Raw genomic sequence first — 115,343 nt, 5'->3', positions numbered from 1 at the left:
CGATACCCCGGGCGGCGACAGGCAGGAAAGGAACAAGCGTTTCTGGGAAGCCACCGCCGAAGGATACGACGACTGGATTGCCAATGATTTCAAGGACCAGTACGCGGTCAACTGGAACGTCCTGGCCAAATACATGGATCCAGCCCGCCGGGTCCTGGATGTCGGTTGCGGGCCGGGTGATCTGAGCATCCGCCTCGCGCCGCGCTGCCAGGAGGTCTGGGGCGTGGATGTGACCCCCGAGATGATACGGGTCGCCGAGGGCAAGTTGGCCTCGCAACCGGGGAACGTCTGCTTTCAACAGGCCGATGCCTGTGATCTGCCGTTCGAAAGCCACACGTTCGATACGGTCATGAGCGTCAATGCCTTGCAGACCATGGAGCAGCCCGAGCTGGCCCTGCGGGAAATGCACCGCGTCCTCAAGCCCGGCGGGGACCTGTTGCTCATCACCTATTGCTACGGCGATTCGAGTTTTTCGGAAAACAGTTCGCTGTTGCGTTGGGCCATCGAGTACGAGGGCCAGGTGCTGTGGCACAGCTTCCGGTTCCGGCAGCTCGTGGAGATACTCCCGGCCAAGGGGTTCGAGGTCGTCGAGGCCGAGAGGATATGGGAGGGCCCGGTCGTGGCCTTTCTGCGTGGCCGGGCGACCGGTTGCTGAGGCGGCCCTTCCGTTCACCCCGCCTCTCGCCCTTTGCCAAGGCCTGGGGGTCGCAGCAGGCGCCTGTCGAGGGTGGCCAGCAGAATGCCCGAAATGATCAGCCCGCCGCCCACGATGTGGAAGGCGGCGACGGGTTCCCCCAGAAGCCAGGTCGACTCCACGGCGGCGAAAAGCGGCAGGCTGTAGTAGATCATGCCCGCCCGGACCGGCCCGATGGCGGCGATGGCCCGCGTCCACAGCAGATAGGCGACGGTGGAACAGCCGATGCCCGCGTAGGCGATCCCCGCGAACACGGCGGCGCTCCAGGTCGGCGACGGGCCGACGGCCATTTCCACGACGACTCCCGGAAGCAGCAACACGAGCCCCAAGGCGAAGGTGGCGGCGTTGTAGCCGGCGATGGACAAGCCCTTGGGCCGGTTGCGCACGAACAGCGAATACAGGGCGAATGAGGCCACGCCGGCCAGGGCCCAGAGGTCGCCGGGGGTGTACTGGACGGCCGCGATATGGCCCAGGTCGCCCCGGGCCAGCAGCGTCAAAACCCCCGCCAGCACGACCAGCATCCCGGCCAGCCGGCGCCCGGTGATGGGCTCGGCGTAGAGGACGCGGGCCAGCACGAGGATCATTATCGGCGCCGTGGGCACGAGCAGGGCCATGTTGAGGCTCTGGGTCGTCTGGCCGGCCTTGTAGATGAGGGTGTTGAGCAGGGTGACGCCAAGCAGGCCCATGACGGCCAGATGCGGCCAATGGCGGCGCATGGCCGGCCAGTCGGCCCGAAGCCTGGGCAGCGCCCAGGGCAGCAGGCAGGCCAGCGCCACCAGCCAGCGCCAGAAATTGAGCTGGATCGGCGGGATGGCCTGGGCGATGCCCCTGGCCAGCACGAAATTGCCGGCCCAGACGATGGTCGCGGCCAGGGCGGCCAGGAAGCCGAGCAGAGTGGACGACATGATACGGGGCCTCGTGAAGGGGGGGGCGGCAAGGGGGCGGTTGTCGGGGGCGGCGCGGGGAAAGCGTCACGGCCTGGCCGCCGGGCTGCGCCGGCCCCGGCTGTGCCCTTGCGGGCGCGGGTTGTTGGGGGTGTGGGGGCACATGGCTGGGCCACCGGCTTGCGCACACGGCCTGGGCCATCGCCCGCGCCGCGCCCGGTCCGGGGCTGTCCGGCCGCCGCCCCGGCGCAACGCTATCGCCATACGGGCGGCTCGCCCCCAGGGCAATGGTGTTGCCAGGCGGGCGGCTCGCCCCCGGCCCACGGGTGTCGCCAGGCGGGTGGGCCACCCGGCGCGGCCGCCGGGCGGGAAACTACTTGAGCGAGCCGATCTTGCCGAATTTCGTGGACTCGGCCCGGTAGAAGACGTTCTCGATGACCTTGTCGTTGCCCACGTCCTTGTAGTCGATGCGCACCGGCGAGCCGTCTTCCTTCACCTTGCGGAAAAAGTCGGCAATGTTCTTGAACTTGTCCGAGCGCAGCCCCGGGTCGACCACGAAAAAACCCTGGCTCGTGACGATGGTCAGGACGTTTTTCGTCTCCTGGACCTCTTCCACCAGGGCGGTGGTCTTCTTGTACTTCACCGCCAGGCTGTCGCCGGTCACGAAATCCACGACATAGTACGCCGCCACGATGAAAAGGAGAAAGGAGACGATCAGGAGCACCTTTCCCTTGTTGACGGCGAAATCGCCGATGGCCTGCCGCAGCCGTTCAATTTTCGTCTTGTCGATCATGGGGCCTCGTTGCGCCGGCCGCGCTCCAGTGGTCGCCGGGCCGTCTCACGGCAATGCCCATACCATTCCTTGGCTTGAGAAAAAAGAGGAGAATCCGGGACGATCCGGTTTCCTTCGCCTCGTGCGGGCCGCGGCCCGCCCAGGCGGCGGCACGGGGCCGGCTGCCACCGGCCCCGTGCCGCGCATGGCCGCGGGTTACGGCTCGATTTTCGTGCCGAGCATCTCCAGGAACTTGCGCATCCATTCCGGGTGGGCCGGCCAGGCCGGGCCGGTGACCAGGTTGCCGCTGACCACGGCGTTGGAAAACGTCTCGTTGGGGCCGACGTAGCTCGCGCCGGCGCGTTCGATGTCCGGCGCCACGGCCGGGTAGGCCATGCACTGGCAGCCGGCGATGACGTCCGCCGCCACCAGCACCTGCTGGCCGTGGCAGATGGCGGCGATGGGCTTTTTCGTCGCCCCGAAATGCTTGACGATCTCAATGACCCGGGGGTTGAGGCGAATGTATTCCGGCGCCCGGCCGCCCGGGATGACCAGGGCGTCGAAGCTGGCCTCGTCCACGGCGTCGAAATCGTAGTTGAGCCCGAAGTTGTGGCCCGGCTTTTCACTGTAGGTCTGGTCGCCCTCGAAGTCATGCACCGCCGTGCGCACGGTTTCGCCGGTTTTCTTGCCGGGGCACACGGCCTTGACGTCATGGCCGACCATGACGAGCATCTGGAAGGGCACCATGACCTCGTAGTCCTCGACATAATCACCGACGAGCATCAGGATTTTTTTGACCGCCATACGTGACTCCTTGCCTGCGGGTTTGGACCATGTCCCGGGGGGACGCCCCCCGGGTTACTTCGTGCAGTTGCACCGGTAGAATTTGCGGTTGCAAAATTCCAGGCAAGCCTCGCGCGTCTGCTTGATCTTCTCCCGGCACTGGGGCGCGGTGCCGGCGAGCAGTTCCTCGGCACGCTGGCGGCAGACCGCCTGGCAGCTGGCCATGTCCTCGTGATAGTCCGTGGTCACCGCCTCAAAGACCGCGCAGACCCGGGCGGCGCAAGGACCGTCGGCTCCGGCCGGGTCGGACCGGCAAGAGGCTTCGAATTCCTGCGGCGTGATGATCGGCTGGAACTTGGTGCAGCCAAGCGTGCCCAGGCAACAACAACAGACGAGTGTGACGATCGCGAGTCGCGGCACGTGTTCCTCCCGGCCCGGTGGGGCGACGGCTTTTTCGGTCCTGGCCGGCCTTGTACCGCCTCGGCCGGGCCATGACAAGCCGGCTTGGCGCCAGCCTTGCGCAAAGGGGCCGGGAATCCTAGGATCGGGGCCGCAATCGCCGACCGTGAGGCCCGCCGCCGATGGGACCGCCGCCCGAAAAAACGCCTGCCGGTTCCGCCCGGACCACCGTGCCGCCGCTTCTGCCCTGGCAACCCTGCCTGATCGCCTACGCCGCCGGCATCGCGGCCGTGGCCTTCCCCTGGCTTGGCCTGTGCGCCCTTGGCCTGTTGGCCCTTTTCCCGCGCCCGGCCAGGGGGCGACCGCGCCTGTGGCATTTCGGCCTGGCCTTCGGCCTGGGCTTGGCCGCCGGGGCCCTGGCCATGCCGGCCCTGCCCCGGGACGCGCCGCCGTGCCTGGCCCAGCGCAAACCCGTGGACCTCGTCGGCGAGGTCGCCGCCGTGGAGGGCCGCCCGGGCGGCCGGTTGGCCGTCACCCTGGAGGGGGTCGTGGCCACGGGCGGGGACTGCCCGGGCACGCCCCTGCCCGGGCGCCTGGCCCTGGCCATCGACCAGCCGGCCTTTCGCCCCGTGCCGGGCGAGACCCTCGCCGTGACGGCCAGGCTGCGCACCACCGGCGGCTTTGACAACCCCGGCGGCGCGGATTTCGTGTTCCTGCGCCGGCTGGAGGGAATTTTCTACCGGGCCTACGCCCGGGGTGACAGGGGCCAGGTGCGCCGGCTGGCGCCCGGCGGCAACGCCCTGGCCCTGCGCCGCGAGGCCCTGCTGCGGGCCGTGGAGGCGGCTCTGGCCCCGCCTGGCGACGCCGACAGCGTGTCGCGCGCCGCCCTGGCCGCGCCCGCGGGCGACGACAGCCTGTCGCCGGCCGCCCGGGCCATGACCGTGGCCCTTGTTTTCGGCGATCTGTCCGGCTTTTCCCCGGACGACCTGGATGTGCTGCGCCGGGCCTCCCTGTCCCATACCCTGGCCCTGTCCGGCATGAACGTCTCCTATGTCGTGGCCGTGGCCGCCGCCTTGGCCTGGGCCATCGGGCGGCTGCGGCCGGGGCTGTTCCTGCGCCTGCCCCGGCCCTACCTGACCCTGGCCCTGGCCGCGCCGCTGGTGGCCGGCTATTGCTGGCTCGGCGGCTATTCGCCGTCCCTGTACCGGGCCGCCTGCATGTTCGGCTGCTGCGCGGTGCTGCTTTTTTCCGGCCGCCAGGCGCCGCTGCTCGACGGGCTGTTTCTGGCCCTGGGGATCATGCTGGCAGCCATGCCCCTGGCCGTGTTCGACGCCAGGTTGCAGCTTTCGGCCCTGGCCGTGGCCGGCATCGGGCTTTTCTGGGCGCCGTTCGCCGCGTTTTGCCGCCGCCTGCCCGGGCCGTGGCCGCTGCGCTGGCCGCTCGTCGGGCTCCTGGGCGTCCTGTGGACCAGTCTTTGCGCCGAGGCCGCCGTCCTGCCGGTGGTGTGCCGCCTGTTCGGCGACCTCAATTTCAATCCCTGGATCAATGTGCTGTGGCTGCCGCCGCTGGGGCTGGTGGTCACGCCCCTGGCCCTCGTCGGCGCGGTGCTCGTGCCCGTGCCCGGGCTGTCGAGCCTGGGGGGACTGGCCCTTTGGGCCGCGGCCTGGGGCTGCGAGGGGCTTATGCGCGGCCTGGCCTTCCTGGACGCCCACCAGATGCTCGTGACCACGGCCGTTTTGCGCCCGCGTTGGCCCGAGGCCCTGGGCTGCCTGGGGCTTTTCGCCGCCTTGGCCGTGACCCTGGCCGGGGGGCGGCGGCCGGTGGCCGCCATGGGCTGCTGCCTGGCCCTGCTGGTCGGGCCGGGGCTGTGGCGCGCCGTTTCCGACCTGCGCGCCGGGCCGTCCCTGACCGTCCTCGATGTCGGCCAGGGCCAGTCCGTGGTCCTGGCCCTGCCGGGCGGGCGGCGCTACGTTATCGATGCCGGCGGGCTCTACGGCGATTTCGACGTGGGCCGGGCCGTGGTCGGGGCTTTTCTCGCCGACGGCGCTCCGCCGCGCCTCGAGGCCGCCCTGGCCAGCCATCCCCACGCCGACCACGTCAAGGGTTTCGTCTCGCTGCTTGCCCGTTTCGACGTAGGGGCCTTCTACGACAACGGCGGCAGGCCCGAGGGCGCCCTGGCCGCGCCCATGGCCCGGTCCCTGGCGGACAGGGCCATCCCCCGCGCCGCCCTGGCCGCCGGCGACCGCCTGGAGCTTGGCGACGGCTACGCCCTGGAGGTGCTGCACCCCGGCCCGGGCGACGACCGCTCGGGCAACAACGGTTCCCTCATCCTTCGCCTGACGCGCGGCGGGGTCGGCTTGGCCGTCATCCCCGGCGACGCCGAACGCGGGGTGCTCTCGCGCCTGGCCGCCTCCGGCGCCCAGCTTTCGGCCACGGTGCTTATCCTGCCGCACCACGGCTCGGTCACCGGTTTTTCGCGGCGGTTTTTGGCCGCCGTTTCGCCCAAGGTCGCCATCGCCAGTTGCGGCGACACCTGGGCCTTTCCCGCATCCAAGGTCGAGGCCTTCCTGGCCCGGCAAGGCTGCCCGGTACTGGCCACCAACCGCGACGGGGCCGTGACCGTGAACCTGGCCGCCTCCGGCGACATGCCGTCCGTGGCCAGGCAGGCCGCGCCGACCGGGGGCGATGCCGTCAAAAAGCCGTTTGCCACGCCGCCCGTCCCACGGTAAGCACCGCGCCATGCGCGAGACGACACCCCCGAAATCCTCTCCCGAGGTCCGGGCGGCCCGCTTGTCCCTGGGGGTCGCCGTGGCGCTTTTGGCTGTGAAGATGGCCGCCTGGCTGGCCACCGGTTCGGCGGCCATCCTGTCCGACGCCCTGGAATCCATCATCAACGTGGTGGCGGCCGCTTTTGCGGTCGTAAGCGTCTCCGTGGCCGCAACACCTCCGGACGAGCGCCACCCCTACGGCCACGGCAACATCGAGTACTACGCCGCCCTGATCGAGGGCCTGCTCATCCTGCTGGCCTCGGTGCTCATCTTCTGGGAATCCTGGGACAAGGTCTTCCACCCCGCGCCCATGCCCAACCTGGGCGCGGGCCTTGGGTTGTTGCTGGCGGCCGGCGGCGTCAACCTGTGGCTGGGGCTCAAGCTCCTGCGCCAGGGCAAACGCTCGGGCTCGCTCACCCTGGAGGCCGACGGCCGGCACGTGCTGACCGACGTCTACACGTCCGCCGGCGTGCTCGTGGGCCTGGCCCTGGTCTGGGCCACGGGCTGGCTGTGGCTCGACGGCGCCATCGCCTGCCTGGTCGGGGTCAACATCGCCTGGGCCGGGGTGGGGCTGGTGCGGCGCTCGGTCTCGGGCTTCATGATCGAATCCGACCCGGTGCTGCTGGCGGGCATCTGCGCCATCCTGCGCGAAAACCGCCAGCCCTGCTGGATCGACATCCACAGGCTGCGGGCCATCAAGGCCGGCCGGCGCGTCCACGTGGACCTGCACCTGATCCTGCCCCGGGACATGCCCCTGTCCGAGGCCCACAAGCAGGTCGACGCCATGGAGTCGCTGTTGCTTTCCCGGCTTGGCCCCGAGGCCGACGTCATGATCCACGCCGACCCCTGCGCCGACGCCCGCTGCCCGGTCTGCGAGGCCGACCCCTGCGAGCTGCGGGCCGGCGGCACCGTGGCTTCGCCCGTGTGGACCCCGGCCACCACCGGCGAGCCGAAAAAGGCCGGCTGAGCCCGTTTTCCCGGTCGCTTTACAAGCGCGGGGCGCGGCGCTACCCAGGGTCCATGAAGCTGCGCGCGCTCATCGTCGACGACGAGAAACCGGCCCGGGACGAGCTGGCCTACCTGCTCGGCGCCCATGCCGACCTCGAGCTGTCCGAGGCCGACAGCGCGCGCACGGCCCTGGCCGCCATCGAGGCCGACCGGCCGGACCTCGTGCTCCTCGACATCCGCATGCCCGGCCAGGACGGCTTCGACGTGCTCAAAAGCGCCCTGACCCTGCCCCATGTGCCGCTTTTCATCTTCGTGACCGCCTTTGACCAGTACGCCGTGGCCGCCTTCGAGCAAAACGCCGTGGATTACCTGCTCAAGCCCGTGGCCCCCGAACGGCTGGCCATAAGCCTCGAGCGGGCCAGGCGGCGCCTGGCCGCCGGCCGGGCCCGGGAAGCCGAGGCCATGGCCGCGCTGCTGTCGGGCTTGGGCCGGGGCGGCCCTCCCTGCTGCCGGCTGGCCGTGGAGCGCCATGGCCGCATCGCGCTGCTGCCGGCCAAGGACATCTGGCTCATCGAGGCCGACGACAAGGGGGTCTGCGCGCTCACCGACCAGGGGCGGCTGGCCTGCCACGCCATGCCGAGCCTGGCCAAGGCCGAGGAACGCCTGGCCGGGCTGGCCTTTTTCCGGGCCAACCGGGCCGTGCTCGTCAATCTGGAGCGCGTGGCCGAACTGGCGCCCTGGATCGGCGGCAAGTACCTGCTCGTCCTCGACGACCCGGACCGCACCGAGGTCACGGTCAGCCGCAACCGGGTGCGGGAGTTCAAGGAACGCCTGGGGCTGTAGCATCTCAAAAGCCGGCGGTGTTTGCGGCGCAGCAAACGTGCCGGCAAGCCTGCCCGCGGGGCCTCGTGGGAGGGCCGCGGCAGGAGGCGAGGAGGGCCGCGCCGTGGACCTCGACATTTTCGTTCCCGCCGTCCCGGACCTGTTCTTGAACCTGTCCCAGCGCTTCGGCCTGCTTTTGGCCGGGGGCTTCGCCATCATGACCATGGCCCCCTTCGAGCGCATGAACCTGGGGGGGCGGCGGCCGCTGTGGAGCCTGCTGGCCGTCACCGCGCTCTTCGGGATTTTCGGCATCCTCGGCACCTACACCGGCAACTACGTCTTCCATTCCTACGCCAACCTGCGGGCCATGGGCGTGATCACGGCCGGGCTGTTCGGCGGGCCGGTGGTGGGCATCGGGGCCGGGCTCATTGCCGGCGGCCACCGCTACCTCATCGACATCGGCGGCTTTTCGGCCCTGCCCTGCGCCCTGGCCACCTTTCTCGAAGGCGCGGCCGCCGGGTTCGTGGCCCGGCGTTTCCCGGCCCAGTCCCTGGACTGGGGCGTGGCCATGGCCCTGGGCATCGTGGGTGAGACCGCCCACATGGGCCTGGTGCTGGCCCTGTCGCGGCCCTTTGCCGAGGCCGTGGACTTAGTCGAGGTCATCGGCGCGCCCATGATCGTCATTAACGCCATGGGCGCGGCCATCTTCGTCAAGGCCCTGGGCCTGCAACGCCGGCTTCGCGAACAGCGCGACTCCTCCGAAGCCCGGCGCATCCTGTCCATCGCGAGCAAAACCGTGGCCCACCTGCGCGGCGGCCTCACCCCGGACTCGGCCGCGGCCACGGCCGCCATCATCCTGGCCGAGACGGGCGTGGCCGCCGTGGCCGTAACCGGCAACGCCACCATCCTGGCCCACGTGGGCGCGGGCGAAGACCACCACACCGTGGGCGAGCCCTGGCGCACCAAGGCCACCCGCCTGGCCTTCGAAAGCGGCACGGCCCTTTTTTTGCGCGACCCCGAGGCCATCGGCTGCGCCAAGGCCGGTTGCCCGCTGCGCGAGGCCATCATCGTGCCCCTGCGCAAGGGCAAGGTAATCCGGGGCTGCCTCAAGCTCTACGGCACTAAGGACCGGCCCCTGGACAAGCCCCTGTTCGAGCTGGCCAAGGGCCTGGCCGCCCTTTTTTCCACCCAGCTCGAACTCGAGGACATCGGCATCGCCAACCAGTTGCTGGCCCACGCCGAGATCCGGCGCCTGCAGGCCCAGATCAACCCGCATTTCCTGTTCAATTCCCTAAACACCATCGCCTCGTTTTGCCGCACCGCCCCGGGGCAGGCCCGGGAGCTGCTGCTCGATCTGGCCCGCTACATGCGCCGCAACCTGGACAGCTCAAGGGGCCTGGTGCGCCTGTCCGAGGAGATGGACCAGGTGCGCTCCTACCTGGCCATCGAGCAGGCCCGCTTCGGCGAGCGCATCCGCTCCGAGATCGACCTGGAACCGGGCTGCCAGGAATGGCTCGTGCCGCCGCTTTTGATTCAGCCGCTGGTGGAGAACAGCGTCCGCCACGGCCTGCAGGGCCGCGAGGAGGGGGGCCGGGTGCGTATCGCGGCCCGGCGCGAAAACGGCCATCTGCGCGTGGTGGTGGAGGACGACGGCCTGGGCATGAGCCAGGAGACCGTGGACGTCATCCTCTCGCCGCGCACCCTGGAGTCCATGACCGAGGGCGTGGGGGCGCGCAATTCCAACCAGCGCCTCATCCAGCTCTTCGGCCCCGAATACGGCCTGCGGGTGGAAAGCGCCCCGGGCCGGGGCAGCCGCATCACCTTCCGGGTGCCGCCGGCGGGCAAACCCGCCGAGGCCCTGCCCGTCAGCCCCTGAAAATGTCGTTTCGGCCCCCGGATTATCCCTTTGGCGCCGGCAATCTTGTTGTCGCGACTGGCCCGTGCCAGAAGGGGGCCGCAATCGGCAACAGGCCGCCACCGAAAGGGGCGGTCAAACACGGGAGGCTGGCATGAACGCCCTGACCCTGGTTTTCGCCGCCCTGTGCTTTTTCGCCATCGGTTACCGCTTCTACGGACTCTTCTTCGCCAAGAAGGTCCTCGGCGTCAACGACAGCCGCCTGACGCCGGCGGTGACCATGGCCGATGGGCACGATTACGTGAAAACCAACAAGTACGTCCTTTTCGGTCACCATTTCGCGGCCATCGCCGCGGCCGGGCCGCTGATCGGCCCGGTGCTGGCCGCCCAGTTCGGCTACATGCCGGGGGCGCTGTGGATCCTCATCGGCTGCGTCCTGGCCGGCTGCGTCCACGACACGGTGGTCCTTTTCGCCTCGGTGCGCCACAAGGGCCGGTCCCTGGCCTACATCGCCAGCAAGGAAATCGGCAAGGCCACCGGCGGCGTGGCTTCCGTGGCCGTGCTGTTCATCCTCATCCTGACCCTGGCCGGCCTGTCCCTGGCCGTGGTCAACGCCATGCACGACAGCCCCTGGGGCACCTTCACCGTCTTCGCCACCATCCCCATCGCCCTGATCATGGGCGTGTACCTGCACAAGTGGCGTGACGGCGACGTGCTTGGCGCCTCCCTCATCGGCGTGGCGCTGATGTTCATCACCATCCTCGTCGGGCCCTATGTCGCCGAAAGCCCGGTCTGGCGGCCCATCTTCGACCTGCCCCGCCCGGCCATCGCCCTGACCATTCCGCTGTACGGCTTCGTGGCCTCGGTGCTGCCGGTCTGGCTGCTGTTGTGCCCGCGCGACTATCTGTCGACCTACCTCAAGATCGGCACCATCGTCGCCCTGACCATCGGCATCTTCTGGGTCCACCCCATGCTGCAAATGCCGGCCTTCACCAAGTTCGTCGGTGGCGGCGGCCCCATCATCAACGGCGCCGTCTTCCCGTTCCTTTTCATCACCATCGCCTGCGGTGCGCTTTCGGGCTTCCACGCCATCATCGGCACGGGCACCACGCCCAAGATGCTCGACAGCGAGCACAACCTGCTGTTCGTCGGTTTCGGGGCCATGCTCATGGAAGGCTTCGTGGCCATCATGGCCCTGGTCGCCGCCTGCGTGCTGGTGCCCAACGACTATTTCGCCATCAACACCGCGCCGGCCGTCTTCGCCAAGCTCGGCATGACCCCGGTGGACCTGCCCGCCCTGGCCGCGGCCGTGGGCGAGAACATCCAGGGACGCCCCGGCGGCGCCGTGTCGCTGGCCGTGGGCATGGCCTACATCTTCTCGTCCATCCCGTTCATGAGCCACCTCATGGGCTACTGGTACCACTTCGCCATCATGTTCGAGGCCGTCTTCATCCTCACGGCCGTGGACACCGGCACCCGCGTCGGCCGCTTCTTCCTCCAGGAAATGATCGGCCAGGTGGTGCCCAAGTTCCAGGAAAAGCACTGGTGGCCCGGCATCATCAGCACCTCGGCCATCTTCACCTTCGCCTGGGGCTACCTGGTCTACACCGGCGACATCTCGACCATCTGGCCGCTTTTTGGCATGTCCAACCAGCTGCTGGCGGCCGTGGGCCTTCTCATCGGCACGACCATGATCATCCGCATGGGCCGGGCCCGCTACGCGCCCCTGACGGCCATCCCGGGGCTGGCCATGGTCGGCATCACCGGCTGGGCCGGCTACCTCCAGATCGTCAACACCTACCTGCCCCAGGGCAAGTACCTGCTGACCTCCCTGGCCGTCACCATCCTGGTGCTCATGGCCATCGTCATCATCGGCACGGTGCGCCGCTGGATGCAGCTGCTCGAGATCAAGACGCCGGTCGTCGACGCCTACGGCGACAAGGTGCTGGAAGTCGTCGGGGAATAGGGCCCGGCCCGTTTCCCGCGGACGAACGAAAGGCCGGGGCGGCGAAACCGCTCCGGCCTTTGTCGTGGCGCGGCGGCTTGTCCCAGATTTGGGGCACGGCGTCAGCTGTGTTTCACGAGCGTGGCGCTCTCTCAGCAAGAGCGCTGTGGGAATACGGGTGCTTCCCAAGCGGAACCGCGATCACGCCTTGGGCGCGGCAACGGCCTGGTAGGCGCGCAAGGTGTCGAGCAACACCGCCCGTCGGATGGGCTTGGTCAGGAAGGCGTCGGCCCCGGCGGCCAGGCCTTTCTGCTCGAAAACGGCAAAGGCGTGGGCCGAGAGCATGACCACGGGCGTGCGCCAGCTGCCGCAGGCGGCCTCCAGGCGGCGGATGGCTTCGGTGGCGGCGCAGCCGTCCATCTCGGGCATCTCCATGTCCATGAGGATCAGGTCGAAGCGGCCGGGGGCGAAACGCGCGAGGGCCTCCCGGCCCGTGGCCGCGACCTCGATGTCGTAGGGCTCGTTTTCCAGGAAAAGCCGGATCATCTCCTGGTTGGCCCGGGAGTCTTCCACGAGCAGCAGGCGCCGGCGGCGGGCGTCGCCGGCCGGTTGGCCGGCCGGTGACGACGGCGCGGACACGGTCGCGGCCGGGGCTTCCCCCAGGGACGGCAGGGTGAAATGGAAACGGGAACCCCGCCCCGGGCGGCTTTGTAGGCCGATCTCCCCGCCCATGCCCTCCACCAGCCGCTTGCAGATGGCCAGCCCCAGCCCCGTCCCCGCCGGGCGGCGGCCAGATGGGTCCTGGGCCTGGGTGAAGGGGGCGAAAACCCGTTGGCAGTCCGCCGCCGCGATGCCGATGCCGGTGTCGTCCACGGCGACGTGCAGCGCCGGGTGGCCGCCGATTGGGGGCGCGGCGGCGAGGGTGACCGTGATCGAGCCATGGGGCGTGAATTTCACGGCGTTCCAGATGAGGTTGACCAGGACCTGGCGCAGGCGGTCCGGATCGTTGACCAGCGTTGCCGGCACCGCCCCGTGGTGGCGCATGGCCAGGAGCAAGCCTTTCTCCTCGGCCGGGACGCGCATGAACTCCCGCACCTCGGCGACCAGGGCGGCCGGGTCGAAGGCCCGGGGGCGCAGTTCGAGCTTGTTGGCCTCGATCTGGGAGAGGTCGAGGATGTCGTTGAGCAGGTGGAGCAGGAGCCGGCCGGAATTGTCCAGGGCGGCCAGGTAGCGTTTCTGGGCGCTGGTGAGGGCGGTTTCCCGCAACAGTTCGGTCATGCCCAGGATGATGTTCATGGGCGTGCGGATTTCGTGGCTCATGTTGGCCAGGAATTCCGTTTTGGCCAGGCTTGCGGCCATGGCCGCGTCCCGGGCCTCGGCCAGGCTCTGCTCGTAGCGCTTGCGCAGGGTCAGGTCGCGGGCGGCCACCAGGCACAGCGTGCGGCCGCGTTCCACGAAGGCCACGCCGTGGACTTCGGTGGGGAAGGTCGAACCGTCGGCCCGGCGGGCCAGGCCCTCGAAGCAGAACGGCCCCAGCTGCATGGCGTCCCAGATGCCCTGCAACACATCCGGCGGGCAGACGACCTCGAAATCAGGCACCGCCAGGTTCAGGAGTGTCCGGCGGTCATAGCCGAGCAGTGTGCAGGCCCGGTCGTTGACGTCGAGCACCTTGCCGCGCATGTCGTGCAAAAAGACCGCGTCCGGGGTGTTCTGGGCCAGCAGCCGGTAGCGCTGCTCGCTTTCCCGCAGGGCCTGTTCGGCTTCCTTGCGGGCGGTGATGTCGGCGTTGGCCCCGGCCAGGCGAACCACTTTACCGGAGGCGTCGCGGATCGCCCCGCCCCGGCAGGACATCCAGCGGTAGCTGCCGTCCCTGTGGCGCAGCCGGAATTCCATGGAAAAAGCGGTTGGTTCGCCCTTGGCGCGGGCTTCCAGGACGGCATCCACGGCCGGCATGTCGTCGGGATGCAACAGGGCACGGCAGTTCTCGAGCAGATCGGAAAAATCGCCGCGCCGGTAGCCCAGCTGCTCCAGCCAGCGGTCCGTGAGGGAGACCTCGTCCGTATCGACGGCCCAACTCCAGATGCCTTCATCGAGATGGGGCAGGGCCGTGGCGAAGTGCACCTCGCCGTCCACCAGTTGTCTGTCCAGGATTTCCTGAAGGCTGGGGCTTTGGAAGATGCCGCACAGGAACATCTCCCGGTCCTGGCGCAACGGGAAGGCGGTGATGCGGCACGACAGGCGTTGGCCGTCGGCGCGCAGCACGGTCATGGGGCGCAGCGTGCTGCACGGCCCGGTGAACAAGCCGTCGCGGATGCAGCCCATGAGGGCGCGGTGCGTTCCCCGGTCCTCCCGGGGATGCAGGAGAAGATGGTCGAGGCCGGGAAGGCTGGCCAGCGGCCTGGCGAAAAGCTCGGCCGCGGCCTGGTTGGCGTCGACGATGATCCCCGTCGCGGCGGCGAGGAGGACGATGGCCTGGCCCAGGGAGTCGAGGAGCATGGGGCCGATGCCTGGGGTCGCCAGCAGGGCGGCAAGCGCGCCGGGGGCGTCGAGGCTCTTGTTGAGCGAGGCCGTAGCCGGCGGGGGCGCCTCGGGCGCGGGAGGGGGCACGGCGGCGGCGTCCGTCGTGGCGACGGCCGGTTTCGTCATGGGGGCATTGCCTGGTCAAGCGGAACGACAAAAGCCGGATGAGGGTTCAAATACAGGGAGACGCCGCCTTATCGCTGCCGTAACGTAACCGGTTCCGCGCCACCAGGCAACAGCACCCACGGCGGCCGGTGTCGTCTTTCTGAGTACAAATTTTTTATTCGTGCTACTAGCCAGGCGCTTGAAAAAGGCCTATGGTTTCCTTGCTGCGACGCCGGGCCCCACGGGCCTGTCGCCAAGGCGAACGAAACACGACGCTGTCTGCTGGCAAGGGGCCGCCCCCGCGCCGAGGATGAAGCCCATGAACCGGAATGCAATCACAGCCCTTTTTCGCGTTTGGCGAAGGAGGGCTTTTTTCATGGCTCAAGGAGGCGCGCGGTGAACAGGCGTATCGGCGTGATCGGCATTGTCATCGAGGAGCCCCGCCAAATGGCGGAAAAGGTCAACGCCATCCTGAGCGAACACGGCGCCATGATCCTCGGCCGCATGGGCATCCCCCGGCCCGAATACCATGCCGGGGTGGTGGCGCTGATTATCGAGGGCACAACCGACGAGATCGGTTCGTTAACAGGCAAGCTCGGGAATCTTCCCGGCGTGACCGTCAAATCTGCGCTGACGACCAAGACCTTGCGCAAGGAGCAAGACCATGATTGACGAATCCCAGAGAACGCCCGACGCGTTCATCGACGACGCCCGCATCGCGGCGGCGCTCACCCAGGCCACGACCCTGGCCAAGGACCCCGAGGCGGTCGGGGCCATTATCGACAAGGCCCTGCGCTACAAGGGGCTTTCGGCCGAGGAAGTGGCCGTGCTGCTCGAAGTGACCGACGAGGCCTTGCTGGAGCGGATGTTCACGGCGGCCAAGACGGTCAAGGAAGCCATCTACGGCAAGCGCATCGTCTTGTTCGCGCCGCTGTACCTCTCGAGCTTTTGCGTCAACAACTGTGTCTACTGCGGCTACAAGCGCAGCAACAAGGAACAGCTGCGCAAGCGCCTGACCATGGACGAGATCAAGCGCGAAGTGGAGATCCTCGAGTCGCTCGGGCACAAGCGCCTGGCCGTGGAAGCCGGCGAGGACCCCAAGAACTGCCCCATCGAATACGTCACCGACGCCATCAAGGCCATCTACAGCATCAAGGACGGCAACGGCTCCATCCGCCGCGTCAACGTCAACATCGCCGCCACCGTGGTCGAGGACTACAAAAAACTCAAGGACGCGGAAATCGGCACCTACATCCTGTTCCAGGAAACCTACCAGCGCGACCGCTACGCCGAGCTCCATCCCACCGGCCCCAAGCACGACTACAACTGGCATACCACCGCCATGGACCGGGCCATGAAAGCCGGCATCGACGACGTGGGCATCGGCGTGCTCTATGGCCTGTACGACTGGAAGTTCGAAACCGTGGCCATGTTTCTGCACGCCGAGCACCTGGAGAAAACCTTCGGCGTCGGGCCCCACACCATTTCCGTGCCGCGCATGCGCCCGGCCGGGGCCGTCAACCTCGACACCTTCCCCCACCTCGTGCCCGACGAGGCCTTCAAGAAGATCATCGCCATCATCCGCCTGGCCGTGCCCTACACCGGCATGATCCTGTCCACCCGCGAAGACCCGGATTTTCGCGACGAACTCATCGACTGCGGCATCTCGCAAATAAGCGCCGGCTCCTGCACCGGCGTCGGCGGCTACCAGAAGACCGTGGTCGAGCACGAGTCCACCCACAACACCAACAACGGCCAGCAGTTCGAGCCCAGCGACCAGCGCTCTCCCAACGAGATCATCCGCATGCTGTGCCAGCGCGGCTTCGTGCCGAGCTACTGCACCGCCTGCTACCGCCAGGGCCGCACCGGCGACCGGTTCATGTCCCTGGCCAAGGACGGCACCATCCAGAACGTCTGCCTGCCCAACGCGCTTTTGACCTTCAAGGAATACCTGATCGACTACGCCGACCCCGAAACCAAGGCCGTGGGCGAGGAACGCATCCAGGAGGCCCTGTCCACCATCCCCAAGGACGGCATCCGCGAACTGACGGTCCAGCGCCTGCACGACATCGAATGCGGGCGGCGGGATTTGTTCTTTTAAAAAAGGACAGGCAAAGGGCGCGAAAAGGCCCCGGGTGGACGCGGCGATTTTTCCGCGGCCGCCCGGGGCCTGCGCGTTGGTGTGGCGCTTGCCGGGTGGCGGGTGAGGTTTAGTTGAGGGGAACGACCACGGTTTTGGAGCCGGAGGGCTTGCTGAGCGTGAAGTTGATGCCGCTGGTGACGGCGTTGGCTTCTACCGTAATGGGCGTTCTATTGGCATATGTCGTGTTGTTGTAGTAAATCGGTTGTCCGTTGTCATACAGAAAGCACTTGTAATCGCTGGCGGGGTAAAAGGGGCCGGCCGTGAAATTTCCCGAGGAATTCGTCGAAGTGCCGTAGGACATGCGGTCGATGTCGCGGCTGCAATAGACGTAGGCCCCGGAGGTCGGTTTGCCATCGTAGGATACCACGGTGCCCGTGATCAATCCGCCGGCTTGGGTCAGATCGATATTGAGTGTCGTCGTCTGGCCGGCGACGAGCGTGACCAACTGGGCTTCACCACATTGCAGATATTGGTTCTCGTAGTAATACGGTGCGAGAATGTTCCCGGCTTCACCCTGCGGCGGGGTGACTTTCAGGTAGTACGATCCGGCGGCCATGGTGATGGTGTACGAACCGTTCGCCCCGGTCCCGCTGCCGCCTTGGGTGCTGCAATCGTACGTCCGCTGTTCGATGTTGACCGTGGCGCCGCTCAGGGGTTCGCCATTGGCCGTGATGACGCCGGTCAGGACGCCCGTCGCATCGGCTTTGGCGGCCGGTCCGCAGGAAGCGTTGTCAGAGGGAAGGGCTTCCAAGATGACGGCTTGGGGACCTGCTTGGGGCGCGGTGGTGGTCGTGCCCTCGGCCCAACAGGATATCGCGTTGGCAAGGGACAGTACGAGTGTCAGTAGCAAGAGGGTCGTGGTCGCTTTGTGACTAGATGTGGGCATCCCATACTCCTTTTCCGTTTAGGCGTTTGTTGTTGGCGATAAGAACAACTCCTCCCTTGTTGCTCAAGCATTTCCGCAGGGCGCGTCTGCTGCCGTGTCACACGCTCAAAACGTCGGCCTGCGTACCCAAGGGCCGTATGCAGGCATTCACCCCCATCTTCCCGGTTTTGTTTCCCTTGCCATGGCTGCACGGCCCGGGGGAACAGGGCAGGGCTACTGCCGCAGCGAGTCGGCCACGTCCTTGGCGAATTGTTCGACCAGCCGGCTTTGGGCGGCGGCCAGGCTGTCGTAGTCCGGGCCACCGGCGGCCTGGCGGTATTCGTTGGAGCGCCAGGCGAGGTTTTTGCCGTCGGTGTCGAGGACGGACCAACTGGCGCGCAGCACGGCGTCCTGACCGAGCACGCCGTCGAAGCGGGCGACCTGGATGACGACCTGGCGGTCGGGGTGGCCGCCTGTCGGCCAGGGGTAGGTGACCAGGGGCTTGGCGCAGACCAGCCCGGCCAGGTTTTCGGTCAGGATGCGCTGGAAGTTTTCGCGCGGGGTTTCGATCCACTGGTCGAATTCGGCCAGTTGCATGCGGTTGGCCCCGGTGCGGGTGACGATCTGGGAGCGGTCGAGGTAGGCGGGGAAATCCACCGGGCCCACGCCCACGGACAGGCAGGGGCCGGAGGGCGCTTGGTCTTTTTGGGCGGCCGGCGCGGAACTGAGGGAATAGAAATGGGTGGGTGCGGACTTGCCGCAGCCGGCCAGGAGCAGCAGCGCGGCGGCTAAGGCGGCCGGGACGGCCAGGGTGCGGCGCATGGACGCGGTGCTCATTTCTTGGGGCCTCCCTTGCCCTGGATGAGCGCCTCGGGGTGGCGCTCGAGGAAGTTGGCGAACTCGCGGATGGCCCGGGCGGCGTTGGCGATCTCGGCCAGGGCACGGTTTAAGTCCGTGACGGTGGGAGAGTTGGTGTTGACGACCTTCTGGAAGTTGCCGATGGCCGACCGGCTGTCCTTGAGGGTGGAGTCGAGGCTGCCCAGGGTGGCCTTGGCCGAGGCGCTGAGGCCTTCGGAGCGCATGTCGAGGTTTTTGGCCAGCTCGGAGAAGTTCTGGATGGCCAGGTCGAGGCTGTGGGCCATGGGGCCGACCTTGTCGCGGATTTCGCGCAGAAGCTCGTTGCCGGAATTGAAGGTCGTGTCGATCTTGGCGGGCAGGGACTTGATTTCCGGCGAATTGACGAGGTTTTCGATGCCGGTGACCGCGCCGATGAGGCGATCGACGAGGTCCTGCAGCGGCAGCTTCTTGATGGTCTCGGTGAGTTTCTCGAAGGTCGAGGGCACGGTGGGGATTTCGGGGATGTCCGTGCCGCCGACCAGGCGCACCGGCGTGTCGGGCATGAGGTCCAGGGACACGGCGAGCTGGCCGGTGACGAAACTCTGGGTCACGAGTTGGGCCCGCAGGCCTTTCTCGATGAGCTGGGTGAGCAGGTTGCCAGGGGATTCCTTGCGGGCGTCGGCCAGGGACTCGGGGCCCTGGCCGTTTTTCTTCATCCGTTCCAGCTTGATCTTGCCGCCGAGCAGTTCCACCACCACGGGGATGTAGAATTTGAGGTTCGAGGGGTCGGCCTCGATGCTGATCTCCTTGACCGCGCCGATGGGCACGCCGCGAAAGACCACCGGCGCGCCCACTTCCAGGCCGCTGACCGAGTTGGGGAAGAACATGATGCATTTGTAGCGCTGGGAAAAAAACATGCCCGAGCCCAGGGCCACGATGGCGCCCAGGGCCAGGACCAGCGCGCCCAGAACGAAGACGCCGATCAGTGTTTTATTGGCTTTGGCGCTCATGCTGCATCCCTTTATTGGCTGTCGCGTCCGTCGGGCTATTCCTTGCCCCGGGTGAGGAAGTGGCGCAGGTTGGGGTCGGTGGAGTGGGCCAGGAGCTCCTTGGGGTCGCCGCTGGCGCTCATGGTCCGGGTGTCGACGTTTAAAAAGACGGAATTGTTGCCGATGGCGAAGATGCTCGGCAGCTCGTGGGTGACGACCACGAAGGTGGCGCCGAGGCTCTCGCGCAGCTCCAGGATCAGTTCGTCCAGGAGGTGGGCGCTGATGGGGTCCAGGCCGGCCGAGGGCTCGTCGAAAAAGAGGATGTCCGGGTCCAGGGCCATGGCCCGGGCCAGGCCGGCCCGCTTGCACATGCCGCCGCTGATTTCCGAGGGGTAGAAGTCCTCGAACCCGGCCAGGCCGACCAGGGCCAGCTTGAGGGAGGCCAGCTCGCGGATGTCCCGGCGCGAAAGCCTGGTGTACTGCGACAACGGCAGGCCGATGTTCTCGGCCAGGGTCATGGAACTGAAAAGCGCCCCGGACTGGTAGAGGATGCCCGTGCGGCGCAGGATGGCGTCGCGCTCGTCGGGGTCGACCTCCCACAGGCTGCCCTCGCGGTAGACCACCCGGCCCTTGGCCGGCTCCTTGAGCCCCACCAGCACGCGCAACAGCGTCGATTTGCCGCAGCCGCTGCCGCCCATGATGATGAAGACGTCGCCGCGGTTCACGGTGAAGTCGAGGTCGCGCATGATGACGAAATCGCCGTAGGCCATGGTCAGGTTCTCGACGCGGATGGCCGGCGGGAGCGGGGCGGCGGGGGCGAGGGGGCTGGCGTCCATGGGCTGCTACACGCCGATGATGTTGCAGGCCACGGTGATCACGGCCGTGGCGATGATGATGGCCAGGATGCTCGTGACCACGGCCGAGGTGGTGGCCTGGCCCACGGCCAGGGCGCTGCGGCCGCAGCGCATGCCGCGGTAGCAGCCGGCCATGGCCACCAGCACGCCGAAGACCGTGCTGTGGATGAGCCCGATCCAGAAGTTGGCCAGGGGCACGGACTGCCAGGTGTGGGTCAGGTACTGGACGGGGTTGATCTTGAGCATGAACACGCCGACGATGAAGCCGCCGACGATGCCCATGAGGTCGGCGTAGACGCACAACAGCGGCATCATGAGCACCAGGGCGATCAGGCGCGGCAGCACCAAAAATTGGGTCGGCGAAAAGCCGAAGGTGCGCAGGGCGTCGATCTCCTCGTTGACCTGCATGGTGCCGAGTTCGGCGGCGTAGGCCGCGCCGGTGCGGCCGGCCATGATGATGCCGGTCATGATGGCGCCCATCACGCGCACCATGGCGATGCCGACGATGGTGGAAACATAGATTTGCGCCCCGAACTGGGACAGCTGGATGGCGCCGACGAAAGCCAGGATGAGCCCGACCAGCAGGCTGATGAGCGAAACGATGGGCAGGGCCTCGACACTGGCCTGGTAGATAAGCGAGGCCAGCCCCGAGCGCTGGAACACGGCCTTGCCCCGCAACAGGGCCAGGCAGGCCAGGGTCACGTCGCCGACGAAGTCCAGCAGGTTGATGAGCGCCTGGTAGGCGGCCAGGCCGAGGTCGCCCAGGCGTTCGAAGAAGGGCGCCTGCTTGGCCGTTCGGGCGGCGCCCTGCCGTTCGGGCACCTTGCGGGCCAAATCCAGGAGGCGTTCGACGCCCGGGGGCAGGCCCGAGAAGTCCACGGCCACCCGGTACTGGCCGGCCAGGGCGAGCAGAGCCCGGCAGTGGGTGAGAAACAGGCTGTCCCAGCCGGTGACCCCGGCCGTGTCGAAACCCAGGCTTTTGGGCGGCGGCGTGGCGGCAAGCGCGGCCAGGACGGGCGCCGGATCGGGAAAAGGCCGGTTGGTGCGCCACGAGCCGGACAGGCGCAGGATCAGGGACTCGCCCTCGCGGACGATGTCCCGATGGGGCATGTCAGCGGGCGTGCGTTCCTTGGGCGAGGCGGTCATGGCTTCTGGTTCAACCTAAATGCGGGACATGGTATCCGGCCATCCAATCGGCTCCAACCGGGCGTCTGTCAAGCGACAATGCGGTTGCGGCCACAAAAACCGCAACCGCATCGGTACGCCGGCCGGGTCATTGGGGCTTGGGATACTGGCGCAGGCATTCCTGCTCGCACAGGCTCGTGCCGCGGTCGATCATGTAGCCGCAGTCCCGCAACTGGTAGCCCTGGTAGTAGAGCTGATCCGCCACCTGGTTGCAGGCCGTGCGGCAGGCGCCGGACGTGGCGAATTTCTGTGTGATGACGTTTTCGTAGAGCTGGCACATGTCCATGTCCGAATCGCAGGGGTCGGACCCGGGCGGCGTGATGCAGTTGCCGTAGAACATGGAGGGCGAGGCGGGCTTGAGCGGGCCGCAACCGGTCAGGGCCGGCCCCAGGATGGCGAAGGCCAGGGCGCACAGGAGCAGGGGTTTCATGATGTCCTCCGTGGGGATGGGGGTGGAGAGAGGCAGGTTATGGATCGGATAGCACGGCAAACCCGGCCAAGGCCAGTGTTGATGCGTCGCAGGGCCGGGTTTTTTGTCTTGTCCGGGTGGCGCCACGTACGCAGGGCTTGGGGGCGGATGGAAAACGATCCGCAACGCCCGCGGCCTTGTGGCACGATCCAGGCATGGGGGCCGGCTCAATAGTCATCGACGGCCTCGATGCGCTGCCGGGTAGCCGCATACGCCGCGTCATCCGGCGCAATGGCCGGCCTGGCGCGCAGCGCCTCGCATTCGCACCTGAAGAAGTCCTCAAGGGACAGCCCGTCGGGGCGGGCGAGCTTTTCCATGCGGAAGGTAAAGACGGTTGGCGCATTGTTGGCTTGCCCGTTGTCGGTCACGCCTTGCCCCCTGAGCCAGAACGGTGTTCGCCGGGACACAAGATGATGCCGCAGCGGATCGACAATCAAATAGTGGCCGAGTTCCATCATATTGTGACAATGAAATATGGCATGAAGGTTGTTGTGCCAGCGAAAGATGTTGGCGGTGGTTATGTTGTCGAAGCCAAAGATGATGAAAAGCCCTTTGGCGCGAAGGAAGTGTTTTTCGGCTGCATAGACGAAAAAGGAACACTGTAATATGATGTCCATGGTCGGCGTGACATACTGCACGAGGTAGACGCCGTTGAGTAGATCGAAAAGTGCCTGGGTGTAGTCTTCGGAATTGTAACCGAGGTATTTTTTTTGAAATTCGGCCCCATAGCCAAAGTTCAGGGGGGCGGCGGCCTGGCTTGGCTCAGACCATTCTCTTCTCAGGGCCTGGCGCATGTCCGCCGTGGGGTCGGTCAAGGTCCCGGCAGGGAGTTGCAGGCATTTCGCGTAATCGCCCAGGCGGTCTTCCGGGATGCCCAGGCGGATATGCGCGTCAATGGTATTGGGGCTGTGTGGCAGGCCGTAGGAGAGCCATCTGTCCCAGTTGAGGACGTGATTGGGGTCAGCGGTGTTTTTCCGCCAATGTTTCCCGAGGGCGAGTAATGCTTGCCGAAGATTGTCCCCCGCGATTGCATTGCGTGGCTTCGGGGGGCGACCATTATTCATTTTCGAACACATGATGTCCCTTCGTGGCCGTTCGATACCTTTCCATGTATATTATGTAAAACTATGTTGTACGTCAAGTCGCCTTGGCAGCGGATCCTGATGCTGCTTCCGTGAAGGGCCGGAATTCGTCGCGCGATATGGATTTGATTGTGTCCAAATAAGTATAAAAAGGGATATTTTTGCAATGTGGCAATATTGGTCGCCTCGTGATTTTGCATGGCTGCTATCCATTGAGGTGTCGAAAATTCCAAGTCAAAAGAAGTGAAAAATGGAGCGGACGTCAAGCGTATTGCATCGGGCCTTGTCCGTAATGATTGTGCATTGCGGGGGAGTATGGCAGCCGTGCGCAGGGTGGCCTCACCGGGAGGCGGTTTCGATGCCTTTTTCAACAGTTGAGAAAGGCTAAGATGATTATAGCCGAATCAATGGCTGCCTGTCGCTTCTTCTGTTGCGTGGCGGCTTGGAAGCGAAAGCCTTGTATAGACCGGTGGCCGGAATGGCTGATCCAGGAAGCCAGCGAGGCCTGTTGTTGCTCGCGTGTTTTTTTTCATTGCCGCTTCGGACAGGGGGTGCTCCGTTTTATCCCTGTAATTGCCCTCGCCGGGTGTTTTGCATATTCGGACGTTGTTCCCCGCAGGACTTGTGCAGGATTTTCGGTATCGTATTTGTGTGATGAATGTATGGCGAGTGATTCCGTCAACAATAAGTCAATGCTTTTCGGCGTCAAGTGAGCTTCGAGTTGTAAAATGTGAGCGTTGCCTGTAGGGTCCTTGGCAGCACGTCCATTTGTAGGGAATATGGTTGGAATTGCCTGTTCAAACGCTCGAAGTTGTGTGTGGATAAACGGATGACCCAGGGTTGCTAGCGGAGGTGTGCTCGTCGTTGAGCATTGTTCCATGTTAATTATTTGGGGGGGATAAACGCAATGCGCTTTCGTAAAAGGACAATCCTAGAAGGTCTCGTCGCCGTCCTTGTTGTGCTGGCCTGGGGGGGAAGCAACCTTGTTGTGGCGTCCATGACGCCGGAAGAACTGCGCAAAGGCGAGGTGCACGCCGCATCCGATCAGGCCGGGAGCGGGAAGGCGAGCCAGGCCGCGCCCGCAACGGCCGGCGCACCCGCGGCCGATTCCAGCCTGAGCCCCCAGGCCATGGAGACGTTTCAGGCGCAACTGCGCATGCTGCAGGAAGAAAAGGACGCCCTGACGCCGGTGCAAAGGAAAATCAATTCGGCTATCGTCCGCTCCCTGCATACGAGCGTGCTCAAGGATCGCAAAAAAAGCCTCCCCCTGTTGGAGGACGACGTCGCCCTGTCGGCCGACAACATGATCCTGGTGGACATCAAGGCCGAGGTCGATGACGGGTTGTTGCGCTTCATCGCGACGTGCGGCGGGGTCGTTGTCAACGCCTATCCCCAGTACCAGGCCATCCGCGCCCGGGTACCCATCACCCAGGTCGAAACCATCGCCGCCCAGGCGGGCGTTCGCTTCATCGACAAGGCCCAGGGCTACATCCTGCACAAGCAGAACACCTCGGAGGGGGATGTCGCCCACAAGGCGCCCACGGTCAGGGGGCTCGGCTACAACGGCGCGGGCGTCAAGGTCGGCGTCATTTCCGATTCCGTGGATCACCTGGCCGATGTCCAGGCCACGGGCGATCTCCCGGCCAACGTCACCGTGCTGCAGGACGACCCGGGCAACTCCGGCGAGGGCACGGCGATGCTGGAAATCGTCCATGACCTGGCGCCGGGGGCCTCGCTGTATTTCGCCACGGCCGACATGGGCATGGCCGGTTTCGCCAGCAACATCATCGCGCTCAAGGATGCCGGCTGCAAGGTCATCGTGGATGACGTGGGCTACTTCGCGGAATCGCCCTTCCAGGACGATGTCATCTCCCAGGCCGTGAGCACCGTAACCAACGCCGGTGTCCTCTATTTTTCTTCCGCCGCCAACGACGGCAACCTCCATTCGAGCCATTCCGGCACGTATGAAGGGGATTTCACGGATGACGGCCAAGGCCTGCACTTGTTCGCGCCGTCGAACAACGGGGATAAAATCCTGCAAAACCCCGGGGCCATTACCCTGCAGTGGTCCGATCCGTTGGGGGCGTCGAGCAATGACTATGATTTATACGTAGTGAATGCATCAGGAAATATCATAGCAAAGTCTGAGAACTCACAAAACGGTACCTCTGATCCCTATGAGCAAATCAACGTGGCCTATGCCGGCAAAAACTATGTCGGCTACTATGTCGTGGTGTCCAAGTATTCCGGATCGACCCGGTTTCTGCATATCGGGGCCATTCGCGGCATCCTGAATTATGCCACCAACGGCGCGACCAAGGGCCATAGCACCGTGGACAAGGCCTTCGGTGTCGCGGCGGTCAGCGCCTACAATACGTCAGCGGCCTTCACCGGCGCCGAGTCCGTGGAGACCTACTCCAGCGACGGCCCCCGGCGGGTCTTCTACAACGCCGACGGAACGGCCATCACCCCGGACAACCTGTTGCACTCCGGCGGCACGGTGCGCCAAAAACCGGACATCACCGCCGCCGATTGCGTCAAGACCGCCACTCCCGATTTCAATCCCTTCTGCGGCACCTCGGCCGCGGCGCCCCATGCCGCGGCCATCGCGGCCCAGCTCCTGTCGGCGAAACCGGGCGCCACCCTGGCCGAGGTCCGCGCGGCCCTGACCACGACCGCCCTGCTTACGCCGTCCACCTGGGACGACTATTCCGGTTACGGCATCATCATGGCCGACGCGGCCGTCAATGCCCTGGGTGTCAGCCAGACCGGCTCCCTGACCGTGACCATCGGGCCCGCCGGCGCGGTCACCGCCGGCGCCCAGTGGAACGTGGACGGCGGCGCCTGGCGCAACAGCGGGGCCACGGCCACGGGGCTTTCGGCCGGCAGCCATGTCGTGGCCTACAAGGAGGTCACCGGCTGGACCAAGCCGGCCAACCAGACCGTCACGGTCACGGCCAACCAGGCCGCCACGGCCAGCGGCGTCTACACCGCCGTGGCCCAGAACGGCACCCTGGCCGTGAACATCACGCCGCCGGCCGCCGTGGACGCGGGAGCGTCGTTGTGCCTGACGGTCGGCACGAGTTCGGTATGCAAATCCAGCGGCACGGCCACCATTGCGGCCGGCACCTATTCCGGCTGGTTCACGGACGTGACCGGCTGGACCAAGCCCGGCAACCAGACCGTGACCATCACGGCCAACCAGACCACCACCGTGTCCGGAACCTACAGCCAGGCCGTTACCACCGGCTCGCTCACCGTCACCATCCTGCCGGCCGGGGCCGTGACCGCCGGGGCGCAGTGGCGCCTGGACGGCGGCGACTGGCGCGACGGCGGCGCCACCCTGGAAGGCCTGGCCACCGGGTCGCACACGGTCTCCTTCAAGCCGGTCTCCGGCTGGACGACGCCCGGCGACCAGGCCGTGGCCATAACGGCCAACACCCTGGCCTCGGCCACGGGCACCTATGTCGCCCAAACGGCCGCCAAGGGCGATTATACCCTCGATGCCCACGCCGCCTATGCCTGGGAAGACGACAGGGACGCCACGGTCGTGTCCCAGGTGGGCGACGACCTCAAGGCCTATCCGATCCAACTGGGTTTCGGGTTCACGCTGTACGGCCAGAAGTATACGGCCGCCTATGTCAGCACCAAGGGCTTCCTGAGCTTTGCGCAACAGTCGTCGGATTACAACAACGTGCAACTCCCGAACACCACGGCGCCGAAAGCGCTGATCGCGCCGTGGTGGGACGACCTCATCGTGGCGACGGGCGGGGCAGTTTCCTACAAACGCGTGGGCACCTCGCCCAATGCGAAGCTGATCGTCACCTGGCGCAAGATGCGGCACTACGGATCCTCGACCTCGGCCAGTGATGCCGCTTTCCAGATCGTGCTCCATGAAAGCAGCGGTATCATCAAGATGCAGTATCAGAATACGGACATGGCGGCGGATGGCTGGTCCAGGGGGGCCAGCGCCACGGTGGGCATCCAGGATGCCGAGGGCACCACGGGCTTGCAGTATTCCACCAATACGCCCCTTCTGAGCAGCGGCCAGGCCCTGACCTTCACACCCGGCGGAGCCGCCCCCGCTCTGGGCAATATCTTCATCCTGTTGCAGGGGGAGGGTGGCTCCCGCCGCTAGCGCAACGACGACGTGCCGCGCCGGGGCGTCCCCGTCCACGAGGGGACGCCCCGCACCGCCGCAAAAGCGGTGGGCGAGGGGCCGACGCCCGCCGGCCGAGGGGGCGGGGTTGCAACCGGGCGAGGGTGTCTGCCCGGGGTGGGGCGAGGCGCCGTCGCCTACCGGCCGAGCAGCAGGCGCAGGATGGCCGGGCCGTAGAGGATCTGCACCATGGCGCCCAGGCACAGAAACGGGCCGAAGGGAATGGGCATGGACCGGCCCCGGCCCTTGCCGAGGACATACAAGGGGCTGGCCAGCAGCGCCGCCACACTGCCCAGGAGCACGGCATACGGCAGCCCCAGCACGCCCACGACCCCGCCGATGGAGAGCATCAGCTTGACGTCACCGCCGCCCAGGCCGTCCACGCCCTTGGCCAGGCGGTAGCCGGCGGCCAGCAGCCAGAACACTCCGAACCCCGCCGCCGCGCCGATGCCGGCCAGTTCCGGCCCGATGTCCGGCCGCAGGGCCCCGATGGCGCAGCCGAGGACCGCGGCCGGGTAGGTGAGGACATTGGGCAGCAGGTAGACCTGGAAATCGATGGCCGAGGCCACGATGTAGAGCCCCCCGAGGGCCAGGTAGGCCAAAAACCACCAGGTCGGGCCGAAGGCCAGGGCGACCAGCACCGCCCAGGCGGCCGAGGCCAGCTCGATGAGCGGATACAGCGGCGAGATGCGTTCCCGACAGCCTGCGCAACGCCCCCGCAGCACCAGGTAGCTCACCACGGGCACCAGTTCCCACCAGGCCAGGGCATGGCCGCAACGCGGGCAATGGGAGGGCGGGCGCACGATGGACGTGCCCGCGATGGCCCGGGTGACGCAGACCGAATAGAAGCTGCCGAGCACCAATCCCAGCACGGCGGCGGCGGCCGGAAAGAAAAAGGGAGCGAGGACGGCGATGTTCTGGGGCATCCGGCTCTCTTGACCGTCCGGCCCGCCGGCGTCAAGGGCAAGCGTGAAAAAACGGCCGCCAAGGCGGGGCGGCGATGACGGCTTCGTGGCGCGGTTGGTCGCCGTCGGCGTCACTGCAACAGCAGGCCGAGGACCGGGGCGATGGAAAAGCCCTGGCCGCCGGTGTCGCGCACGCAACGGACGTAGGCCGCGCTGGCCGTCTTGTCGACATTGGCGCTAAGCCCCATGAGGAACTCGGCGGTCCAGGCCACGGTGGGGAGGGCCGTGCTGTTGGTGCCGGTCCAGAACGTGTGCTGGGAATCGGGAAAGAGTGTCCCGTCGATGGCCGGAAAGACCAGGGAGTAGTTTACGAGGGTGCGCAGTTCCATGACGTTGGGCGCGCGCCAATCGGCATGGCCGCCGGTGGACCGGGACTGGCAGTAGGCCAGGGCGTCCAGCCAGGTCATGGCCGCGCCGCTGCCGGCTTTTTCCCAGGTCAGCCCCGTGGTCGTGTCGTCGACCGTGGTCCCCTGGTCGACGAAGGCACTTTCGGCCAGGGCTTGCCCACGCACGCAACGCACGTAGCGGCCATCGGCCCCGGCGTTGAATTCCGAGACGCCGTAGGCGAAATTCACGTACCAGTAGGGGCCGGCATAGCCCTGGTAGGGCGTGACGGACCAGTAATGGCCGCTTGTGCCCGAAAGGGCCGCGTTCCAGGCAGGCTTGGACGCAGTGTAGTCCACCAGGGTGACGAGTTCGCGCTGGTGCGGTAGCCGCCAGTCCGATTGGCCGCCCAATTCCAAGGCCTCGCAGTAGGCCCCGGCGTCGCTCCAGCTTCGGGGCTGGCCATCGGGGACACGCTGCCAGACAAGGCCCGTGACCTGGTCGGTGGCGGTGTCGGCGTCCGTGGCGAAGGTATGGGATGTGCCGGGGTAGGTGCCATTTTGGCCATAGAACGCTTGACCCTTGGTCGGGCACGAGATGGCCTCGGTATTGTTGTAACAGGTGGTGACGCCGGTGGCTGGCACGGTCCAGGCCCAGGCGGGAACGGCCAAGGCGGCGGCAAGCAAAAACATCAGTGAGGCGATGCAGGCATGCATAAGGCACCTCGGGGAGTGATGCGTCAAGATGGTAGGAATTGTAGGGCAGGAGGTTGGCAATGTCCATGCGCGCATTGGGAATAGTACAAGGCAAATAATTTCTTGTGGCAATGTTTTTCAGGCGCAAGGCGGCGTTTTGCCTGGCTGCGAGATTCGGCCATGGCAACAACACGGCGGCCAGGCCTTGCCGGGATGGATTCGCGTTTGCGGACGGCGGTGGCCCGGCTGGCCGAAGAAGCGACAGCCAGGCGCGGGGCGAGGCGGCCGGGCCTCAGCGAGGCCGGGTCGCCTGGCGGCGGTCGTAGACGGCCCGGATGGCCCCTTCGAGTTCTTCCGTGGGGCAGGGCTTGAGCAGGTAGTCGGCCGCGCCACCGGCGATCATGGCCGAGGCGATGTCCACCGAGGCGTGGCCGGTGAGCACCAGCACCTCGGCCTCGGGGCAGGCGGCCCGCAACAGCGGCAGGGCCTGCTCGCCCGAAAGGCCCGGCATCTTGACGTCGAGCACGATGACGTCGCTTGGGGCCTGGGCCAGCAGGTCCAGGGCGGTCTGGCCGCCGCCGACGGTGCGCACGGAAAAACCGTGGCGGGAAAGGAGTTTGCCCAGGGTGTCGCGGAAGCGTTCCTCGTCGTCGACGATAAGGACGCGGATGGGGTCGGCCATGGCTGCTCCGTGGATGGCGGGTTGGGGGTTACAGCGGCAAGGTGACGGTGAAGGTCGCCCCCTGGCCGGGCTGGCTCGCGGCCACCAGGCTGCCGCCCAGGCGAGCCACGATGCCGTGGGACACCGACAGGCCGAGGCCCGTGCCCTTGCCGGGCTCCTTGGTGGTGAAAAACGGGTCGAAGATCTTGGCCATGTTCTCCGGGGCGATGCCACAGCCGGTGTCGCATACGGCGATGCTGACCCGGCCGTCCTCGCGCCGGGTGCGCACGGTGATGCTGCCGCCTTGGGGCGTGGCGTGCAGGGCGTTGGTGAGGAGGTTCAGGACGACCTGGCGCAGCAGCGGCACGTCGGTGCGCACCGGCGGCAGGTCCGGGGCGTAGTCGCGCACGATGGCCACGCCCTTGCCCTGGGCCTCCTTTTCCACCAACAGGGCCATGTCCTCGATGACCTGCTCCAGGGCTTCCTCCTGGAGCACGGGCTCCATCTTGCGGGCGAAATTGAGCAGTTTGTGGGTGATTTGCCGGCAGCGGTCCACCTGCTTGGCGATCTCGCGCAGGCTGTCCCGGGCGTCGGCCAGATCCTCGGGGGCCAAGCCCTGGCAGTCGGCCGTCAGTTCCCGGGCCAGGTCGAGTTCCTGGGTGATGATGGCCAGGGGGTTGTTGATCTCGTGGGCGATGCCCGAGGACAGCTCGCCGATGGCGGCCAGTTTCTGGGAATGCAGCAGCCGCAGGTCCATCTCGCGCAGTTCCCGCTCGCCGCGCCGGATGCGGCTGGCCAGGGTCAGGGCCGAGCCGATGCAAATGGCCCCGGCCACCAGGGCCAGCACCACGTCGATTTCCGGCGGGGTGAGCAGGGTGGCCAGGACGGCCGCGCCGGCCAGGCCCGGCGCCAGGACCGTATGCGGCCACAGCGGCGGGAAAACGAAGCCGTCAGGCCTGGCCGGATCGGGCTTCGTTGAGTTTTTTGCGCTCATACGCCTTCTTGGCCTTTTCCAGCAGTTCCCCGAAATCCACGGGTTTGAGTACATAGTCGTAGGCGCCGAGGGACATGCCCTGCATGCCGGCTTCCACCGAGGCATGGCCGGTGAGGATGATGACCTCGGTCAGGGGGCGGCGCTTCTTGATTTCCTTGAGCACCGTCAGGCCATCCATGCCCGGCATGCGCATGTCCAGGATGACCACGTCGAAGTCGTCCGCGTCGAGCCTGGCCAGGGCCTCGGGGCCGTTGCCCGCGGCCGTGACCGGGATCTGGCGGTAGGTGAACCGCTTGACCAGGGTCTCGAGGAAGTCGGCCTCGTCGTCAACGGCCAGTACGCGTAGTCCCATCGTTCCTCCCACGGGCAAGGCGTTCGTTTCGTGTCCGGCCGGGGCGCCCCCGCGCCTGGCCGGGCCAAAGATCGAAGAGGCGCTGCGTTCCCACCCCCGCGGCACGGCCTCAGGCCCCCACGGGCAGCGTGATGTGGAAGGTGGTGCCCCGGCCTTCCTCGCTGGTCACATGGATATGCCCGCCGAGCTTCTCGATGATGCTGTAGCTGATGGTCAGCCCCAGGCCCGTGCCTTCGCCGACCTTCTTGGTGGTGAAGAAGGGGTCGAAGATCTTGTCCATGGCCTCCTTGGACATGCCCTTGCCGGTGTCGGCGATGGCGATGTCCACCTCCCCGGAGTCGGCCAGGGAGCGGGTGGTGACGGTGATGGCCCCGTTTTTGTCGATGGCGTCGATGGCGTTGTCCATGATGTTCAAGAAGACCTGCTGAAGCTGGGAGGCGTCGGAGGCGATGCGGGGCAGGTCCTTCTGGTAGTCGTTGATGAAGGTGATGCCCCGGAAGCTGGCCTCGTTTTCCAGAAACGACCGGGTCTGGTCCAGCAGCATGTTGACGTCGAGGTCCTCCTGGGTCGGTTCCATGCGCCGGGCGAACCCCAGCAGCCGGTGGGTGACGTCCTTGGCCCGGCGGACGTGGAACTCGATCTTGGCCACGGCGTCCTCGAACTCCTGGAAGTTGGGGCTGCCCTTGATGTCCTCTTCGCTTAAGAGGTCGCGCATCCAGCCGGCCTTTTCCATGATGATGGCCAGGGGGTTGTTGACCTCGTGGGCCACGCCGGCGGCCAGCTTGCCCAGGGCGGCCATCTTGCTCGACTGGGTCAGCGAGGCGTCCAGGGCCGCCTTTTCGCGTTCGGCCCGCACCAGGGCGCTGACCGTGCCACCCGCCACCCAGATGGCCCCGCCGATGATGAGGAGGGAGCCGCCGGCCAGAAGCAGGATGAGCAGCCAGCGGGCCCGCATGACGGGCAGGAGTTCCTCGCGGGGGTCGTCTTTCACCACGAGCAGCCAGTCTTTGTGATTGAGCCAGGTCATGGCATACAGCGAGGTCTGGCCGTCGATGGCCAGGCTTTCCACACGCGTCCCGGAAAAGCGCGGGATATTGGGGAAGCTCATGGTGTCGAACATGGCGTGGCCAAATCGCGGCTTGGTCTGGAGCACGTGGTCGGCGGCCAGGATGAAGGCGTCGCCGGTCTTGCCGAGGTGGATGCTGCGCACCAGGGAATCGAAGATGTCGGAGTCGATGGCGGCGCGCAACACCCAGGTCTTGTCGCCCTCGCGGCGGCTGACGGCGATGTTGAAGTGGGGGTACTTGCGAAAGCCCAGGAACACGTCGCTGACGTGGATGCCCTTGGCCATGACCTTGTGGAACCAGTCCTCGCGGCTGTAGTCGATGCCCTTGAGCTGGTAGGGGCCGACGTAGGCCGTGCAGATGCCGTTTTGGTCGATGACCTGCAAGTCGAGGAAGGACTTGCTGTGCATTTGCAGCACGCCGAAAATGTGTTCCAGGTAGGACTCCTTGACCAGGTCCTGGTAGGATTCGGTCAGGGCCAGGTTGGAGAGCTGGGCCACCCGCTCGGACAGGTACAGGTCGATGGTGATCTTCTTGTTCTCGACCAGGTTGCTCAAGCTCTCGTAGACCTTGTCGAGGTAGGTCTCGTAGAAGCGGTTGTAGAGGCCAAGGCCCAGGCTGAAGAGCGGAATGAAGGAGAAGGCCAGGGTGATGGCGATGAGCTTGAGGCGAAGCTTGCTGAGTTCGTCCTGGATCATGGCTGCCTCTTGGGGTTGCGTGCGGCGCGTGTCAACATAGCGTGTACCGGGTCGAATGCAAAGCGCCCGGTCCGGGTGTGGCGCCCCTTGCGAAGGGCGAGGGTAGGGTGTTGTTCCCGGATAAGCGCATATCTTTTTCGAGGACGGACACTAGGCTGCTTCGGCCAGGGGGATGGCGATGGTGACGCGGCTGCCCCGGCCGGGTTCGCCGGCGATGCGGATGCGGCCGCCGTGGTATTCGATCACGGCCCGCGAGGCGGCCAGGCCGATGCCAAGGCCGGGCATCTTGTCCGTGAGGTTGTCGCCGAGCTGGAGGAACTTTTCGAAAACCGCCTCGCGCATTTCCGAGGGGATGCCCCGGCCGGTGTCCTCCACGGTGATGACGGCCATGCCGTCCTCCAGGCGCACAAGGCAGCTGACCTGGCCGGCGTCGGTGAATTTGACGGCGTTGGAAAACAGGTGGCGCAGCACATAGACGATGCGATCCCGGTCGCAGCGCAGGGGCGGCATGGCCTGCGGGACGTCGCGCACAAAGCGCAGCCCCTTTTCCGACATGGGGAGAAGAAACGGCTCCACGGCCCGGTCGATGACCTCGGCCACGGACACCGGCCCCAGGTTCAGGGCGGCGTTGCCGGACTCCAGGGAGGCCAGCTCCAGCACGTTTTCGATCAGCCCGGCCAGGCGGCGGCCCTCGTCGAGCATGATGTCGAGGTTGTCGTGGAAACGGGCGCACTCGGCCGCCACATCCGGCCGCGAGGCGGCGGCCTCGGCCAGGGGGCCGCCCCGTTCCAGGCGTTTCTTCATGACCTGGGCGAAGCCGATCATGGAGGTCAGGGGCGTTTTGAGTTCGTGGGAGACGAGGCTTAGGAAATTGGATTTGACGCGGCTTAAGTCCTCGGCGCGTTTGCGGGCTTCGCGGGCCCGCCGGGCCTCTTCGGCCGCTTCGCGTTCCTTGCGGGCCAGATCGAGGATGGTGGCCACGAGGTGTTTTTCCATGCGGCCGATGTCCTCGGCCAGGCTCCGGAATTCGCCGGTAAAGGCGGCGGGGTCGAGGTTGGTCTCCTCGCCCCGGGCCACGCGCCGGGCATGGCGGCCGAGTACCGCCAGGGGCGTGGCCACCGACCGGAACACTATCCAGCTGGCCAGGGCCACCAGCACGATGACGCCGGCCTGGATGGCCGTGGTGATCCTGTCCGTGTCGCGGTCGATGGCCTTACGGCGGGCTTCGTAATGGCGGCGCAGTTCCTCGGTCATGGGCTCCAGGGCCCGGGCCGCGGCCACGAAGGCGGCGCTTTGCGAGCCGGCGTCCTCCAGCCGGCCGGCATAGGCCTGCAAGGCTTCCTGGTAGGCGGCCAGGGTGGTGGCCGCGTCGGCCTCCCCCTGGTTTCGGGCCAGGACGGCCAGTTGCGTGGCCTGGCTGACCAGCCGGGTCAGGCTGTCGGGCGCGCCCGAGGCCAGCCAGCGTTTTTCCTGGGAGCGCAGCTGGGTCAGGCCCCGGGCCAGGATGGGGCTGGCGCTTTCCAGCTTGTCCAGGGCCTGGGAGCGTTCCAGGAACAGGGCCGCCGGCGCGTCCACCCCCGGGGCCTCGGGGGTGTCGGCCATGGCCAGAAACCCGTCCAGGTATTTCCGCAGCAGGCGCAGGGCCGTCTCCCGGGCCTCGTCGCGCTGGGGGTCGAGGTCGCCGATGGCGGCCACGGCCGTGGCCGCGGCCTGCTGGTGGCGGCGCACGGCGGCCAGGGAGGCCGGGTCGTGGCGCAGGAAGTAGTTTTTTTCCTGGCGGCGCATGGACAGGACTTCCATGGCGGCAGTCACGGACAGCCGTTCCAGTTCCTGGGTCCGTTCCAGGTAGCGCGAGCCTAGGGAGTCCACGGCGAAAACGAGGCAGAAACCGGCGAGGGTGCAGCCGAACAGGGCGAGCAGTTTATGTTTGACGCTTGCTGTCGCAAGCATTCCCCGCAGTGAAGGCACGACCGTCTCCCTGCCCGTTTCGGGGCCGATGGCGGTGGGCTGAACCAGGAAACGGCCATCGGCCGGCCTGGGCGAAAGGAAGGTTAGCCTATCCTGGCCTGCGACGCCAGCGCATTGTTCCCACTTTCACATGTGGGGCGAGGCGGGAGTTCCGAAGCGGCCTGGGCCGCTTCGGAACCGGGACAAGGGGGGAGCGTCGGGGGTGGGATTTATTGGACATCCTTGATGAATTCGCCGTAGCCCTCGCGCTCCATGTCCGGAAGCGGCACGAAGCGCAGCGCGGCGGAATTCATGCAATAGCGTAGCCCTGTCGGTGGGGGGCCGTCGGGGAAGACGTGCCCCAGATGCGAATCGCCGCGGCGGCTGCGCACTTCGGTGCGCACGGCGAACAGGCTCTTGTCCTCGTGGGTGACGATGTTGTCCGGCACCAGGGGCTTGGTGAAGCTCGGCCAGCCCGTGCCCGAATCGTACTTGTCGCGGGAGGAAAAAAGCGGTTCGCCGGACACCACGTCCACATAGATGCCGGCAACCTTGTTGTCGGCGTAGGCATTGTTAAACGGCGGCTCGGTCCCCTCCTTCTGGGTGACGTCGAACTGCAGGGGGGTGAGGGTGCGGCGCAGGACGTCGGGCGCCGGCTTTTGGAAGCCGCGCCAGTCCATGGGCTTGGCCGTGACGGGGTCGAGCTTGCCCCAGGTGCGCTCCAGGAACTGGTCGCGGCCGGAGAAGCGCCGGTAGGTCTCGTATTGGAGCTTGTGGGTCTTGTAGTAGTTCTGATGGTAGTTTTCGGCGTTGGTGAAGAACGTGAACGGCAGGACGGCCACGGCCAGGGGCTTGGGGAAGCGCCCCGACGCGGCGAGGTCGGCCAGGGCCTGTTCGGCCTGTGCCCGTTGTTGTTCGTCGTGGTAGAAGATGGCCGGGCGGTATTGCCTGCCGCGGTCGGCGAACTGGCCACCGCTGTCGGTGGGGTCGATATGGCGCAAAAATGCGTCGAGTACCTGGCGGTAGCCGATGCGGTCCGGATCGTAGAGGACCTGGACGGCCTCGTAGTGGCCGGTTTGCCCGGCCGAGACGGCTTCGTAGTCCGGATGCGGCTCCTTGCCGCCGGTATAGCCGGAAACGACGTCCAGCACGCCGGGGAGCTTTTCCAGGTCCGATTCCACGCACCAGAAACAGCCGCCGGCCAGGGTTGCCACCTGGGTCTTTTGTTTTTGGTTTTGCATGGCGGCCTCCGTTGCCGTTACCGGTTGGGCCGCGCCCGGGCCGATCGCGACAGCCAGCAGCCAGGCCGCCAGCAGCAGGGGGGTCCATAAGGCCCGTCGCGTCCGTACAAAGGTGCTTTTCATGGCAACCTCCCTTGCCGGGGTGTCCGGGAAATCCGAAACGCCCCAAGGGTTGCCGAAGCTTCTTCAAGATTCGAGCCAGGCAAGCGACCGGCTGTGGCGGCCACAAACCGGGCGGCAGCGGCCTGGATGGCCGGGGGATGGGGTGTATTCCTGAAAAAGAGGAGCTGCGCGGCAGGAAAAAATAGTACGGCAAGGCCGGGGACGCCCCCGCTGTGACACGGGGCGTCCCCGGGCGGGCTCAGTTTTGGATGGCCGCCGGAATATCCAGAGGCAGCAAGTTCGACGCGGAGGCCGGCATGCTGTTGATGGCCGCGCCGAGGTCGATGCGCGGCTTGGTCACGTCCACTTTCTCATCCGTGACCTTGTCGCCCGTTTCCGTGAGTTTTGCCTTCACCTCGGCCGGGGTCAGGTAGCGGCCCAGGCGGACCTTGGCGGCGTTTTGCAGGGCGGCGGCGGCCCCGGCCGCGTAGGGGCTGGCGGCGGAGGTGCCGCCGAATTCGGTGTTGAAGGTCGCGCCCTTGGTGGCGCACTGCAAGGTGTTGCACTGGTCGGCCGGGGCAAAAAGCGTCAGGAACGAGGCACTGTTGGAATAGGCCGGCACGGCGTCGGCCGCCGCAGTCTCGGGGGCGGAGTAGCCCGAATCGCAGTCTTCCGTGGCTTCCTTGGTGGGGGCGCAGGACTCCTCTTGGATGCAGGTGTCCGTTTTGCCGAAGGCGGCGTCGTAGACCGAACCCACGGAGATGACGCCCGAAATGCAGGCCGGGTTGTTCAAGCCGTCGCAATAGCCCTCGTTGCCCGCCGAGGCGAAGATGGTGATGCCGGCCTTGGCCGCGTTGGCCGCCGCGGTGACGTAGTTTTCGTAGCTGTCGTCGCAGATGCTGGTGAAGTAGCCCGCGCCCATGCTGAGGTTGATGATGCGGATGGGGCTCCCTGGATCCTTGTTCTGGTTGGTGATGGCCCATTCCCAGGCGGCGATGATGGCCTCGTCCGGGGCATCGCCCGTGGCGTCGGTGACCTTGAGGGCGTAGAGCTTGGCCCCGGGGGCCACGCCGCCGATGTAGTTGGCCACGTCGCCCAGGGCGCCGGCCACGATGCCGGCCACGGACGTGCCGTGGCCGTCGGTGTCCATGGGGTCGGCCTTTTTTTCGCCGGTGTCGTAGCCGCCGAGGACGATGGCATTGGGGAAGCCCGGCCCGCCGAGGTAGGTGTTGTTGTAGTCCACGCCGGTGTCGCACACGGCCACGGACACGCCCTTGCCGGGAAAGCGGGCCCGGGTGGCCTGGGCGTTCATGAGGGGGATGCCCTGGCGCAGGGCCGGCCTGCGCCGGCCGTTGACCTCGATGGCGGCCACGTCGCCGCTTTGGGCCAGGGCCGCCAGTTGGGCGGCGTCGGCGGTCACGGCAAAGGCCGGCATGTAGGCGAAGGTCCGCGAGATTTCGCCGATGGCCGCGCCTTTTTTGCGGGCGAAAAAGGCCTCCAGCACGGCCGCGTTGGCCGCCCGGGCGGCGGCCTTGTCGGCGTCGTCCTCCAGGGAGGCCGGCGCGGCGGCCCGGGCGGGACTGGCCAGCAGGACCAGGAAGTTGCCCGTGCCGCCCTCGGTGGCCAGTTTTTCCAGGACGGCGGCCGGCAGGCGCAGTTTGCCGCTGGCCACGGCCGTGGCCAGGTCGGTGGCGGCCTCTGCCGCCAAGGCCGGCCCGGCCGGCAGCAACATCAGGAAAGCCACGACGCCAAAGCGCGCCAGGATCGTCATGCCCTTTTTCATGCCATCCGTCTCCAGGGACAAAGGTTTCCAAAACGGGGAATGGAGGACCGTTGCCGGTAACGGCTTGACGCAACGGGAGGGCGGTCGCGGGCGAGGCGGGTCCGGCGGCAAGCCTGAGCGCCGGGACCGGGAAAGAGGGCCGCTCTCCACGTGACGGTGCCTGGGACGGGACAGGTTCCCGCCCGGGCGCCGCCTGGATTCGTTGCTATCCGGTTTGGGGGGGGCGCGCCAGTGTTTCCTGGCCGTACGGCTGAGAGCGCCGTCAGCTCCGCCAGACCCGGCGTCGGCCCCTTCGGGCCGGTGGTTCCCGGCCGTGGGGCGAGGCCGTCAGTGTTGCGGTTCGCCGGGGGCCTCGCCGGTCAGGTGCAGGCCGTGCTTGCGCAAAAGGCCGTAGAGGCGCGATTGGCTCAGGCCCGACACGTCCATGGCGGCGCGGACGTCGCCGCCGCAGGAGGCGATGAGCTGGGCGAAGTAGTCGCGTTCCACCCGGTCGTGGGCGACCCGTTTGTAGTCGTTCCAGTTCTGGCCGGCGACAGGGCTCGCGGCGCAGGCCGGGGCCTCGGCGGGCCGGTCGGGGAGGGCCGTGCCCCGGCGGCCCCTGGCCACCCGGGAGCGCACGAAGCCTACCCGCAGGTCGCGGGGCAGGTGGGACGGCAGCAGTTCCGGCTCCAGGGGCGCGGCGGCCACCAGCGCCTCCAGGACCCGCACCAACTCCCGGACGTTGCCCGGCCAGGCGTATTCGCGGAAAAGGTCCAGGACTTCCGGGGCCAGGACCTTGAGCGGCAGCCGGCCCTGGCGGCACAGCCGCGTGAGGTGGTGCTCGGTCAGTTCGGGCAGTTCCTCGGGGACCTCGCGCAAGGGGGGCAGGGTGATGGTCACGGCCCGGATGCGGTAATAGAGGTCCTCGCGAAAGGCCCCGGCCGCCACCATGGCCGCCAGGTCGCGGTTGCTCGCGCACACCAGCCGGAAATCCACGGCGATCTCGCGGTTGTCGCCCACGGGCCGGTAGGCCCGGCTTTCCAGCAGGCGCAGGAAGCCCTTTTGCATCTCCAAGGCGAGTTCGCTGACCTCGTCGAGGAACAGCGTCCCGCCGTGGGCCCGGGCGAGCAGGCCCGGCTTGTCGGCGGCCGCCCCGGTAAACGCCCCCTTGCGGTGGCCGAACAGTTCGCTGGCCATGAGCGTCTCGGACAGGCCGGCGCAGTCCACCACCACGCATTCGGCCCCGGCCCGGGAACTGTTGTCGTGGATGGCCCGGGCGAAGAGTTCCTTGCCCGTGCCGGTCTCGCCGAAAAGCAGGACATTGGCCTGGCTTCTGGCGGCCCGCCCCATCTGGCGCAACACCCGTTCCATGACCGGGCCGCTGCCGATGATGCCGGCGCGGCGCACGGGCAGGGAATCCTGCTTTTTCTCCCGGAAACGCAGCGCCCGCAGGCAGGCCAGGCGCAGGGCCTCCTGGCTGGCCGTCTTCTCGATGTAGTCCCAGGCGCCGCTTAAAATGGCCAGTTCCGCGCCGTCGGGGTCGCCCACGCCGGTGATGATGACCACCTCGGGTTCGCCGGGCAGGGCCCGCAGCCGGGGCAGGAGATCGAGGCCCGAGCCGTCGGGCAGGCGCACGTCCAGGAAAACGAGGTCGAATTCCGCCTCCCCGGCCCGTTTGGCCGCCTCGGCCAGGCTCGCTGCCGTGGCCAGGACATGGCCGTCACCGGCCAGCAGGCGGCGCAGGAATTCCCGGAAAAAGGCGTCGTCGTCGATGACCAGGATGCGCGCCATAGCCCGCTCGCGGCACTCAGGCCGGCCCGCCAGCCAGATAGGGGTGGGCGCGCACGGCGGCCAGCACGGCGGCCAGTTCGCGGTCGGCCGCGGCGTGGCCGGACCGGCAGGCCTCCAGGGAGCCGGCGCCGCAGGCCTCCTGCAGGGCTTTCATGGCCCGGTGCAACTGCCTGGCCCGGATGGGCCCGGCCATGCCGGCCAGGTCGTGGGCCAACGGCGCGGCGGCGACGATGTCGCCCCGGCTCACGGCCTGGATGAGGGCCTGGCGTTTGGGCTCGGCCAACTCCAGGAACAACTGGAGGATTTCGGTCACGAATTCCCGGCCGCTTTCCCGGGTCAGGCCGGCCAGGTCGAAGTCCGCCGGTGCCGGGGGAGGGGCCGCGGCCCGTTGGGCCTCGGGGCGGCCGAGCAACCGCTGGATGGCCGCCGCGATGTCGGCCGCGCTGACGGGCTTGGACAAATGGTCGTTCATGCCCGCCGCCAGGCTGCGGTTGCGGTCGTCGCGGGAGGCGAAGGCGGTCAGGGCCACGATGGGGACGTCGGGCCGGTTGACCGTTCCGGCCTGGCCGCCGCGAATGGCCCGGGTCAGGCTCAGGCCGTCCATGTCCGGCAATTGAATGTCCATGAGGACCAGGTCGAAGGGTTGGAGGCGGAAGAGTTCGATGGCCCGCGTTCCGTCCTCGGCCACGACCGCGACGTGGCCCATCCTGCGCAACGCATGGAAAAGATAAAGCCTATTGACTTCGTTGTCGTCCACAACCAGCACGGACAGGGAAAACGTACTCCCGTCCGGACCGCATCCGTTCATGAAAACTCCTGCGTCAGCCGGGCGAAGCCAGGAAAAAACGTTTGCCTAGGTATTTTCGAAGAATACCATGGTGCGTCGTGTTTTCCTAGTGGGCAGGGACAAGGCCTGGGGCGGGTCCATAAAGCGTGGAATGGGCGCCCGCAAAGGGCTGTCGGCCTAGCCAAGGCCAATGGCGTGGTTATTGCTTTAAAAAAACCGGAATCGATCCCGGCCTGCGGAGGAGCCATGGAACCCGAGAGCCTTTCGCCCCATTGGGGCGCCTTGCTGGCCCGGGCCGTGCCCGGCGGCGGTTTCGCCGCGTCGCCGGACGGCCCCGCCCGGCCCGACGCCACGGCCTGGGCGGCCATGGCCCTGCACGCCGGCGGCGGGCCGCCCGACCGCATCCGGGACGCCCGCCGGTACCTGGCCGGGGAGCAGGCCGCCGACGGCCGCGTGCCCTACCTGCCCCAGCGGCCCGAAACCGCCTGGCCCACGGCCCTGGCCCTGGCCGCCTGGCTGCCCGACCCCGATTTCGCCGCGCCCGCCGCCCGGGCCGCCGCCTGGCTGCTGGGCCACCCGGGCAAGGCCTGGCAGGCGGACAAAAACGGCATTTTCGGCCACGATACCAGCCTCAAGGGCTGGAACTGGATCGAGGGCACCCATTCCTGGGTGGAGCCCACGGCCCAGGCCATGCTGGCCCTTTCCGCCATCGACGGGCCGCCCGAGGCGGCCCTGGCCGAGGGCGCGCGCCTGCTGCTCGACCGCCAACTGCCAAGCGGCGGCTGGAACTACGGCAACACGCGGGTGTTTTACAACATGCTGCTGCCCATCCCCGAATGCACCGGCCATGCCCTGGCCGCCTTGGCCGGCCGGGCCGGCCGGGAGGCGGTGGCGGCGAGCCTGGCCTACCTGGCCGGCCCGGACTGCGCCGCGCCGACCCCCCTGGCCGCCGCCTGGCGGGCCTTCGGCCTGGGGGCCTGGGGCCAGGCCGAAGATGCGATCATGCAAAACCTGGCCCTGACCCTGTCCCGCCAGGAGCGCCACGGCCCCTACGACACGGCGCTTTTGGCCCAGTTGCTGGCCGCCGCCGCCAGCCGGGGACGATTCGCCGCCCTGGTGGCAAGGAGCCCCCATGCCTGAGCCGAAACATGCCCTCCCGGCCGGCCTGACCCGCCGGCAGGCCCTCAAACTGCTGGGCGCGGCCGGCCTGGTTGCCGCCGGGGCGGCGGCCGGCTGCAAGTCGCCGGTTCCCGGCGCGGACATGGCGCCGTCGGTCTTCGTGGCCAAGGCGGCCGATTATACCGTGGACCTGGGCGCCAGCCTGCGCCGGGGCCTGGCCGAGCTGGGCCTTGGCCCCACGGAGATCGCCGGCAAGCGGGTGCTGCTTAAGCCCAACCTGGTGGAGCCCCATGCCGGGGCCGGCCACATCAACACCCATCCGCTGGTGATCCAGGCGGCGGCCGAGGCTTTCGCGGCCCTGGGCGCCGCTTCGGTGACCGTGGCCGAAGGGGCGGGGCATCGCCGCGACAGCTGGCTGGTCCTGGAGGAATCGGGCCTGGGCGAGGTGCTGGCCGCCGAGGGGCTGCCCTTTTGCGACCTCAATACCGGCCCGGTCCATGTGGTGCAAAACCTGGGCGGTGTGAGCAGGCTCGGCGACCTGTGGCTGCCCGACGCCCTGGCCAGGGCCGATTTCGTGGTCTCGGTGGCCAAGATGAAGATCCACCACTGGGCCGGGGTGACGCTGTCCATGAAAAATCTGTTCGGCGTCATGCCCGGGTCGATCTACGGCTGGCCCAAAAACGTCCTGCACTTCGCCGGCATCGAACCCTCCATCCTGGATATCGCCGCCACGGTGCGGCCGAACCTGGCCATCGTGGACGGCATCGTCGGCATGGACGGCGACGGCCCCATCATGGGCGACCCCGTGGCCGCCGGCGTTTTGGTCATGGGGCGCAGTTGCCTGGCCGTGGATGCCACCTGCTGCCGGATCATGGGCATCGACCCGGCGGCCGTGGCCTACCTGCGCCAGGCCGACGGCCGGCTGGGCACCATCGAGGCGGCGCGCATCCGGCAGCGGGGCGAAGACCCCGCCGCGGTGCGCCGGGATTTCGCCCTGCTCGACTACGTGCCGGCCCATCGCGGCCTGCGGCTTGCACCCTGAAACCGGGCCGTTGCATCCCCAAGGGAGTGTGCTACCCTGGGCCGATGCGCGGTCGCTTTGCGTTGGTGGCCCCTGGGGCGGTTTGGCGGGTGTTGGCCGGCCTTGGGCTGTGCCTGGCCTTCCTGGCCGGGGCCTGTTCGGCGGGTGGCGGGGCCCGGCTGCTCGACGTCCTGACCGGGGCGCGCCTTTCCGTGGCCCAGGCGGCCAAGGAATTGGCCGGCGGCCGGGCGGTGGTGGTCGGCGAGGACCACTCCCGGCCGGGGCACCGCCGCTTCCAGGCGGCGCTGGTCCGGGCGCTGGCCGGGGCCGGGGCCGGGGTCGCCGTGGGGTTGGAGATGTTTCCGGCCGCGGCCCAGGGGCTCCTCGACGGCTACGTCGCCGGGACCGAGGACGAAAAAGCCCTGGAGCGGGCCTTTAACGCCTACTGGGGCCAGGACTGGGAGTCGTACCGGGAGGTGCTGCGGGCCTGCCGCGAGCTGGGGCTGCCGCTTGTCGGCCTCAACGTTCCCCGGGAGATCGTGCGCAAGGTGGCCCGGGAGGGCTTCGAGGCCTTGACGCCCCAGGAGCGGGGGGCCTTGCCCGTGGTGGGCTGCCGGGTGGACCGGGAGTACGAAGCGTTTTTGCGGCGGGTGGCCGGGGACCACGGCCCGGGGCTCGCCTTCCGGACCTTCTGCGAGGCCCAGCTCGTCTGGGACACGGCCATGGCCGTGGCCGCCAGGGACTACCTCGCCGCCAACCCCGGGAAACTGCTCGTGGTCGTCTGCGGCGCCACCCACGCCTGGAAGCCGGCCCTGCCTCACCAGTTGCGGCAACTCGACCCGCAACTGCCCATCCGCGTCATCCTGCCCGAAACACCCGGCCGCCTGGAACCGGCCACGGCCGGCCCCGGCGACTGCGACTACCTGGCCCTGGGGCTGTGACGCCTACCAGGTCAGCGGGTCGCTGAACCCGGAAAAAAACCGGTACAGGGCCCATTCGTCCACGGCCAGGCCGCTGCCGTAGACGCAGTTGCCGACCTCGCCCGTGCCCGTATTGGTGATCACCAGCGTGCCGCCCGTATCCACGCAAAACGTCGAAGCCGGATTGGGCAGGCCCACCATCTGGGCCGGGGCCGATGTGGCGGTTGCGGCCAGAACCGACAGTATCGCGGCAAGGATGAGCAAGCGTCGCATGGTGCCTCCTAGCCCGTGGACTCCGAACGGAGCCGGTTGCGGTTGTTCGTGGCCCGGCTTACGCCTGCGGGCTCTCCATGGCCGGCCTGGGGAAGACGGCCAGCTTGGGGCTGCCGGGCACGGCCTGGCCCTTGCAATAGGCCTCGATGCGATGGGGCCGGCCGTCGCGCAGGTGGGCCGGCACCTCCCAGCTGAAGCCGGAGTGGCCGTCGCCGAAGCCGGCCTCGCACACGTCCGGGCGGAACTCGCCGGCCGTGAGCAGATAGTCCCGGCCATCCACCACCAGCTTGACTTCCTGGCGCACGGACGGGGCGTTGGAGTCCCGGACCCAGCCGAGGATGCGCTCGGGCTGCGGCGGGTCGAGGTGGCCGATGACGCCGCCCGGAGCTTCCATGATAAAGCGCAACCCGTGCAGGACCACCGAGAATTCCACCGGCCCGGGCGGGCCGAAGCTGTGGAGGCGGTGCTCCAGGTCCTGGCGGCTTATGTCCGTGGTCAGGACGCACATTTTCGTGAAGTCGTCGGCCGTGCGGCGCTGCCCGGCCCAGGCGCGGCGGGAACTGGCCACCAGGAGGGCTTCTTGGGTAAGGGCGGCGGCGTTGCGGCTGAAAAGCAGGGCCAGGGCCTGTTTGGCCACGTTGCCGTAGCCCGGGCGGTCCTTGGCCGTGGTCACCGGCAGGATCTCGCAATCGACGATCTCGCCCGCGTCCACCCGGGTCGACATGACGTGGAGGGTGGCCCCGAAGTGCTTGGCCCGTTCGAAACAGGCCCAGGACTCGGGCGCGGTGCCGGGGTAGTCGGGTGAACCGGGATGGAAATTGTAGGCGCCGCAGGTGAAGGCCGCCAGGCAATCGGCGGGCACGATCACCTGGGACAAATAGGAGATCAACCGGGACTTGGGCCCCAGGCTGGGGATGAGCTCCCGCAACGTGGGGAGGTCGAGCACATGGTGGATCGTGACGCCAAGCCCATGGGCCGCGAGCATCTGGCGCAGGGAAAGCGAGTCTTCGTTCGAGGAAAGCAGGACGATGTCTAAAGCCATGTCGGACCCTTGCCTTTGCCGCCGAAATTCGGGGCCGGGGGTTGTGCCATGTCCGGAAAATAGCGGCACGGGATCGCCCGGTCAAGCCGGGCGCCGTCGCGGCCGGCCTGACTACTTCTTGACCTTCTCGAAGGTGACGGCATTCGTTCCGGCGGACGAATACCGCAACGCATCCACCTGGCCGTTGGCATTGTACACAAGCTGGAGGTTGTGGACATTGCCCGCCGCGTCGGTGCCGTCGTAGATCGCGTAGAGCAGATGCCGCATGGGGATGTCCTGGTTGTCCTTGGTCAGGGTGATGCCTTCCGGGCGCTGGGTCAGGCGCAGGCTGCCGAGGGCCGCATGTTTGTAGACGCCGACGGCCTGGCGGTCGATGTCGAAGGCCCGTGATTTCGGGGGGGCCTGTGGCGCGGCCGGGCTGGCGGCGACGTCGGCAGTGGCGGCGGCCGCCTGGTGCGTCGCAGGTTGCCGTGGCGGCGCCGTGTCGGCCGGGGCCTGGGCCGGCGCGGCCGGAACCTGGGCCGGCACGACTGGGGCCTGGGCCGGTGTGACCGTGGCCTGAGCCGGCACGACTGGGGCCTGGGCCGGTGTGGCCGTGGCCTGGGCCGGCGCGGCCGGGGCCTGGGCCGGCACGACTGGGGCTTGGGCCGGTGTGGCCGTGGCCTGGGCCGGTGTGGTCGGAACCTGGGCCGGTGTGGCCGTGGCCTGGGCCGGCGCTTGGAGGCGTGCGGTTGGGGCCTGGGCCGGCGCGGCGGCTTCGGCCTTGGCCGCCGATTGGGGCGGTTCGGTGACGGGCAGGCGCAGGACATAGCCCGGCGTCAACCGGTCGGGATGGGCAAGGGCATTGACGCGGATCAAAAGGTCCGGCGGCAGGCCGAGCTTGCGGGCGATGCGGCTTACGGTGTCGCCGCTTTGCACGGTATAGGTACTGGTCTCGTCCTGGCCCTTGTCCGGGGCGGTCTGGGCCCAGGCGGGCAGGGCGAGCAGGAACAGGGCCGCAACCGGCGGCAAAAGACGGGAAAACGAAATGGGCATGATGGGAAACCCGAATCAAACGTTGAGGTTGGCTCGCTACGACAGGTCAATTGGATTGCTGCACTATAGGCAAAAGCCCCTGGCCTGACAATGCGAAAAACCGGATGGCCGGGCGCCCTTTGCTTCGTGACGGCCCGGTGTCCGATTCTCGCCAAGGGACTTGCCTTCCGGCCGGTTAACCCTTACCTGTTGAGCGGCTGGGATGTCGCTCACCGGCGCCCCGGTGGAGATGCAGACGCCGTTTGGATCGGTATGCCTGGCGTCCCGGCTGGCCCCGGCCCCGGGGCGTTTGTTCGTTTGCGGGCGAGGCCGCGCGCCTTGGCCCCATGGCGGCCTTCCATCCCAGGCTTCCCCGCAACCTCGTCCCCGTCGCGCCCGCCCCTCGCGTATCCGCAGGGGCCAAACGGTTTGATCGCGGCCCGGCGGCCCACACGCTCGCCAAGGTAGAAGAGACCCTTTATGGACAACCCCCAAGGCAACGAAAAAACCGAAGCGGGGAGCGGCGACGCCACCCTGGCCGGCTTCGGCATGTCCCTTTCCGACAAGGAAAAAAAGAACCTGCTGACCTTCCTTTCCATCGGGGTCATCCTGGTGGAGTTCGCTGTCACCATAGCCGCCGTCTGTTACGGCATCATCAACTCCCAGAAACTTCCCGACGGCACCATCCAGTTCCGCTTCCCCTGGATCCCCTACGGCGTCGCCCTGATCCTGGCCCCGGTGGCCATCATGCTCGTGGTCAACATCATCGGCATGGGCTTCAACCGGTTTTTCAAGGGCGACCCCCAGTTCGACGAGGAAAGCCTGGGCTTTGTGCCCGAACGCCTGCGCCGGCTCATTCGCCTGTCCCGGGGGCTGCCCACCATCATCCTGCTTGGCGGCCTGATCCTTTTGGGCGTGGCCCTGTACTACATCGACGCCGTCATCCAGATGCTGCTGCGCATCGGCGACCATGTGGAGGTCATCGCGCCGTGGGTCATGGTCGGGCTCGTGGCCGCCTGGTGCGTGAGCTACCTCGTGCGCATGTGGTTCCTCTACAAGACCCGGCGCATGCAGGAGGAATACGCCTTCCGCCGCGAAGTGCTCGAACGCACGGGCATCGTCATCGTGGACGGGCAAAAACACATCGCCGCCGACGGCCGCCTCATCGGCGAGCAGCCCATCCTGCCCGGCCGCATCATCGATGTGCTGCCCCCCGGCGAATCCGACGCCGACAAGGATGCCCCATGACCACCGCCGACCATTCCACGGACAGCCTGCGCGCCGTCGCCCGCCAGGCCCTGTTGCGCCGCGTGGCCCAGACCGGCGACGCCGGCCGGGCCGAGGCCCTGGCCGCCTTTGTCGGCCTGGCCCGGCCCGACCTCGGCCCCGAAGCCGCGGCCCTCATCGCCGCCAAGACGCCTCGCCTGTTGCCGCAACTCACGGAAAAATGGGTCGGCATGTTCGTGGACCGGCTCTTCGAAACCGTGCCCCGGGAACAGATCGCCATCCTGTGCGACGGCAGCGAGGAAAACGAGGCCGCCCTGGCCCTGGCCTACGTCATGTTCCTCGAATCCGAGCGCATGGAAAAACAAATGGCCGAGGACCTGGCCGCCTGCGACCTGCCCCCGGGCGAGGACGGCAGCGACCTGGCCGCCGAAGTCTGCCGCCGCCTGGCCATGGTCGAGGAAAAACGCCGCCAGATCGGCCACGAAAAAGCCGACGCCTACAAGCGCTCCCGGCGGGACCTCAACTGACCCCTTTACAGCCTGCGAGGGGTGGGCTATCGGATACCTACCCCCTTCGCCCGGGCGACGCGCGCGTCACCCGGTTTTTGTCGTTGTAAACCCTCCGAATCCTCCGGCCGTCGGCGAAAAACACCCTTGCCACGAGGTGCGCCATGCCACGCCGAGCCTTGCTGCGTTTCCTGGCCGATGAATCCGGCTCCACCGCTTCCGAATACGCCATCATGGCCAGCCTCGTCGCTGGCGTGATCGTCGCCGCCGTCACCGCGCTCGGCATCTCCGTCACGGCCCTGTTTCAGCAGGTCCTGGACGGATTTTCCGGCGGCAGTTGATCGAGGTGGGTTTGCCGGGACGCTGTCCCGGACCCTGCTGGGACGCTGTCCCAGACCCTGCCAGGGCGCTGCCCTGGACCCGCCGGGGGGCATGATGCCCCCCGGACCCCCTCGGCGGGGCGGGTGGGACGGCGGTCGGGAATGGCAAGCGGCGAGGCGCCGGTCGTTGTGGTCGCGGAAAAGGGCCTGCCGACACTGGCCGCAAAGCCGGCCAGCACGGCAGGCCCTTTTCCGCGACCACGGGCGCCAGCGGCGAAGCGCCGCATGTGAAGAAAACCGGCCCGGCCCGGACGACGTCTGTAACCGCCGCACATTTCAAGAGGCTTCCAAAGCAAAAAATCCAAGACCTCGGCCCGCAGGGCCGACGGCTGGGCGAGGCCGCAATTGGGCCTTTCGAGCCGGGAGCGCAGCGACGGCATCGAAAGGCCCAATTGCGGCCTCGCATCTTCGCGCCGCGCACGTCCATCACCCCGGTGACCCCTGCCCCTCCCGCCCGCCACAGCCGACCGGGGGGTTCGGGGGGCGTGACGCCCCCCGATGGGGTTCGGGGCAAAGCCCCGATGGGTCCAGGGCAAAGCCCTGGTGGGGGCTGGGGCAACGCCCCAGTTGGGTGTGGCCGGGAAGGGCAGCGCCCCTCCCGGTCGGGCTGGCCGGGCAAGCCGGCCGGGCCTTAGCTCAGGTAGCCTTCGCGTTCGAGGTAGAGGAGCACTTCCTGGACGGCTTCGCCGGGCGAGAGTTTGGAGGTATCCAGTCCGATTTCCGGGTGTTGGGGGGCTTCGTAGGGGTCGTCGATGCCGGTGACGCCTTTGACGATGCCGGCCCGGGCCTTGGCGTAGAGGCCTTTGCGGTCGCGTTGTTCGCATACGGCCAGGGGCGTGGACACAAACACTTCGATGAAGCCGCCGTGGGGGGTGACCAGGGCGCGGGCTTCGGCCCGGGAGCTGGTGTAGGGCGCGATGGGCGCGCAGATGGCGATGCCGCCGTTTTTGGTGATTTCGCTGGCCACGAAGCCGATGCGCGAGATGTTGAGGTTGCGGTGTTCCTTGGAGAAGGTCAGTTCGCTGGAGAGGTGGCGGCGCACGATGTCGCCGTCGAGCAGGGTGACCGGCCGGGAGCGCAGTTCCATGAACTTGACGAAAAGGAGTTTGGCCAGGGTGGATTTGCCCGCGCCGGAGAGCCCGGTCATGAAGATGGTCAGGCCCTGGCGGGAGCGCGGCGGAAAGACGGCGCGCAGTTCGGCGGCCACGGCCGCAGGGGTGAACCATTCCGGGATGTCCAGGTCGAATTCCAGCCGCCGCTTCAGTTCCGCCGGCGAGAGGTCACGAACCGTCATGCCTGGGGCGATGGCGGCTTTGGGCAGGTATTGGGCCTTTTCCTCCACGTATTCCATGGCGCTTTCCGGGACCATGGCGATGCCGGTTTCGGCCTCGTAATCGGCCACCAGCCGCTGGGCCGCGCCGGGGGCATACAGCGGCGCACCGTCGGCATCCAGGGGATCGGCGTGGTTGGGGCCGATGAGGGTATGGGTGCAGCCGTGGTTTTTCTGGACCAGGGCCTCGAACAGGGCCTGGCGTGGCCCGGCCTGTTTGGAGCACAGGGGCAGCAGGCTGACGAGGAGCATATTGGGGGGGAAGCCCTCGGCGAAGAGCTTGGCGCAGCGCACGCCGGCGAAATGGAGGGCGCCGCCGCTGATGGCGTCGCCGGCTTCCCGCAGAAGCAGGATGCTGCCTTCGATGGCGGCGGCCGCCTGGCGCAACATGGCGCGCTGGCGGTTGTGGGGCAGCGCCTGGGGCTGGCAGCCGAGCACCTTGCGCCAGCCGCGTTGCCGGAACATGGCCCGCACCTCGGCCGGGGTGCGGCGCAGTTCCGGGAAGTCGGCATGCAGCGGCAGGGAAATGCCCTCCACGGAGCCGCCGATATGCCAGGTCGGGGGCCGGCCGGCACAGGCCCGGGCCTGGGGATGGCGGTTGACGTCCGGGACGCCGAAAAGGGCCGCGGCCTCGCGGGCCGGGTCGCCCGGCCAGACCTCGGACACGGTCAGGACGGCCAGCATGAAGCCCTCCTGGTCGCGCAGGGCCAGCTTGTCCCCGGGGCCGAGGCGCCCGGCCAGGGCTTCGGGCACGTCGAGGCTCAGCGGCATGGGCCAGAGGCGGCCGTCGGCCAGGCGCATGCCGGCCAGGACCGATTCGTAGTCCTCGCGGCCCATGTAGCCGGCTAGGGGCGCGAAGGCGCCGGAAAGCAGCATCTCCAGTTCGCACAGTTGGTGCGGGCCAAGCTGCGCCGAGGCATGGGACAGGGAATCGGCCTTGAGTGCGTCGGCGCGTTGCGACGACACGAGCATCGGTTGGACGCAGGTATCCATACGGGACTCGCTGTGTTTGGTGGTGAAGGGCAAACGTGGGACGGGTGGGGCGGGACGGAAGATGGGTCCATGTGTATGCCGCCGGACGGCGGTTGTCCATACCGGCGGCGCAGGCGGATACGGGGGTCAGGCAAACATGGCGCAGACGATGTCGAGGTGCGTTTCGGCCGTGGCCACGATGGTTGCCAGTTCCGAGGCCTCGACACCGGTCAGCTGCCAGGCTTCCGGTATGAAGCGTGGCACGCGCCTGTCGCCGCTGCCGCTTAACGTGGCCAGGGTCACCATGTCGGCCACGCCGATGATGGCCGGCTCCAGGGGCGTATCCCCGGACAGGGGGTCGTGGTGGTGCCACACGGCTTGTTCCAGGCTTTCGGGGAACCGCCATTTGCGCAGCAGCATGCCGCCGAGCTGGGCATGGTCGAAGCCGAGGAGTTCCCGTTCCACCTCGTCCAGGGGCCGGCCCGAGGTCATGGCCGCGGCCAGGATCGTGCCGGCGACCTCGGGCAGTTGCTTGTAGAGCACCAGCCGGCCGATGTCGTGGAGCAGCCCGGCCACGAAAAACCGTTCGGGGTTGGGGTCGCCCAGGCGCGTGGCCACAAGCTTGGCCAGCAGGGCCACGCTCACGCTGTGGCGCCAGAACTGGCGCATGTCGACGCATTCGGGCGGGATGTCCTTGAAAAGGGGCAGCACGGACACGCCCATGGCCAGGGTGGACAGCTGGTTGAGGCCCAGCAGCAGGACCGCCCGCGACAGGGAATCCACCGGCCCCGGCGGCAGGCTGCCGGCGGCGCGCATGGTGCGGGCGTAGAAGGCGCTGTTGACGAGCTTGAGGATCTTGGCCGTCAGGCTCGGGTCCTTGCCGATGACCGCCGCCGCCTCCTCCACCGTGGAATCCGGGTCGCTTAAGACCTCCCGGATGCGCATGAAGACTTCGGGCAGCGAGACCAGCATCGGGTCGGTGGCCAGGATGCGTTCGGGCGAGCGCGCCTCGGCCGGCGGCAACGGGCGGCTGGCCGGAAGACGGCCGCGTCCCGGGGCGGGTTCCCCGGCGGCCCTGGCCAGGGCCAGTTCCAGCAGCGCGGCCACGATGGGCTCGTTTTGGGGCAGATGGGCGAAGCGGGCCGCCGCGGCGGTTGCGGCGTCGGCGGGCGCGGCGTCGTCCGGCGCGGGGGATGCCTCGCTTGGGGCGGCGACTTCGATTTCCCGCACATGCCAGCCGCGCAGGACCCGCAGATGGGCGTCGGTCAGGAGCAGTCCGGCCGCGAGCCGGTACATGCCGTCCAGGCTCTCGGCATCCGCGGCCAGAACCATCCCCGCACTCGCCTGGGACAGAGGTATCGTCGGCATGGGCGTTTCCCCCAAAGGCGCACGGCCGGAGATTGTGGCCCGCAGGCGGCCGCGTTGGTGTCTGCTGCCGGAACCGACTTGTACCAGCCGCGGCGGTGCCAGGCAAGATGGCGTCGGCAAAGGGGGTTTCCCCAAAGGGGGGCTTGGCCTATAAGGGCAGTCCGGATTGTCGGGGCAACACCGCCGTCCGGCTGGAGGCACCATGATCACATCCCCGCTCATCACCGGCGACGGCCAGCTCGTGGCCATGGGCGACGTGCATTTCAACGAGGAACTGGCCGCGCCCCAGGCCTTCGGGCTCATGCGCTTCTCCCATACCAGCGACGCCCTGCGGGGGCTCGTGCGCGACCTCAGCGCCCGGTCCGCCCGGGAAGGCCTGGCGCTGACCGAGGTCATGGACATCAGCGGCCGCAGCGGCCATTCCCGCATCGGCCTGGACGTGCGCCCGACCGGCGAGGCGCCGGTGGTCTCGGACGGCGCCCGTACGGTGGAACTCGCCGTGGCCCTGATGGCGCTCAACCCGGCCCTGGGCGAATCCCTGGCCGACCTGCTCGGGCTGTGCGCGGACGGGGGCGTGGATTTCGGGCGGCTGTTCATCCCGCGCGGGCCGCATCTGGCCCGGGAGGAGATCGTGGCCGCCCTGGAGCGGGGCTGGCTGGTGTTGCCGCCGCGCCACCGCATCGCCGAGGACGGCGTGGTGGAAATCCCCCTGGAGGACGTGCGCTACGTCCTGTCCTCGAGGCTTTTGGGCGTGGGGCGCAATTTCGCCGAGATGGTGATCAAGGGCAAACACGGGCTCACCATCTTTCAAAGCCCCTCGCCGGCCGGGCTGCCCCAATGGATGGGGGCCAAGGAATTCCTGGTCGGGGCCGTGCGCATCGCCCTGGGGCCCTATGTCGCCTTCATCGAACGCGAGACGGCCACGCCCGGGGTCTTCCACCTGGCCTCGCGGCTGCTCGACGGCATCCGCACCACGGGCATGGCCACGCCGCGCCAGGTGGAACTCTACAACGGCGGCGAGGCGGCCGTGGAGACGGCCGGGTTGGCCGTGCGCCTGCGCCTCTATCCGGCCGACGCGGCCCTGGCCAAGGTGGCCGAGCGGGTGCTCGCGCCGTCGCGGGCCCGGGACGTGCTGGCCGCCGGCGTCGATTTCGCCCAGCTGACCGACATTTTCGCGCCCGGGGTCAGCCGGGTGCTTTTCGACGAGATCACGGCCGTCCCGGGCCAGGGCGGCAGTTACGGCCGCATCTTCATGCCCGGCAAGATGATCTCCATCCCCTGGGAACAGGAGGAGGGGGAATGGCTGCAGGAGTTCCAGTGGCGGCTGGTCTACGAATACGCCCGGGGCAACATCCCCGAGGGCGTGCTGGCCGGCGAGGAGATCCCCAAGCGGGCCCGGCCGTTCCTGGACGCGCTCAAGTATGTGGGCGGCGAGCAGAACCTGTCCAAGGTGTTCGTGTCCGAGGCCTTGCCGCCGGTGGACACGCTGCGGGTGCTCAAGCGCAACGGCATCGGCGTGGTGGTGGCCCGGGGCATGGGCTGCGCCGTGGGCGAGGCCTGCCGGATGCCGCATTTCCGCATGGACCAGACGCTGTACGAGGAGTTGGTGCGCCTGGAAGGCGAGGGCATGCGCTTCTACCTGCTGCTGGAGATCGACGGCACGGCCCAGGTGCGGGAATTCTACCGGGGGCTGTGGGTGACGCGGCCGGGCAAGGAGCAACTGCCGCGCGTGCACACCACCATGGCCATGTTCGGCTCCTCGGTGGACGTGCTGGGGCCGGTGCTGGCCGGGCCGATCCGGGAATTCCTCGGCCGGTTGCGCGATCATCCGCGCCTGGGCGAGGGGTTCGGCGTGGCCCACGGCTCGGGGCCGGGGGTCATGCGCATCGTGGACGACGCGGCCGCGGCGCTCGGCATCTACCGCATGGGGGTGGGCATCAACGCCGAGGAGATCGGCCAGACCACGAACTTCGCCCCGGAGGCCGTGGCCCAGTTCACCAATTTGGCGCTCAACACCCGCCAGGACATCCTGGACCGGCGGTCGCTGTTCAAGGTCTTCAACCTGGGCGGCTTCGGCACCTGCTACGAGATCAACATGGCGCTGACCTTCATGAAGATCGGCCAGTGCCTGCCGGCGCCCTACATCTTCGTCGACCCGGTGGGGTTCGGCCCGGGCGGGCAGCCGTTTTGGCGGGAGACCCTGGACCAGTTCCGCACGCTTTCAAGCGACCTGGCCGGCGGCGGCCACGCCCTGGGGGCCCTGGGGCCGCGCTGGATCGTGGACTGCTGTCACGAGGTCGGCAGTTACGAGGAGGGCTTCGCGGTCATAGCCTCCTTCCTGGACGACCCGGGCGCCTACTGGCGCGCCCGGGGCATCCCCCTGGCGAAGGTCCGGTCCGCCCGGGAGAACCTGCGCGCGGCCGGTATGCCCATCGCGCCCTACATCGACGAGGCGCTGGCCGACGAATAGGCGGCTAGGGCGCGGTTCGTCGGGCCAGGACGATTTCGCTTACGATGTGTTCGTAGCGGTTCTTGTGGTCGCGGATGCGCCAGTCGGCCACACCGGCCGGGGTGGCCGACCAGCCGGGCGATTGGGCTAAGAAGGCTGCGGTCGCGGCCGCGCTGTCGCCGGTTTCCGGCCGGCCGCCGAGCCACTGCTCGGGCGGGGCGACGTCCGGCGACCAGGAGAAGGGGTCGGCCACCACCAGCGTCGCCGGGGCGGCGCAGACCCGCTGGCACTCCCGCAGGTGGCGGCGCGGCGCCGGCAGCTTGTCCACGACGTTGAGCGAGGCCGCGACGCCGAACACCTCCCGGCCAAAGGGCAGGGCCAAGGCGTCGGCGCGCACGAATTCCGCCGTGCCCCGGCGCAGGCGCCCGGGCAGGGTAAAGGAAAACGTCGTGGTGCGAAGGCCCTGCAAGGGCGCCGTGAAGGTCAGCCCGCCCCGCCGGTTGATCCGCCGGGCCAGGGCCACGAAATGGCGCGACAGGTCGATGCCCACGGCGAAGCCGACCCGGCCGGCCAGCTCCAGGGCGAAACGGCCCACGGCGCAACCGGCGTCGAGGCCCGGGCCGTCGGCCCCGTCGCACGGGGCGGCGAAGGCGGCATAGGCGGCCGTCGCTTCGGGGTCGTGCCACAGGTCGGCGAAATGGCTCCACAGGTAGGAGGCGGCCAGGCGCTCGCCGTCGTAGCGGGTTTGCGGCGCGGGTACGGCCAGCCCCGGCGGGGTCAGGTCGGCGAGGCCGTCCTCGATGGCATAGGCCGCGCCGCAGGCCGGGCACAGGAGCCGTCCCGCGACGATATCCTCGCCTTCCCGGCGGTGCCCCGAAAGCGCGAGCCGCCGTTGTTCGGGCAGGCAGCCCGGGCAAATCAGCCAGTCCAAAAGCCGTTCGTGCATCGCCGCTGCGTCCATCGTTTCCGGAGCCGTGGAATCGTTCCCTCCCATTTCCCCGCGCTAGGCGAACACCGCCGGGTCGGTGACCAGGCGGCCGTCGGGCGGGATGGGGCGCAGCCGGTGGCGGGCGGCCAGGCGCCCGGCCCACCAGCCCCGGTAGTCGGGCAGGGCCTGGACGTCGAGGGCCTCGGGGTCGATTTGGCGGCCCACTTCCAGGTAGACGTCGAGGTTGCGCAGGTCCGGCCGGGGCAGGCGGCCGTCCCGGCAGTCCCGCCACATGGCCGCGTAGAGGCCCTCCAGGCCGCGCACGAGGCCCGGCATGTCGAAAAGCACGCAGCTTTCGCGCCCTTCCCGCAGCCGTTCCCGAAAGGGGCCAAGGCTCTCCCGGTCCCGGCCAAAGGCCACGGCCCGGGCCACGTAGTCGTCGAGGTTTTCGCACACCAGTTCCGGCAGCCCCGCCGCCCGCACCAGGCTGCCGCACACCCGCGAGGCAAAGGAGCGGCCGCTGGCCGTCAGGACCGGCACGCCCGACCACAGGGCGTCCGAGGCCGTGGTGTGGGCGCCGTAGGGCGTGGTGTCGAGGAACAGGTCGGCCAGGGGATAGCGGGCTAGGTGGGCCGGGTTGGGGAGCTTGGCGGCGAAGACCAGGCGCGAGCCGTCCACGCCCCGGCCGGCGGCGTGGTCGCGCAGCCGCGTGACCGTGGCCTGGGGGCCGTCGAGCAGCCACAGCACGCTGTCCGGCACCTGGGCCAGGATGGCCAGCCAGCGGTCGAAGGTTTGCGGATGGATCTTGTGCGTGCCGTTGAAGCAGCAATAGACCATGGCCGCCTCGGGCAGCCCGGCCTCGGCCCGGCTGGGCGGCGTGGGCGAGACGGCCCGGCTGCGGGCGCTGGGCTGGTAGCAGGGCAGTCGGACCACTTTCTCCGAGAAATAGATCTCGTTTTCCGGCGGCACGATCCAGTCGTCGGCGATGAGGTAGTGGTGGTAGGGGCTGGCCATGGTGCCGGGATAGCCCAGCCAGTTGACGATGACCGGGGCCGGCCGCAGGGCCACGAGTTTGAGGCGCGCGTCGCGGGTGTAGCCGTTTAAGTCCACCAGGATTTGAATGCCGTCGGCGGTGATCCGCTGGGCCGCCGTGGCGTCGTCGAGCAGGCTTATGTCCGTGAAATGGTCGCAGTCGGCCCGGAAGCGGCGGTTGAGGCCGTCGTCGCTGGGGATGCCGCAGTAGTAGGCGAAGATTTCCACCTGGGCGCGGTCGTGCAGGCCGAAGACCTCGGTGAGCAGGTAGCCCATGGCGTGTTCGCGCAGGTCCGAGGACAGGTAGCCGATGCGCAGCCTCCCGTCGTGGGTGGCCGCGGCCGGCCAGGCGTCCATGGCCCCGACCGGCGAGCCCACGTCACGCTTGTTGTAGCGGTCGGCGATGGCCAGTTGCAGCAGGGGGTCGTCGGCGTAGGCCGCGGCTGACAGCGGCGACATGCCTTCCACCAGGACCTGGCGGGGGATGCGCTCGGTGGGGGCGATGACCGGCCATTCGGCCTGGCGCTGGCGCAGGGCGACCAGGTGCTGGACCACCTCGGTCTGGTCGCGGTCCAGTTCCAGGCTTTCGCGCAGCATGTTTTCGGCCGCCTCGTCCTGGCTGACCGCTTCCAGGGCCCGGGCGCTTTGGTTGAGCGCCGTGGCCTTGTGCAGGATGGCCGTGCCGTTGACGGCGGTCATGCGGGCCAGGGCGGCCGACCACTGGATCACGGCCAGGCCGATCTTGCCCAGGCGCTCCAGGATGCGGCCCAGGTTGATGTAGGCCGGCATGAAATCGGGGCTCAGCGCAATGGCCCGTTCCAGGCATTCCTTGGCCAACTCCAGCTTGCCGGCGTCGGTGAGGGCGATGGAGTAGTTAAACAGCACGGCGTAGAGCAGCGGGTCGTTCGGGTTGGCCTGGACCCAGGCGGCGTAGGCCGCTTCGATGGAGGCCGTCTGGCCGCTTTGCTTGAAGGTCTCGGTGGTCCGGATGAGGTCGGCGACGCTCAGGTGGCCGACCATGGCGGCGATGAGGGCCGGGGAAAGGATGTCGGTGCCCATGGCGCGTGGTGAACCCTCCTGGGACTGTTGCGGGAATGCGGCGCGGCGGCGCGTGGCGGGTAGACCGCCGCGTCGCGCCGCCGGGTGCCGCGTCACGATCGCGCCCTAGGCCAGGGCGGTGGCCAGGGCCGTCAACTGTTCCGTTGTCATACTGGCCAACTGCGTGGTTGTAAACGCGTCGATCTGCGTGGCGTTGAGCGATTCCAGTTCCGTTGTGGAAAGCCCCGCGATGGTGGTCGTGGTCAGGGCGGCCACGGTGGTGGTGGTCAGCCCGGCCAGTTGGGTCGAGGGGATGGAGGCCAGTTGGGTGGCCGAGAACAGCCCGATCTGGGTGGCGGTCAGGGCTCCGAACTGGGTGGAGGACAGGGCGGCGAACTGGGTGGCGGTCAGGGCCCGCAGTTCGGTGCCGGTGAGGCTGCCCACCTGCGTTTCGTCCAGGGAGGCGATTTGCGTGGCGGTCAGGGCCCCGAACTGCTCCAGGCTCAAGGCGCGTATCTGCATGCGCTCCAGGCCGTCGAGCTGGCTGGCGGTCAGGGCGGCGATCTGCGTCGTGGACAGGGCGGCGATTTCCGTGGTGGTCAGCGCCCCGACCTGCGTGGCCGTCAGCCCGCCGAGCTGGGTGGCGGTCAGGCCGGCGATCTGCGTGGCCGTAAGCCCGGTGATGCCGTTGCCGGACAGGGCGGCGATCTGCGTGGCCGACAGGGCCTCGAATTGCGGCGTGGTCAGGCCGGCCACCTGGGTGGCGGTCAGACCGCTTAGGGTGGTGGTGGTCAGCAAATGGATCTGCGTCGTGGTCAGGCTGGCCAGTTGGCTGGCGGTCAGGCCGGCGATGCCCGTGGCCGAGAGGCTCGTGAACTGGGTGGTGGTGAGCGCCGCCAGTTCCGTGGTGGTCAGGCCGGCGATGGCCGCGGCCGACAGGGCGGCGATTTGCGTGGCCGGCATGGCCGCAAGCTGCGTGCCGGTCAGGGCGGCGATTTGCGTGGCGGTCAGGCCGCTTACGGCCGTGGTCGACAGCTCTGCCACCTGGGTGGCCGTCAGGGCCGCCAGTTGGCTGGTGGTCAGGGCGGCGGCCTGGGAGGCGGTCAGGCCGCCCAGTTCCGTGGCCGACAGCGCCCCGAGCTGGCTGGTGGAGAGGTTCGCGATCACGGTGGTGGACAGGGCGGCCATGCCCGTGGCCGAGAGCGCCGCCAACTGGGTGGTGGACAGGGCGGCCAGGTCCTCGGCGGTCAGGGCCGACAGGGCGGTGGTGGACAGGGCGGCCATTTCCGTGCGCGTCAGTGCGGCCAACTGGGCCGTGGACAGGCTGACGATCTGCTCGGCGGTCAGGCCGGCCACGCCCGCGGCGGACAGCGAGGCCACCTGCGTGGTGGTCAGGGCGCCAAGCTGGCTGGCGTCGAGGGAGGCCACGGCCGTGGACGTCAGCCCGGCGACTTGCGTGGCGGTCAGGCCGGCCAGTTGGGTCGTGGCGAGGCTGTCGAGCTGGCTGACGGTCAGGGCGGCCACCTGGGAAGCGGTCAGGGCCGCCATCTGCTTGGTGGACAGGGCCGCTATTTCGCTGGCGGTCAGGCCCGTGACGGCCGTGGTGGACAGGGCGGCGATTTGCGTGGTGGACAGCGCCGCCAGCCGGGTGGTGGTCAGGCCGGCCACCTGGGTGGACGTCAGCCCGGCCATCTGGGTGCTGGTCAGTCGCGCGGCCTGGGTGGCGGTCAGGGCGTCGAGCTGGGTCGCGGACAGGGCGGCCATCTGCGTGGCGGTAAGCCCCCCGAGCTGGGTGGTGGTCAGGGCGGCCAGGCGCGTGGTGCCGAGGGCCTGGATTTGCGTCGTGGTCAACCCGCCGATTTCCGTGGCTGTCAGGGCGGCGAACTGGGTGTCGGACAGGGCGGAAAGCTGGGTGGCGGTCAGGCCCTTGACGGCGGTGGTGGACAGCGCCGCGATCTGTGTCTTGCTGAGGGCCTCGAGCTGGGTGACGGACAGGGAGGCCACTTGGGCTTCGGTCAGGCCGGCCAGTTCGGTTGCGGTCAAAAGCCCGAGCTGGGTGGTGGTCAGGGCCGCTGTTTGGGTGGTGGTCAGGCTGCCGATCTGGGTCGCGGTCAGGGCCGTCAGCTGCCTGGTGGACAGGGCCGCGAATTCGGTCGTGGTCAGGCCGGTGACGGCCGTGGTGGACAGGGCGGCGATTTGCGTGGTCGTAAGCGCCGCCAGTTGGGTCGTGGTCAGGGCGGCCAGGGCCGTGGCCGTCAGGGCGGCGGCCTGGCTGGTGGTCAGGGCGGCGATCTGCGTGGCCGTAAGCGCCCCGAGCTGGGTGGCGGTCAGGGCCTCGATGGCCGTGTGGGTCAGGCCCGTGACCTGCGTGGCCGTGAGCTGCCCGAGCTGGCCGGTGGACAGGGCGGAAAGCTGTGTGGCCGAAAGCGCCCCGATCTGCGTGGACGTCAGCTGGTTGAGCTGGGTCTGGGACAGGGCGGCCAGCTGGCTGGCGGTCAGGCCGCCGATGCCCGTGGCGGTCAGGGCGGCGACCTGGGTGGCGTTTAAGGCCCCGATCTGGGTGGCCGTCAGGGCGGCGACCTGCGTTTCGGTCAGGCCGCTTATTTCCGTGGTGGTCAGCACGCCCATCTGGGCCGGGGTCAGGGCGGCCAGTTGGGTGTCGGACAGGGCGCCGAACTGGGTGGCGGTCAGGGCGGCCAGCTGGCGGGTGGTGAGCTGGGCCAGTTCGGTGGTGGTCAGCCCGGCCACGGCCGTGGTGGACAGGGCGGCGATCTGCGTCGTGGAAAGCGCCGCCAATTGCGTGGCGCTAAGCCCTTGGGCCTCGGTGGCCGTCAGCGCGCCCATCTGGCTGGTGGTCAGGCCGCTTATTTGGGTGGCGGTGAGCGCCCCGAGCTGGCTGACGGTCAGGGCGGCGATGGCCGTGGCCGACAGCCCCCGCAACTGGGTGGTGGTGAGCATGGCCAGTTGGCCGGTGGTCAGGGCGGCCACCTGGACGTCGCTTAAGCTGGCCAGCTGGGTGGCGGTCAGGGCGGCGATCTGGCTGGTGGTCAGGCCGGCGATATCCGTGGCGGTGAACCCGTCCACGCCGGCCACGGACAGGGCGGCCAGCTGATCCGGCGACAGGGCGGCCAACTGGGTGTCGGTCAGGGCGGTGATCTGGGTGGAAGCCAGCCCGCTTAACTGGGTCACGGTCATCTGGGCCAGGCGCGTGGTGGAAAGCGTGGCGATCTGCGTTTCCGTCAGCGCCCCGACCTGGTCCGAGGACAGGGCCGCGAACTGGGCTTGGCTTAAGGCCTCCAGTTCGGTGGCGGTCAGCCCGGCCACGGCGTCGTCCGACAGTGCGGCGACCTGGGTCGTGGACAGGGCGCTGATCTGGCCGGCGGACAGGGCGGCGAGTTGCGTCGCGGTCAGGGCGGCCATGTCCGTGGCGGACAGGGCGGCGATCTGGGCCGTGGACAGGGCGGCCATGGCCGTGGCCGTCAGGCCGCTGACGGCCGTGGCGGACAGGGCGGCGATCTGGGTGGCCGACAGGCCGGCCAGTTGGCTGGCGGTCAGGGCGGCCAGCTGGGTTTCGGTCAGGCCGCTTATTTCCGTGGTGGTCAGGGCGGCCCATTGGGTTTCGGTCAGGGCGGCGATTTGCGCCGTGGACAGGGCGGCGACCTGGTCGTCGGTCAGGGCGGCGACCTGCTTGGTGCTGAGGCTGGCCATGGCCGTCGCGGTCAGGCCGCCGATGGCCGTGGTGGTCAGGGCGGCCAGTTGCGTGGTGGCCAGGCTGGTCAGTTGCCCGGTGGCCAGGCTGGCCACCTGGGTCGCGGTCAGCCCGGTCATCCCGGTCGCGGTCAGGGCGGACAGCTGCGTCGTGGACAGGGCGGAAAGCTGCGTGTCGGTTAGGTCGCCCACCTGGGTGGCCGTCAGGACCCGCATCTGGGTGGTGGTCAGGGCGGCGACCTGGCTGGTGGACAGGGCGGCGATCTGGCTGTCGCTCAACGCCCGTATTTCCGTGGCCGTCAGGGCGGCCAGCTGGGCGGTGGACAGGGCCGCCACCTGGCTCGTGGTCAGGCCCGAGGCGCCGTTGGCCGACAGGGCCGCCACCTGGCTCGTGGACAGGCCGGCCAGCTGGGCCAGGCTCAGGGCGCCGACCTGGTCGGCGGTCAGCCCGGCCAGGGCGGTGGTGGACAGCGCCCCCATTTGGCTTGCCGACAGCACCGAGAGTTGCTGGGTGGACAGGGCGTCGAGCTGGGTGGCCGTCAGGGCGGCCAGTTGCGTGCCGTCGAGCCCGGTCAGTTGGGTTTCGGTCAGGCCCTTGACCGCCGTGGCCGACAGGGCGGCCAGTTGGGTGCGGCTTAGGGCGTCGAGCTGGGTTTCGCTCAGGCCGGCCACCTCGGTCGACGTCAGGCCGGCCAGGGCGGTGGCGGTCAGGGCGCTTACCTGACTGGCGGACAGCGCCGCCAGCTGGGTTTCGTCCAGGGCGGCCATGGCCGTGGCCGACAGGCCCTTGGCCTGGGTCGTGGTCAGCAGGGCGATCTGCGTGGTGGTCAGGCCGGCGATGGCGCTGTCGGACAGGGCGGCAAACTGGGTGGCGGTCAGGGCGGCGAACTGGCTGGCCGTGAGTTCGCCGAGGTCCGTGCTGGTCATGGCCACGATTTGCGTGGTGCTCAGGGCGGCGATCTGCGTGGTGGACAGGGCGGCGATTTGCGTGCCGGTCAGCGCGCTGAGGCTGTCCTCGCTGAGGGCCTTGATCTGGCTGGCGGACAGGGCGGCCAGTTGGCTGGTGGTCAGGGCCGTTGCCGCCGTGCTGGACAGGGCGGCCAGTTGGCTGGTGGTCAGGGCGCGCAACTGGGTGGTGGTGAGCTGTGCGGCCTGTTCGGCGGTTAGCCCGGCCAGGGCCGTCGCGGTCAGGGACCGGACTTGCGTCACGGCCAGGGCGGCCAACTGGGTGGTGGTCAGGCTGGCCAGGGCGTCGGCGTCGAGGCCCTTGACGGCCGTGGCGGAAAGGGCGGTCAGCTGTGTCGGCGACAGGGCGTCCAGCTGGGTCTGTTCCAGGGCGGCGACCTGGGCGGAGGTCAGGCCCTTGAGCTGCGTCACGGTCAGGGCGGCGATCTGGGTTTCGCCGAGGCCCTCCAGGGCGGTGGCGGTCAAGGCGGCGATCTGGCTGGCGGACAGGGCGGCCAGTTCGGTGGTGGTCATTTCGCCGAGGTCGGTGGCCGAGAGCCCGCGCAGCTGGGTGCTGGTCAGGGCGGCCAGTTGCGTCGTGTCCAGGGCCGCCATCTGGGTGTCGGTCAGGGCGCTTATGGCGGTGCTGGTCAGCCCGCGCAACTGGGTGGTGGTCAGGGCGGCCAGTTGGCTGGTGGTCAGGGCGGCCACGGCCGTGGTGGTCAGGGTGGAAAGCTGGGTGGCGGTGAGGCCCTTGAGTTGGGTCTGGGTCAGGGCGGCGACCTGGTCGGCGTCCAGGCCGTTCACGGAGGCCGCGGACAGGGCGGAAAGCTGCGTGGCGGTCAGGGCGGCCAGTTGGGTGACGGTCAGGGTGGCCAGGGCCGTGTCGGACAGGCCGGCCACGGCTGCGGTGGACAGGGCGGCGATTTGCGTGGCCGCCAGGGCGGCCAGCTGTTCCGTGGCCAGGGCGGCGACCTGGGCGCTGGTGAGCCCCTTGGCCTGGTCGGCGGACAGGGCGGCGATCTGGGTTTCGCCGAGGCCCTCCAGGGCGGTGGTGGCCAGGGCGGCGATCTGGCTGGAGGACAGGGCGGCCAGTTCGGTGGTGGTCAGTTCGCCAAGGTCCGTGGCGGTCAGCCCCCGCAACTGGGTGGCGGTCAGGGCGGCCAGTTGCGTGGCGGTCAATTCGCCCATCTGGGTGGCGGTCAGGGCGCTGACCGCCGTGCTGGACAGGGCCCGCAGCTGGGTCAGGGTCAGGCTGGCCAGTTGGCTGACGGTCAGGGCGTCGGCGGCCTCGGAGGACAGGGCGCCCATCTGGGTGGCGGTCAGCCGGGCGAGCTGGGTGGTGGACAGGCTGGCCAGCTGGTCGTCGGTGAGGCTTCCGATCTGCGTCTTGGTCAGGGCCGAAATCTGGGTGGTGGCCAGGGCGGCCAATTGGCTCGTGGTCAGGCCGGCGAAGGTCGTGGCGGAGATGGCGGCCACGGCTGTGGAGGACAAAAGGGCCAGCTGGGTGCTGGAGAGCACGGCCAGTTGGGTGTCGGCCAGGGCGGCCACGACCGTGGAACTGAGCGCCCGCACCTGGCTGTCGGACAGGGCGGCCAATTGGCTGTCGGAGAGCCCGGCCGCGCCGGCGGCGCTAAGGGCGGCGATCTGCGTGGCCGACAGGGCGGCCAGGGCCGTTGCGGTCAGCTCGCCCACGTCCGTGCTGGTCAGCCCCCGGATCTGGGCCGTGCTCAGGGCGGCCAGCTGGGTGGTGGCCAGGGCGGCCATCTGGGTGCTGGTCAGGGCGTCGAGGCTTACGCTCGACAGGGCCCTGATCTGGGAGGTGGACAGGGCGGCCAGCTGGGTTTCGGTCAGGGCCGTCACGGCCGTGCTGGACAGGGCGCCGATCTGGGTCAGGGCCAGCTGGCCGACCTGGGTCGTGGTCAGCGAGGCCAGTTGCGTGGCCGTCAGGGCGGCGAACTGGGTCGTGGTCAGCGAGGAAAGCTGGGTGGTGGTCAGGGCGGCCAGTTGGCCCACGGACAGGGCGGCCATGTCCGTGGCGGACAAGCCGCGCAATTGCGTGGTGGTCAGCGAGGCCAGCTGGGTGACGGACAGGGAGGCCGCCGTCTCCGCGTCCAGGCCGGCCAGGGCCGTCGCGGTCAGGCCCCGCAACTGGCTGGTCGTCAGCACGGCCAGCTGGTCGGCGGTCAACCCGGCCGCGGCCGTGGCCGTGATGGCGCCGATTTGCGTCTGGGTCAGGCAGGCGATCTCGGTCAGGCTCAGTTCGGCCAGGTCGGTGGCCGTAAGCGCCCGGATTTGCGTGGTGGTCAGGGCGGCGATCTGGCCGGCGCTTAAAATCGCGAACTGGGCCATGCTCAGGCTGCTGACGGCGGCGCCGGAGAGCCCGCGGATCTGCGTGTTGGTCAGGGCGGCCAGTTGGGTGTCGGTGAGGGCGGCGGCCGCGTCGGTGGTCAGGTTGGCGAGCTGGGTGGCGGTCAGGGCGGCCAACTGGGTGGTGGTCAGGGTCGGTATCTGGTCGGCGGTGAGGCCCTTTAACTGGGTGGCGGTGAGGTTTGCGATCTGTGTCTTGGTCAGGGCGGCCAGTTGGGTGGCGGACAGGCTCGCGATCTCGGTGGGGCTGAGCGCCGAAAGGGCCGTGACGGTCAAGGTGCCGATCTGTGTTTCGGTCAGCGCCGCCACCTGCGTTTCCACCAGGGCGCGCACCGCCGTGATGGTCAGGGCGGCGATCTGGCGGGTGGTCATGGCCGCGATCTGGCTTTCGGACAGGCCCTTGGCCTGGGTGGCGGTCATGGCCGCGACCTGGGTCACGGACAGGGCCAGGAGCTCGTCGAGGCTCAGCTCGGCCACGTCGGTGCTGGTGAGGTTGCGGATCTGGCTGGTGGTCACGGCGGCCAGCTGGGTGGTGGACAAGGCGGCCACCTGGTCGGCATTGAGGGCGCTGATCCAGGTATTGCCGAGGCTGCCGATCTGGGTGGCGGTCAGGCCGGCGATCTGGGTGGTGGTCAGTGCCTCGATGGCCGTGGTGGTCAGGGCCCCGAGCTGGGTGCCGGTCAGGGCGGCCAGTTGGCTTTCGGACAGGGCCTGGGCGTCCTCGGCGCTGAGCTGCTTGATCTGAGTGGCGGTCAGGGCGGCGATCTGGGTCGTGGACAGGCCGGCGACCTGCGTGGCGGTCAGCCCGGGCACGGCCAGGGCGTTTATGGCCGCGATTTGCGTGACGGACAGGGCGGCCAGTTGGCTGGCCGAAAGCCGGCGCACTTGGGTGGTGTCCAGGGCCCGGATTTCGGTGGTGGTCATGGCGGCCAGTTGGGTGGTGGCCAGGGCGGCGACCTGTTCCTCGGTCAGGGCCCGGACCTGGGCGTTGGACAGGCCGGCGATTTGCGTGGCCGACAGGGCGGCCAGTTGGCTTTCGGACAGGGCGGCCACGGCAGTGGTGGTGAGGCCCTTGAGCTGAGTGGTGGTCAGGGCGGCCAACTGGGTTTCGGACAGGACGGCGACCTGGTCGGCGGTCAGGGCCTTGGCCTGGACGGCGGTGAGCCCGGCCAGTTGGCTGGTGGTCAGGGCGGCGACCTGTTCGGTGGTCAGCTGGGCAATCTGGGTGGCGGTCAGTTCGCCGATGTCGCCGGCGGTGAGCCCGGCCAGTTGGCTGGTGGTCAGGGCGGCGATTTCGTCCGTGGAGAAGACGGCGATCTGGGTGCGGGTCAGGGAGGAAAACTGTGCCGCGCTGCAGGCGGCGACCTGGTCGATGGTCAGGGCGGCGGCTTGGCTTGTGGTCAGGGCGGCGATCTGGGTGACGCTTAAGGCCTCGACCTGGGAGGCGACCAGGGAGGCGAAGCCCGTGGCGGCCAGGGCGCGCAGGGCCGTGGTGGTCAGGGCGGCGATGGTGTCCGGGGTGTAGCTGGCGATGGAGACGGCGGTCATCGGTCGGACTCCTTTTTCCCCGGGGTGCCGGCGCCTGGTTGCAAATGGGAAAATTTTGCCGGCCGCCCCCCGCTGCCCGTTGGTAAGGCAAGAAAAGCGCCAATGGCCGGCCGCCGGCCGGGCCGGCCCGGTCCTTCGCATGGCAAGTGATTGCGCGGGCGGTGAAACTTCGCTATCGCAACGGAAGGCGGAGGTCCGATGTCACGCAAACACCTGCTCGTCGCCTGCCTGGTGTTCGTGCTGCTGACCCTGACTGTCGCGGCCATGGGCTATCGGGCCAAGACCGATGTGGAGGCCGTGGTCACGGAGCAGTTCAACCAGCAGCAGTTGCTGCTGGCGCAAAACATCGCCGCGGACATTGGTGACCACTTCTCGTTTCTGCGCACCTGCCTGGAAGGGCTGTCGCTGTTGTGGCGGGAGGAGACGGCCGCCGAGGCCAAGCCCTGGCTGGCCGTGCCGGCGTTTTTCGACCTTTTCGCCCATTACAACGTGGTCGCCCTGGGCGTGGAGCGCCCGGGGAGCGGGCGGATGCGGTTTTACGACGCCTCGGGGGCCATGGCCGAGGACACGGGGCTTTGCCCCATGGCCTGTGGCGAGGCCCTGGCCGGGGATGCCGCGGGCCGCGTCCGGCTGGGGCGGGTTTTTTCCCCGTCGGCGGGCGTCTTTGCCGGGCGCCGGCTCCTGGCCCTGGGCCTGCCCCTGGCCGATGAGCAGGGCCGGGCCGGCGGGCTGGCCCTGGTCGTGGACGCCGTGGCCGTGGCCGGGCGGTACGCCCATGGCGTGCGCTCGGGCGAGACGGGCTATGCCTGGGTCGTGGACGACACGGGGATTTTCCTCGACCACCACGAACGGGATTTCATCGGCCACGAATCCATGGCCGTGCGCCGGCAGCGCGACCCGGACATCGACTGGGTCCGCCTGGACTGGCTGATCAAAAACCGGGTCATGGCCGGCGAGCGGGGCACGGACTGGTACGTTTCGGGCTGGCACAGGGGGCGGCTCGGCCCGGTGCGCAAACTGGTGGCCTTCTGCCCGGTCCCCCTTTCCGGCGGGACGGATCCGGGCAACCGCTGGGCCGTGGCCTTGGCCGCGCCCCAGGACGAGGTGCGGGGGCTCATCGGCCGGCTGGTGGTGCGCCAGTGGCTGCTGGTGGGGCTTTTCGAGGTGGTGGTCTTCGCCGCCTTCCTCACGGTCATCCACTTTGCCCTGCGGTTCAACAAGGCCCTGGTGCGCGAAGTGGACAAGACGGCCCGGGAACTGCTCGGGGCCCAGGAAAAGCTCATCCGTTCCGAGCGGTTCGCGGCCATCGGCGAGGCGGCGGCCAGGCTCTCCCACGAGATCAAGAATCCACTGATGCTCATGGGCGGTTTCGCCGCGCAGGTACGCCGGCATCTGCCCGAGGGCGAGGCGGACGCCGAAAAACTGGGCATCATCGAATCCGAGGCCAAGCGGCTGGAAACCCTTTTAAACGAGGTGCGCGACTTCACCCGGCCGGCCCCGCCCCACGTGGCGCCGGGCGACCTCAACGAGACCGTGCGCGCTTCCCTGGCCGTGGTGGCCGAGGCCCTGCAAGGCCGGGGGATCACGGTGGAAACCCGCCTCGACGCGGCCCTGCCCGCCGTGCCCCACGATGCCGACCGCATCAAGCAGGTGCTGCTCAATCTGCTCAAAAACGCGGCCGAAGCCATGGAAACCGGCGGCCGGCTGCTTTTGGCCACCCAACTCGCCGCCGGCAAGGCCCGGATCGTCGTGGCCGATTCCGGCGGCGGGATCCCCGAAAGCATGCGCGAGCGCGTCTTCGATCCGTTCTGCACCACCAAGGAAACCGGCACCGGGCTGGGCCTGGCCGTGTGCCAGCGCATCGTCGAGGACCATCACGGCGAGATCCGCTTCGTCACCTCGGCTGCGGGCACGACCTTCACCGTGGACATTCCCCTGCGGCCGGCCCGGCCGGCCTGAACCGGGGCCGGGGCGGCGGTCGACAGGGTGTTTTTGAGGCAGGCGAAGATGTTGGCGTGGGTCTCGTCGAAGAGCATGCTGTCAGGCTCCACCGGGTCGTAGTAGCCGCACCAGATTTCCTCGTAGACATCGCCCGGCAGGCGTGACAGGTCGCCGGCGCCGAGGCGGCAGATGACCGGCCGCCCCCGCCACAGGGACCGCCCCTGGTAGTAGTGCTGGCCCCGGTGGTTGACCCGGGCCTGGTAGCGCAGTCCGGCCAGCAGGCGCTGGATGCAGGCCGCCTGGTCCCCGAAGGGGAAAAACATGTTCGTCATGGGTGTTTCCCCCGCGGGCTATTTGGCTTCCCCGACGGGCTTGGCCTCGGCGGCGCGGGGGGGGTCCAGGGCGGTGCCTTCCAAAGCGGCACGTGGTTCGGCGTTTTGGCGGCCGGCGCCGAGGAAGCGTTTGGCCCAGCCCCGGGCCTGGCGGCGGGAGGTGATGGAGGAGTGGGACAGCATGGCGTCTCCTTGGTTTTCGCCGGCCGGGCCCGGGGCCGGATGGCTGCCGCGGCCCCGGCGGCGCGGGACTGCTCGGTTGTTAGCGATAATGAAAGTCATTGTCAATTAAAGAATGGATAAAACGCGTCCGGTACACCGGGGAACCGCGTGGGATGCCAAGAGGAACGGCCCTAACGCACGTTGCCTGCAGTAAAAAATGCTATTTCCGGCCTGGTGCCGCAGCCGGCGGCATAAGACGGGCCAGCGACGCCAGGTGGGCCGGCGAAGCCAGCTTGGGCCGGTGACGCCAAGTGCGGCGACGACGTCAGGTTGGGCCGGCGACGTCAGGTTGGGCCAGCAACGCCAGGTGCGGCGGTGATGCCAGGTTGGGTGACGCCTACAGCGGAGGCCACACCGAGTGCGGCGGCCACACCAAGTGGGGCGGCCACACCAAGTGGGGCGGCAAAACTGGACGCGTGGTGACACCCGGCGGAGCGCGCACACCAAGCTGGCTGGCAATAGCGGGCGGGCGGCGACACCGATCGGGCCGGCGACACGAGGCGCAATGGCGCCAGCCGCCGGGGAAGCGGTTTCCGGCGGCTGGCGGCGTTGGGACGGCGCGCGGCGGGGCGAGGCCTGCCTGTCAGTTGGTCAAAAACAGGAGCGGCACGATGTTGCCGCCAACCGCCGCGACGGGGGTGCTGGCCTCGATGCGGCAATTTTCCGAGTCGCAGACGTACAGGGCGCCGCTGCGGCCGATGGCCAGGCCCACGGGGGTGATGAACTGCCCGTCGGCGAACCCCTTGCCGCCCCAGGCGGCCAGGAAGGTTCCGGTGGAAGACAGCTTCACGATACGGTTGTTGTTGGTATCGGCCACGAAGACGCTGCCGGCGGCATCGACGGCGATACCGGAAGGGGAGTCGAACTGGCCGTCGCCGTTGCCCTGGCTGCCCCAGGCGGCCAGGAAATCGCCGCCGGCCGACAGTTTGACGACGCGGTGATTGTACGAATCCGTCACGTACATGTTGCCGCCGCCGTCCAGGGCGATGCCGGACGGGGTGTCGAACTGCCCGGGGCCGCTGCCTTGGCTGCCCCAGTTGGCCAGGACGGTTCCGGTGGGCGACAGCTTCACGATGCGGTTATTGTGGCTGTCGGTCACGTACATGTTGCCCCCGCCGTCCAGGGCGATGCCGAAAGGCCTCTCGAACTGCCCGGATCCGCTGCCTTGGCTGCCCCAGGCGGCCAGGAATGCCCCGGCGGCGGACAGCTTGACGATGCGGTTGTTGTACGAATCCGCCACATACATGTTGCCGGCGGCGTCCAGGGCGATGGCAGAGGGGACGTGGAACTGGCCGTCGCCGCTGCCCTGGCTGCCCCAGGCAGCCAGGAATACGCCGCGGGACGACAGCTTCACCACACGGTTGTTGTAGGTGTCGGCCACATACACGTTGCCGTTGCCGTCCCGGGCGATGCCAAAGGGGAAGGCGAATTGTCCGTTGCCGTCGCCCTGGCCGCCCCAGGCGGCCAGGAAGTCCCCGGCGCCGGACAGCCTGACGAGGCGCTGGTTGTCCGTATCGGCCACGACGAGGTTGCCGCCGCCGTCCACGGCAACGCCGGTCGGGTGCTGGAACTGGCCGTCGCCGCTGCCCTGGCTGCCCCAGGCGGCCAGGACGAGGCCGGCGGCCGAGAGCTTTACGACGCGGTGATGATCCGTGTCCGCGACATAGATGTTGCCGTCCACGTCACGGCAGACGCCGCCTGGATTGCGCAACGGCACATACGTGAAGGTCGACGTGTCAAGCGGTGCCAGCCGGGAAAATTGCGGGGCCGTGGCCGCTGCGGCGCCTCTCGCCCCAAGGGCCAGGAAGAGCATTGTCCACACGGTCAGGGCAAACCAAAGGTGTGTGTGCCGCATGTCCCGACTCCTTGCTGCTTGTCGCGGGTTTTGGGCGGTTCCTTCCGGTTGCGCGGTGGCCCGCTGTGGCGGATGTTGTCGCGTTGCCCGGCCTGGAGGGGCGCAAAAGGGGCTCGATGGGCCGCACGATGCGCTGCCAACTGTCGGATAAGGGCGTATTACCAACGCGTTACACTTTTTTTCATGTGATGAGCTAATTAGTAGAATAATATTGTAGAAACGTATTTTGAAAGTCAAGCCGTTATTGTGGTGCGTTGCCGAAAACCTGACTGGCCTGGTTTGGGGGCCGTTCACGACGGTTGCCGCGCGGGGCGAGACGGGCTAGACATTCGCCCAGCCTGGTTTGGGGAAAGGAGGCTCGCATGGCCGGTATTCGCCTGGCGCTTTGCCAGTTAAATCCCACGGTGGGGGACGTCGGCGGCAATGTCCGCAAGGTGCTGGCCGGCCTCGAGGCGGCCCGGCGGGCCGGGGTCGAAGTGGCGGTTTTCCCGGAAATGGTCGTCTCGGGTTATCCGCCGGAGGATTTGCTGCTCAAGCCCGACTTCCTGGCCGCCTGCATGGCCGGGGCGCGGGAGATCGCCGGGGAAAGCCGCGGATTGACGGCGATCTTCGGCTGCCCGTGGCTGGAAGGGGACCTCGTCAACGCCGCCGTGGTCGCCCACGACGGCGGCCTGGCCGGGATCACGGCCAAGCGCTACCTGCCCAATTACGGCGTGTTCGACGAGAACCGCTATTTCGCCACCGGCCGGGGCAACGCGGTCTATGACCGCGACGGCTTCGTTTTTGGCGTCAGCGTGTGCGAGGACATCTGGTATCCCGGCGGCCCGCCGGCCGAGCAGGCCCATGGCGGCGGCGCCAGGCTCCTGATCAACATCTCCGCCTCGCCCTACCATCGGGGCAAGGGGGCGTCGCGGGAGCGGATGCTGGCCACCCGGGCCTCGGACAACGGGGCTTTCGTGGCCTACGCCAACATGGTCGGCGGCCAGGACGAACTGGTTTTCGACGGGCACAGCGTGGTGTTCGGCCCGGACGGGAGGCTGCTGGCCCGGGGGCGGCAATTCGTCGAGGACATGGTGCTGTGCGACCTGGACGCGGATCTGCCCACGCGCCGGCGGCTGCTCGATCCGCGCTGCCGCAAGTGGGAGCCGGCCCTCGAGGCCTGTCCGAAGCACGTGAAGCTGTCGCCGCTTGGCGGCCCGGTGCGGGGACCCCTGGCCAGCGGGCCGATTCCGGCGCTTCTGGACGATGTGGAGGAGGTCTACCGGGCACTGGTGCTCGGCACCGGGGATTACGTGCGCAAATCGGGGTTTCCGGGCGTGGCCATCGGGCTTTCGGGCGGCATCGATTCGTCGCTGACCGCCGTGATCGCGGCCGACGCCCTGGGTCCGGAAAACGTGATGGGCATTGCCATGCCGACGCGGTTTTCCTCGGACGACAGCCTGGAGGACGCGCAGGCCCTGGCCGAGCGGCTGGGCATCGCATTCCACGTGGTGGCCATCGAGGAGATCTTCAAGGCGTTCTTGTCGGCGCTTTCGCCGCTTTTTGGCGACCGGCCGTTCGATGTGACCGAGGAAAACGTGCAGCCGCGCATCCGGGGCACGCTTTTAATGGCGCTCTCCAACAAGTTCGGCCGGCTGGTACTGACCACGGGCAACAAGTCCGAGGTGGGTGTGGGCTATTCGACACTCTATGGCGACACGGCCGGCGGGTACGCCGTGATCAAGGACGTGCCGAAAACGCTGGTTTATGCGTTGTCGCGCTGGCGCAACGCCCAGGCCGGGACGGACCTGATCCCGGCGCGGGTGCTGGTCAAGCCGCCCACGGCGGAGTTGCGCCCCAACCAAAAGGATTCGGATTCGCTGCCGGAATACGACGAACTCGATCCGGTGTTGGCGTCGTATGTGGAGGACGGTCTTTCCCCGGGCGGGATGGTGTCGCGGGGGATGGCGGCGGCGGTGGTGGACCGGGTGACGCGCCTTGTGGACCGCAACGAGTACAAGCGTCGTCAGAGCCCTCCGGGTCCGAAGATCACGACGCGTGCCTTTGGCAAGGATTGGCGTTTGCCGATCGTGAACCGCTACGCTCCGGAGCGCGGGAAGTCCTAGGCGGCATTTTTCCCTTGACGCAGGTATCGAACGCGGGTATGTAAAAGGACTTCGCGCTATGCCAGCATGGCTCAGTTGGTAGAGCAGCTGATTCGTAATCAGCAGGTCAGGAGTTCGAGTCTCCTTGCTGGCTCCAGTATTTCAAGGGGTTAGGACCGATGGTCCTGGCCCCTTTTTCGTTTTTCAGCGGGCAATGCCTGTTGGCATTGTTGGCGGATGGGATTTGTAGGGCGACGTTTAGTTTTGTATACAACGACGCATAGTTTTGAAGCTCACCCGACCCTGCCGGGGCGGTTTTAATCCAGCGGCGTCAGCCGCCATTTTGCCACCTGTTTTTCGTCGACGACGCCGTAGTCGCCGGTGTCGGTTTGGAGCAAATATTCCCGGGGGCCGAACTTGCGCAAACGCCCCACGGGGAGGAACTCCGGGGACCGTGGGGGACGATCGGCGGCGTCGAATTGGGGGGTGTCCAGCGAATCCCACACCTCGGCCAGAGAATCATAGGACGGGGCATCCAACCAAGCACGGTCCCAAAACTCATCCGGCGAACACTTGTCCATCGCCTTGATGCCCCGCCAGGCGGCCTTGGGGTCCGTGTAGAACCCGGATGACCCATCACTCACGTAGAGCATCGGGCCGACCATGGCCACGGACACACCCTCACCGTCCACATCCATCAACTGCATACGCGCCAGCTTTGCCGCGATCAGGTCAACGCTCATTGGTGCCCTCCTGTCCTTTGCCCACCGTGCCATTATGACCGCGTCCGGGCAAGTTCCTCGGCTTTGATCCGCTCTCCGGCTAGCCGAACCCCTTGAGCCAACCCCCGGCGATCGCGGGCTGGCCGTTGTTGCGGCTCCAGAGGATTTGGTGGTCGTAGTCGATGGGCAGGTCCGCGCCGGCCGCCGCCGCCAGGGTGGCGGCGATGACGGCCTGCGGATCGTCCAGGCTGTAGGGGCCGGCCCCGTCGCGGCCGGTAAACGTGCCGGCCGGCAGGAGCTGCACCCATTGCGGAGCCGCGCCGGCAGGGCCGGCGGCCAGGGGCATGGAGTTGTGGGCGCGTCGCAGCATGGCCCGGACCTTAGCGGCCCGGGCGGCGGAAGATGGGGATGACAAATGTCATCCCCATCGGGTTCTTTGGGGAGGGGGAAATCGCCCCGGACGGGGCTTGGCTATCGGTAGCCCGTTTGGCGTGTCCGAGGCAACCCCGGACATGCCCCGCATCGCGTCAGACCATGTTTACTAGGCGATTTACTGGTTTTCGCGGCCTTCGCCCTGGCCGGGCTTGCTACGGGGCAAAAACGGGCTTATATCAAAGGTGTCCCTTCGGGGCCGTCTGGAGCGACCGGGAATGACGCTGCCGGTCGGGGCTATCCTACCCTGGCAGTAGTGGAGTCCCCCCGTGGGAGTGGCGCACCACCCAGACGGCCTTCCTTATTTGATCCGTTCGTACATGCCGGCATTCTCCAGGTCCGCTGGATCAATGATCCGCCCCGACCACAAGTCATTTGTCGTGACCGCCGCGCGCCTGACTTTGCCGCTTTCGGCCGGGACCTTGACCTTCGCGGCGTAGTTCACCCGTACCACCAGCTTCCCCTTCGCCTCCCCGGCATCGACCAGGTACAGCAAAGCCGGACTGTTTTTGTCCCAGTAAATCGCCTCCGGCTCCCAGAGCGCGTCCACGGCCCGCTCGATGGTCTCCCGGGCCAGGCCGACGCCCGAACCGCGTTTGGCCTCGCGGTAGAGGTGGGCAATGCCCTCCTCGGACAGGGTGACGGCGCCGCTGGCCAGCTCCACGGCCTGGCCGCCGGCCGTGGCCCGGCCGGTGGTGAAAAACTCCAGCACCTCGTCCGGCAGCGCCCCGACCACCCGGCGCTCTCCGGTCTTGATGGGCGTCCCGGCCTCCAGGGCGTCCAGGCGCGGCGCGATCCACTCCGCGAGGTCCCGCTTGAGGGCCGGCACGACAAACCGAGCGCTGGCGGCCTGGGCGGCGGCCATGTCCGGCGAGGCGTCCACCAGCTTGCCCATGAGCGCCCGGGCCGCGTGGCCGTCGAGGGCGGCCTCGCCGGGATTGTAGGCAAAGCCCGGGTCGATGCCCCTGGGGATCATTTGCGTCTCGCCCGTGCGGTCGTTGGTGTACATGACCAGGTCGTCCTCGGGATCGGCCGAAACCTGGTAGCCCAGGGCCTCCAGGTCGAAGGCCGACAACTGGATGGTCGAGCAGCGGCAACGCCAGCCGTTGGGCGGGAAATGGGTTTTCCACCAGGCGTGGTCGACCGGCAGGATGGTGCCGTTCCAGGCGCGGTGCAGGGGCCGGGTGACGCCGTCCAGGATGGCGGAATAGAGCAGATACGGCGCCGAGCGCTTGGTGCGCTGGACGCGCGCCCACTCGCCGGCCGCCTGGGACATGCGCATGTTGGTGTCGTAGATGATGCGCAACCGGCGCGGGCTGCCCAGCTGGACCTCTCTAACCTCGCCGGTCAGCGGGTCGGGCAGCTCCTTTTTGCCCCACCAGCCCTTTTGCTGGAGGATCGGCGTGAGCTGGGCCGAAAACTGCTTGAGGGTCAACCCCCGGCTTATGGCGTCGTCGACGGCGGCCTGGATATCCTTGAGCACGTCGAAACCGGCGCTTTTGGCCACGGTGAACGACGTGGCATGCTGCGCCTGCCAGAAGTCGCGCCAGTCCCAGGACTCGGCCAGATTGTAACCCTTGGCCTTGAAATAGGCGATGGCCTCTTCCGGGGGGAGGGCCTGGAAGCGGATGGCGCCGTCATTTGCCGCCACGAGTCACCCCCGTCTCGCCGGCCAGGCGCGCGAAAAAGGCCAGCTGGGCCAGGTGCTCGGTCAGGGGGCCAACGTCCTGGCCGGCCAGGGCCTCGGGCAAACGGGCTTGGAACTCACGAAAAGTGAGTCCCTGGGCGAGACAGTCCTCCAGGAGCGCGCGGACCGATGCCAGCAGCGGGTCGACCAGCGGCTGCCAGCCGTCCAGCTCCTCTGCCACGGCCTGGTCCACGGCGTCCATGGCCTGGCCTGGCGCGGCCGGCGGCGCGGCGGCGGCCACGGCCCGGCGCGAGGCGGCGGCCTGGCGGCCCCGGGGCGGCTCGGCCGGATCGGGCAGAGCGGGATCGGTGCCTGGCCCCTGGCCGGGGGCGTGGAGCAGCTCCTCGTCCGGGGCCGGGTCGGGCAGGCCGTACTTGTCGCGGATCGTGCTCATGCCCACCTTGAGCCCCAGGGGCACCAGCTTTTGCAGATTTTCGGCCAGGGCCGTCAAATCCTCTTCGTCCCGGCGCTTAATGGTGATCTTGGGGTAGAGCTTGCGCGGCCCAAGGTTGAGCTCGACCATGGGGCGCGCCAGGTCGCGGTTGAGGACGGCGGCCAATTGCCGGGCGTCGGCCTCCTCGATGTCCTGGCGCACGTGCTCGTGGGCGTCGGCCGTGCCCACGCGCGTCCCCGTGACGTCGCCCTTGATCCCTTTATGAAACGGGAATGGAGAAGAACAGTAGAAGGGGCGTGTACCTGAAAACCGGAAGAACCAAACATTCCCCTTCTGTTCAAGAATGGCATGGCCCTCTTCAATTCTGTCGATCATGACGTTTAGAAGGCCACGAGGTCCAAGTTCCCAAAAATCCTTGGGCTCTGGAGCCTTACCTTCGGCCACAAAACGCTCCAGGAGCACATAAAACTTGTCGATCATCGCTCCGTAAACCTTTTCCCGAGCCTCTTTGACGTGCTCTTCCAGCATCACGCCGCCTCCTTCCCTTTCATGTCTTCCGGCAATTCCAAAAACCGCACGGGACACCCCGCATCGACCAGCACCTGCAACACCCGGCGATGATGCCGCTTGCCGTGGATGGTTTCGGAGACATACTCGGGCCTGGCCGCCGCCCGGCTGGCCACTTCGACGTTCGTAAGGCCTTCCCCGACCATCCAGGCGCGTATTTTCCGGCCCTGTCTCATATTCCAGACTCCAGCTTGCGTTTTTTCGCCCGCAGGCGCTTGATCTCTTGTTCCGTCCGCGCCCATTCCAGCAGCTTGGCGTCCTCGCCGTCGATAACCCGCCAGCCCTGGCCGTGCGACCGGGCCAGCAGGTCGAGGGGCTCCGGCGATCCGAACGTGTGGCAGAAGACGTTCAAGGCCCTGGTGCTCGGCACATTCTTGGATTCATTGGGGTTGAGCCACTTTTCGAGGGTGGCCAGGGTCAGGGCCTCGGCGTTGCCGCCGCACAGCCGCACGCCGTAGCGCCTGGCCGCCTCGTTGAGCCGGTCCACGGCCTCGGCCCGCGACAGGCCCGACGCCTCGACGATCCGACTCATGGACGCCGCAATGTCCGCGTCCATGTTGAGGCTGGGCAGGTCCAGCAGGCTGAGGCGTCTGGCGGTGGTCATCAAATCCGTAACCCTCGATCCGATTTTTCCGGTGGGCCGGACATTGTCCTTAACCCCCACCCCTGCTAGACATGAGGCTCTCGGGATTTCCATATCCCTCGCAAGGCAATGTTTAGAGGATCATTCTGTTGGTGTCAAAACAAAAAGTTGCTTGCAGCTTAAATTTTGTCGATTAAAGCAGTTTGAATCTTTATAGCATTGATATATTTGTAAATATCTAACGAATGGTGACATTATGCAGGTTGCAGCTTCGCTTGCAGCTTCCGACGAGAAAGCTGCAAGCGCCGAATTTTTAGACGTTTTTGGTAGACTTAAACAGGCCACGTCATCCGCGACAGATACGGAGCTGGCTACTTCTCTTGGGATTCAGCAAGGTTCCGTATCTGTTGCGAAAAAACGGCTACAGATTCCGGCTGCGTGGATAACGAAAATATCTAAGGAGTTTGGGGTTTCTGCCGACTGGATTCTTTACGGCAGTGGCCCCATGCTTCGCGGCAACACCCAAATTGCGCCCGTGGAAGCGCAAAAAACCGCCACCATCCCGGAGGGCGAACCCCAGTGGATGAGCCCGGAAGCCGCGCCCAGCATGGGTTACAGCCTGATACCCAAGGTCCAGGCGCGCCTGGCGGCCGGCACGGGAAGCCTGGAAACGGAAGGGAAGGTGATCGGCTATTATGCGTTCAAGACCGATTTTCTAAGGCGCAAGGGCCGCGCAAGCAAAATGGTCTTGATGGACGTGGCTGGCGACAGCATGGAGCCGGTCTTGCAGGATTGTGACACTGTACTAATCGACGAAAGCAAACGAGAAATAATAGCCGGCGGGCTCTTTGCGGTGGGGATCGAGAACGCGGTATTTGTCAAATACCTCTATAGCGTCCCTGGCAAGCTCATTTTAAAGAGCAAGAACCCGGAATATGAACCGATAGAAGTCGCAATGGATGGCGACCTGGCCGGCACGGTGCGGATCATCGGCCGCGTCGTCTGGAGCTGCCGCGAGTACGTGCGCTGACCTTCAAAACTATCCGTCGCCATCGCGACGTTTGACCAAAACTAAGCGTCGTCGGCCCTGTCTCGCTTCACAGGCCCCCGACGACGCTTGACAACCCGAAAACCCGCCCGGCCCGGGCCTTCCCGTCCCAGCATGTCCCACTTTCTCCCGGCATATCCCGGATCGCTCCCCCTTCAAAACTAAGTGTCAGGGCACAGGATTTATCCGCAATCCCAAATCCCCCTGTCATCCGGTCCACCCCACCCGTTTCGTCCCACCTTAGCTGGTGTCGGTGCTGATATTCTGGAATAGTTCAGAATTTCAGCATGTTGAAAAATTTTGAACGATTTTGAACGAGAATTTCGCGTGGATAGCATGTGATTCCGGTAGGATGCGCCGAATTTGTCGAAATTTGAAATTTTTAAGCACCGGGCTGGGCCGGGCCGCCGAGGCGAAATGAGCCGGGAAATGAGGGCGTGGTGAGGCGCGACACACTGCGCAGACGGCTGCGCGTTGTTTTTCGCCTAAATATTGATCCTCATCATCGAGGCGTGTCTTTGTTGCTGGCCCATTTCTTGCTAGGCCTTGACCGGCTGGTTTTGCCGATTGTAATTGTATACTTTTTCTGCAAATATCCTAGCAAAGCTGGACATATCGGAGCGGTTATTTTACCAAAGACCTTATATGAGCCGGGTGAATCCTAAATGACAGGGCCCACGTTTGTTGATCTCTTTTCGGGCTGTGGAGGCCTTTCTCTTGGCCTAATGACTGCTGGTTGGCAAGGGTTGTTTGCTATAGAAAAAAGCCCTGATGCTTTTGAAACCTTGTGGCATAATTTGTATCATCCCTCCCGTCAGGGATTTTCTTGGCCAGGGTGGCTGGAAATAAAGCCGCACACGATTGATGATTTTTTAGAAGACTATAAGGAAAATCTTAAAAGCTTACAAGGTAAGGTTGTACTCGTAGCGGGAGGCCCTCCGTGTCAAGGTTTTTCCTTTGCCGGGCGGAGAAATCCGAACGATCCGAGGAATATGCTTCCAATAAAATATGTTGAAGTCGTTAAACTGATACAGCCACGATTTATTTTGATAGAGAATGTGAGGGGATTTACTTGCGGTTTTGTAAAACAAAAACCTAATGGAATTCTTTCTCGAGCCCCTTCGCATGCTGAATTGATTTCTCATTCATTAAAAGAGTTGGGGTATGAAATATTCCATGAAATTGTTTTTTCATCAGAAGTTGGTGTCCCTCAATTGAGACAAAGGCTGGTAATGATAGCAGTCAAGAAACAAGATGCTGCCTTCAGTGCTTTGAATGGACTCTCTCCTTTTGATTTATTTCATAGGTCTGTCAAGGAGTTCCGATTATCTAAAGGACTTCCATTGGCTGGAGATATAACAGCCAAAATGGCCCTCTCTGATTTGGAAACGGAAGGCAAGAAGTTAGTCCCTTGTAAGGATTCAAGTGTTCCAGGATTTATGCAGATTTGTTATACAGTCCCCAGGGATTTGTCGTCATACCAGATGTTGATGCGTGCTGGTCATAACGGGACGTCTCCTGACTGTCTTCGTCTTCCAAAACATAGCGAAAAAGTTATTCAAAAATTCAAGCTTATTTTAGAAACTTGTGAAAGAGGTAAGACAATAAGTCGTCAGAATAGAGAAAAGCTCGGGCTTCGAAAGCACCACACTGTGCCGTTGCATCCTGATCGTGTCGCGGCAACGGTCACAACTTTGCCGGATGATGTCGTCCATTATTCTGAGCCACGGATTTTGACTGTACGGGAAATGGCTAGGTTGCAGTCTTTTCCAGATTGGTTTTCGTTTAAAGGGCGTTATACCACTGGGAATACTGACCGCCGAACACAATGTCCTCGGTATACCCAAGTTGGGAATGCGGTCCCACCGTTGCTTGCGGAGGCTTTGGGCAAGGTCATTTTAACACTTGCTACTATCTCATGAAGCTTATGGAAAACTTCTTTTTTAAAGTTAACGCGGAGCTTAAGAACGTTGTTGGCCGTGATTTGATTAATGATGATAACATTGCCGTTATAGAGTTAGTAAAAAACTCGTATGATGCAGGTTCTCCAAGTGTCTCTATCGATTTTCTAGATATTAATTATCCAGGACAGCTAGTGATAAAGGATTATGGCTGTGGCATGTCTCTGGATGATATTAAGCATAAGTGGTTGAATATCGCTTATTCAGAAAAACGAGAATTCCATCCAAAAGATCGTATTCAGGCAGGGAATAAGGGAGTTGGCCGATTCTCCTGCGATCGGCTTGGTGAACATCTCGATCTATATACCCATAAAGCCGGTGATAAATATATTCACCTCAAAGTGTTCTGGGAACGATTTGAAAATGCTGAGCAAGATAAACAGATAATGTCTGTTCCGGTTGATTACGAAGAAGTTCCTTTGGAAGTGTTTAAAAATAAAGCAAAATGGGAAACCGTTGATGGTTCGGGAACTACTTTGATCATAGCTAGACTTCGATCCAAATGGGACAGGGCTAAATTACTTAGTTTAAGGCGTGACTTGGAAAGGTTTGCTAACCCGAATCAAGGCTTCCAGAAAAATAGTTTTTCAATTTTTCTTGATTGTGCGCAGCTTGATTCTGCAGACAACCCCGTAGAAGAGAGCAAACGCGTCTCTGGTCTTGTAAAAAATACCGTTTTTCGAAATTTGGGCTTCAGAACATCATATATTGAAGCTGCTATCGACCACAAGGGAGATAACATTACTACCGAACTTTATCATCGTGGCGAGCGCCTATTTACCTTGATCGAAAAAAATAACTATAAAAATTTAAAAGATATAAATATTGTTATCTACTTTTTAAATCAGTATCACAAAGCGTATTTTCATCGTTCTACAGGGATGTCTTCTATTGATTACGGCTCTATTTTTCTTTTTCTCAACGGATTTCGTGTCTCGCCTTATGGAAATAGAGGAAATGATTGGTTGAGGCTTGATAACCGCAAAGCCCAAGGGATGAAGAAGCTTTTGGGGGCGCGAGAAGTACTTGGACGTATTGAAGTTAATGATCATGATGGACAGTGGAGAATAATATCCAGCCGAGAGGGTGTAGTTAAAAGTCGGGCTTTTGAAGAGTTGACTAATACTAAGGATGGTTTTTTTTATTCAGTTCATAAGAAACTTGAAAAATATGTTGTTCAGGGACTGGCGTGGGATAGAGCTTCACAAGATGTTGAAGTTGAAAAGCTTGCAGGCAAGCTTCTGGTCTCTGGAAATGAAATTATTGGGGAAAAATATATTGAATCAGAAAATGTAAAAGAAAAGAGGATATTGGATGTATTGGTAGCCTTAATTGCGCAAGGAACTAAGTCTGATGATATTCAGCTTTTGGAGTTTGATCCACGTCTTATTGAAATGCTTGGAAATCAGCAAGAAACGGAGGCTAAAGAATTTATAGAGCGGTTTGAACAGGTTGCAGTTCGCATCGATGCAGAGCCTCAAGCTAATCTTAAATCTTTTTTGACCAAGGCCGCTGAAAGAATGCGGGAGATGAAGGGGCAACGAGATGAAGCCCGCAGTTTAGTTCTTAAGACAAATGTCGAGAAGATACAAGCAATCCGGCAACGCGACGAGGCTATTCGCTTTGCTCGTCAGCGTGAAGAAGAAAATTTATTTCTAAAAGCAAGTCGAAATCGAGATGTTGATGATGTTATTGATCTGAGCCATCAAATATTAACTTGGTCAACGACTATTGAGAATGACATCTCGAAGTCTATAAGAATAATTAGCTCTCCAGAAGTCGATAGGCAGAGATTGCTTGTTGTTTTGAGAAGAATTTCGAGCTTAAACAATAAAATTCTTAAGGTCGCGAAGCTTATTACTCTTGCAAATTTTAGAGTTAAGGCTCTTGCTACAGATGCTGATCTATGTGCATTTATTGTTGGATATATTGAGGAAGTTCGTGAGTCACAGTTATTTCCAGGGTTTGGACTTGAACTGCTTGGCGAATATAGTGGCTTTGTGGTAAAATTTAAACCGCTAGAGATTATAATATTGATAGACAGTTTTATTAGCAATTCACAGAAGGCTGGTGCACAACATCTCTATGTACGTTTTATTGATGAAGGGAAATCGGCGTTGTCAATAGTTTTTGACGATGATGGACATGGAATTGCCCCAGAGATTGCCGATCCCGAATCAGTCTTTGAGCGAGGTGTAACTACAACAAACGGATCCGGTATTGGACTTTATCATGCACGACAAATTGTGTCGTCGATTGGTGGTTCTTTGGTGCTGACCGAATCTCATTTCAACGGCTTTGCTTTGCTGATGAGGATAATAAAATGAGGCTAAAGTATTATATTTTGTGGTTTGAGGATTCTCAGGAATTTGTTGATAGCGCAAGGGAAGACTTTGAAGAATTTCTTAAAGACAAAGGGTTTGAACTTGAAGTCTCATCCTTTGGTGACGCAGATGAATTAAAAGATGAGTTTTTAAGAGATTCTCGCTGGAATCTTGTCTTGATGGATTATCAATTAAGCGCTTCCGTGATTGGAACTCAAATTATTAATAGGATTCGCAGCCTCGATGTAAATACAGAAATAGTGTTTTATTCTTCAGACAATGCAAAGCTACATGAGCATATAAGAACAGAGCCTTTGGAGGGCGTATACTGGGCTGGACGTTCGTCGAACTTCCAAGAGAAAGTAAAAAATATTATTGAATTAACGATTCGCAAGGTGATGGATCTAACGAATATGCGTGGGCTTGTGATGGCAGAGGTGGCTGACATTGATACCACATTGGAAGATATTGTTCGTAGCCACCACTCTTCGGTTGATGAGGGTGAACAATCGAAAATTGTTGAGAAGTTTTTAAATCGAGCAAAGGATCAGGCTTCAAAGTCTGTTAAAAAACTCGAAGAAATGGCTACGAATGCGGCCAGTCTAGATGATTGCTTGTCTTGTGCTGTAATTGATTCCTCAAAACGCCTCGTTATGGTTCAAGGTGTCGCGAAGTCTGTCGAATGTTCTCAAGGTATTCGTGATCTTTGTCGCGAATATAATAATATTTTGAAGCGCAGAAATGATTTAGCGCACGGTCGATCTGAAGTGGAAAATGGAAGTGAGGTCATTCGTGGAAGAAATGAAAAATTTTCAGCAGAGAATGCGCTGGAATTGCGGCGGGAAATAATCAAGCATCGTGACAATTTTTTTGAGTTACTTTTAAAGGTTAGTCATCGGTCTAACCCCGTGTGATGGTTGGTCCTATGAGTTCTTCAAAAAAAGTATTTCTGAGAATATCAAGGTTTTTTGTTTCACATTCCCATATAATTAACACTCTCCATCCCATTTGTTCGAGAGCTGTAGCAGCCTCTGTATCTCTCAGGACGTTTTGATTTAATTTTTTTTCCCAAAAGGCTGTATTTGTCTTTGGAAATCTACATTGAGAACATCCAGTATGTCTATGCCAAAAACAACCATGAACGAAAATTACAGTTTGATACTTTGGCAAAACAATATCCGGAGTTCCTGGCAAGTCTTTTCTGTGCAACCGAAACCTGATCCCCATTTGATGTAATAAAGAGCGGACTAGTTTCTCTGGCTTCGTGTTGCGGCCACGAATGCTCGACATTAGAGCTCTTCGTTTTTCTTTGCTTAAGTGGTCCATGGATTTGTTCTGTTCGTTATTTATAGAAGTCAACTCGTTTTTGCGTTATTCTTTCCTTGAGGACTGACTGCTAAACGTTGAGAATGTTGCTACGACAAGTGGAAAGTCCACGCCAGCCAGTCTGTGTAAGCGACGTGGACTTTCTCAGGTTCTTCACCGGATAGTTTTAATTGTCAGTCGCTTTCAGCAACTCAATAATCCCCACATTCTTTTCTTTGGCAGCAGCGACAAGTCCTTTCAAGTTGTCATAACCCTTGTCCTTGATAAATTGGATGACGTCGCCTCGCTTTATCTCAAATTCTTTCATAATCGAATACATTTGATTCAGCGGGTTGTCTTCTCCTTTAGGAGTTTTGCGCGCCACTTTCACAGACATATCTTTCTTCGTGATGCCAAATTTTTTCATGTACTCCTTACGAGTCATGCCGTGAGTCTTGAGGTGCCTTTCAGTTAACGTTTTGTATTCTTCGCCACAGACAGCACACTTGACAACCATCTTGGTCTTCACATGCTGTGGAGCTTCGATTTGCTTCATGGGTTCTGCCTGAACATCAATGATAGGACCGGCGCTGAGAGCAGTCAGTTTTTCGTAAATGCTCTTCGTTACGACTTCCAGCTCGCTGAAATGAACTTTGCCGTGGCGGAGTTGGTCTTTCGCCAGATTTAAAGCCTCTGCCCAAATTTCTTTATCGATCATGGTGAACTCCTTTATAGCTGAATGATCTTTTCGGCAGATAGCTTTAAGGTCACTTTCTGTCAACGTGAAATGAAATTTATGTTCATGAGCTTTGCTCATTAATTGATATTCTGTTGCCCCTATGGGGCCGGTCGACCAGTATCCCCGGTCCCGGCCCTCTGGGCACCCCTTGGATTCGCGCCCTACGGCCCCGTCCTGGGGCTTTCCTCGTGTGGGCTAGATCGCCCTGGCCCCTCCCCTCAAAAACGCAAGGGTGGGCCGCCTAGGCCCAAAGTCCGATTCTTCCGGCGACGCTGTCGCTTGCCCCGGTCTCCCCATCGGCTGCCCAGCCCCGTGACCTGGCCCTTGCCCCGAGGGTATCCTTCCCTGGTCCCCGATCTCCTGGGCCACGAGGTGAGCATGCCGACCGAAGCAGAATCCAATGCCAAGACGCTCGAGCTGATCGAAGAGATCACAAAGCGGTTCCAGCCCATCGAACACCTTTTTGATGTCATGGGCGCTGCAGATTCAGGAGTGCAGGGGGTGTTTGTGCGACGGTGGGCAGAGATAGGCATGCATCTCGCGGAAACTTTCAAAGAATATCTTGATCAGTTAGTTGTCGATTCGAAAGGCAATGACTGAAGTTGTGGTCCTTTAATCTGCTTTCATGGAGGTTCGAGATATGATACTTTTTAAATTTGTCGCTGGAATTGCTTTGGGTGTCGTTATTGGAAGCGTGTTCAAAACAATCGCTCACGGCGGTGGTGTCATTGTTGGACACGATTACGTTCGAAACGCAATCAGAAAGGAAGAAAATAAGGTTCGCGGTCGGTTCAAAGATTTGAAGGTCAGGGATAGTGACCCGAAGTTTTACGATTAATGGCTGACAGCTTTATTCTGTCAGAGCCGTTAATATCTTAAGAATCTTTGTTTTGTCGCTCGGCGATGCTGATTGAATAATATCTATGGCAAGTTCTTCCGTCATCTTTGTTGTGAGCAGATTAACTTCGAGGTCAAATAACTTCATTAGGGAGATATCGAGCGCGACTGATAAGTTGTGAAGACTTTCCAGGGTGGGATTGCCCCGGCCGCGTTCGATTTCCCCGAGGTGTTTCAAGGATAAATTGGCCTTTTCGGCCAGTTCCAGTTGGGTCAGGCCGGCTTTCTTTCGGAGCAACTGGATTCTTTTCCCCAGTATTTCATGGATATTAGCCATTTCTCCCCCTGCATACCAATACGGGACTGGCGGCAAGGGGCGAACCAGACTATTTACCCTTTTCTCTTGAAAATAGGAATTAAATTACCTATTTTGCGGGTGGGCCGACATTGCTGTGGTCAAATACTCAATATTTAGCGCAACATTAGGGAGGTCGCTATGGGCAAGTTCTTGGATATGTTGAAGAGCGAATATGCTCAGCTGGTTCAAGTTGTAAACGCTAACGTAAAAATGAAAGACAAGTCGTTGCAACTTTTACAAAATAAGTTATTTATTCTGATTTGTCTTGTTGTTGCAATCCCGTTGTCTTTTATCGCCGTCGGATCCTCTGGAGGTCATTGGATCAGAATAGTAAAGTCTGGAACTTTGAACATTGACGGCTCAACCACTGTCGGGAACGCTTTGGATAATTATAAATATTTTAGGTCGACCAGCTGGAAAGAGTTTGAAGATCAGCAAAGACGGAGAGTCGTAGAGTTTAATGGGAAGATTGATTCCAAGTCTACCATAAAACAATGGCTACAATCTAGATATTCCGGAGATGTAATAAGCAAACTGAATTCTAAAGATGTTAGTAGCGACATCGATGTTAATTTGCAATTCCTTGTCAACACCGATAGTGAAACTTTTAAGCTTGCATACAGCGAAGTTGTATTGAATGGCAAAATAATAGGGCGAGACGCAAGTCATATCATAGATGACATATATAAGAACAAACTAATTAATGATATAGGCTTTGGTGTTGGTAGTATTTATTCTGACGAAGCGAACAAGATCGCTGGAGACATAGCCAGCAAAAAGCTAGAAGAGGCGAAAAAGAAATACTTAATTGACAATAGAAGTAAGTTCGTGGGCAAATACAGGGACGCGGCAAGTGGCGAAGCAGGAAAATGCCAACTCGTCGTTAAGGATATGAATGATTCTTTCGTCAAAATTGAACTGACAATTAAAGATACGGACAAGAAGCCTGAAACATATGAGGGTTTTGCAAAAATCGGTTTTGCTAAATAATCCTGCAAAACCGTATGGATAGGAGTAGAACGGAAGCTGGTTATGTGGTAGTTTGAGTTCACCACAAACCTAAACTAAAACCACACGAGCCAGCTTCCATGAGACTCCTATCACGCATCCTCGGTGCCATACAAGGTTCTTTGATTCCATGTTTAGAAGAAAAGTTTGGTTCTTTGACAGATAAGCAGAAAAGACTCGTTGAGATTATTGAGTTGGTTCGCATAGAAGATCATATTTCGGATTTGCCTCGATTCGGAAGAGGTAGGCCATCATATAGTCGCGCAGCTATTGCCAGAGCGTTTATTGCGAAAGCTGTTTTAAATTTTCCTAACACAAGGGCTCTCGTTGAAGCGTTGCAATTGATGCCAAGTCTTAGACGGATTTGCGGTTTTGAAGAACACAAAACTATTCCGCATGAATCTGTATTTAGTCGTGCATTTTCAGAATTCTCTTTAAAAGGTTTGCCTCAAAATGCCCATGAAAGACTTGTCAGGCTACATTGTAGCGAACGATTGATTGGGCATATTAGTCGTGATTCGACAGAAATTAACGCCAGAGAAAAACCAACTAAAAAAATGAATCCGCCCAAACCCAAAAAACGCCGCCGCAGGGGGCGGCCGATTAATAGCAAGACAAAGCCAAAGACAAAGAAGCTACTTGAGCGACAGATAGAAATGACTAGCGACGAAGCCAGAATGACTCTTCCTATGGCATGTGATATCGGTGCTAAATCTAGCAGTAAGGGGCATTTTCGTCGATGGATTGGATATAAATTACATATTGATTCGGCGGATGGTCAAATTCCTATCAGTTGTATACTTACTTCTGCTTCACTACACGATAGTCAGGCAGCCATACCGTTGGCAAAAATGTCCGCTGAACGAGTAACAAGTCTCTATGACTTGATGGATTCAGCGTACGATTCCAAAACAATTCGCGACTTTAGTCGTTCATTGGGGCACGTTCCGATTATTGATTTTAACAAAAGACGCAATGGAATAAAAAAAGAAATGGAGCCAGCAACTAGCATTCGATACAGAGAAAGAACTAATTCTGAACGTGTTAACAGCCGTCTTAAAGATGATTTTGGCGGAAGAAGTCTTATGGTTCGCGGTGGACCTAAGGTCTTTGCTCATCTTATGTTTGGCATCCTTGCGTTGACAGCAGATCAATTGATTCGTTTGTTGACAGTATAGCAACAATATGATTTTGATACTCATAAATCAGGATATTCGTTTCTGAATTATGTGCAAAATAGAAACACGACAGCATTAAAACACATTAGTGTTTAAAAATGAGCACTCATGCCCGTTGGAATGTGTTAATTCTGTAGCTCGTATTATTTTTGCAAAACCCTCATATGATATAAAATTTCCAATTGAGTTGATGGTTGATTCGATTGACCAGTTGACGAATAATTATTACAAGATTGAAGGGCGTGTCGAAAAAACAAGCATACCTGATGTTAAAGAAGCTTCGATATCTATATTTAGAGAAAGTGGAGGGCCATTGATAGTTCTTCATGGTTTATGCCGTGCACGCTTTGAAAAAGAATGATTTCGGTGCAATATTGATTTCGTGACCTCCCCTCTAGCCCCAGGGTATCCTCCCAGGAGATTCCAATATTCCAACGGGAGGATACCCAAATGGCCGAAGAATGGAACATCATTTTCAGCTACACACGGAAACAAGCCATCGAGGATGGGGTGTTGATCGACGTCACCGAGCAAGCAGCCGAGATGGGCTTCAAGGTGAACACCTGCGTCACTGACCACCTCTATGCTGATTACCTTGTGCCGCCGGCCGGGCTGGAAGGAGAAGGTCAATCCCTCGAGGGGCGTCTGACTGATCTTCTCTTTCGGACATTGATCGCGGCGAAAGCTTCCAGTGCTGGCGACCGCGCCGAATTCGACGTCTTGTTACTTATGAAGCCGGGCCGGTGGGACACCGCCCATGTCCTGGCGATCATGGGGCCGGGTGATCACGGTGAGCCAGTGTTGACCATTATGCTGCCAGAAGACGAATAATCGTGCTGTGTTGTGAGCGGGATGGGTTTGAAGCGACACGCACTTATTTCATACGAAATCACGATGAAATTGCTGCGTGCTGATCAAAGACCATGATGCGCACGTTGTAAAGGGACAGGACTTGGAGGCTCAATTGCCTCCTTTCCCGCGCCAAGGGTTCGAGTCTGCAAAAAATTTTTCAGGGGAGATCTGAACATCGCATTTTTTGAAGCGTGGCGTCTTGAGGCAGGAATTGGCACGGTGGGAGCCCCTGGTGATAAATTCGTCTGAACCTGAAGCGTAGTGGGAAATCGAAAAGTCAACCCCCGGGATTTTGAGCACTCGCATTCGAAAATCGGGGGTTGAGTGGAAACTTGCCTCTTCGCGGGGGTGTAGTTTGAATCTCAAGGGATACATCGTGCTATTGCTTTTTGACTCCTCGAACACGTCCATACTTCTTGGCTACTTCTTTTAGGCGCTGTAAAAGTAAGCTTTTGCTGACGTGATCTTTGTACTTTGAAGTTTGCAATAAGTGGTCGGCCATGGCGCCGTGATGTCGCGTATCCCCTTTTCTCCATAGATCATCTGCCTCTTGAGCTAGTTTCTCGCAATTCTCATACTTTATTTTAAATGCTTCATTCATCGCATGGCTTGTACCAAGTGAAGACATGTGGTCTAGTGACTCTTCGGTGTAAAAATCATTTTCTCGATCTATTGTTCCAAGCTTGTAGGCAGCCTTTATAAGCGTTAAAGTAATTAGTTCCGAGGCTTTCTTGGTGTATGTTTTTGATGCGACTGGAAGGTAGTACAGCAAGTCAAAGGTAGTCGTGAATAGCTCTGAATATCGGCGCAGGTTGCTTATTGTGGCTGAATTGAGATCGCTATTGTGTATTATTGAATGAGTAAGAATTCTCATTCCAAAAGAACCAATTAGTCCGTAACATGTTTTGATTTTGATATTTTCTTTGTTCGTGTTGAGTTTTTCAAACAGGTCGCATATAGTGTCAATGTCCTTTGGGATATATTTGAATAAAAAATACAGGATGTAGTGCCATTCAGGGTTTTGCTCCTTGACGATGGTTTGCATGTCATAGTTAAGCAAGAGATCGTACAATATCGAGGTAGCCTCCGTGTCGGCTGTGCCTGTTTTTAAAATTGATTCTTGAACGGAGATAAGCAAATCTCCAATGTCTTTATCTTTGTAAGAAATGGCATACTCGATAGAGTCAAGCTCTTTTGTTAACAAGTCCTTTGTTTCGTTAAATACAGAAGAGTTTAGCTGGCTTTTTAACGAAATGATGAAGACTTTTAAAAATAAATTCTCTTTGCCGCCATAGCAATTATTTAGCGGCCATGAATCATTGCTTGAATTGGCATCATGAACATTTTTGAATTTAGTAAAACCTATATTTTCTAAGAATTGCGAGTCTTTAAAAGTATCCGCCATTGGGGTGTCTTCTGGCAAATTGTTCAATGCTTCAATGCAATGGAGCATTTCAATAAAGCCAATAGTATTGACTTTGTCGTTAGAAATCTTTTTCTGAAACGGAAAAGTCTTGTTTATCATATAACACCCCTGTCCACCTGGAAATTCGTTACTACTGAGGCGCGGCGCAAGCTGCCCATCTCTCTAAGCCCTGCCTGCCCCTGCTCCCTTCCGCCTTCACAGGCTCGTCACTCGGCGAGAGGCGAGAATTATTTTTATCACCAGCAAAAATAATCCTGATTCTACCCGGTCAAAAGCCTTTTGTGCCAGTAGATACAGAATGTTAGCCGGCTTAGAAGGGGGCCGTCAGGTGCGCCCACCCCGCGCAAATGGGGAAAGGACAGCATGGGCCCTTTGAAAAGATCATAACCCCGCGCCGACCCTCGAGGAGATAAAGGACCTCGGGAGCAAGGGCAAGATATGGGGTATAGGCAACTAAGGGCGATAGCTGTGAAACCGTAAAGTCGTATCAAGTGGCTGTGAACCTGACGGTGTGATTGGTGGCGAGGCCTATGACAGTATCCTCTGGATTGATGTCATCACTAGGCCGAACTGAAAACATCACTCCAAACAGGAGATGGCGGCGAAGAGCGAGTAAATAAATCAGTCGACTCATTATCTGGCCGGGCAATGACAAGTGAACTTTTTACGGTGTGAGGAAAATAAAATGAGTGAAGTAGCTATTCTGAAGGTCATCTTGGAAGCCAACCCTGGTCTTTCTATTGATGACGCACTTAAGCTGACTGACAAAGCCATTAAGAGCCTTTCCAAAACGAAGGCTGATATCGCAAAAGGCAATACCGGGGCCAGCGATGATGTCGTCAGCCCTACTGACAACAAGCAACAGAAGCACCAGTATACTCAGGCGGATTTTAAGTTTAACCCCATGCAAGCTCTGCAAGGCGACAAGGCTACGTGTGTCCTCTGTGGCAAGAAGTTTGACGTCATCTCGAAAACGCACCTTTGGGTGAGTCACGGCATTACTCCGGAAGAATATCGCAATTTGTGTGGATACTCCCCTACCCAGCGCCTGATGACGGAGACTTATCGTCAGCAGCGTGCGAACAAGCTCAAGGGAAACGAGCCCTGGAAACAGACCAATCGCTGGAAGGACAAGCAAGCCAGGGAAGCTGCCGCGAGGGAAGCTGCGTCCCAGGCTGTGGATGGAATCGATACCGATGACAAGTCCACTCCCAAGGAAACCCCGAAGGCCCCGAAATCCGATGCCAAGCCTCAGGCCAACGCTTCGGGAACGCCCGAGAAGAAGGACGACAAGGGGGATAACGCACCGAAGTCGTAGCACGTAATCACGCCTAAACTGTGAGCCTGGGCCTGGGATGGTTGTTTGACCGTCCCGGGCCTTTTCGTTTTCTGGATGCTGTCTCGAGGCGAGGAGGGACGCCGTCGCCGTCTCCATGCCTGTCCCTGTTGGGGCAGGATGCGCTTCTGCCGCCGCGCCGACTTGCGGCTGACAGGGCTGTAAGGTACTTCTCGCATTAAGATTTGAGGGAACCGGGCTGGTGCCTCGTGCCTGGGCCGTCGGCATGCATGCGTAGCCGCGTTCAGGGCCGCGATCCTGTGGTTGTCGGCGAGGGGGCAGCGGCTAGACGCCATACGCGAGAGACGGGGCGAAATGGGCCGTTTTGGGGCGTTTCGCAGGGGGGCGGCGATGCTCTGGACGGTCGCTTAAGCCGCGCAGCCGTCGATATCATGGAAATTCAGCATGTTGAAATTTTTGAAAAAACTTGAGAAGCAAGATACTAACGCAACACACTGAATTTATTAATTTTGCTGTGCGAGTTGTCGAATTTGAAATCTTGACTGGCGGTCTTGCCGGTCCTGGGCGAAAATGAGCCGAAAAATGAGTGCTCGCGAGGCACGACGCAATGCGCAGAGGCCTGCGGGTTGCGTACCTGGGATCATTTCTGGGCAGTCGGCTGGGGAACAGAGCGGCCACGGCCCGGGTATCGAGGGTTCGCCGCCGCGCCAAAGCGTTCACGTCCCGGCATGTCGGTGTACCGGCTGGGCACAGCGAGTCATGGGATGACCGGCGCTGCATAACGCGCAGAAAGCTGCGGGGCGTGTGCCGGGACTCATTCCTGGGCATTGGACCTGGACCAGCGAAGCCGTCCATCTGATCCCGTGGGTCGGGGACGCGGCGTGAGGCGCTACATAACGCGCAGGCGGCTGCGTACTGGGTCGCCAGGATCATTTCTGCGAGGCGTCCGGGCTGGAAAGCGGCAACTGATTGAGTCAAGGCCGCAAGCAAAGAGATCAATAGAGCATGCCAGTAGGAGTTAAAGGAGTTCAAAGATGGCCGCAAACGCTACAAAGACACCTGCTGAACTTGCTGAAAATCTTAAAAAAGAATTAATTCCGAAAGATATTAAACTAGATATCCAGAACTTCCCACCGGTAATGAAACATTATATTGAGGCGTTGACAGAAGAATCGGGATGTCAAATTATTTCGGCTGCAATAAATACGTTAAGCTTGATGTCGTCTGTTTTGCAAAAATCATTATACATCCCTAGGTTTGCTTCGAACGGTAATAATGAAGGATATTTTCAAGAGCTGTATCCTAACCTCTGGATTGTTGAGGTCAATAAGTCCGGAAATTTTAAGACAACAACACAAAACAATGCCCATGAAGTCGCGTATAAAATTGAAAGCATAATAAGTGATGCGTCCGAACAACTTAACAAGTTGGCTAGCGCAATAATCAAAAAGTATAATGCAGGAAATGTATTTAATAAGCAAGATCTGCATGAACTGTGCTTTCCAAAGCTTCCTGGCAATTTATCGGATTACGCTGAGCTTCTTTCTATACGCACCGGGAAAAAGCTTGACGATGATTTCACGAAGGCTGTTGATTCTGTCGGAACTATAGCATTGAATGAAATTCAAAGCCAAGGCCTAAGTCTCGATGACTGTTTTTATAAAATCCCAGTGCATTTAATTGACAGAAATATTTTTATTCCTTCAAGGATTACTCTTGAAGCTTTACTTGACTGCATCGCATTTAAAGGAGGGGGATTAATATTAAGTTCTGAGTTCAGTACATGGTTGGCCTTTGTCGCTGGAGGAGGCAGAGGGCTTCAAGCAAGAGCAACTCTTACTGATTTATATGATGTGCCAAGGCGGTATGCTTATTCCACAAAAACTGATGGGACGACAGCTCTTGAAAAGCCATTTCTTTCAATGTGCGGAGCGATGACGTATAGTTCATTTAAAGAGCTAGCCACATCAGAAAGCATTCAATCCGGTTTCTTGGCTAGATTTCTTTTGTTTGCGCCACCTCCTTCAGACTCCTCTACCCAAGCCTTGCCAACGGCAATAAATGGTAAAAGAATATATGACGCAAAAAAAGAAATGTTCAACTTATTAATAACGGCCCCACGCGAAAAAAAATATTGGCTGACAGAGGAAGCGAAAGAGTATTACAAAGGCATACATGGTGAATTTGAAGAGTATGCAAAGAAGTTTTCAATTGACAAAAGTGATTTGATAGAACCATTTTTTAGAAGATTGTCTCCATACATACTCAAGATTGCTATGCTAATGCAATATGCTGAAGATTCTGCATCGACAGAAATAAACGACAAATCTATTTATAATGCACTCCAGGTAGTGGATTGCGCGTTTATGTCTACAAAGTGGTTAATCCATGAATATGTGTCAGGAACAAGTTTTGATGACCAAGTAAAGGTTGTTTTAGAATACATTGCCAACAATAATGGCGAGCGCACGTGGGGCGAATTGATTGAAAGCCATAAAATTAAAGGTGGAGCAAAAAAATATGAGGCCATTTTGCGGCACCTAAAAAATGAAGGGCGAATATCAATCACCTTTGCAAAAGGTAACAAAGGCAATTCTGTGATAAAGTTGATTTAATAAGTATGGAGGTGGCAAGTGGTTTCGCCAGTCGTTCTTGATTTATCTTATGTCGACACACATGACTACAAGAAGAAAAATAATGTTAATGCCATTAAAATTATAGAAATAAATATCAACGCATCTGGAGACATCTTCAGTGAAGCGCGGCTTATTAATCAAGCTTGTTTGCAATTTGACATAATGAGTCGTCATGACACCGAGGCACGCACTCATAGCTGGTCTCGGATCGGTTGCTTAGTGTCACATGTTCGCGAGAGATATGATGATGAGGATTACACCGACCCCAACATCCCCTCTTGGTCTAGTTTTTGTAAAAAGTATTTTTTCAACAGAATAAAGCAGAGGCGTTTAGAACAATGCCAAACGCTTTATCATTACGAGAAAAGCATAAGCAATTTAACAAAAATTTATTTTCTTGGAATCGATCGGATTGTCCCTTTGTTGAATGCGTTGTATAGAAACAACACACAAGGGCAGATAAAAAATCTACTAGGTCAATTTGAAATTGATTTAAAAACAAAATCAATTTCTAGCCAAGAGAGAGCCACCCTTAGCAAAAAAGTTGATGATCTGACAAAATATTTGAATACTAAGGATTCTGTCGGCGGGATAGCGTACAACCAAGACCTGATGTTTTGCGCAATAAAAGTTGGATGTGTTTTTGAGGATAAGGATCATGATTATATGAGGAGTTTAGGATCAACAGCATTGATCGACGAGTATCTAACAAGGTGCATAGCCAACAAAAGTTCCGCGCATGGGGACCGTAAATCGCACGCCAGTAATGAATCGTTTATTTGTATTTTGTCGAAGCTCATTGATACTGTCTATGACTATTACAAAAACCCAAGCAAGATACATCCGGCCTTGGAAATTGCCATGGTTGATGACGCTATCTCCAAGCTTCAATATTTGAAATCTCAGATGGGGCAGGTAAACAGCAGTGGAAGTTAAGATTTTCTTGTCATCGTTCGACCTCGATGTTCTTCTTGAATACAGAACACTTAAGCCGGACGCCGAAATAAACGTCCTGCTATCCTATGGCACAGTCAATGGCGACTATTATGACATGGTAGTCACGCATCGCGACAAGATTAACGACTTAATTCTGGACAGCGGCGCTTTTACCTACAATTTTGCAGGAGAAGCCGCTCGTCAAAAAATCGATCTTGATGGTTTTAAATGTTATTGCAAAACATTTAATAAACAGTTCAATTTTATATTTAACTTTGATGTCAACTTCTCAGACCATGGCTATGATGAAAACTGCAGAAACCAAGATGTTCTTGAAAAAGCAGGCATTGAAAGAGTTGTCCCTGTAGTCCATGATTATTTAGGAAAAAATACAGACGAAGCTGGTGAGTTCATTAAGCGATATCCTTTGATTTCGCTTGGGAGTTCAAAGTACAGAACGGACAAGAAAGTTGTCGCAAAAATTGTGAAAAGAATTAAAGACGCTGGCAGGAAAGTGCATCTTCTTGGTGTGAGTGCATATAACAGCATAAAAGACATTCCTATCGACTATAGCGATAGCAGCAACTGGGCGCAGGCTCAAAAATTTGGATATATTTATTTTTGGAATCAACCCTACGATGCCAATACTCCAGATATAATGCTCCGCTTTCGCGATAAAGAAATAGACAATCCAAACAATACATTGACTTATTTTGAAAACTATCCTCATCGCACTGAAGTTGAAGAATATATCAAAAATGAACTTAGCATAACTTATCGCGACCTATATGGCCATAACTCTACTTTTTGTAGGCAGTTGGTGAATACTCATTACTTTGTCAAGCTGCAAGATCGTGTGCGTGAAGCACATATTGCAAATGGATTTGACACGCTTTACCCTTAGAAAGTGCAGACAACTAACAGACTGACTCAATAGATCATAGCGGCTGTTGGTGTTTACGCATGGACCTTGAATTGAATGAGTTACATGATGATTATCCGTGACATATATTCGGCTGAAATCAGTATTTTGTACTGTCAAAATTTGAAAATAATATTTTGCTTTTGAAAAAGAAGTCACGTTAAAATGGTCGAATGCATTTGTCTCGACTGTGATTAACAGGGGTGGCGGTATGTCTTTTCAAAATGAAGAAGATATGGCGAGTCCAGTTCGACAGCTTCCGAATGAGCTTGTCGAAAAAATAAATAATCTTACTGAGTTCAATGAACTGGATAGAATTGATGTTTTTGAAGAACTGTCAAAAATCTTCTCGTTGATTCCAGTTAGAGCTTTGCCGGAACAGAAAAAGAAAGAAAAATCACCTGTCAAATGGGGCTGGTCAAAAGCCTGTATTGAAAGGGATGAATTCAACGCCTTAGATTACATAAGAAACAATGCTGGTGTCGCTTGCGGGCCTGCAAGTGGCGTAATTGTCCTTGACATTGATCATATTGAATATTTTGAAGAGTATCTTTCTAGAAACAATATTTCAGAAGATTTCAAGAAAACTTTAACTATCGAGACGGGGAGCGGCAAGAATCACTATTATTATAAATATCCGACAGATGGATTTGTTTATAGGAAACATCAAGAGAAAAAAAGTGTTGAAATTGTTTCTGGTCACTCTATGAGTGTCGTCGTCTTTGATGTACAAGGCTTAGGATCCCAGGTCGTAGCCCCAGGCTCAATACATCCTGTGACATTTAAATTCTATAGGATAAAAAACAATCTGCCGATCGGTCCCGCCCCCGAATGGGTTCTGAATTTATGCCGCAAGGAGTCAGTTCAAGACAATGCAGCCTTGCCCCTCGAAGAAGATTTAGCGGGGACAAAAATTAAGTACTGTTATTCCGCGCAAGACATTCCAGAATTTGAAGATGATGAAGATGAGTATTCTGATTCTTCGCCGCAAAGAAGATTTAAATTGCATTTCGATAATAGCATTTTATGGGGCTATGACAAACATTGTGACAAAATATCGCATCCAGCTATGGCCTTCAAGGAAGGCGTCTACCTTGCTTTTCCAAAATCTAGACGATCTTATCTTTGCTTCGATCTAGACTATGCGGATTCCGCGAATGCATGGAGTACCGTTGGCCTTCCAGAGCCAACAATAGTGATCGTTAATCCCCAGAATGAACATTCCCATATTTTATATGAATTGAAAGACCCTGTGTACTGGCCCTGTGGTAGCAACGACAATAAAATTCGCAGAAAACCGATTGAATATTTCAACGCCATCCGGTTTGCATATACTGATAAACTAAAAGCAGACAAAGACTTCACGCATGTCTTAATTAAGAATCCTTTCTCTGGAGTCTGGAACACTTCGTGGCATGACAACTCCTATACACTGAAATATTTAGCTAGTTTTGTAAAATTACCAAGCAAACAACAGTATTTTGGAAATATGAAGAACGGCATATTCGCAGGAAGAAATCCAGAACTATTTTATATTGCAAGGATGTGGTCTAATGCAAACATTAGAAAGCAGATTGATGAACCAAGTCACTTCAACTCTCTATTAATTTATTTGAACAATTACAATTCTACGAAGATTGTAGAGCACTGGCCTGATAGAGGCCCTCTTGACGGTGACGAGGTTGAAGAACGTGCTAAGTATGTTACTGAATGGTTTTGGAAACACAAAGACGATCCTCGTTACAATAGAAATATGAAAAACTATGGCGTCATGAAATTGGCCCCAATAGATCCTTCGCTAAGCGGAGAAGAGAGAGAGAAAGTAGTTAAAGATAATAAATTGCTAGGAACTGGCTATACGCATACAGCAAAAGCAAGAAACACTGATGATGTTTTGCGAAAAACAATCGACAAATTGATTGCTTCCGGGGAAAGTTTGAGCGATAGGAATCTTTCCAAGAGTAGCGGGAAAAGCATCAACACTATTAGGTCGAGACGCGATTTAATTATTGATTATATCAATAGTAAAAAGTCTCAGTCGTAGTGTGTCGATCCCAGAGATATGTCATGAATGTATATTCAGATTTATAAATAGGATCATATTCTCTGAGTATTAGATTGGGTAATATAATTAAAATTATTCTAATTATTTTATAGTAGGTAAATATAATATATATTTTTTAAAATAATACTTTTTTCTTGAGAAAAACTGATATACCAAACTGCTACCGGTTCATTAAAATTTGATTTAAAAGTTTGGCGAGGATGGCGTCTTCTAGACTGTCTCCTATTTTTAAAAGATGAAAAGTGATAGCTCTTTATTTTAGATGCTTCATATAAATGTTAAGGATATTTTATAGTGGATTTCGGGACAAAGGGACCGATTTCAAAACGATTCGGCAACTTTCTCTTTCGTTAGACAGAAATTAATACGTATATTATTGAATGTGAATACGATCCATGTGATTGTCAAGAAATAACAAAAGTAAATATCTTGCTATAAATAGTCGAGACAAATTTTTCAAGATTTCAAAATATTCGAATAATCAGAACAAATATTTAGCGTAGTAAAATTGTCATGGGTGCCTTGCATTAAGTCGCAGGTCAAGTATTGCTGATACTGCAAACAACAGAATCAACCTAAGACTCTGTTACAATCAAAAACAAAAATGGCTCCAGGTCAAAACTGCTTGTCGGCTCCATCGAACGAGTAGTCTTGAGTCATATCTAAGCAATATGAAGCGATTCAGTTGCGAAAGGGATTGAGATTGAGAGGCTGGCCCGTATCCATTGGAAAATGGAAAGACTAAGGTGGCGCATATGATGAATGAGGTTTATGGCAAACTGAAATTTATTGGATTTAATCAATTCTGAAGACATAGGTAGGTGAAGTGTCTTCTGGTCATGTGTAAGCGATTAAGTATGGGACGGTTTCAAAGAACCGGGCTTAAGACCAAGGGAAGTCCTCTTTAAATGCTTTAAAGCAAAAACGTTGGAGTCGTTAGTCTTTAAAGAGGATGGCTGCGTGTCCGTAAGGGATACGGCAAGAGATGTGATATTTGTAGATTATTTTAAAGTTGAAATTGAGATGAGTGTCGTCGAGATTGTTTAAGATATTGACTTCTGTGAAATATTGGTGGTCTTGATCGGCAAAGCATTTCAATAAGAACAAAAAAACATCTCTTGCTACAGCCGAATACGGGAAAACCGTCTGTTCGGTTGTGAAGGACGCTTGATTCGGTGACGACTCATTCGATCCTCAAGCTGCTCCCCTCCCTGGTGGTTTAGATCATCGGGGAGGGCGGCAGGACTACGTGAACATACTGGGACCTTGCTTTCGGGCGGGGTCCTTTTTTCGTTTCAGAAAGTGAGCTGGCCAACACCTCGTTTGCTGCTGGCCCAGTTCAGCCCCCCGGCCACTTTAAAACTGCCCTTATATACGCCCCGTCCAGGGCCGTTTGGGGCTTGACCCATAGTTGCCGATCCCCCGTGACCGAAAGCCCCGGAAATTTGATCCTGGGGCCAATTCACGTTTTGGCCCCTGGGAGATCAAGTAGATTCGGCGCAAGATCAAGCAAATGTAATCAAGTTACAAGTTATTTTGAAGAATCTTCGCCGAAATACAGAAATTATCAATCAAACATAAAAGGAGCTTGTATGAGCAAGAAGAACGATAGCGTGGCTATGGATGTTCAGGAAGGTTCCGACAAGAAGAAGATCGAATCGAAGTACAATCCTTCGCTTCTTCGTGAATGTATCTTCGGCGGCATGACTGCCTCGGAGATCATGGCCAAGATGGATGTCAAGCATCGTCAGACCTTGAAGCAATACGTCTTGAAGCTGATGAGCGACGACAAGACCTATTACGAGGTCAAGGGGCTTTACCTCAAGAACTCGCGGCGACCCAAGGTGAACAACAAGATGGAATTGAAGATCTATCTGAAAAGTATTGATCTTCAAGGTCTGGTCGTGAACGACGGCGATGAATTCTCCGTCTTGGTCGAAGACGAAAAGATCATTTTGACGAAGGTCTAGATGGTTTTTAACTTCAACATAGTCATGCCGAGGGGCATGGCTTTTTTTTTAAGAATACGCGCAAGATTTTGTTTGTTTGTCTAAAATTATACAGAAATAACATTTATAATGAAAGTACGTTTTTATCTATAAACGTACATTGGGGATTTTGAAATGGATTTCTGAAAGAAATTTATGCGGTTATCGCAGGGTCTCTTGGAGGGCTTCCTTGGGGGGCTGATTTGTATGCACGATTTTCAACTCCCTGAACGGAAAAAGGGAATTGGAGGGAAAGATGAAGGTAGAACCGATCATCGAACTGAAAAGTGTGAAGAGCATCAAGAAGATTCTTTCTGATGCTCCCCGAGACAAATTACTTTTTGTCATGGGGGTCAATTCAGGTCTTCGCGTCCAAGACTTACTTGCCTTGAAAATAGGCGATGTCAAAGATGTGAAGATCGGTGAACGCGTTACCTTACGCGAAAAGAAGACGGGTAAGGACAATGTCTTTGTGGTGAACAAGGAGATCAAATCTGCACTCGATGCTTATTTGATGACCGTAAAGGACGACAATGATCATTTCATCTTCAAAAGCAGGAAAGGACGGAATTATCCTCTTACGACCTATGCAGTGACGAAGTACATGAAGAAGTGGACAGAAGCCATTAACCTGAAAGGAAACTATGGCGCTCATTCACTTCGAAAAACATGGACCTATCATCAGCGTAAGACATTTGGTGTTTCCTGGGAGGTGCTGGCGAAACGTTTGAACCACTCTAGTCCTTCGATTACTCGGAGGTATTTAGGAGTGCAAGAGGAGGAAGTCGAAGAAATATTAATGAATACCATATAATAGATTTCTTCAAGGGGCTACCAAGCCCTTTGATTTGCTTGTGGCCTATTTAGAAAACTTATTTTCTTGATATTTTTGAAAACTCAATAAATTGAATTGACTTTTCGGAGGAGTTCTATGGGTGTTTATGACAGAGATGGACGATGGATGGTCTTTTATCATGATGAAACAGGGAAAAGGCGAGACAAGTCATTTGGCCGAGGTGACGAGGCTTACTCCCGAGCAGAAGCTTTCAATAAAGCTGTCAGTGATGCCAAAAAGCAGGGTGCGGCACCACCCCTGCCGCAGACTGATGTGATCAGTTCGCCAGCCCCCGTGCCAGTAAAAGTGATTGAAGAGATCACTTCCCCGGAGAAGATTGATCAGTCCGGCCAGGGGATAACCTTCCGAGACCTTGCCGGGAAATACCTGGCTCACCTCAAGGTATCAGGCAGAACCGAGAACAATACCAAGAAGTTGGCGAAGATGATCGAAAACCAGTTCAATCCGATCATTGGCGACCGGGCGGTGAACTCGATGACCTACATTGACGACATGGTCCCGTTCATTCAGTTCTTCCAGGAGACCAACGGGAAACAGAACCGCCCTCGGTCACAGCCGACTGTGAACCGCTACGGCGACTACGTCAACGCCATCTTCAATTTCGGTGTCACTACCGGGTTGACCACGGTCAACCCCATGAAGGGCAGGAAGAAGTCAAGAGAGAAGCCCCGAGATGTCCAGTTGACCGTCGATGACGTCAAAAGGATCATGGACCACGCTGAACCGCATGTCAGGTGGGCCATGGAAGTATGTTTCAACCTGGGGACGCGTCCTGGCGAATCCGAACTTCTTGCTTTGAAATGGGATCACATCGATTTCGATAAAGGCATTGCTAAAATCTATGCCAGCAAGACAAGAACCTATCGGGTCGTGCCGATCTCCCCAACTCTCCTGGGTAAGATGAAAGAAGTAAAGACTGAATCGCAGTCAGGATATGTAATTGAATGGCGTGGGCAGCCAATTGGCATGATCCGTAAAGGTTTCCGAAGGGCATGTGAACGAGCAGGGGTAACTTATCCAGTTAGAATGTATGACTTAAGGCATCTCTTTGCCACCACTATGCTGAGCAAGGGTGCTGACCTTGCTGCGGTATCGAAGTTGTTAGGCCATTCAATGATATCTACGACAACAAGTCATTACTATCATTGTCTAGAAGGTGAGAAAGAACGGGCTGTAAGTTTGTTGCCTGAACTTGTGTAGGCTTAATGATATATAGGTAAATCAAAATTTAGAGGGCCAATAACAATGATAGTGAATGATTGGTACAACGGCAATGGCTTGTCTGACTGTGCTGATGATGTGTCAGGCGTGTATGATAACGAAGAATACAGGGAGAGGATCAAAATGAAGCTTAGACAAATTATTGGCGATTGTGATTTCAATCATCTTATCAGAAATGCGGTAAGAGAATTGATGTCAGAGATTTGAACGCCATAGCCGAATAGAAATATTGTTGTAAGATATATTGGTCAATTTAGAAGTGTTTGAATTGGTGTATTAAATACAAATCAATTTAAAAAGGGGAAATACTATGAAAAAACAGATGAAGACTCAAGAGTGCATTTTGTGTGGTGAAAAGTACACTCCAAGGTGTGAAAAATCATATTTTTGCTTGTCATGCTATTTGAATGACTATTTGCCAAATAAAACAATATTCAGAATTGATGATTTTGAAAGCGGATTGTATAGTCTTGCTAAAAATAGATATTATGAAAGATTTTGGGGAGCACGCCCAGGAACAGAAGAAAAAACGAATTCGGGTGAAGCAGATAGTGAAATTTACAAAGAGGCTGAGAAAGAATGTACTATTAAAGTTGTTGAAGAGCCTCATCGTATTGAGTTTGTAAAAAGCGTTAGCCCTGAACACGCCCATAAGCGATTAGTTGATGCAATATGTAGCAAGATAACATATATATAATGTTTCGGTCATAATGTTCTAGGGCAAGCATATCGTCGACCTATGCTTGCCCTTTTTTGGCAAATACAAGCGTTAGTTATTTATGAAAATATTTGCCTGTCGTTAACTAATGTTTTCGAGATTGCATTTTAAAAGTATTTCGTCTACAAAATCTTTTATAAAACTGTACTTAGCCATCAAAAGAATAAAATCTAAAGCCGACAACCCGGTGCTTCTATAAAACCAATTTCTCACTTTTTCAGTGGGAATCCTGATGTCTTTTGCAATTTGCTTAGGATTTAGATTGTTTTGCCTCATTAAGAAAACAATTTCATCTGTAAGAGAACTATTTTGATGCCATTTTTTGTGGCCGATTAGCCACATTATTTTGGTGGACATGCTGATCCTCCTGGATAAATTGGAATCTGGATTGTGTTCTGCCCAAGCAAGGAGATACACGCCAGATGCGACAGCCAGGAACTGCATATTCAATAGATGAGATACAAAATCTGCGCCTGAAAGGCGCTATATACATACGTATGTCAACTGAATTGCAGGTTGAGTCGCCTGAAAATCAGGAGCGCCAGCTGCGTGCTTATGCTTATAATTATAATATTGAAATAGTTCAAAAGTATGCCGATCTTGGCGCGAGCGGCATGACAGCTGAGCGGCGCGAACAGTTCCAAGCATTGCTTGAAGATGTTGAATTTGGTCGCAATAATTACAGTATAGTATTGTACTTAGACGATAGCAGGTGGGGACGTTTCATCGATAGTCGAGAAGCAGAATACTATCGCATGAAATTAGAGCGTAAAGGTGTACTTTGTCAGGCATGTGATAAGCCACTTACTATGACCAATACAATTGCTGATCGTATCATGACGATACTAAAAGATGAAAGCGCTAGCGACTATTGTCGCCAACTTTCACAAAAGGTTTTTATCGGACAATGTAATTTAATATTGAAAGGATACCGTCAAGGAGGTCCCGCTGGTTTCGGTCTTCGGAGAATGCTTGTAGATGAGCATGGGAAGCCGAAACAGGAACTGTCTAGAGGTCAGCGGAAAAGTCTTCAAACTGAACGTGTGGTATTGGTCCCGGGGCCTGAGTCAGAACGAGAGAAGATATGCTGGATTTATGATCAATTCATTTCCGGGATGCGAGAGTCTGAAATTGCTGATATGCTTAATGAGGATGGTTTTAAGACAGATTTTGGAAGACCTTGGACCAGAGGGACAGTGCTGGAGGTGCTTACTAATGAAAAATATATTGGTAATAATTTATTTAATCGCAGGTCTGGTAAATTGAAGAGTAAACAAAAAGCAAATCCCGAAGGCGAATGGGTTCGAAAGAAAAGAGCGTTTGAACCTATAGTCGATTTAGATTTATTTTATACTGTTCAGAATATAATTCGAGAGCGGCATCGAAAAATATCTGACGCTGAGCTTCTTGACCGTCTCAAATCACTTCAGCGTCAATCAGGTCGTTTGTCGGCTATGATTATTGATGAATCCGAAAATCTGCCACCAAGCAGCCTTTATCGAAACCGTTTTGGTGGGTTGCTGCGGGCGTATCGCTTGATCGGATATATTCCTGAAAGGGACTATAAATATGTTGAAATAAACCAACGTTTACGAGTACTGCACAGTGATGTGCTGTCAAAAACAATATCAGATATTCAACAATTATGTGGGCGAGTAATTTCTATTGACCCCGGAACAAGATTGATAGAGCTGAATTACAATCTATTTATATCGATAGTCATTAGCCGATGTTTTGTTAGTTCTTATGGAATTCGCAGGTGGAAAATTAGATTTGATACTTGCCTTCATCCTGATATCACAGTTGCTGTGCGCATGGATGCCCAAAACGAGTGCATACACGATTATTATATTTTGCCCGTGTTAGAATTTGGAAGCAATGAACTGAGGTTGCAGGATGATAACGTTGGTTTTTTGGATGGTTTTCGCACAGACAGTCTGGAGCGTCTTCTGAAAATGGGCGTGAATGTAGATATCGACGAGGCGGTGTGATATGAAGATTGATGAAGTCATTTTCATTCCCATAAATGAAATACACATTTTAAATCCACGTGTTCGTAATCAAGTTATCGCAGAAGAAATCAGGCGTAATATTTACAGTGTGGGGTTGAAACGTCCAATTACCGTGACATTGAGCTCAGATGCAACGACTGGCAAGAAATATGATTTAGTGTGTGGGCAAGGTCGACTAGAGGCTTATATGGACGCTGGAGAGACGGATATTCCCGCAATTTTAGTTGATACTAGCAAAGAAAATGCCCATATTATGAGCTTGGTTGAAAATATTGCTCGGCGTAATAATAATCCATTAGACCTTTTAAGTGGCATTAAATACTTGAAAGAACGAGGCTATGATGAGATTGAAATAGCAAGCAAGACCGGTCTTGGCCGCGATTGGATTCGGGGATTAATAAAACTTTTAGAAAATGGAGAAGAGCGTCTTGTCAGTGCTGTAGAGAAAGGGCGTGTCCCGCTATATATAGCACTGAAAATAGCTGACGAGGACAATGCATCAGTGCAGTTGGCGCTGACCATAGCGCATGAATCTGGGCAACTCACTGGAAAAAAACTCATTACCGTACAAAAGTTGCTTGATCGACGTAATCACTATGGAAAAAAGATTTCAACCGCTTATAAACGAAAAGAATACATATCTAGCGATGATCTTGTCGCAATTTACGAAAGAAATATTAAAAATAAAAAAAGATTGATGGCAAAGGCTGATTATCTAAAGAGGATACTAACCTATGCAATTGCTGCCCTTAGAAGTATCTTAAAGAATGAACATTTTGTCAACCAATTGAAAGCAGAAGGCTTAAGTGACATCCCTAAGCAGTTGGTAAACCTATTGCACGAGGTGCGAGATCATGACCGCCGGAATTAAGCAAGGTTTTGAAAAAGATCTAGTCGACCTTGCCATTACAGATATTCATCCTACTAAAAAAATGTCTTCCAATGTTAAATATGGAAGAAAATATTCTCAGATATTGTCATCTATTCGTGAAGTAGGTCTAATTGAACCCCCAGTTGTGGCGCTTTGTTATAAAACACGAAAATATTTACTTTTAGACGGACATTTGCGGATTATGGCGCTTAGCGAGTTGGGTGAAGAGCGAGTCACATGCCTTGTCTCGGTGGATGATGAAGGCTATACTTATAATAAATATATAACTCGTCTTTCCGCAATTCAAGAGCATAAGATGATTGTAAAGGCCTTGGATGCTGGGGTATCCGAAGCTAAACTTGCTGCTGCCTTGAATCTAGACATGAGCACAATTCGTAATAAGAAAAATATGTTAGATGGCGTGTGTCAAGACGTGATTGATCTATTAAAAGATAAAATTATGTCGGGAAGCGTTTTTAGACTTTTAAAGAAGATGAAGCCTACGCGCCAAATTCGTGTCGCAATGATTATGAATGACCAGAATAGGTATAGCTACCTTTATGTGAAGAGCCTGTTGGACGGCACTCCGGCAGAACAGCTGGTTGACGGAAACAAAATTAAAAAACTTTCACCTGCTGCTTTAGAAAAACGTATGAGACTTGAAGAAGAAAATATTTTGTTAACTGATGATTTAAAAGTTTTAGATGGTTCTTATGGTGAAGATATGGTTAATCTTAGTCTTGTTCAATCTTATTTGAAGCGAATAATTAATAACGATAAAGTGGCTGACTATCTTAAGCGGCACCATGGAGATATTCATGATAAATTCTCTGAAATTATTGAGATAGATTTTTTGAAGATGACAAACGTAAGCTGAATTACTTTTTTGTTTTTCAACGCTTGATCTGACGAAAATTTATCGAAGAATATGAAAATTTCGGCAATTGGCCCGAGATGTTTGGCAATCATGGTTACTCGTTTTTGTGACAAGTAAATTAGCCAAACTAATTACCAAAAGATTACCAAAAGAACGCCAAATGCTTTATTCCGCGCGAGGTTATTCTGTTGGCTGACCGCCAACAAATCAATTTGGCAGTGTCAATAAAATCAATCGATTAGCCAAATTTTGAGGCTTCGTAATCAGCAGGTCAGGAGTTCGAGTCTCCTTGCTGGCTCCATAATTTCAAGGGGTTAGGACCGATGGTCCTGGCCCCTTTTTCATTTTTCAGCGGGCCCTGCCTGTTGGCATCGTTGGCGGACCCGATTTATCCGCAATCCCCCTCTCGCCCCTTTTGCCCCGTATTGCCCGTGCGTCGGTGCTGATTTTCTTGAATAGTGTGGAATTTCAGTGTGTTGACGATTATTGAACGAATTTGAACGCGGGTTTCGCTTGGATAGCATGTGATTCCGGTAGGATGCGCCGAATTTGTCGAAATTTGAAATTTTGGGATGCCTGGCTGGTTTGGGCCGCCGTGGTGAAATGAGCCGGAAAATAAGGGCGTGGCGAGGTGCGACACAATGCGCAGAGGGCTGCGCGTTGTGGGTAGATGGCTTATCGGTGGTTCATTTTCTCGGTGTTCCCGTCGTGCTGACCGAGTTGAGGGTGGACCTGGAAACTGTTTGATCAGGGGAATAGTTATGATAGACGGATGCAGTCACTAGCGATTAGGCTAGCTCGAAAGACTTTTTGGGATGCTCTTTAGGGACAAAGATATTGACTCAACATATTATTCCATAAATGATTTTTTTTAAAACAAGGGTTAATCGAGTGAGTCGTCAAGTAATTAGCAATCTGGCAAGTCCAGAAATACCTCCAAAGGCTGTCCTCGCTTTAAAGCGTTGTATAGTTTCAAAATTCGATTCCGAGAATTGGGACGAGGTGACATATCTGATAAATGGGAGAGACATTATAAATTCTCATCCAAGACTTCTTAGAAGTCTTAGTTTCGGAGATGATGATTATTCTGGGTGCGTTTTAGAAGTTCTTGGACAATTGATCGATTTCGACAAAGATAACTTCAATATCCTTGTTGATTATTGCAAGCTTCAAGACTGGCTTCGAGATAGCAATTCTCAATTGTTTGAAGAGTTATTTGGACACATCCATCCTAGTCTTTCGGCTACAGAAAAAGTTGCTCTAGATGATTCATTCAATTTGTCAAAACATATACAAAGAATTCGCGAATCAATAGATACAGATCCAGAGCTGGCAGTTGGCTCTACAAAGGAAATGCTCGAAAGTGTCATGAAGACAGTGTTAATGAGTTTTGGCGATGGTGATTGCAAAGAAGACCTTCCGAAATTACTTAAAAAAGTGCAAAAAAATTTAAAACTCGACCCATCAGAAATACATGAATCGGTCAAAGGAGCAGAGATTGTCCGCCGCGTCTTGAGCAACCTTGGGCAAGTCGTTACAGGCATATACGAACTGCGCAATATCTATGGCACCGGTCATGGCAAAATCAGAAACTCTGGGATATCACCACGGCACGCGAGATTAGTCGTTGGAGTCGGCGCAGCGCTTGCAAGTTTTCTTATCGAAACAAATGAGGTGCGAACTCCAGCTCCTAAAAAGGAATAATATATGCAAAGAAAAAATGGGCTCACCTTTTTAGACAACACTCATGAATTCTTCAAATGTTTTTTTGTGAACAAAACATATTTCAATATATTGTTCACTTGTCGTATAAAATTGAAAGAAACAACAGGTGTATATCATGGATAGAGATTATATATTGAATTTGCAATTCACAAGAAATGAGCAGACAAAGATTGTTTGTCCCCAATGTGGAGTAGGAAGACTTGCCTGTGTCCCTAAATCTATTTTCATGAAAGCAAGTGCAGAAATAGACTATGCTGACCCTGAATCCTGTGATTTTGTTGTGTCTGGCATTCTCGCATGTTCATTCGAAGAATGTCGGTATCCAATATCTTTTGCTGGGATTGCTTCAACTGAGCCTGCTTACGATCAATCGCCGAGTGGGTGGTCTTATCACGACACTTTGACTCCAAAATTTTTCTTTCCATCTTTGCCAATATTTCAAATTCCTAAAAATACTCCTTCGACGATAGCAGAGGAATTAAATCTGTCTTTCTCTAGTTTCTTTAACGACACTTTATCGGCTGGCGCACATGCCCGAAATGCTGTAGAGAGATTTCTCGACGAAAATGGTGTCTCAAGAGAAATTAGTGCGAAAAACGGCAAAAATACAAAATTAAAACTTCACAAAAGAATTGAACTTTTTAAAGTTTCTGAAGAGTCATTGGCTATGCGACTTATGGCAATTAAATGGCTTGGGAATGAGGCAGCACATGGCGGGGTGTTGTCGAAAAAAGATATTCTTGATGTCTATGAAGTCCTTTCATTTGTCATTGATGATATTTATGTCCATCGCTCAAGAGCTGTACGGACTGGAGAAATAAGTAAAGAAATAGAATGTAAATTCAAGCAAGTATGACTGCCAAGAACTATCCAAAGAAACAATGAAACTCATCTTCTTTGACAACTTTTAAGAATTCTTCAATCGTCTTCATCTTCGGGCATGGAGCATACTTGGTCCAGTTGCCTGTCCCGCGCATCCAGTAGATTTTCCAGGTCTTGGAAGTCTTCACATAGGCCGCTTTGGCAAATTTGCTTTCAATTTTCCGGCTGGCGTCCATGAAATAGGGGCGTATTTCGAATAGCTCCACGGTTTGCTGATCAGGGTCGACCCTGAAGCCCCACTGAAGTTGATCACGGATATGGGCCGGCGGCCCCTTCTCGTCGCAGAATTTCTTCAGGATGCTTTCCAGTCTGTGCTGTTCGAATTCGCTGATGGCCATTCGGTCTTGTAAGAAGATAAGTGGCCCGTGTAAATTGATCACTATCCGCTAATAGCTATTAATTTCAAACTGTTGACGTATTTGAGCGATTTTGAAAACCGATTTCGTGTTAACTATGTGTTATTTCAGCTGGATACGTAAAATTCGTCGAAATTTGAAATTTTGCATGCCGGGACTGCCTGGGATGGGCGGTCGAAATGAGCCGGAAAATTAGAGCGTAGCGAGGTGCTACCCAACGCTCAGATGGCTGCACGTTGGGTAGGAAGGATTAACGCGGATCAGCGGATATATGTTGTTGCGTATAGTGGAATTGTCTGCTAAAATATAATAATAGTTAGCAGTATTTTGTTTTTTGGAATTTCTACCGTCAGAATAAAATAGACGGTAATTGTGGTAGTGATTGTATGGAATTTTTAGCTGAATAGATCATAATTATTATGAAAAAAAAGAAATCAACTGTAAAGCATGCCGCTGGTAAAGTTATATCTTTTTCGCAAAGATTGAATAACCCAAAACTGTCAAAACATGCAATTGAAGAGCTCAAAACTATTGAAGATGTACCTCTGGTAAATGCAATTGTTCGAAGGGCTGGAGAATCATGTAGAAATCGTATTTTTTCATTGCCGACTCCGTCTTCGTATTCCCTTTTAAAAAATGGCCATTTAGGGGCTAGTCTATCAGATGTCAGACTAATTAAGTGGTTGCAGTATGAAATTTTAGCTTATTCTTCACAAATAAATAAATTTGTAGAGCTTCAAAATAATTATGAATTGGCCTTCATAGACGGTAACTATGGTCTAGCAAAAGAATATCTATCAAGTATTAAGGATATTTGCGTATCTCTTTGGTCCTTGGAGAATGAATTTATTTTGCTGCAATTTTCAGAAGGGTTGCATGCTAACCTTGCGTACCTATCTGACCTTAATAAAGATGACAATGTTTCAATATTAATTAAGATTTTCGCGACATTTTACAGTAAAAAAGCTGAAAATAATATTTCTGCTTCAAAATACAAGGATGAGCTTGATGCTTATCTTGGTTATTATAATAATGTGGAATACCAAGATGTTTATGATTATTTGAACTATAGACTGTTGCCAGATAATTTATTTGAAGACAAGACTAAAACTGTTCTTCGACTTGAATCGAATTCGTCAATCATAGATCGCTACATAACGTTTAAAGAGGCCTTAAGGAAAAGTGTTTATGCGGTTGAGTCTGACTCGCAAAAAGATTTATTTTCAGTTGCAGTTTCTATAGGTAATTGTATTCACGATTCCGAACTTGACCATATATTAACATTTATTACTTCTAATGATTGTCAACTGATAAGCGCCTCTACCACCAAAGATTTTATAACTATATGCGATTTATATACTTCTGGTAAATATAGTGAATGTGTCAGTGAAGCAACTGCCAGCTTGAAATATATTGGAAATTCGTTTGAATTGTATGAAATCATCGCAAAATCGGCAACATTTTTTGAAAATTTTGATTTTAGTGCTTTAAATGTCGGTGCACTGCAGCTTGATTTGCTAAAATGTCTATTTGATGTATTCAAGAAAAGTGAAAATTATGAAATATCATTCCGAAAATTATACAAATTATCTTTTACGCTTTCAACACAAGCATGGGCTAGACAATTATATGCTGTCCTCTTGCTCGAGATGGCTTCTAGTGAAAATTCATTAATTCTGGCTGATAATCTTTTGCAGTCAAAATTTATAAATCCAAAAATTGTTTTAGCTTATATTGACAAGGAGAAACGTCAAGAATTTCTTAATAAGCTGCTGCAAGAATATTGTGATTCTTCGACACTTTTGTTGTGGTCTTTGTTTATATTTGGAGACAAAGAAACAAACAGTTCAAAGATACCATTCGAACGGCAGACCCTTTATTTTGCAAGATTTTTAATGGCACAGGGTGAGTTCCAAAGAGCAATTGAGCTCTTTGAAGATTTGCTTTGTCGCCTCAATGTCGGTGTAATTAACTGGTATTTTATTGAAAAAGTCTCTATATCTCTAGTGAATTGTTATATAAGTACCCATGATTATGAAAAATCTCTTAGGTTGTTTATTAAGTATTATTTGACAAACCATTACTTTAAAAAAAGGCTCAAACTAGATAGACTTCAAGAAGGGTTGAGGAGCGTTGGGCGAGCTGTTGATAGCTTATGCGAAAATCTTATATTCTTACATGTCGCAAACGTCGATAGCTATGACCTGTATGTTGCAAGTGACAACTTTTTGGTTGCACATGGGGTTGATAGGCCCAGCAAGCTAGAGATTGAAGATAGTTGTTCAGACAAAAAATATTTATTTTATGTCCTTTATGAAGTATTTACTGAGACAGTTCTGAGTAAATTGCTTGCCTTTGACAATACTGATGAAGTCGAAGAAGAGCGTATTCATATATTGCACAGGCTGATAGAGGCAGATAAGTTCAATTATACTTTATACATAAAAGAAATGAACGAAATATCGATCAAATCGACCATTAGAAAATATATAAATTATTCAAATGAAGGGAAAATATATATCGATATTGATGGCGTTAAGAAATATTCCGATGAAAACTTAAAAGAACGTTTTGATAGATATCTTGAGGTGAATAAAATTTCTAGTGAAAATTTCACCATAATTGATATGGATAGCGAGGGGGCAAGATTTTATTTTAAACACCCGACAAGAAGGTTTTATTATATTCGTGATATACGCTTTTCTGCGTTTAAAATGTTATTTTTGGACATCCTCGGCGTATTTATCTCTAGCAAGGAATTTGGGTTAAATAATTACCTAAGCATGAGAATTAGACATGGAACGCTAACTGGGCAATTGCGCAAACCCTTTGATGATGCTAATCTAGTATCGCAAAAAGATTCGACTGAGCAATATCAAGATGTTTTGTATTGGAATGATAATTTGCACTTACCTGAAAGTGTATTAAGTAATGTCCAGGAATGTTTAAAATCTTTTTCTAGAAAAATTGACGACACAATCAGCCTTGTTAAGTCAGAATGGATACAGGTTAAGACAGAAAAAACAAATACAAACGGGCTGTTTGACTATATATTTTCGGATGAAGAAATTTTCGATATTTTTAAAGAAACGCTCCACCTGTGTGATTGGGATTGTTTCTTTGAAAAAATAATTGCGTTTTTAGTTGAGAGAACTAACAAAAATTTAGAGACAGTCAAGAGCGGTATTGTTAATAATTTAAAGCGTATATTTTTGGAATCATTAGGAGAGTTGGCTGGGCAAATACAGTCTATTGATATTGAATCGAGGTGTTTTAGGCTTACTTTTGCGATAACATCTTGCAAAACAGATGTTCAAACTGTTTTAAATAAAATAACAAATTGGTTTGAATTTTCTCAAAGTAAAAAAGTGAATCAGTTTGATTTTGAACTTGCTATAAGAGCAAGTGTTTTCTTTATTGGAAATTTGTATAAAAAAACAATCAATCTGAGTGTTGAAAAAAAGTGCAACTCAACGGTGTTGTTTCGAGGCGAATATTTTAATTGTGTTTTTGATCTGTTAAATATACTGTTTGAAAATATAGTTAAGCATTCATCACTGAATAGCGACAATGATGCAATTGAGTTTGTGTTTAATATCAATAGCAATAAACTAAAATTTCTTGTTAAGAATGCAATAGGTGTGGAGTATTCATATCATGAGTCCCAAGAAAAGCTGGATGTTATAATTAGAGCATTGCAGTCTGGTGAGACACAGTTTGAACTTACAAGCATCGAGGGGGGGTCAGGTATTCTCAAAATTCGTAAAATATTACAGCATGATTTGAGATCAAAAGATTGGAGTATTGTGCCAACACTTGAAAATTCTTGTTTTAAAATTGAAATTGAAACTGACATATCCGGAATATTGTATGAAAATATTGATAATTGAAGACGATGATCTGAAAATGACAAAGGTCCTTGATTTTCTTAGGATGAAATATGCCGATACTGGTGTTGATGTCATGCGATCTTGGAAGAGCGGCTTGCGAGCTCTTGTTTCAAATTGTTATGATTTGACAATTCTGGACATGAGCCTTCCGACTTTCGATATCGGTAGAAAGGAAAGCGGCGGTGCCTTTAATTCTTTTGGTGGCGAAGAGATTCTGAAAGAAATTAAAAGAAGGTCAATTAGTACTAAAGTTATTGTTTTTACTCAGTTTGAGTATTTTGGTGATGACGCAAGGCCTGTATCGTTGAAAGAGCTTTCTGCAAGATTCGAAAAATCTTTCTCTGATATATATATTGATACGGTATTTTTTAGTGTGGCAGATAGTGAATGGGAAATTAAACTTAGCCATTTAATTGACAATCTTTATTTGTGAGGAAGAGTTCGTGATTAAAATATTGCTTGCTGATGATGACAGGGTCAAGACCGCCAGCATTGTCCGTGCTGTTAATGATGCTTTCCAACAAGGCGACATAGATATTACTACTGTTGCTGATGCATTCTCTGCCAAAAAGAGCATGTTGGAGACGCAGTTTGATATATTAATACTTGATATTTACCTCCCTAATAGGCACGGGGATGATCCAGCAATAGAAAATAGTTTGCATATTGTCAAAGAACTTACTGAATCTACGAAATTTATCCCACCAATCCACATAATTGGCATCACTCAGTTTGATGATGCCGAAGCAGCTTCAAAAGCAGCATTTTATGGGAATCTTTTTCATATCGTAAAATACGATAACTCTAGTCTCGCCTGGAAACAGGCTATTGTTGCCTGTATTAGATATTTTATAAGTGTCAAGAAAAATATTATTGCAAAAGTTTCTGACGAATATGATTATGATATCGCAATAATTACAGCAGTTCATACTCCAGAATTAGTTGCTGTCCTTGATCTTGTTGCTGACTGGAAAAAAATTCAATACCACAATGATAATTCGCTTTATTATTCAGGTTTATTTAAAAATGAAGAAAAGACTCTAAAGGTAGTGTCGTCTGTGGCTAATCAAATGGGATTGCCCGCAGCATCAACGCTTGCTTCGAAATTAATTGTACATTTTAAGCCAAAATATTTGGCTTGTGTTGGTATCGCGGCTGGAGTTAAGGGAAAAGGTAATTATGGCGACGTGCTTGTGGGGGATATGGTGTTTGACTATGGCAGTGGGAAGATTCTTAGTGGGGCTGCGGGAGAGCCAGTTATTCACCCTGATCCAAACTCAATCCATCTAGACTCTTATTTGAAAGATAGATTTATTGAATTTCAGAGAGAGTCTGAAACATTTGCCAGAATAAAAGCTAATACTAGAGCGACAAAACCTGAATCTGAATTAAAATCATTAATTGGCCCATTTGCGTCTGGTGCATCTGTTGTGCAATGTCCTCAAGTAATTAATAGCATTATTGAACATAATAGAAAGTTGATAGGGATAGACATGGAAGCCTATGGCGTCTTCTATTCAGCTGACAACTCATATGGCCCGCGGCCTCGGCCATTCTGTGTCAAGTCGATTAGCGATTTTGCAGATTCCGAAAAGAATGATTTGTACCACACTTATGCAGCATATACGAGTGCAAGGTATTTGTATGAATTTTCTCTTAAGTACTTTTAACGTTTCTAGCCGCAATGCGGCTCTATATTTTGTAGTCCGTGTGTATCCAAAAGAATAATCATTTTGGACAGCGGCATCGACTGCTTAGGTCTTTTCTTCTGTTGGCCGAATATACAATTTTATCAGTTGTTGATTTGCTTGGGAGTGTTTTAAAAAACAAAGAGCCCCCATGGATGATGTGGGCTCTTTATCTTATTCTGCTATCTATTTATTCAAGGTCTATTCTGTCTTGCTAGACGCTTTCAGCAACTCAAGAATGCCAACATTCTTTTCTTTCGCGGCGGCAGCAAGCGATTTCATGTCGTCAAAACCATTGTCCAGAACAAACTGAGTGACGTCTCCGCGCTTAATTCCAAATTCCTTCATGATCATCTGCATCTGCTTCAGTGGGTTGGCTTCGCCAGTCAGCGTTTTTCTGGCAATCTTGACAGACATATCTTTCTTGGTGACGCCAAACTTGTCCATGTACTCTTTACGAGTCAGGCCATGGGACTCAAGATGTTTCGTGCCTAAAACCTTGAATTCTTTGCCACAGACGGCACATTTGACACCTTTCTTGGTCTTCACATGCTGCGCAGCTTCGATTTGCTTCATGGGCTCGGGCTGAACGTCTATGATCGGCCCGGCGCTAAGAGCAGTCAGTTTTTCGTAAATGCTCTTCGTTACGACTTCCAGTTCGCTGAAATGAACTTTGCCGTGGCGAAGTTGGTCTTTCGCCAGATTTAAAGCCTCTGCCCAAATCTCTTTATCGATCATGGTGAACTCCTTTATAGCTGAATGATCTTTTCGGCAGATAGCTTTAAGGTCACTTTCTGTCAACGTGAAATGAAATTTATGTTCATGAGCTTTGCTCATTAATTGATCTTTTGTTGCCCATATGGGGCAGTTCGGCCAGCAGGCCCATCCTCAGCCCCG

The 115,343-nt window shown here is 59.2% G+C and carries 91 protein-coding genes and 1 tRNA gene (1 of these 92 only partly in view); 45 read left to right on the top strand and 47 right to left on the bottom strand.

Annotated features, from left to right (window positions below; translation table 11 throughout):
- A protein-coding gene (locus tag ACP59X_RS16890) for a class I SAM-dependent methyltransferase (protein WP_428560570.1) crosses the window boundary here: on the top strand, positions 1-655 show its 3' portion. It extends 17 nt beyond the left edge of the window; only the last 655 of its 672 coding nucleotides appear in the window; the start codon falls outside the window, past its left edge; the stop codon is at positions 653-655.
- Positions 656-669: 14 nt separating this feature from the next.
- Here the strand turns inward: ACP59X_RS16890 and ACP59X_RS16885 are convergent, their stop codons facing one another.
- From ACP59X_RS16885 to ACP59X_RS16870, 4 genes are all read right to left on the bottom strand, one after another.
- Positions 670-1,599 (bottom strand): DMT family transporter, encoded by a 930-nt coding sequence (locus ACP59X_RS16885; RefSeq protein ID WP_428560568.1) that lies wholly within the window; start codon positions 1,597-1,599, stop codon positions 670-672.
- A gap of 352 nt (positions 1,600-1,951) precedes the next feature.
- A complete protein-coding gene (locus ACP59X_RS16880; protein ID WP_428560566.1) occupies positions 1,952-2,371 on the bottom strand; it encodes a hypothetical protein in 420 nt (139 codons plus the stop codon).
- A gap of 195 nt (positions 2,372-2,566) precedes the next feature.
- Complete coding sequence (locus tag ACP59X_RS16875) at positions 2,567-3,154, bottom strand: DJ-1/PfpI family protein (protein WP_428560564.1); 588 nt, start codon at positions 3,152-3,154, stop codon at positions 2,567-2,569.
- 54 nt (positions 3,155-3,208) lie between these two features.
- Complete coding sequence (locus tag ACP59X_RS16870; protein WP_428560562.1) at positions 3,209-3,553, bottom strand: hypothetical protein; 345 nt, start codon at positions 3,551-3,553, stop codon at positions 3,209-3,211.
- Between the two features lie 161 nt (positions 3,554-3,714).
- On the opposite strand from ACP59X_RS16870, the gene ACP59X_RS16865 reads away from it, so the two are divergent.
- The 5 genes from ACP59X_RS16865 to ACP59X_RS16845 all read left to right on the top strand — a co-directional run bounded on the left by ACP59X_RS16865 (position 3,715) and on the right by ACP59X_RS16845 (position 11,891).
- Complete coding sequence (locus ACP59X_RS16865) at positions 3,715-6,261, top strand: ComEC/Rec2 family competence protein (protein WP_428560560.1); 2,547 nt, start codon at positions 3,715-3,717, stop codon at positions 6,259-6,261.
- Positions 6,262-6,271: 10 nt separating this feature from the next.
- A complete protein-coding gene (locus ACP59X_RS16860) occupies positions 6,272-7,267 on the top strand; it encodes a cation diffusion facilitator family transporter (protein WP_428560557.1) in 996 nt (331 codons plus the stop codon).
- 53 nt (positions 7,268-7,320) lie between these two features.
- Positions 7,321-8,091: a LytR/AlgR family response regulator transcription factor gene (locus tag ACP59X_RS16855; RefSeq protein ID WP_428560555.1), complete on the top strand. Its 771-nt coding sequence runs from the start codon at positions 7,321-7,323 to the stop codon at positions 8,089-8,091.
- Positions 8,092-8,194: 103 nt separating this feature from the next.
- Positions 8,195-9,946 (top strand): LytS/YhcK type 5TM receptor domain-containing protein, encoded by a 1,752-nt coding sequence (locus ACP59X_RS16850; protein ID WP_428560553.1) that lies wholly within the window; start codon positions 8,195-8,197, stop codon positions 9,944-9,946.
- A 133-nt stretch (positions 9,947-10,079) separates the two neighbouring features.
- Positions 10,080-11,891 (top strand): carbon starvation CstA family protein, encoded by a 1,812-nt coding sequence (locus tag ACP59X_RS16845; protein ID WP_428560551.1) that lies wholly within the window; start codon positions 10,080-10,082, stop codon positions 11,889-11,891.
- Between the two features lie 180 nt (positions 11,892-12,071).
- Here the strand turns inward: ACP59X_RS16845 and ACP59X_RS16840 are convergent, their stop codons facing one another.
- Entirely contained in the window at positions 12,072-14,516 is a 2,445-nt protein-coding gene (locus ACP59X_RS16840) for a PAS domain-containing hybrid sensor histidine kinase/response regulator (protein WP_428560548.1), read from the bottom strand.
- 375 nt (positions 14,517-14,891) lie between these two features.
- Here ACP59X_RS16840 and ACP59X_RS16835 point away from each other — a divergent pair, with 375 nt between their 5' ends.
- Both ACP59X_RS16835 and hydG read left to right on the top strand, forming a co-directional pair.
- On the top strand, positions 14,892-15,167 hold the full coding sequence (locus ACP59X_RS16835; protein ID WP_428560546.1) for a TM1266 family iron-only hydrogenase system putative regulator: 276 nt from the start codon (positions 14,892-14,894) through the stop codon (positions 15,165-15,167).
- A complete protein-coding gene (gene hydG / locus ACP59X_RS16830; RefSeq protein ID WP_428560544.1) occupies positions 15,160-16,596 on the top strand; it encodes a [FeFe] hydrogenase H-cluster radical SAM maturase HydG in 1,437 nt (478 codons plus the stop codon). Before ACP59X_RS16835 ends, hydG begins: the two co-directional genes overlap by 8 nt.
- Before the next feature lie 109 nt (positions 16,597-16,705).
- Here the strand turns inward: hydG and ACP59X_RS16825 are convergent, their stop codons facing one another.
- The 7 genes from ACP59X_RS16825 to ACP59X_RS16795 all read right to left on the bottom strand — a co-directional run bounded on the left by ACP59X_RS16825 (position 16,706) and on the right by ACP59X_RS16795 (position 22,913).
- The gene (locus tag ACP59X_RS16825) at positions 16,706-17,524 is read right to left on the bottom strand and encodes a carboxypeptidase-like regulatory domain-containing protein (RefSeq protein ID WP_428560541.1); all 819 of its coding nucleotides are present in this window, start codon (positions 17,522-17,524) and stop codon (positions 16,706-16,708) included.
- 213 nt (positions 17,525-17,737) lie between these two features.
- Complete coding sequence (locus ACP59X_RS16820; protein WP_428560539.1) at positions 17,738-18,340, bottom strand: PqiC family protein; 603 nt, start codon at positions 18,338-18,340, stop codon at positions 17,738-17,740.
- On the bottom strand, positions 18,337-19,350 hold the full coding sequence (locus tag ACP59X_RS16815; protein ID WP_428560537.1) for an MlaD family protein: 1,014 nt from the start codon (positions 19,348-19,350) through the stop codon (positions 18,337-18,339). The genes ACP59X_RS16820 and ACP59X_RS16815 overlap by 4 nt, the downstream gene beginning before the upstream one ends.
- A 35-nt stretch (positions 19,351-19,385) precedes the next feature.
- Positions 19,386-20,165 carry an ABC transporter ATP-binding protein gene (locus ACP59X_RS16810; protein WP_428560535.1) on the bottom strand — a complete coding sequence of 260 codons (780 nt, stop codon included), beginning with the start codon at positions 20,163-20,165 and terminating at the stop codon, positions 19,386-19,388.
- 6 nt (positions 20,166-20,171) lie between these two features.
- Positions 20,172-21,329: an MlaE family ABC transporter permease gene (locus ACP59X_RS16805; RefSeq protein WP_428560533.1), complete on the bottom strand. Its 1,158-nt coding sequence runs from the start codon at positions 21,327-21,329 to the stop codon at positions 20,172-20,174.
- Positions 21,330-21,456: 127 nt separating this feature from the next.
- Positions 21,457-21,798, bottom strand: coding sequence for a hypothetical protein (locus ACP59X_RS16800; protein ID WP_428560531.1), 342 nt, complete (start codon positions 21,796-21,798; stop codon positions 21,457-21,459).
- 206 nt (positions 21,799-22,004) lie between these two features.
- Entirely contained in the window at positions 22,005-22,913 is a 909-nt protein-coding gene (locus ACP59X_RS16795) for a hypothetical protein (protein WP_428560529.1), read from the bottom strand.
- 1,003 nt (positions 22,914-23,916) lie between these two features.
- Here ACP59X_RS16795 and ACP59X_RS16790 point away from each other — a divergent pair.
- A complete protein-coding gene (locus tag ACP59X_RS16790; RefSeq protein ID WP_428560527.1) occupies positions 23,917-27,057 on the top strand; it encodes a S8 family serine peptidase in 3,141 nt (1,046 codons plus the stop codon).
- A 158-nt stretch (positions 27,058-27,215) separates the two neighbouring features.
- Here the strand turns inward: ACP59X_RS16790 and ACP59X_RS16785 are convergent, their stop codons facing one another.
- From ACP59X_RS16785 to ACP59X_RS16735, 11 genes are all read right to left on the bottom strand, one after another.
- Positions 27,216-28,004, bottom strand: coding sequence for a prepilin peptidase (locus tag ACP59X_RS16785; protein ID WP_428560525.1), 789 nt, complete (start codon positions 28,002-28,004; stop codon positions 27,216-27,218).
- A gap of 110 nt (positions 28,005-28,114) precedes the next feature.
- Positions 28,115-29,083, bottom strand: a complete 969-nt coding sequence (locus ACP59X_RS16780) for an Lcl C-terminal domain-containing protein (protein ID WP_428560523.1) — start codon at positions 29,081-29,083, stop codon at positions 28,115-28,117.
- 271 nt (positions 29,084-29,354) lie between these two features.
- Positions 29,355-29,744, bottom strand: coding sequence for a response regulator (locus ACP59X_RS16775; RefSeq protein WP_428560521.1), 390 nt, complete (start codon positions 29,742-29,744; stop codon positions 29,355-29,357).
- A 28-nt stretch (positions 29,745-29,772) separates the two neighbouring features.
- The gene (locus tag ACP59X_RS16770; protein ID WP_428560519.1) at positions 29,773-30,717 is read right to left on the bottom strand and encodes a sensor histidine kinase; all 945 of its coding nucleotides are present in this window, start codon (positions 30,715-30,717) and stop codon (positions 29,773-29,775) included.
- Complete coding sequence (locus tag ACP59X_RS16765) at positions 30,674-31,069, bottom strand: response regulator (RefSeq protein ID WP_428560517.1); 396 nt, start codon at positions 31,067-31,069, stop codon at positions 30,674-30,676. The genes ACP59X_RS16770 and ACP59X_RS16765 overlap by 44 nt, the downstream gene beginning before the upstream one ends.
- Before the next feature lie 109 nt (positions 31,070-31,178).
- Positions 31,179-32,831, bottom strand: coding sequence for a sensor histidine kinase (locus ACP59X_RS16760; RefSeq protein WP_428560515.1), 1,653 nt, complete (start codon positions 32,829-32,831; stop codon positions 31,179-31,181).
- A gap of 150 nt (positions 32,832-32,981) precedes the next feature.
- Complete coding sequence (locus ACP59X_RS16755; protein ID WP_428560513.1) at positions 32,982-34,799, bottom strand: sensor histidine kinase; 1,818 nt, start codon at positions 34,797-34,799, stop codon at positions 32,982-32,984.
- A gap of 209 nt (positions 34,800-35,008) precedes the next feature.
- The gene (gene msrB, locus ACP59X_RS16750) at positions 35,009-36,142 is read right to left on the bottom strand and encodes a peptide-methionine (R)-S-oxide reductase MsrB (protein ID WP_428560511.1); all 1,134 of its coding nucleotides are present in this window, start codon (positions 36,140-36,142) and stop codon (positions 35,009-35,011) included.
- Positions 36,143-36,380: 238 nt separating this feature from the next.
- Positions 36,381-37,904: a S8 family peptidase gene (locus ACP59X_RS16745; RefSeq protein ID WP_428560509.1), complete on the bottom strand. Its 1,524-nt coding sequence runs from the start codon at positions 37,902-37,904 to the stop codon at positions 36,381-36,383.
- 327 nt (positions 37,905-38,231) lie between these two features.
- The gene (locus tag ACP59X_RS16740; protein WP_428560507.1) at positions 38,232-39,674 is read right to left on the bottom strand and encodes a sigma-54-dependent transcriptional regulator; all 1,443 of its coding nucleotides are present in this window, start codon (positions 39,672-39,674) and stop codon (positions 38,232-38,234) included.
- A gap of 16 nt (positions 39,675-39,690) precedes the next feature.
- Positions 39,691-40,482 carry a response regulator gene (locus ACP59X_RS16735; RefSeq protein ID WP_428560505.1) on the bottom strand — a complete coding sequence of 264 codons (792 nt, stop codon included), beginning with the start codon at positions 40,480-40,482 and terminating at the stop codon, positions 39,691-39,693.
- 225 nt (positions 40,483-40,707) lie between these two features.
- Between ACP59X_RS16735 and ACP59X_RS16730 the strand changes: the two genes are divergently transcribed.
- From ACP59X_RS16730 to ACP59X_RS16720, 3 genes are all read left to right on the top strand, one after another.
- Positions 40,708-41,601, top strand: coding sequence for a prenyltransferase/squalene oxidase repeat-containing protein (locus ACP59X_RS16730; protein ID WP_428560503.1), 894 nt, complete (start codon positions 40,708-40,710; stop codon positions 41,599-41,601).
- Positions 41,594-42,622, top strand: coding sequence for a DUF362 domain-containing protein (locus tag ACP59X_RS16725; protein WP_428560500.1), 1,029 nt, complete (start codon positions 41,594-41,596; stop codon positions 42,620-42,622). The genes ACP59X_RS16730 and ACP59X_RS16725 overlap by 8 nt, the downstream gene beginning before the upstream one ends.
- Positions 42,623-42,711: 89 nt before the next feature.
- On the top strand, positions 42,712-43,542 hold the full coding sequence (locus ACP59X_RS16720; protein WP_428560498.1) for a ChaN family lipoprotein: 831 nt from the start codon (positions 42,712-42,714) through the stop codon (positions 43,540-43,542).
- A 3-nt stretch (positions 43,543-43,545) separates the two neighbouring features.
- On the opposite strand, the gene ACP59X_RS16715 is transcribed toward ACP59X_RS16720, so the two are convergent.
- The 3 genes from ACP59X_RS16715 to ACP59X_RS16705 form a co-directional block, all read right to left on the bottom strand.
- Entirely contained in the window at positions 43,546-43,794 is a 249-nt protein-coding gene (locus ACP59X_RS16715) for a putative hemolysin (RefSeq protein WP_428560496.1), read from the bottom strand.
- A 58-nt stretch (positions 43,795-43,852) separates the two neighbouring features.
- Positions 43,853-44,836, bottom strand: a complete 984-nt coding sequence (locus ACP59X_RS16710) for a formyltransferase family protein (RefSeq protein ID WP_428560493.1) — start codon at positions 44,834-44,836, stop codon at positions 43,853-43,855.
- Positions 44,837-44,947: 111 nt separating this feature from the next.
- The gene (locus ACP59X_RS16705; protein WP_428560491.1) at positions 44,948-45,871 is read right to left on the bottom strand and encodes a LysM peptidoglycan-binding domain-containing protein; all 924 of its coding nucleotides are present in this window, start codon (positions 45,869-45,871) and stop codon (positions 44,948-44,950) included.
- Between the two features lie 459 nt (positions 45,872-46,330).
- Between ACP59X_RS16705 and ACP59X_RS16700 the strand changes: the two genes are divergently transcribed.
- The 3 genes from ACP59X_RS16700 (at position 46,331) to ACP59X_RS16690 (ending at position 47,924) form a co-directional block, all read left to right on the top strand.
- A complete protein-coding gene (locus ACP59X_RS16700; RefSeq protein WP_428560489.1) occupies positions 46,331-47,098 on the top strand; it encodes a hypothetical protein in 768 nt (255 codons plus the stop codon).
- Complete coding sequence (locus ACP59X_RS16695; protein WP_428560487.1) at positions 47,095-47,604, top strand: hypothetical protein; 510 nt, start codon at positions 47,095-47,097, stop codon at positions 47,602-47,604. Before ACP59X_RS16700 ends, ACP59X_RS16695 begins: the two co-directional genes overlap by 4 nt.
- A gap of 143 nt (positions 47,605-47,747) precedes the next feature.
- Positions 47,748-47,924: a Flp family type IVb pilin gene (locus tag ACP59X_RS16690; protein WP_428560485.1), complete on the top strand. Its 177-nt coding sequence runs from the start codon at positions 47,748-47,750 to the stop codon at positions 47,922-47,924.
- A 670-nt stretch (positions 47,925-48,594) separates the two neighbouring features.
- Here ACP59X_RS16690 and ACP59X_RS16685 read toward each other — a convergent pair.
- Both ACP59X_RS16685 and ACP59X_RS16680 read right to left on the bottom strand, forming a co-directional pair.
- Entirely contained in the window at positions 48,595-50,286 is a 1,692-nt protein-coding gene (locus ACP59X_RS16685) for a bifunctional sulfate adenylyltransferase/adenylylsulfate kinase (RefSeq protein ID WP_428560482.1), read from the bottom strand.
- Between the two features lie 126 nt (positions 50,287-50,412).
- Complete coding sequence (locus ACP59X_RS16680) at positions 50,413-51,633, bottom strand: HDOD domain-containing protein (RefSeq protein WP_428560480.1); 1,221 nt, start codon at positions 51,631-51,633, stop codon at positions 50,413-50,415.
- Between the two features lie 202 nt (positions 51,634-51,835).
- Here ACP59X_RS16680 and ACP59X_RS16675 point away from each other — a divergent pair, with 202 nt between their 5' ends.
- Positions 51,836-54,103 (top strand): Rossmann fold nucleotide-binding protein, encoded by a 2,268-nt coding sequence (locus tag ACP59X_RS16675; protein ID WP_428560478.1) that lies wholly within the window; start codon positions 51,836-51,838, stop codon positions 54,101-54,103.
- 4 nt (positions 54,104-54,107) lie between these two features.
- Here ACP59X_RS16675 and ACP59X_RS16670 read toward each other — a convergent pair whose 3' ends face one another.
- From ACP59X_RS16670 to ACP59X_RS16660, 3 genes are all read right to left on the bottom strand, one after another.
- A complete protein-coding gene (locus ACP59X_RS16670; RefSeq protein ID WP_428560476.1) occupies positions 54,108-55,043 on the bottom strand; it encodes a class I SAM-dependent methyltransferase in 936 nt (311 codons plus the stop codon).
- A gap of 42 nt (positions 55,044-55,085) precedes the next feature.
- A complete protein-coding gene (locus ACP59X_RS16665; RefSeq protein ID WP_428560474.1) occupies positions 55,086-57,101 on the bottom strand; it encodes an O-linked N-acetylglucosamine transferase, SPINDLY family protein in 2,016 nt (671 codons plus the stop codon).
- Positions 57,102-57,206: 105 nt separating this feature from the next.
- Positions 57,207-65,651, bottom strand: coding sequence for a beta strand repeat-containing protein (locus ACP59X_RS16660; RefSeq protein ID WP_428560472.1), 8,445 nt, complete (start codon positions 65,649-65,651; stop codon positions 57,207-57,209).
- A 198-nt stretch (positions 65,652-65,849) separates the two neighbouring features.
- On the opposite strand from ACP59X_RS16660, the gene ACP59X_RS16655 reads away from it, so the two are divergent.
- Positions 65,850-67,610 carry an ATP-binding protein gene (locus ACP59X_RS16655; RefSeq protein WP_428560469.1) on the top strand — a complete coding sequence of 587 codons (1,761 nt, stop codon included), beginning with the start codon at positions 65,850-65,852 and terminating at the stop codon, positions 67,608-67,610.
- Here ACP59X_RS16655 and ACP59X_RS16650 read toward each other — a convergent pair.
- From ACP59X_RS16650 to ACP59X_RS16640, 3 genes are all read right to left on the bottom strand, one after another.
- On the bottom strand, positions 67,526-67,924 hold the full coding sequence (locus tag ACP59X_RS16650; protein ID WP_428560467.1) for a hypothetical protein: 399 nt from the start codon (positions 67,922-67,924) through the stop codon (positions 67,526-67,528). The two genes, ACP59X_RS16655 and ACP59X_RS16650, sit on opposite strands and share 85 nt — an antisense overlap.
- A gap of 18 nt (positions 67,925-67,942) precedes the next feature.
- Positions 67,943-68,107 (bottom strand): hypothetical protein, encoded by a 165-nt coding sequence (locus ACP59X_RS16645; protein WP_428560465.1) that lies wholly within the window; start codon positions 68,105-68,107, stop codon positions 67,943-67,945.
- A gap of 622 nt (positions 68,108-68,729) precedes the next feature.
- A complete protein-coding gene (locus tag ACP59X_RS16640; protein ID WP_428560463.1) occupies positions 68,730-70,001 on the bottom strand; it encodes an NHL repeat-containing protein in 1,272 nt (423 codons plus the stop codon).
- Positions 70,002-70,363: 362 nt separating this feature from the next.
- Between ACP59X_RS16640 and ACP59X_RS16635 the strand changes: the two genes are divergently transcribed.
- Positions 70,364-72,106 (top strand): NAD+ synthase, encoded by a 1,743-nt coding sequence (locus ACP59X_RS16635; RefSeq protein ID WP_428560460.1) that lies wholly within the window; start codon positions 70,364-70,366, stop codon positions 72,104-72,106.
- Positions 72,107-72,166: 60 nt separating this feature from the next.
- Positions 72,167-72,242 (top strand) — tRNA-Thr (locus tag ACP59X_RS16630).
- 160 nt (positions 72,243-72,402) lie between these two features.
- Here the strand turns inward: ACP59X_RS16630 and ACP59X_RS16625 are convergent.
- The 6 genes from ACP59X_RS16625 to ACP59X_RS16600 form a co-directional block, all read right to left on the bottom strand.
- Complete coding sequence (locus tag ACP59X_RS16625; RefSeq protein ID WP_428560457.1) at positions 72,403-72,828, bottom strand: hypothetical protein; 426 nt, start codon at positions 72,826-72,828, stop codon at positions 72,403-72,405.
- 79 nt (positions 72,829-72,907) lie between these two features.
- Entirely contained in the window at positions 72,908-73,177 is a 270-nt protein-coding gene (locus ACP59X_RS16620) for a phage protease (RefSeq protein ID WP_428560455.1), read from the bottom strand.
- A 363-nt stretch (positions 73,178-73,540) separates the two neighbouring features.
- On the bottom strand, positions 73,541-74,890 hold the full coding sequence (locus ACP59X_RS16615) for a phage head morphogenesis protein (RefSeq protein ID WP_428560453.1): 1,350 nt from the start codon (positions 74,888-74,890) through the stop codon (positions 73,541-73,543).
- The gene (locus ACP59X_RS16610) at positions 74,877-75,548 is read right to left on the bottom strand and encodes a phage portal protein family protein (protein ID WP_428560451.1); all 672 of its coding nucleotides are present in this window, start codon (positions 75,546-75,548) and stop codon (positions 74,877-74,879) included. Before ACP59X_RS16610 ends, ACP59X_RS16615 begins: the two co-directional genes overlap by 14 nt.
- Before the next feature lie 299 nt (positions 75,549-75,847).
- A complete protein-coding gene (locus ACP59X_RS16605; RefSeq protein ID WP_428560449.1) occupies positions 75,848-76,063 on the bottom strand; it encodes a helix-turn-helix domain-containing protein in 216 nt (71 codons plus the stop codon).
- On the bottom strand, positions 76,060-76,491 hold the full coding sequence (locus ACP59X_RS16600) for a hypothetical protein (RefSeq protein ID WP_428560446.1): 432 nt from the start codon (positions 76,489-76,491) through the stop codon (positions 76,060-76,062). Before ACP59X_RS16600 ends, ACP59X_RS16605 begins: the two co-directional genes overlap by 4 nt.
- 235 nt (positions 76,492-76,726) lie before the next feature.
- Between ACP59X_RS16600 and ACP59X_RS16595 the strand changes: the two genes are divergently transcribed.
- The 4 genes from ACP59X_RS16595 (at position 76,727) to ACP59X_RS16580 (ending at position 82,717) form a co-directional block, all read left to right on the top strand.
- A complete protein-coding gene (locus tag ACP59X_RS16595; protein ID WP_428560444.1) occupies positions 76,727-77,500 on the top strand; it encodes a LexA family transcriptional regulator in 774 nt (257 codons plus the stop codon).
- A 683-nt stretch (positions 77,501-78,183) separates the two neighbouring features.
- A complete protein-coding gene (locus tag ACP59X_RS16590; RefSeq protein WP_428560441.1) occupies positions 78,184-79,440 on the top strand; it encodes a DNA cytosine methyltransferase in 1,257 nt (418 codons plus the stop codon).
- A gap of 5 nt (positions 79,441-79,445) precedes the next feature.
- Positions 79,446-81,806, top strand: coding sequence for a sensor histidine kinase (locus ACP59X_RS16585; protein WP_428560439.1), 2,361 nt, complete (start codon positions 79,446-79,448; stop codon positions 81,804-81,806).
- Positions 81,803-82,717, top strand: coding sequence for a hypothetical protein (locus tag ACP59X_RS16580; RefSeq protein WP_428560436.1), 915 nt, complete (start codon positions 81,803-81,805; stop codon positions 82,715-82,717). Before ACP59X_RS16585 ends, ACP59X_RS16580 begins: the two co-directional genes overlap by 4 nt.
- Here the strand turns inward: ACP59X_RS16580 and ACP59X_RS16575 are convergent.
- Both ACP59X_RS16575 and ACP59X_RS16570 read right to left on the bottom strand, forming a co-directional pair.
- On the bottom strand, positions 82,704-83,129 hold the full coding sequence (locus tag ACP59X_RS16575) for a very short patch repair endonuclease (RefSeq protein ID WP_428560433.1): 426 nt from the start codon (positions 83,127-83,129) through the stop codon (positions 82,704-82,706). The two genes, ACP59X_RS16580 and ACP59X_RS16575, sit on opposite strands and share 14 nt — an antisense overlap.
- A 166-nt stretch (positions 83,130-83,295) precedes the next feature.
- Complete coding sequence (locus tag ACP59X_RS16570; RefSeq protein WP_428560430.1) at positions 83,296-83,826, bottom strand: MucR family transcriptional regulator; 531 nt, start codon at positions 83,824-83,826, stop codon at positions 83,296-83,298.
- 399 nt (positions 83,827-84,225) lie between these two features.
- On the opposite strand from ACP59X_RS16570, the gene ACP59X_RS16565 reads away from it, so the two are divergent.
- Both ACP59X_RS16565 and ACP59X_RS16560 read left to right on the top strand, forming a co-directional pair.
- Positions 84,226-84,447 carry a hypothetical protein gene (locus tag ACP59X_RS16565; RefSeq protein ID WP_428560427.1) on the top strand — a complete coding sequence of 74 codons (222 nt, stop codon included), beginning with the start codon at positions 84,226-84,228 and terminating at the stop codon, positions 84,445-84,447.
- 40 nt (positions 84,448-84,487) lie between these two features.
- Entirely contained in the window at positions 84,488-84,685 is a 198-nt protein-coding gene (locus ACP59X_RS16560; protein WP_428560425.1) for a hypothetical protein, read from the top strand.
- Between the two features lie 12 nt (positions 84,686-84,697).
- Here ACP59X_RS16560 and ACP59X_RS16555 read toward each other — a convergent pair whose 3' ends face one another.
- On the bottom strand, positions 84,698-85,021 hold the full coding sequence (locus ACP59X_RS16555) for a helix-turn-helix domain-containing protein (RefSeq protein ID WP_428560423.1): 324 nt from the start codon (positions 85,019-85,021) through the stop codon (positions 84,698-84,700).
- Positions 85,022-85,180: 159 nt separating this feature from the next.
- Here ACP59X_RS16555 and ACP59X_RS16550 point away from each other — a divergent pair, with 159 nt between their 5' ends.
- The 3 genes from ACP59X_RS16550 (at position 85,181) to ACP59X_RS16540 (ending at position 88,059) form a co-directional block, all read left to right on the top strand.
- Positions 85,181-86,032 (top strand): hypothetical protein, encoded by an 852-nt coding sequence (locus tag ACP59X_RS16550; protein WP_428560421.1) that lies wholly within the window; start codon positions 85,181-85,183, stop codon positions 86,030-86,032.
- A 98-nt stretch (positions 86,033-86,130) separates the two neighbouring features.
- On the top strand, positions 86,131-87,228 hold the full coding sequence (locus ACP59X_RS16545) for a transposase (RefSeq protein ID WP_428559722.1): 1,098 nt from the start codon (positions 86,131-86,133) through the stop codon (positions 87,226-87,228).
- 450 nt (positions 87,229-87,678) lie between these two features.
- Positions 87,679-88,059 carry a DUF6573 family protein gene (locus tag ACP59X_RS16540; RefSeq protein WP_428560419.1) on the top strand — a complete coding sequence of 127 codons (381 nt, stop codon included), beginning with the start codon at positions 87,679-87,681 and terminating at the stop codon, positions 88,057-88,059.
- Between the two features lie 400 nt (positions 88,060-88,459).
- Here ACP59X_RS16540 and ACP59X_RS16535 read toward each other — a convergent pair whose 3' ends face one another.
- Entirely contained in the window at positions 88,460-89,605 is a 1,146-nt protein-coding gene (locus ACP59X_RS16535; RefSeq protein WP_428560417.1) for a hypothetical protein, read from the bottom strand.
- Positions 89,606-90,191: 586 nt separating this feature from the next.
- Here ACP59X_RS16535 and ACP59X_RS16530 point away from each other — a divergent pair.
- From ACP59X_RS16530 to ACP59X_RS16490, 9 genes are all read left to right on the top strand, one after another.
- On the top strand, positions 90,192-90,824 hold the full coding sequence (locus tag ACP59X_RS16530) for a MucR family transcriptional regulator (protein WP_428560415.1): 633 nt from the start codon (positions 90,192-90,194) through the stop codon (positions 90,822-90,824).
- A 1,013-nt stretch (positions 90,825-91,837) separates the two neighbouring features.
- On the top strand, positions 91,838-93,418 hold the full coding sequence (locus ACP59X_RS16525) for a DUF3987 domain-containing protein (RefSeq protein ID WP_428560413.1): 1,581 nt from the start codon (positions 91,838-91,840) through the stop codon (positions 93,416-93,418).
- Between the two features lie 18 nt (positions 93,419-93,436).
- Positions 93,437-94,375 (top strand): hypothetical protein, encoded by a 939-nt coding sequence (locus ACP59X_RS16520; protein WP_428560411.1) that lies wholly within the window; start codon positions 93,437-93,439, stop codon positions 94,373-94,375.
- Positions 94,365-95,279 carry a hypothetical protein gene (locus tag ACP59X_RS16515; protein WP_428560409.1) on the top strand — a complete coding sequence of 305 codons (915 nt, stop codon included), beginning with the start codon at positions 94,365-94,367 and terminating at the stop codon, positions 95,277-95,279. The genes ACP59X_RS16520 and ACP59X_RS16515 overlap by 11 nt, the downstream gene beginning before the upstream one ends.
- Positions 95,280-95,508: 229 nt before the next feature.
- Positions 95,509-97,341, top strand: a complete 1,833-nt coding sequence (locus tag ACP59X_RS16510; protein WP_428560407.1) for a replication initiation protein — start codon at positions 95,509-95,511, stop codon at positions 97,339-97,341.
- A 1,613-nt stretch (positions 97,342-98,954) separates the two neighbouring features.
- Positions 98,955-99,332, top strand: a complete 378-nt coding sequence (locus ACP59X_RS16505) for a hypothetical protein (RefSeq protein WP_428560405.1) — start codon at positions 98,955-98,957, stop codon at positions 99,330-99,332.
- 274 nt (positions 99,333-99,606) lie between these two features.
- Positions 99,607-100,164 (top strand): tyrosine-type recombinase/integrase, encoded by a 558-nt coding sequence (locus ACP59X_RS16500; RefSeq protein ID WP_428560403.1) that lies wholly within the window; start codon positions 99,607-99,609, stop codon positions 100,162-100,164.
- 117 nt (positions 100,165-100,281) lie between these two features.
- Entirely contained in the window at positions 100,282-101,406 is a 1,125-nt protein-coding gene (locus ACP59X_RS16495) for a tyrosine-type recombinase/integrase (RefSeq protein ID WP_428560400.1), read from the top strand.
- A gap of 331 nt (positions 101,407-101,737) precedes the next feature.
- Entirely contained in the window at positions 101,738-102,124 is a 387-nt protein-coding gene (locus tag ACP59X_RS16490; protein WP_428560398.1) for a hypothetical protein, read from the top strand.
- A gap of 102 nt (positions 102,125-102,226) precedes the next feature.
- Here ACP59X_RS16490 and ACP59X_RS16485 read toward each other — a convergent pair whose 3' ends face one another.
- The gene (locus tag ACP59X_RS16485) at positions 102,227-102,502 is read right to left on the bottom strand and encodes a hypothetical protein (protein ID WP_428560396.1); all 276 of its coding nucleotides are present in this window, start codon (positions 102,500-102,502) and stop codon (positions 102,227-102,229) included.
- Between the two features lie 65 nt (positions 102,503-102,567).
- Here ACP59X_RS16485 and ACP59X_RS16480 point away from each other — a divergent pair, with 65 nt between their 5' ends.
- From ACP59X_RS16480 to ACP59X_RS16460, 5 genes are all read left to right on the top strand, one after another.
- The gene (locus ACP59X_RS16480) at positions 102,568-104,136 is read left to right on the top strand and encodes a recombinase family protein (RefSeq protein ID WP_428560394.1); all 1,569 of its coding nucleotides are present in this window, start codon (positions 102,568-102,570) and stop codon (positions 104,134-104,136) included.
- A 1-nt stretch (position 104,137) separates the two neighbouring features.
- Complete coding sequence (locus tag ACP59X_RS16475; RefSeq protein ID WP_428560391.1) at positions 104,138-105,028, top strand: ParB N-terminal domain-containing protein; 891 nt, start codon at positions 104,138-104,140, stop codon at positions 105,026-105,028.
- On the top strand, positions 105,012-105,905 hold the full coding sequence (locus tag ACP59X_RS16470) for a ParB/RepB/Spo0J family partition protein (protein ID WP_428560389.1): 894 nt from the start codon (positions 105,012-105,014) through the stop codon (positions 105,903-105,905). Before ACP59X_RS16475 ends, ACP59X_RS16470 begins: the two co-directional genes overlap by 17 nt.
- 861 nt (positions 105,906-106,766) lie before the next feature.
- Positions 106,767-107,609, top strand: a complete 843-nt coding sequence (locus tag ACP59X_RS16465) for an abortive infection family protein (protein WP_428560387.1) — start codon at positions 106,767-106,769, stop codon at positions 107,607-107,609.
- Between the two features lie 136 nt (positions 107,610-107,745).
- A complete protein-coding gene (locus ACP59X_RS16460) occupies positions 107,746-108,486 on the top strand; it encodes a DUF4145 domain-containing protein (protein ID WP_428560384.1) in 741 nt (246 codons plus the stop codon).
- 10 nt (positions 108,487-108,496) lie between these two features.
- Here the strand turns inward: ACP59X_RS16460 and ACP59X_RS16455 are convergent, their stop codons facing one another.
- Complete coding sequence (locus tag ACP59X_RS16455) at positions 108,497-108,850, bottom strand: DUF3024 domain-containing protein (RefSeq protein WP_428560382.1); 354 nt, start codon at positions 108,848-108,850, stop codon at positions 108,497-108,499.
- Between the two features lie 437 nt (positions 108,851-109,287).
- Here ACP59X_RS16455 and ACP59X_RS16450 point away from each other — a divergent pair, with 437 nt between their 5' ends.
- Genes ACP59X_RS16450 through ACP59X_RS16440 form a run of 3 tightly spaced genes read left to right on the top strand, consistent with a single transcriptional unit; the run spans position 109,288 to position 114,428 of the window.
- Positions 109,288-112,758, top strand: coding sequence for a hypothetical protein (locus ACP59X_RS16450; RefSeq protein WP_428560379.1), 3,471 nt, complete (start codon positions 109,288-109,290; stop codon positions 112,756-112,758).
- On the top strand, positions 112,739-113,191 hold the full coding sequence (locus ACP59X_RS16445) for a response regulator (RefSeq protein WP_428560377.1): 453 nt from the start codon (positions 112,739-112,741) through the stop codon (positions 113,189-113,191). Before ACP59X_RS16450 ends, ACP59X_RS16445 begins: the two co-directional genes overlap by 20 nt.
- Before the next feature lie 10 nt (positions 113,192-113,201).
- A complete protein-coding gene (locus tag ACP59X_RS16440) occupies positions 113,202-114,428 on the top strand; it encodes a phosphorylase family protein (RefSeq protein ID WP_428560375.1) in 1,227 nt (408 codons plus the stop codon).
- A gap of 219 nt (positions 114,429-114,647) precedes the next feature.
- Here the strand turns inward: ACP59X_RS16440 and ACP59X_RS16435 are convergent, their stop codons facing one another.
- Positions 114,648-115,184: a MucR family transcriptional regulator gene (locus ACP59X_RS16435; protein WP_428560373.1), complete on the bottom strand. Its 537-nt coding sequence runs from the start codon at positions 115,182-115,184 to the stop codon at positions 114,648-114,650.
- Positions 115,185-115,343: the final 159 nt, after the last annotated feature.

It is taken from the genome of Solidesulfovibrio sp. DCME, assembly GCF_049995385.1.
Classification (GTDB): domain Bacteria; phylum Desulfobacterota; class Desulfovibrionia; order Desulfovibrionales; family Desulfovibrionaceae; genus Solidesulfovibrio.
Note: the sequence above shows the minus strand (reverse complement) of the source record. Positions and strands in the feature narration are given on the sequence as shown.

Excerpts from the sequence above, each read along its gene's own strand:
- ACP59X_RS16705 (WP_428560491.1), bottom strand. The coding sequence starts at position 45,871 with ATGCCCATTTCGTTTTCCCGTCTTTTGCCGCCGGTTGCGGCCCTGTTC.
- ACP59X_RS16555 (WP_428560423.1), bottom strand. The coding sequence starts at position 85,021 with ATGGCTAATATCCATGAAATACTGGGGAAAAGAATCCAGTTGCTCCGA.
- ACP59X_RS16500 (WP_428560403.1), top strand. The coding sequence starts at position 99,607 with ATGAAGGTAGAACCGATCATCGAACTGAAAAGTGTGAAGAGCATCAAG.
- ACP59X_RS16545 (WP_428559722.1), top strand. The coding sequence starts at position 86,131 with ATGAGACTCCTATCACGCATCCTCGGTGCCATACAAGGTTCTTTGATT.
- ACP59X_RS16465 (WP_428560387.1), top strand. The coding sequence starts at position 106,767 with ATGATTTTTTTTAAAACAAGGGTTAATCGAGTGAGTCGTCAAGTAATT.
- ACP59X_RS16760 (WP_428560515.1), bottom strand. The coding sequence starts at position 32,831 with ATGATCCAGGACGAACTCAGCAAGCTTCGCCTCAAGCTCATCGCCATC.
- ACP59X_RS16685 (WP_428560482.1), bottom strand. The coding sequence starts at position 50,286 with ATGGATACCTGCGTCCAACCGATGCTCGTGTCGTCGCAACGCGCCGAC.
- ACP59X_RS16550 (WP_428560421.1), top strand. The coding sequence starts at position 85,181 with ATGGGCAAGTTCTTGGATATGTTGAAGAGCGAATATGCTCAGCTGGTT.
- ACP59X_RS16765 (WP_428560517.1), bottom strand. The coding sequence starts at position 31,069 with ATGGGACTACGCGTACTGGCCGTTGACGACGAGGCCGACTTCCTCGAG.
- ACP59X_RS16790 (WP_428560527.1), top strand. The coding sequence starts at position 23,917 with ATGACGCCGGAAGAACTGCGCAAAGGCGAGGTGCACGCCGCATCCGAT.
- ACP59X_RS16445 (WP_428560377.1), top strand. The coding sequence starts at position 112,739 with ATGAAAATATTGATAATTGAAGACGATGATCTGAAAATGACAAAGGTC.
- ACP59X_RS16800 (WP_428560531.1), bottom strand. The coding sequence starts at position 21,798 with ATGAAACCCCTGCTCCTGTGCGCCCTGGCCTTCGCCATCCTGGGGCCG.
- ACP59X_RS16480 (WP_428560394.1), top strand. The coding sequence starts at position 102,568 with ATGCGACAGCCAGGAACTGCATATTCAATAGATGAGATACAAAATCTG.
- ACP59X_RS16475 (WP_428560391.1), top strand. The coding sequence starts at position 104,138 with ATGAAGATTGATGAAGTCATTTTCATTCCCATAAATGAAATACACATT.
- ACP59X_RS16455 (WP_428560382.1), bottom strand. The coding sequence starts at position 108,850 with ATGGCCATCAGCGAATTCGAACAGCACAGACTGGAAAGCATCCTGAAG.
- ACP59X_RS16825 (WP_428560541.1), bottom strand. The coding sequence starts at position 17,524 with ATGCCCACATCTAGTCACAAAGCGACCACGACCCTCTTGCTACTGACA.
- ACP59X_RS16575 (WP_428560433.1), bottom strand. The coding sequence starts at position 83,129 with ATGGACCACTTAAGCAAAGAAAAACGAAGAGCTCTAATGTCGAGCATT.
- ACP59X_RS16490 (WP_428560398.1), top strand. The coding sequence starts at position 101,738 with ATGAAAAAACAGATGAAGACTCAAGAGTGCATTTTGTGTGGTGAAAAG.
- ACP59X_RS16880 (WP_428560566.1), bottom strand. The coding sequence starts at position 2,371 with ATGATCGACAAGACGAAAATTGAACGGCTGCGGCAGGCCATCGGCGAT.
- ACP59X_RS16600 (WP_428560446.1), bottom strand. The coding sequence starts at position 76,491 with ATGACCACCGCCAGACGCCTCAGCCTGCTGGACCTGCCCAGCCTCAAC.
- ACP59X_RS16670 (WP_428560476.1), bottom strand. The coding sequence starts at position 55,043 with ATGGACGCAGCGGCGATGCACGAACGGCTTTTGGACTGGCTGATTTGC.
- ACP59X_RS16885 (WP_428560568.1), bottom strand. The coding sequence starts at position 1,599 with ATGTCGTCCACTCTGCTCGGCTTCCTGGCCGCCCTGGCCGCGACCATC.
- ACP59X_RS16650 (WP_428560467.1), bottom strand. The coding sequence starts at position 67,924 with ATGACGAACATGTTTTTCCCCTTCGGGGACCAGGCGGCCTGCATCCAG.
- ACP59X_RS16590 (WP_428560441.1), top strand. The coding sequence starts at position 78,184 with ATGACAGGGCCCACGTTTGTTGATCTCTTTTCGGGCTGTGGAGGCCTT.
- ACP59X_RS16770 (WP_428560519.1), bottom strand. The coding sequence starts at position 30,717 with ATGAGCGCAAAAAACTCAACGAAGCCCGATCCGGCCAGGCCTGACGGC.
- ACP59X_RS16620 (WP_428560455.1), bottom strand. The coding sequence starts at position 73,177 with ATGCTGCGACGCGCCCACAACTCCATGCCCCTGGCCGCCGGCCCTGCC.
- ACP59X_RS16735 (WP_428560505.1), bottom strand. The coding sequence starts at position 40,482 with ATGAACGGATGCGGTCCGGACGGGAGTACGTTTTCCCTGTCCGTGCTG.
- ACP59X_RS16470 (WP_428560389.1), top strand. The coding sequence starts at position 105,012 with ATGACCGCCGGAATTAAGCAAGGTTTTGAAAAAGATCTAGTCGACCTT.
- ACP59X_RS16855 (WP_428560555.1), top strand. The coding sequence starts at position 7,321 with ATGAAGCTGCGCGCGCTCATCGTCGACGACGAGAAACCGGCCCGGGAC.
- ACP59X_RS16680 (WP_428560480.1), bottom strand. The coding sequence starts at position 51,633 with ATGCCGACGATACCTCTGTCCCAGGCGAGTGCGGGGATGGTTCTGGCC.
- msrB (WP_428560511.1), bottom strand. The coding sequence starts at position 36,142 with ATGAAAAGCACCTTTGTACGGACGCGACGGGCCTTATGGACCCCCCTG.
- ACP59X_RS16785 (WP_428560525.1), bottom strand. The coding sequence starts at position 28,004 with ATGCCCCAGAACATCGCCGTCCTCGCTCCCTTTTTCTTTCCGGCCGCC.
- ACP59X_RS16540 (WP_428560419.1), top strand. The coding sequence starts at position 87,679 with ATGGCCGAAGAATGGAACATCATTTTCAGCTACACACGGAAACAAGCC.
- ACP59X_RS16560 (WP_428560425.1), top strand. The coding sequence starts at position 84,488 with ATGATACTTTTTAAATTTGTCGCTGGAATTGCTTTGGGTGTCGTTATT.
- ACP59X_RS16815 (WP_428560537.1), bottom strand. The coding sequence starts at position 19,350 with ATGAGCGCCAAAGCCAATAAAACACTGATCGGCGTCTTCGTTCTGGGC.
- ACP59X_RS16665 (WP_428560474.1), bottom strand. The coding sequence starts at position 57,101 with ATGGGCACCGACATCCTTTCCCCGGCCCTCATCGCCGCCATGGTCGGC.
- ACP59X_RS16730 (WP_428560503.1), top strand. The coding sequence starts at position 40,708 with ATGGAACCCGAGAGCCTTTCGCCCCATTGGGGCGCCTTGCTGGCCCGG.
- ACP59X_RS16605 (WP_428560449.1), bottom strand. The coding sequence starts at position 76,063 with ATGAGACAGGGCCGGAAAATACGCGCCTGGATGGTCGGGGAAGGCCTT.
- ACP59X_RS16570 (WP_428560430.1), bottom strand. The coding sequence starts at position 83,826 with ATGATCGATAAAGAAATTTGGGCAGAGGCTTTAAATCTGGCGAAAGAC.
- ACP59X_RS16700 (WP_428560489.1), top strand. The coding sequence starts at position 46,331 with ATGGACAACCCCCAAGGCAACGAAAAAACCGAAGCGGGGAGCGGCGAC.
- ACP59X_RS16780 (WP_428560523.1), bottom strand. The coding sequence starts at position 29,083 with ATGCATGCCTGCATCGCCTCACTGATGTTTTTGCTTGCCGCCGCCTTG.
- ACP59X_RS16875 (WP_428560564.1), bottom strand. The coding sequence starts at position 3,154 with ATGGCGGTCAAAAAAATCCTGATGCTCGTCGGTGATTATGTCGAGGAC.
- ACP59X_RS16460 (WP_428560384.1), top strand. The coding sequence starts at position 107,746 with ATGGATAGAGATTATATATTGAATTTGCAATTCACAAGAAATGAGCAG.
- ACP59X_RS16435 (WP_428560373.1), bottom strand. The coding sequence starts at position 115,184 with ATGATCGATAAAGAGATTTGGGCAGAGGCTTTAAATCTGGCGAAAGAC.
- ACP59X_RS16635 (WP_428560460.1), top strand. The coding sequence starts at position 70,364 with ATGGCCGGTATTCGCCTGGCGCTTTGCCAGTTAAATCCCACGGTGGGG.
- ACP59X_RS16710 (WP_428560493.1), bottom strand. The coding sequence starts at position 44,836 with ATGGCTTTAGACATCGTCCTGCTTTCCTCGAACGAAGACTCGCTTTCC.
- ACP59X_RS16510 (WP_428560407.1), top strand. The coding sequence starts at position 95,509 with ATGTCTTTTCAAAATGAAGAAGATATGGCGAGTCCAGTTCGACAGCTT.
- ACP59X_RS16495 (WP_428560400.1), top strand. The coding sequence starts at position 100,282 with ATGGGTGTTTATGACAGAGATGGACGATGGATGGTCTTTTATCATGAT.
- ACP59X_RS16695 (WP_428560487.1), top strand. The coding sequence starts at position 47,095 with ATGACCACCGCCGACCATTCCACGGACAGCCTGCGCGCCGTCGCCCGC.
- ACP59X_RS16660 (WP_428560472.1), bottom strand. The coding sequence starts at position 65,651 with ATGACCGCCGTCTCCATCGCCAGCTACACCCCGGACACCATCGCCGCC.
- ACP59X_RS16745 (WP_428560509.1), bottom strand. The coding sequence starts at position 37,904 with ATGAAAAAGGGCATGACGATCCTGGCGCGCTTTGGCGTCGTGGCTTTC.
- ACP59X_RS16775 (WP_428560521.1), bottom strand. The coding sequence starts at position 29,744 with ATGGCCGACCCCATCCGCGTCCTTATCGTCGACGACGAGGAACGCTTC.
- ACP59X_RS16450 (WP_428560379.1), top strand. The coding sequence starts at position 109,288 with ATGAAAAAAAAGAAATCAACTGTAAAGCATGCCGCTGGTAAAGTTATA.
- ACP59X_RS16840 (WP_428560548.1), bottom strand. The coding sequence starts at position 14,516 with ATGACGAAACCGGCCGTCGCCACGACGGACGCCGCCGCCGTGCCCCCT.
- ACP59X_RS16675 (WP_428560478.1), top strand. The coding sequence starts at position 51,836 with ATGATCACATCCCCGCTCATCACCGGCGACGGCCAGCTCGTGGCCATG.
- ACP59X_RS16690 (WP_428560485.1), top strand. The coding sequence starts at position 47,748 with ATGCCACGCCGAGCCTTGCTGCGTTTCCTGGCCGATGAATCCGGCTCC.
- ACP59X_RS16485 (WP_428560396.1), bottom strand. The coding sequence starts at position 102,502 with ATGTCCACCAAAATAATGTGGCTAATCGGCCACAAAAAATGGCATCAA.
- ACP59X_RS16655 (WP_428560469.1), top strand. The coding sequence starts at position 65,850 with ATGTCACGCAAACACCTGCTCGTCGCCTGCCTGGTGTTCGTGCTGCTG.
- ACP59X_RS16725 (WP_428560500.1), top strand. The coding sequence starts at position 41,594 with ATGCCTGAGCCGAAACATGCCCTCCCGGCCGGCCTGACCCGCCGGCAG.
- ACP59X_RS16625 (WP_428560457.1), bottom strand. The coding sequence starts at position 72,828 with ATGAGCGTTGACCTGATCGCGGCAAAGCTGGCGCGTATGCAGTTGATG.
- ACP59X_RS16580 (WP_428560436.1), top strand. The coding sequence starts at position 81,803 with ATGAGGCTAAAGTATTATATTTTGTGGTTTGAGGATTCTCAGGAATTT.
- ACP59X_RS16810 (WP_428560535.1), bottom strand. The coding sequence starts at position 20,165 with ATGGACGCCAGCCCCCTCGCCCCCGCCGCCCCGCTCCCGCCGGCCATC.
- ACP59X_RS16640 (WP_428560463.1), bottom strand. The coding sequence starts at position 70,001 with ATGCGGCACACACACCTTTGGTTTGCCCTGACCGTGTGGACAATGCTC.
- ACP59X_RS16740 (WP_428560507.1), bottom strand. The coding sequence starts at position 39,674 with ATGGCGCGCATCCTGGTCATCGACGACGACGCCTTTTTCCGGGAATTC.
- ACP59X_RS16820 (WP_428560539.1), bottom strand. The coding sequence starts at position 18,340 with ATGAGCACCGCGTCCATGCGCCGCACCCTGGCCGTCCCGGCCGCCTTA.
- ACP59X_RS16585 (WP_428560439.1), top strand. The coding sequence starts at position 79,446 with ATGGAAAACTTCTTTTTTAAAGTTAACGCGGAGCTTAAGAACGTTGTT.
- ACP59X_RS16865 (WP_428560560.1), top strand. The coding sequence starts at position 3,715 with ATGGGACCGCCGCCCGAAAAAACGCCTGCCGGTTCCGCCCGGACCACC.
- ACP59X_RS16535 (WP_428560417.1), bottom strand. The coding sequence starts at position 89,605 with ATGATAAACAAGACTTTTCCGTTTCAGAAAAAGATTTCTAACGACAAA.
- ACP59X_RS16645 (WP_428560465.1), bottom strand. The coding sequence starts at position 68,107 with ATGCTGTCCCACTCCTCCATCACCTCCCGCCGCCAGGCCCGGGGCTGG.
- ACP59X_RS16860 (WP_428560557.1), top strand. The coding sequence starts at position 6,272 with ATGCGCGAGACGACACCCCCGAAATCCTCTCCCGAGGTCCGGGCGGCC.
- ACP59X_RS16565 (WP_428560427.1), top strand. The coding sequence starts at position 84,226 with ATGCCGACCGAAGCAGAATCCAATGCCAAGACGCTCGAGCTGATCGAA.
- ACP59X_RS16525 (WP_428560413.1), top strand. The coding sequence starts at position 91,838 with ATGGCCGCAAACGCTACAAAGACACCTGCTGAACTTGCTGAAAATCTT.
- ACP59X_RS16845 (WP_428560551.1), top strand. The coding sequence starts at position 10,080 with ATGAACGCCCTGACCCTGGTTTTCGCCGCCCTGTGCTTTTTCGCCATC.
- hydG (WP_428560544.1), top strand. The coding sequence starts at position 15,160 with ATGATTGACGAATCCCAGAGAACGCCCGACGCGTTCATCGACGACGCC.
- ACP59X_RS16595 (WP_428560444.1), top strand. The coding sequence starts at position 76,727 with ATGCAGGTTGCAGCTTCGCTTGCAGCTTCCGACGAGAAAGCTGCAAGC.
- ACP59X_RS16530 (WP_428560415.1), top strand. The coding sequence starts at position 90,192 with ATGAGTGAAGTAGCTATTCTGAAGGTCATCTTGGAAGCCAACCCTGGT.
- ACP59X_RS16505 (WP_428560405.1), top strand. The coding sequence starts at position 98,955 with ATGAGCAAGAAGAACGATAGCGTGGCTATGGATGTTCAGGAAGGTTCC.
- ACP59X_RS16795 (WP_428560529.1), bottom strand. The coding sequence starts at position 22,913 with ATGTGTTCGAAAATGAATAATGGTCGCCCCCCGAAGCCACGCAATGCA.
- ACP59X_RS16715 (WP_428560496.1), bottom strand. The coding sequence starts at position 43,794 with ATGCGACGCTTGCTCATCCTTGCCGCGATACTGTCGGTTCTGGCCGCA.
- ACP59X_RS16805 (WP_428560533.1), bottom strand. The coding sequence starts at position 21,329 with ATGACCGCCTCGCCCAAGGAACGCACGCCCGCTGACATGCCCCATCGG.